Raw genomic sequence first — 114,125 nt, 5'->3', positions numbered from 1 at the left:
ACACGGAGCGGGCATGCGGACGCCCCGGGCCGCAGGGGTCGGCCCGGGGCGTCCACGTCCGTGGTCCCGCGAGGCCGGACGCGGCGTCGGGCGTGCGTCCGGTCTCGCCAGGGTCACTCCTCGGCGCCTCCGGCGAGTGACGGGGCCGCGAGGGGGACGAGCTCGGTGAGCAGCTCGTACGAGCGCAGCCGGTCGGCGGGATCGTGGACGGTGGTCAGCGCCATCAGCTCGTCGGCGCGGGTCGAGGCGAGCAGGTCGTGGACGGCGCGTCCCACCGTCTCGGGCGCCCCGACGAGGTGGCGGCCGGCGCCCTCCCCGATCACCTGCCGTTCGAGCGGTGTGAAGGGATAGACCGCCGCCTCCTCCGGGGGCAGCATCGGGCCCGCCGTGCCGGTGGTGCGCAGCTGGAGGCTGGTGACGGCGAGCGGCCCGGCGAGCCGGCGGGCCCGCTCCTCGGTGTCGGCCACGATCACCGACGACGCGACGATCGCGTACGGCCGCTCCAGGTGCGCGGAGGGCCGGAACTCGTCCCGGTAGAGGTTGAGGGACCGCACGGCGTTCTGGGGGGCGATGTGGTGCGCGAACGCGTACGGCATCCCGAGCTCCGCGGCGAGCGCGGCGCTGGCGGGACTGGACCCGAGCACCCACATGTCCGGACGGTGGCCGGGGGCGGGCACCGCGACGACCTGCGCCTGCGGGTCGCCGTCACCGCCGTTTTCGGAGAAGTAGCCTTCGAGCTCGGCGATCTGACGGCGGAAGTCCCCGCCTCCCCCGGTGGGACGGCGCAGCACGAGCGCGGTGAGCGGGTCGGTGCCCGGCGCCCGGCCGAGGCCGAGGTCGATGCGTCCGGGGTGCAGCACCTCCAGCATCCCGAACTGCTCGGCGACGACCAGCGTCGGGTGGTTGGGCAGCAGCACCCCGCCCGACCCGACCCGCATGGTGGACGTGGCGTTCGCGATCTCGGCGGCCAGCACGGGCGGCGACGAGCTGGCGATGCTGAGGGTGTTGTGGTGCTCGGCCACCCAGTAGCGGTGGTAGCCGAGGCCCTCGACCTTGGGGGCGAGCTGGAGCGTGTCGCGGAGTGCCTGTGCCTGCGAGGATCCGCGCCACACGGGCGCGACGTCGAGGACGGACAGCTTGATGGCGGCGGGTTCGGACAAGGTCGTGGCTCCCTTCGGTGGGTCAGTCGTCCTTCTTCGCCGCGGCCTTGCCCCGGAACCCGAACAGAAGGATCAGGAACGCGATGACCACGATGGCCGCCGCGCAGAGGAAGCTCGTGGCGATGCCGTGCGTGAGCAGGTGGTGGGCCTGCTCCTGCGGGTTCGCCCCTGCCAACGGGTGCTTGGCCTCGTCCCGGACCGCCTCGCCGTAGACCGTCACCAGCACGGCGATGCCCAGTGAGGCGCCGACCTGCTGCATGGTCTGGAGCAGTCCCGACGCCGCGCCCGAGTCCTGCGGCGACACCGAGGACAGGATGGTGACGCTCATCGGCATGAAGCACAGGCCCATGCCGGCGCCGACGAGGATCAGCGGCCCGAGCACGCCGGTCGCGTAGCCGCTGCCGTCGGAGAGCCGGCTGAGCCAGGCCATCCCGATGAAGACCCCCACCGCGCCGGTCAGCATGAGCGGCTTGGGCCCGAACTTCGGGAGCAGCGCGGGCGAGCTGCGCGCGGTGACGATCTGGAGGACCGCCATCGGCAGGAACGCCAGTCCCGCCTTGATCGCGCTGTAGCCGTAGACGTTCTGGAGCAGCTGGGTGACGAAGAAGAACAGCCCCATCAGCGTCGCGGGGAGCAGCAGCATGTTGAGGTACGCGGCGGCCCGGTTGCGGTCGCGCAGCAGGCGGTAGGGCATGACGGGCTGCTTCGCGCGGGCCTCGACGATCAGGAACAGCACGAGGGCGGCGACGGCGACGGCGAAGGACCCGAGGGCGGTGGCGTCGCCCCAGTCCTTCTCCGCGACGCGCGTGAACCCGTAGACCAGCGCGACCATGCCCACGGTCGAGGTGAGCGCCCCGGCCACGTCGAAGCGCCCGGTGTGCCGCGGCGGCTCGTTGACGAACAGCGGCGCGAGCAGCACGATCGCCAGGCCGATCGGCACGTTGATGAACATGACCCAGCGCCAGGAGCCGCCGGAGGTCAGCGCGCCCCCGAGGATCAGGCCGATGACCAGGCCGGAGCCGGCGATGGCGGAGTAGATGCCCATCGCCTTGTTGCGCTCGGCCTCCCCCCTGAAGTTGGTCACGATGAGCGCGAGGGTGCTCGGCCCGGCCAGCGCGGCGCCGGCGCCCTGGCCGACCCGGGCCGCCAGCAGCAGCTCACCGGTCGTGGCGAGGCCGCCGAGCAGCGAGGCGATCGTGAACACCGCGACGCCGGCGACGAACACGCGGCGCCGGCCGAGGACGTCGCCGATCCGCCCGCCCAGCAGGAGCAGGCCGCCGAACGTCAGCGTGTAGCCGGTGATGATCCACGCCTTGCCGGTCTCGGAGAAGTCGAGCCCCCGCTGGATCTCGGGCAGGGCGATGTTCACGATCGTGCCGTCCAGGACGATCATCAGCTGGCAGGCCACGATGACCGCGAGGGCGATCCCGGGCCGGTCCCCGCGGCGGGCCGCGCCCGGGGGCCGTGTCGTCACGCTGGGCGGCGACGGTGAGACGGACATCCTTCCTCCAAGGTCTCCGGTTACAATCGGAGGGAGCCTCCATACGGAGGTACCCTCCGAACAATACGGAGGTCGCCTCCGATTTGCAACGAGAGAAGCTGGAGACGGATGGAACCCCAGGAGACGACCGCCCCGCCGGCCCGCCCGCTCCGCGCCGACGTGCGCCGCAACCGCGAGAACCTGCTCGCCGCGGCCCGCGAGATCTTCGCCGCGCACGGCGCCGAGGCGTCCCTCGAATCGGTCGCCGAACGCGCCGGAGTGGGCATCGGGACCCTCTACCGCCACTTCCCCACCCGCCAGGACCTGCTGGAGACACTGCTCACCGATGGCTACGTCCAGCTCGGCCAGCGCGCGGACGAGCTGCTGGACGACCCGTCCCCCGGCGCCGCGCTGGTCGCCTGGCTGGAGGCGTTCATCGCGCAGGTCACGCCCTTCCGCGGCATGGCGGCCTCGGTGATGGTCACGCTGCGCGACGAGCGGTCGGAGCTGTTCCACGCCTGCCACGCGATGCGCTCGTCCGGGGCGACCCTGTTCGCCCGCGCCCAGGAGGCCGGGTCCGTCCCGCCCGGGACCGCGTTCCTGGACGTGCTGCGGCTCGCCGGCGCGATAGCCATGGCCACCGAGGGCGAGCCCGTGGTGAGCGGACGGCTCCTCGACCTGGCGGTCCGCGGGGTGATCCCCGGATCCGCCGCCACTTCCGTAACCGGGCCGCCACATTAAGGTGATCTTTAGATCGCCCCTGGAGAGTGCGGCATGGATCGCGGAACCCGCCGGTCACGGCGCCGAAGCGCCTCCACGTTCCTCCAAGGAGACGAGATGCCCCACCCCCGGACTCGACGGTCCACGCAACGCCACCGCTGGGCCGGTGTGTGCGCGGCCGTCCCCCTGCTTCTCGGAACCGCCGCCGCGTGCGGCGACGGCGACGACCCGGCCGCACAGGACGGCGGCCTGACCTTCGCCGCCAGCATCGAGCCGGACTGCCTCGACCCGCAGATGAGCGGCCTCGACGTCACCGCCGTCATCGTCCGGGGCGTCTTCGACTCCCTGGTCGCCCTGACGCCGGACGGCAAGTTCCACCCCTGGCTGGCCCAGCGCTGGACGATCTCCAAGGACGCGAAGACCTACACCTTCGACCTCAGGCCGGGGGTCACGTTCCACGATGGGACGCCCCTGGACGCCGCGGCGGTGAAGGCGACCCTCGACCACGCGGTCGACCCGAAGACCAAATCGCGGTACGCCGCGAGCCTGCTCCGGTCGTACGCGGAGGCGAAGGCCCTCGACGCGGACACCGTCGAGGTCCGGCTGTCCGAGCCGGACGCCTCGTTCCTCCAGGCGGTGAGCACCGCCTACCTCGGCGTCCAATCGCCCAAGGCGATACGCGAGAACCCCGCGGGGCTGTGCCTGCGGCCCATCGGCTCGGGCCCCTTCCGGTTCGGATCCTGGACGCGCAACAAGAACCTCACGCTGACCAGGAATCCCGGATACTCCTGGGGGCCGCCCACCGCGGCGCACACCGGGCCCGCGCGCCTCGCCAAGCTGTCGATCGCGTTCATCCCCGAGAACGCCGTCCGCCTCGGCGCGCTCACCAGCGGGCAGGCCGACGTCATCGACGACGTGCCGGCGATGTCCGTCAAGAGCGTCGAGGGGTCGGACCGGCTGCGGCTGCTGCGCGCCAACCTGCCCGGCGCCGTCTTCGCCATCTTCCCCAACACCACGCACGGCCCCCTGACGGACGAGCGGGTCCGCGTCGCGCTGCTGCGCTCCCTCGACCTCGACCAGCTGGTCAAGTCGATCTACTTCGGCCAGTACGCGCGCGCCTGGAGCCTGCTCAGCCCCGCGACGGTGGGGTACTCCCGCGCGACCGAGCGGACCTGGCCGTACGACCCGGCGCTGAGCGCCAAGCTGCTCGACCAGGCGGGCTGGACGGGGCGTGACTCGGAGGGCTACCGCACCAAGGACGGGCGCCGCCTGACCCTGCGCTGGCCCTACCTGGCCAAGCTCATGCGGGACCGGCGCGACGTCCTGGCCCAGGGCATCCAGGCGCAGGCCAAGAAGGCCGGCATCCACATCGACCTGGTCAGCGAGGACGGCGGCGCGCTGGCCAAGGACATCCTCACCGGCAGCACCATGGACCTGTACTCGACGGGCTTCGTCCGGGCCGAACCCGACATCCTGCGGTACTTCTTCGCGGCGGCGTGGCCTCCCACCAAGGGCGGCGGGAACTTCTTCCGCCTCAACGACCCCGAGCTGGACGGCTGGCTGCGCGCCGCGACCGCCACCGTCGATCCCGCCGCCCGCGCCGGGCACTACGCCAAGATCCAGGACCGCGTCCTGCGCCGGGGGCTGGCCATCCCGACCTACGTCCCGGTGCGCCTGGTCGGCACGTCCTCGCAGGTCAAGGGCGTCGCCTTCGACGCCAACGGCTACCCGGTGTTCTACGACGCGCAGAAGGGGGGATCGTGACCGTCGCGCGGTGGCTGGTCCGCCGGCTGCTGCTCACGGTCGTGGTCATGCTGGGCGCGGCGACGGTCGCCTTCGCCGGGCTCCAGCTCACCCCCGGCGATCCGGCGCGCGTCATCCTGGGCTCCACCACCCCGAGCCCGGAACAGGTCGAGCAGGTGCGCCGCGAACTGGGCTTCGACCGGCCCGTGCCCGTCCAGTACGGGCTGTTCATCGGCCGCCTGGCGAAGGGCGACCTCGGCCGTTCGTACCAGCTCAGGGAACCGGTCGGGGAGCTGATCGGCGATCAGGCGTGGTCCTCGGCGGCGCTCGCCCTCACCGGCTTCGCGGTGGCGTTCGCGGTGGCGACGGCGCTCGCCGTGGCGACCGCCGGGAGACGGCCGGCGCTGCGGCGCCTCTCGGTCGGGCTGGAGCTGATCGCCATCTCCACCCCCGGGTTCTGGGTCGGGGTGCTGCTGCTCACCTTCTTCGCCTTCCGCTGGCACCTCTTCCCCGTCGCGGGGGGATCGGGGCCGGGGGCGCTCGTCCTGCCCGCGGTCACCCTCGCGCTCGGCCTGGTGGGCGTCTACGCGCAGGTGATGCGCGAGGGGATGGAACGCGCCCTCGACGAGCCGTTCGCGCTCACCGCCCGCACCCGCGGCGGCGGCGAGACCTCGGTGCGCCTCAGGCACGCGCTGCGGCACGCCCTCATCCCCATGATCACCATTTCGGGCTGGAGCGTGGGCGCGCTGCTCAGCGGCGCGGTGGTGATCGAGACCATCTTCAGCCGCCAGGGCATCGGGAGGGTCATGGCGGCGGCCATCGCCGGCCGGGACCTGCCGGTGGTCACCGGGGTGATCCTGGTGTCGGCGCTGGCGTTCTCACTGATCAACATGGCAGTCGACGGCCTCTACCGGATCGTCGACCCGAGGCTGAGGGAGTCGGCCCCGTGACGGAACGGATCCTGACCGCGGCGGAAATGCTGACCGGCGTCCCCGGGGAGGTGATCCCGGACGGGGCGGTCCTGGTCCGCGACGGCCTCATCGAGGACGTGGGACCCGCCGCCGACGTCATCGGCCGCGCGGCGGCCGGGACGCCCCGGGTCTCCTTCCCGGAGGCCCGGATCCTGCCCGGCCTGATCGACGTCCACGTCCACCTGGTGTTCGACGGCGGCGAGGACCCGGTGGCCACGCTGGCGGCCACCGGGGACCCCGCCCTCGTGCTGGACATGGCCGCGCGGGCGCGGCGGCTGCTGGACGTGGGCGTCACCACGGTGCGCGACCTCGGCGACCGCAACGGCCTCGCGGCGCGGCTGCGCGACGCGGTCGCCGCGGGGACGGTCCCCGGCCCCCGCATCCTCACCGCAGGCGCGCCGATCACCGTGACCGGCGGGCACTGCTCGTTCCTCGGCGGGCAGGCCGACGGCGTGGAGCAGGTGCGCGCCCTGGTGCGGCGGCAGGCCGAGGACGGTGTGGACGTCATCAAGGTGATGGTGACGGGCGGGCACCTCACCCCCGAGGGCCCGTCGAGCTGGGAGCTCCAGTACGGCACCGAGGAGGTGGCCGCGGCCGTCGAGGAGGCGCGCCGCTTCGGCCTGCGGGTGGCGGCGCACGTGCACACCAGGGAGGGCGTCGAGGTCGCGGTGGCGGCGGGCGCGCACACGCTGGAGCACTGCACGTTCCTGACCGAGGCGGGCCCGCCGGCGGGCCCCGACGCCGACGAGAAGCTGATCCGGACCATCGCGGAAAAGGGCGTCTACGTCTGCCCGACGTTCCACGGGGGCATGGGGGCACTGGAGACCCGGTTCGGCGCCGACGTCCTGCGTCCCTGGCTGGAGATCCGCCGCGACCAGCATGAGCAGGGCGTCCGGCTGATCGCCGGGACCGACGCCGGCGTGACCGGCGTGGGGGTCGAGCAGTACGCCGAGGGACTGCGCTGGCTGGGACGCGCCGGGCTGCCCGCCGACGCGGTCATCGCGATGGCCACCTCGGTCGCGGCCGACGCCCTGGACCTCGGCGGCCGGACGGGACGCCTGCGCCCCGGGCTGGACGCCGACCTCATCGTCGTCGACGGCGACCCCCGCGCGGACCTGTCGGTGCTGCGGCACCCGCGGCTGGTCGTCGCCCGCGGCCGGTTCCACGTCCCGCGGGCCGGGGAAAGCCTGCCATGGGAATGACCACGCTCCCCCGCGCGACGTGGCCGGCGGTCCTGCCGCGCCGCCGGCGGCGGGCGGGGACTCCGCCGCCGGGGGTGTGGGCCGCCGCCGCGGTGCTCGCGCTCATCGCGGTCGCCGTGGTCTGGCCGGACCTGCTCGCCACGCACGCGCCCGACCAGGGGGACCCGGTCGACGCGCTCGCCCCGCCGAGCCTCGGCCACCCCTTCGGCACCGACCAGCTCGGCCGGGACGTCTACAGCCGCGTGGTCCACGGCGCGCGGCCGTCGCTGACGATCGGCCTCGGCGCCACCACCATCGCGGTGCTCGCCGGTTCGCTCCTCGGGGTGCTGGCCGCGACCGGCGGCCGGGTGCTCGACGAGCTGATCATGCGCGTGTCGGACGTGTTCCTGGCCTTCCCCGGCCTGCTGCTCTCGCTGCTCATCGTCGCGGTCCTCGGAACGGGGACGCTGAACGCCACGCTGGCGATCGGCGCCTCCCTGGTCCCCGGCTTCGTCCGGCTGGCCCGCGGGCAGGCGCTGGTCGTGCGGAACTCCGACTACGTCCGCACCGCGGTCACGCTGGGCCGGCGGCGGACGGACATCCTCGGCAGGCACGTGCTCCCCAACGCCCTTCCGCCGCTGCTCGTGCTGGCGATGATCAACGTGGGGACGGCGGTCATCGCCGGCTCCTCGCTGAGCTTCCTCGGCCTCGGGCCGAAGCCGCCGACGCCCGAATGGGGCGCAATGCTGTCGGAGGGGCGCGACTTCCTGGGGACCGCCTGGTCCCTCGCGGTGTTCCCGGGGCTGGCGGTGACCGCGACCGTCCTCGCCGTCAACGTCGTCGGCAGGTGGCTGCAGCGGCGGTTCGAAGGGAGGCTCCCCAGTGTGGAGCGATCAGGACGCTGACGCCCTGCTCACCGTCGAGGGCCTCAGTGTCGCCTTCGGCTCCGGACGGGACCGCGTGGACGCCGTCCGCGGGGTGGGGTTCACGCTGCGGCCCGGGGAATGCCTGGCCATCGTCGGCGAGTCGGGCTCCGGCAAGAGCGTGACGGCGCGCGCGCTGCTCGGGCTGGCCGGGCCGCAGTCCACGGTCACCGCGAAGCGGCTGGAACTGGAAGGCGAGGACCTGACCCGCGCCGGGGACCGCCGCTGGCGGGAGCTGCGCGGACGCCGGATCGGCATGGTCCTGCAGGACGCGCTGTCGTCGCTCGACCCGCTGCGGACCGTCGAGGCGGAGATCGGCGAGACGCTCCGCAACCACCGCACCGTCCCCCGGCGGGACCGCGGGGACCGGGTGGTCTCGCTCCTGGAGCGCGTCCACGTCCCCGAGCCGGCGCTGCGCGCCCGGCAGTACCCGCACCAGCTGTCGGGCGGCCTGCGGCAGCGCGCCCTCATCGCCTCGGCCGTCGCCGCCGACCCCGCCGTCCTCATCGCCGACGAGCCGACGACGGCGCTGGACGTGACCGTCCAGGCCCAGATCCTCGACCTGCTGACCGCGATGCGGACGGCGGGGACCGCCGTCCTGCTGATCAGCCACGACCTGTCGGTCGTGGCCAGGCTCGCCGACCGGATCGCGGTCATGTACCAGGGCGAGTTCGTCGAGCAGGGACCGGCCGAGGACGTGCTGGGGTCGCCGTCCCACCCGTACACGCGGCGGCTGCTCGCCGCGGTTCCCGGCGTCCGCCCCCGGGGTGCGCGGCTCGCCCCGCCGGAGCCCGCCCGCGACCCGGCGGACGCCGCGGCCGCCTGCCGGTACGCGCCCCGGTGCCCGCTCGCGGAGGCACGCTGCCGCGAGCACGCCCCTCCCCTGGTGTCCACCGGGCCCGCCCACGGCGCCCTGTGCTGGCGGACCGGCGAGGAGGAGCCGTCCCCGGCGCTGGACGTGGCCGGCACCGCCCGCAAGCCCCGCGACGAGGCGGTGATCGAGGTCAGCGGCCTCGCCAAGGGGTTCCGCGGCCCGGACCGCAAGCACCGCCCCGCCGTGCGGGACGTCTCGCTCACCCTGCACGCCGGGGAGACGCTCGGCGTCGTGGGCGAGTCGGGGTCGGGCAAGAGCACGCTCGCCGCCCTGGTCATGGGGCTGCTGGAACCCGAGGAGGGCACCGTGGGCTTCCTCGGGGAACCCTGGTCGCGGGTGCCCGAGTCGTCCCGGCGGCCGCGGCGCGGGCGGATCCAGCTCGTCCACCAGGACCCGCTGGCCTCCTTCGACCCCCGGTACACCGTCGAGCGCGTCGTCGGGGAGGCGCTCGGCTCGCCCGGCCGGCGCGCCGTGCGGCGGCACCGCGACCAGATCGCCGGGCTGCTCCGCCGGGTCGGCCTCGATCCGGGGCTGCTCACCCGCCACCCCCGCGAGCTGTCCGGCGGGCAGCGCCAGCGGGTGGCCATCGCCCGCGCCCTGGCGCCCGAGCCGGACGTCATCGTGTGCGACGAGCCGGTCTCGGCCCTCGACGTGTCGGTGCAGGCGCAGATCCTCGACCTGTTCGTCGACCTGCGGGACGAGCTGGACGTCGCGCTGCTGTTCATCTCGCACGACCTCGGCGTGATCCACCACATCAGCGACCGGGTGATCGTGATGCGCGAGGCCGAGGTGGTGGAGACGGGGCCGGTCGAGGAGGTCTTCCAGAACCCGCGGCACCCCTACACACGGTCCCTGCTGGCCGCCGTCCCCCAGCCCGTGGCCCGCACGGACAGCACCCCGACACACTGACGCCGGTGGTCTCCCGGCAAGCTCCGGGAGACCACCGGCACCGGCAAGCATCGGCATCGGCGACGGCACGCGGCCGTCAGCGGTGCGGCGGAACCCTCATTCGCGGCCGGAGGGTGCGGGCGCCGCCAGGCGCCCGGCCACCACCTCCACGACCGCTTCGAGATGGTCCTCCAGGTAGAAGTGGCCGCCGGGGAAGACCCGCACGTCCACGGGGGCCGCCGAGTGATCGGCCCAGGCGCGCGCCTCCTCGACCGTGGTCAGCGGGTCGGCGTCGCCGACCAGCACCACGACCGGGCAGCCCGGCTCGGGACCGGGCGCACGGCGGTACCGCTCGATCGCGCCATAGTCGGCGCGCACCACCGGCAAAATCAGCTCGCGCAGCTCCGGGTCTTGCAGAAGCCGGGCGTCGGTGCCGCTCAGCCGCTCCAGCTCGGCGAGCACGCCGTCGTCGTCCGCGGCGTGCACGTTCTCCGGGCGGACCCGCGACGGCGCCCGCCGCCCCGAGACGAACAGCGTGTGCGGCCGGATCCCGCGCCGGTGCTCCAGGAGCCGGGCGACCTCGTAGGCGACGGTCGCCCCCATGCTGTGCCCGAAGAGGGCGAGCGGGCGGTCGGACGGCTCCCCGTCCAGCGCCCCGACGACCTGCCCGGCCAGTTCGGCGATGTCGGTGACCGGCTGTTCCCGCCGCCGGTCCTGCCGTCCCGGATACTGCACGGCGAGCACCTCGACCTCCGGCGCGAGCCGCGCGGACATCCCGTGGTAGCCGCTCGCGGAGCCGCCCGCGTGCGGGAAGCACGCGAGCCGCACCCGCGCGTCCGGCGCGGGATGGTAGCGCCGCAGCCACAGGTCCCCGGCACCGCTCATACGGCGGGCCGGACGTCGAGGACGTCGGCGGCGGCCAGGATGGACCGTTGCATCTCGCGCAGGTGCCGGCCGGGCTCCAGGCCCAGCTCCCTGTTCAGGGCGGCACGGGCGGACTGGTACACGCCCAGCGCGTCGGCCCGGCGCTCCGACCGGTACAGCGCGAGCATGAGCTGCCGGTAGAACGCCTCGTGCAGCGGATGGTCCCGGATCAGCTCGTGCAGCAGGCTGACCATCTCGCGGTGACGGCCCAGCCTCAGGTTCGTCTCCACGAGCATCTCGTGGCACTCCAGCCGCACCTCGTCGAGCCACATCGCGAACCCGTTGATGATGGGCCCCTCCCTCAGCTCGCTCAGCGCCGGCCCCCGCCACAGCCCGAGCGCGGCCTCGAAGGCCCTGCTCGCGGGCTCGTACTCGTCCCGCCGCATGTGCTCGCGCCCCTCGCGGACGAGGCGCTGGAACACGTGCAGGTCCAGCTCGTCCGTCCCCGTGCGCAGCACGTACCCCGGGGCCCGGGTGACGATGGGGCCGGGGGCGCCCGTCCTCACCGCCAGCAGCTTGCGCAACTGGGACACGTACACGTACAGCGCCGCGGTGGCACGCCGCGGCTTGGTGCCGCCCCACATCTCGGTGATGAGCTGCTCGACCGACACGACCTGGTCCGCCCGGATGAGGAGCGCCGCCAGGACGACCTCCATCTTGGGGGCGGTGACCGCCAGACTCTCCCCGTTGTCGATCACACGAAGAGACCCAAGGACCTCGTATCGCAAGTCTCCTCCGAAGAAAGAACCCACATCCGGCGACATCGGAAACGCCGAATCGGAGCACCAGGATTACAGGGATCCCCGGTGGATCTCGTCAGAGAAACTACGTAAATCGAACATAAGCAATGTCACTGACGGGCACGCCCGCGCCGCCCCGGCCGTCCGTCCTAAGGCCGTCTTTAGCTTCCCGGCCGACCATGGCCGGGAGGCACCGCTCCGGCGACGACCCCGCGGAAGGACGACGATGGCGGCCAAGGGCATCGAACCGCTGAACGGACGGAGACCGGCGGGCGCGCCCCCCGACCCGGTCGCCTTCCGCGGCGTGCTGGGCCGCTTCGCCACCGGCGTCGCCGCCGTGACCGGCCTCGACGACGGCGTGCCCGTCGGGCTCGTGGTCAACTCGTTCACCTCCGTCTCCCTGACGCCCCCGCTCGTGTCGTTCTGCGTGGCCCACACCAGCCTCAGCTGGCCGCGGGTGCGGCGCGGCGCCCGGCACTGCGTCAGCTTCCTCGCCGAGCACCAGCGCGAGCACGCGCGCCGCCTCGCCGGCGCGGGCGGCGCCAAGTTCGGCGGCCTGCCCTGGTCCCCGTCCCCCGCCGGGCTCCCGCTGCTGGACGGCGCGCTGGGCTGGCTGGAGTGCACGGTCGACGCCGAGCACGTCGCGGGCGACCACGTCATCGTCGTGGCCCGGGTCCACCATGTCGGAGCCCACGACGTCTCCGGCCCGCTGATCTATTACCGGGGCCGGTACGGACGGTTCGCGGCACCCGCCGCGGGCCGCGACACCCCCTTGTGAGCCCGTCCCGCGACCAGGAGGCCCGATGCACACCGCCCGAAGTGACACCTCCGCCGGCGACACGATCGAGATCACCCTCGTCGGCGGCCCGCTGCAAACCCCGGAACGGGCCCACGTCCCCCTCACGACGATGCGCGAGCGCAAGGTCAAGGTCCCGCGCCACGGCGGCTACGAGCACTACGAACTCGTCGACACGAAGGACGGCGCGAGCGACACCGTCTTCGAATGGACGATGCGCACGAGGATCGCCGAATAGATCCCCGTTACGTCCGACACCATCGGCCGGCCTGGCTCACGGCAGACTCTGCACCACGTACAGGCAGGCCACGGTGATCGCCATCACGCCCAGCAGCAGCCGCAACGCCACCTCGGGCAGGCGAGGCTGCAGCCGGGCCCCCAGATAGCCGCCGATCAAGCCGCCCAGGCCGCACAGAAGCCCCGAACCCCAGGCCGGAGCGATATCACCGCCCGTGGTCAGCGCCAGGACCGCATACGTCGACGCGCCGACCACGGAGGTGACGAACGTCGAGGCCAGCGCAGCCGGGGCCACCAGCGCCATCGGCACCCCGCGACCCGCCAGGATCGGCCCCAGTATCGAGCCGCCGCCGATCCCGTAGATCCCCCCGACCACTCCGACCCCTGCCGCCAGCACGGTGATTGACGCATCGGACGGCAGCACATCCTCCGACTCGCCGCGCGGCGCCCCCGCCGGGGCCGGACGCACCCTCGGCCGTACGGTGCGCACGCACAACCACACCCCCAGCGGCAACAGGAACACCGCGACCAGCAGCCGGAAGACCTGCGGGCCCGGGACGGCGAACACCCGGATCACCGCCCCCAGCACCACCCCGGGCAGCGTGCCGAGAACCAGCCGCCGCGTCAGCGGACCGGCCAGCCGTCCCGTCCGGCGATGACGCGCCAGCGCCCCAGGCCCGGCGACCACGTTGTAGAGCAGATTGGTCGGCGTCACCGCGGGGCTGGGCACCCCCAGCACACTGAGCTGCACCGGAAGCAAGAAGACCGCCCCCGACACCCCCACCGGCGCCGTCACCACAGCGATCAGCACGCCCGCCACCAACGCCACCGCTCCGGTTCCCCACCACATCGGTCAAGAATGCCGGAATCGTCCCCGCCCTTCCCCGGCGCCCCCCTGCCCACGACCACTCACGACGGTCAGCCGGGTGTGGGGGCATCCGGGGTCGAGGGTGCACATCGCCTCACCTGGCCCGGGCGGTGCCCTGCGTAGCCACCGGACATCGGCTTTCCGGCATGTGGAAAGCCCGCTTCCGCGTTCGTGTGACCGTGTTCACCATGGTCGGCAGCAACCGCGAACCGAAGGAGCCGGCCGTTGTCAAGCATTCCCCGCGATCAGTGGTACGTCGCGGCGTACGGACGCGAGATCGGCGGCGAGTTGTTCACGCGCACCGTCTGCGGCGAGCCGATCTTGTTCTGGCGCACCCGCTCCGGCGAGGTCGCCGCCGTGTCCGACCGGTGTGTGCACCGCCGCTTCCCGCTGTCCCAGGAGCCGGGCAGGCTGGTCGATGACCAGGTGGTCTGCGGCTACCACGGCTTCACCTACGGGGCCGACGGCGTCTGCGTCTCCGTGCCGGGACAGACCCGGGTGCCTCGTACGGCGCGGTTGAAGAAGTACCCGGTGGTCGAGCAGGACACCTTCGTCTGGGTCTGGATCGGCGACCCGGAGGGGGCCGACGCGTCCCGTATCCCGCGGGCGCCATGGCTGGCTTCCCCGTCCTACAGCACCGTGTCCGGCATGGAGCCGCTCCAGGCCCGCTTCGGGCTGCTCGTGGACAACCTGCTCGACCTGAGCCACGAGACGTACCTGCACGGCGGCTACATCGGCACGCCCGAGGTCGCCGACACCCCGATCACCACCGAGGTGGACGAGGAGGCGGGGATCGTCCGCGTCAGCCGCCACATCGACGACGCCGAATGCCCGCCCTTCTACGCGAACTCCACCGGACTGACCGGGCGGATCACGCGCTGGCAGGACATCGAGTACAGCCCGCCGTGCCTGTACACGCTGCACTCGCGCATCGCCCCGGCCGGGGTGCTCCCCGACGCCGGCGGCGGCGACCCGCACGCCTTCCACGTCGAGGTCGTCTACGCGATCACACCCGAGACCGAACGCACCACGCACGACTTCTGGGCCGTGGCGCGCGACTTCGCGCTGGACGACCAGGACGTCACGGACTATCTGGCCCATCAGAACCGCGTCGTGGTCCTCCAGGACGTCGTCGCGCTGAACACGCTGGAAAAGGTGATCGCGGACGAACCGGCCCAGTACCAGGAGTTGTCGATCAACATCGACACCGGCGGCCTGGCCGCCCGGCGGATGCTCGCGCGGATGTCGGCCGGGACGTCCGGGCAGGGCGCCCCGGCCGCCGCGGGACGCCCCCGATGACCGACGCGGGGACGGGGCGCGTGCTCGTCGTCACCGCCCGAGAGCAGGCGGCCGAGGGGATCGTCGCCCTCGGCCTACGCGACCCGGCCGGCGCGGACCTGCCCGCCTGGACGCCCGGCGCGCACATCGACCTCGTCCTGGGCGACGGCCTGGTGCGCCAGTACTCGCTGTGCGGCGACCCGGCGGACCGCACGGCCTGGCGGATCGCCGTCCAGCGCGCGCGGGCCGGCCGCGGCGGCTCGGCGTTCGTGCACGACGGACTCCACCCCGGCGCGATGGTCGTCAGCCGGGGCCCCCGCAACCACTTCCCGCTGCTGCCCTCGCCCCGGTACCTCTTCATCGCCGGGGGGATCGGGATCACGCCGCTCCTGCCGATGATCGCCGCCGTGGATGCCGCCGGCGCGGACTGGGAACTGGCCTACGGCGGGCGCACGGCGACGGCGATGGCCTTCGCCGCCACCCTGCGGGCCGCCCACGGCGACCGGGTCGCACTCTGGCCGCGCGACGAACGCGGACGCCTCGACGTCGACGGGCTGCTGTCGGACCGGCGGCCGGACGTCCTCGTCTACTGCTGTGGCCCGGCGCCCCTGCTGGAGGCCGTCGAGGCGCGGTGCGCGGACCGTCCCGCCGGTACCCTGCATGTGGAACGATTCACACCCCGGGACGCGGGCGAAGCCGAGCAGGCGGAACCCTTCGACGTGGAGCTGGCCGCCAGCGGGCTCACCCTGACCGTGCCGCCGGAGAAGTCGATCCTGGAGGTCGTGGAGGAGGCGGGCGTGCATGTTCTGACGTCATGCCGTGAGGGAACGTGCGGCACCTGCGAGACCACCGTGCTCGCGGGCACCGTCGATCACCGCGACTCTCTCCTCACCCCCGGCGAGCGGGCCGCGCACGACACGATGTTCGTCTGCGTCTCCCGCGCCACCGGCTCCAAGCTGGTCCTCGACCTCTGACCCCGGAGCCGCCGATGCCCGCACCCGCGCCCTTGGAGCGAACCGGCCCCGTCGTCGCGCGCGCCCTGCGGGTCCTCGGCGCGTTCACCTCCGACCGGTGCTCGATGACACTCAGCGAGATGTCCCGGTGCTCCGGCCTGCCGGTCTCCACCGTCCACCGGATCGCGGCGGAACTGGCGGGGTGGGGCGCGCTGGAGCGCGACGCACACGGCCGCTACCACATCGGGCTGCGCCTCTGGGAGATCGGCTCCCTCGCCCCGCGCGGCCTCGGGCTGCGCGAGAGCGCGCTGCCGTTCCTGGAGGACCTGTCGCAGGTGACCAGGGAGAACGTCCAGCTCGCCGTGCGCGAGGACACCGAACTGGTCTTCGTGGAACGCATCGCGGGGAGCCGGGCGGTGCCCGTGCTCACCCGCGTCGGCGGCCGGTTCGCGCTCACCGCGACCGGGGTCGGGCTGGTCCTGCTCGCCCACGCCCCCGACGAGGTGCTGGAGCGCGTCCTGGCCCGTCCGATCACACGCTTCACCGAACGCACGATGACCGACGCGCGGACGATCCGCGCCGCCCTCGCCGATACCCGCATCCGCGGCTACGCCGTCAGCGACCAGCAGGTCACCATGGACGCGCTCTCGGTCGCCGCCCCGATCCGCGATTCGCGCGGCGATGTCGTGGCGGCCGTCTCCCTGGTCGTGCACCGCAGCGGCGCCACGCCCCACGCCGTCGCGCAGCTGCTGCTCACCAGCGCCCGCGCCATCTCCCGCGCCCTGCCCTCGGCCACCCCGGATCAGTGATCCGAGCGCGATGTCGCTTTCGGGATGTTCCGGGGGCGGCTGATGGGAGGTGGTGCGCGGGGTCGGCGTGCGGAGGGGGCGGCGGTCAGGTGGTGGGTCGTCGGGCGGTGCGGAGGGTGGCCCGGGCCGCGGCGGCGAGGCGGATGCCTCGGGGGTCGGCGCCGCCTTGCTCGGGCATCTTGCTGGTGATGTAGCCGAAGGCGATGTCGTAGGTGGGGTCGGCGAAGCCGATGGCGCCGGCGGCGCCGTCGTGGCCGAAACTCCACGGGCTGCCGTAGTCCAGGCGCGTGTCGGCGTTCTGGAAGACGAGGCCGAAGCGGTTGTGGACGCCCAGGACCAGGTCGCTGCCGACGGTGTGGATCTGGGTCATCATGTCGATCGTGGCGGGCGAGACCAGCCGCCGCCCGGTGTCGTCCAGGCAGGAGTCGTAGAGGCGGGCCAGGGAGCGGGCGTTGCCGATGCCGCCGATGGCGGCGGGACCGGTGGCGCGGATGACCGGGTGGTTGGGGACGTCGACGAGGGCGGGGAAGTCGCCGAAGCCGTTCAGCATGAGTTCTTCGAGCGAGTCGGGAGCCGGTGGCGGCACCGGGGTCGCCGGCGGGACGAGGTCGACGGTGCGGGCGAGGACTCCGGGGTCGGCACCGAAGTGGAAGTCGACGTCCAGGACCTGCTGGACGCGCTGCCGGTAGAAGTCGGCGAAGCTGTGGCCGGTAAGGCGCTGGACGAGCTCGGTGGCCAGGATGCCGATGGTGATGCCGTGGTAGCCGTGGGCGGTGCCGGGCTGCCACAGAGGCCGCATGGCGGCGAGGCGTTCGGCGACGGGCGTGTGGGCGGCGAGTTCCTCGACGGTGCAGCCGCCGGCGAGGCCGGGGAGCCCGGCTTGGTGGGACAGGGCCTGCCTGATCGTGATGTCTGCTTTGCCCTCCGCCTTGAACTGGGGCCAGTAGCGGGCCACGGGGGTGTCGGGCGTGAGCAGCCCGTCGTCGATGAGGAGGCCCATGCACATGCCGACGACGCCCTTACAGCCCGACAGGACGCACATGAGGCTGTCGGGTCCGAGGTCGTCCCCTATGGAGAGGTCGACGACGGTGCGGCCGGCGTGGATGACGCAGACCTGGGCGCTGTAGGCGGGGTCATCGGCCGCGTACTGCTCCAAGAGCGCCTGGAGGGTTTCGAATCCGGGGGCGAGGATGCTGGTCATGCCGCCTTCAGGGTGAGATGGGGACGGTCGATGGCCTCGGCGGGCGGAGTGAGGCCGACGCCTGCGGGCATCGGGCTCGCGGGCAGGCCGTCAGCCCGGGCCATGGGCGTCCTCCATGCCTTCGGTCAGGGCCTGGAACTCCTCACCGCCCGCCATGAGGTCCAGGACCTCGGTGCGCGATTTCTCACCGCGGCGGAACGCGGCGGCCACGGCACCGGAGATCAGGACGGCGAACCGGTCGCCGATCGCCATGGCGTGCTGGGCGTTGTGGGTGATGAACACGACGCCGACGCCGTTGGCGCGGGCGGTGCCGATCATCCTCAGCACGAGGGCGGCCTCCTTCACGCCGAGCGCGGAGGTCGGCTCGTCGAGGATGAGCAGCCGGGCGCCGAAGTAGACGGCGCGGGCGATCGCCAGTGCCTGGCGTTCGCCGCCCGACATCGTGCCGGCGAGCTGGCGGGCGTCGGTGACGCGGGACAGCCCCAGCTCGCGCAGGGCCTTCAGCGATTCGGCGGCGGTGCGGTCCCGGTCGATCCGGCGGAACGGCCAGATGCCCTTGACCGGCTCGGCGCCGAGGAAGAAGTTCCGGTCGATGCTCATCAGGGGCGCGGTGCCGCCGTACTGGTGGACGGTGGCGATGCCGCGGGCGCGGGCCTCGGCGGGCCCGGCGAACCGGACCGGCGTGCCGTCGATCTCCACGCTGCCCGACGTCGGCCGGTACACCCCGGACAGCACCTTGATGAGGGTGGACTTCCCCGCGCCGTTGTCGCCGAGCAGGCAGACGACCTCCCCGGCCCGCACGTCGAACGTCACCTCGTGCAGGACGGTGGTATTGCCGAACCGCATCGTGATGTCGCGCGCCTGGATGAGACTGGGCGCGGCCTCCACGGTGCCGGTCTCCACGGCGCCGGTCTCCACGGCGCCGGTCTCCACGGCGCCGGTCTCCACGGCGCCGGTCTCCACTAGACGGTCTTCCACGGTGTCCTCCTAGATCCGGGTGAGGGCCAGGCGCTGGACGAGGTTGTTGCCCAGGACCGCCAGCAGCAGGAGGACCCCGACGAACAGCTGCACCCAGTCGGTGCTCCAGCCGGTGTAGAAGACGCCGAGGCTGACGATCGCGTAGGTCATGGCGCCCAGGGAGATCCCGATCGCCGAGCCGTAGCCGCCCGCCAGCAGGCAGCCGCCCACGACCGCGGCGACGATGGTCTGGAACACGAACGACTGGCCGCGGGTGACGTCGGCGTTCTGGAACTCCAGCGCCTGGACGACGCCCAGCAGTGACGCGCACAGCCCGCTGGCCAGGTAGAGCCGCATCTTCACCCGGTTGATCGGGACGCCGGTCAGGCGGGCGGAGTCGGCGTCGCCGCCGACCGCGAGGATCCAGCTCCCGAACCGGGCCTGCGACAGCACCCAGTAGGCGGCGAAGGTCAGGGCCGCCCACCACAGGATCGAGACGTTGAACCCGCCGATCTGCTTGGCGAACAGGTCGTGGAACACACCGGAGGTCCGCAGGCTGATGCTGGTCGTGCCGGCGATGATCCGGGACAGGCCGAGCGAGGCTCCCGCCAGGCTGAACAGCGACACGAGCGTGACGATGAAGCTCGGCAGCCCCGACCGGGTCACCAGCAGGCCGTTCAGCAGCCCGACGGCGAGCCCGAACGCCAGCGTGATCAGCACGCCGGCCGCGAGAGGCAGGTCCCACCGGGACTGGGTGATCGCCAGGACCATCGAGCTGGCGGCCAGGTTCGAGCCCACCGACAGGTCGAACTCCCCGGCGATCATCAGCAGGCCGATCGGGAGCGCGATGATGCCGAGCTCGGCGGCGAGGTTCAGCCAGGAGGCCGTGCCCGCCTGCGTCAGGAAACCGGTGTCACCGGCCGTGACCGAGAACACGGCGAAGACCAGGAGCGTCCCCGCGGCGGCGCCCGAGTCGGGGCGCCGGAACACCTCGACCAGACGCTGCCGGAGGTCGATGGACCTGGCGGACGCGTTGACGACGTTCTGCATCAGGCGGCGCCCCGTACATCGCGCTTCTGGGCGGCGAGGGCCTCGTCCACGTTGGCCTTGGTCAGGATGAGCGGCGAGGTCATGATCGGGCCGGCCGGGCGCAGCCCGTACGCCTTGGACTGCGAGGCGGTCAGGACCCCGTAGAAGGACTGGAGGTAGGGCTGCTGGTCGATCGCGAACTCCAGCGCGCCGTCCTTCACCTGGTTCAGCACCTGGGTGCTGATGTCGGTCGTGCCGATCTTGATCGTCTTCGCCCCCGACGCCTCACGCGCCTTCAGCGCGCCCTGGGCGACGGCGGTGCCCAGGGTGAGGATCCCGTCGACGTCCTTGTGGGAGCGCAGGTAGCCCTGGACGGCCTGGGTGACGGCCTGCTGGTCGGACGCCTGGCTGGAGGGGATGGTCAGCATCGCCGCATTACCGCCGGCCTTCTTCAGCTCGGCGGTGAAGCCGTCGCACCGCTGCTGGAGGGCCGGGTTCTCCGGTACGTGGTTGATGCACAGCCCGTGCCTCACACCTTTGCCCGCCAGGTCCCTGCCCGCCGCGCTGCCCGACCCGGTGGGGTTCTCCCCCACGAACGCCTTGGCGCCCAGGGACTCCCACGAGCCGAGCCCGGAGTTGATGACCGTGACCGTGATGCCCGCGCCGACCGCCTTCTTGATGAGCGGCTCCTCGGCGGGCGGGATGAAGTTGCCCACCACCAGCGAGGTCGGCTTCTTGGTGATCGCGGCCTCGATCAGCCGGGTCAGGTCGCCCGCCGGGTTGCTGAAGTCGTTCGGCGCGGTGTAGTCCACCGACACCCCGAGCATCTTGCCGGCGTCCTCGGCGCCCTTCTTCATCGCGCCGAAGAACGGGTCGGACAGCGGCCCGGCGACCAGGATGACCGACTGACCGGACAACGGCCCGCCGGCCGCCGAGGAGCCCTTGCCGCCGTCTCCGCATGCGGTGGCGGTGGTCAGGAGAACGGCGCATGCCGCAGCGGCCAGGACACGGGGGTGGGATCGGGAGATCAGTCTCGCTGGATTCACGGCTTTCCTTCTGACGGGGAGGAGGGGCACTGAATCACGCAAACGGAACCCAAGGGCCCGGCTCCGACCCCATTGATCATGTTTCATCCAGGTCAGGCAGCCCGATCGATTACTTACCGAGTGCGCGGTAAAAAACTAGATGTGACGAGGGTCTCGGTCAACCCTGATGTCCGAATTTCCTTACCGAGCACTCGGTAAAAAAGGTGTGGTAGCGTCCCGTCATGACCTTGGCACCCAGACGTCCCGGTACCCCCCGCGGGCGTGACGCCGTCCGCAAGGGCGGGCGCACCCGCGCCGCGATCCTGGTCGCCGCCGAGAAGGTCTTCTCCGAGGGCGGGTACCGCGCCGCCTCGGTGGCCTCGATCGCCGAGGCCGCGGGCGTCTCCCAGCAGGGACTGCTGTACCACTTCCCGTCCAAGGAGGCCCTGCTGCTGAACCTGCTCGCCGAACGCGACCGGCCCGCCGACGACGCCGACGCCACCGGCCTGGCCGTGCTCGACGAGCTCAGCTCCCAGTTCAGCAGCAGCATGCAGGCCCCCGAGCTGCTGCGCCTGCTGACCATCATCGTCAGCGAGGCCCTCGCCGAGGACCATCCCGCCCACTTGTACGTCCGCAACCGCTCCGCGGACGTCCACGCCGACCTCGTCGAACGCCTCGGCCGCGGCGTCGCCGACGGCCAGATCCGCCCCGACGCCGACCTCGACATCGACGTCGTCCTGATCAGGGCGTTGATCAACGGCCTGTCCGTCGAATGGCTCTTCAACCAGGATTTCGACGCCGTCGCGGCCTTCGACCGCTTCCTGCGCCTCCTGCGCGACGGACTCCAGCCTCCGCAGTGAGCCGCCCGGGCCGCTCCGCCATCGCAGGCACGCGTGCACCGACCTGAAGGCCACAGAACAGAATGTCACTCTTTATAGCCAAAGAGTGACCCTAAGTGGCCATGACGTACCGCTCATCAACGGGTCACAGGGAGACTACGAAGCGCAACGCGGCGCGTGTGCGAGCACCACGGCGACACGCGCCGCCCGCTCCCCCAGATCGGAGTCCCCATGACCAAGCTCCGCACGTCCCGGCGACCGGCCACCTCCGCCGCGGCCACGGCGGTGGCCACCGGGCTCGCCGCGATGGCTCTGACAGCCGCCCCGCCCGCGCTCGCCGCTCAGGACACGGCGTCGACCTCCACCGCCGGGGCCACGTCCCAGGAGACCGCCACCCACCGCCACTGCGTCACCGACCTGGACACCAGATCCACGCACTGCTTCACCACCGAGCAGCAAGCCCGCTCCTTCACCAGCGCCGGGCACGCCGCCGCGGAGACGATCCTCGCCATCCTCTACGACAAGACCGGCTACCAGCACCCTCCCTCGCTCACGCTGGTCGGAGACCACGGCTGCACCGTCTCGACCTCCGACGTGGACTACCAGGTCTCGGACCTCGCCACGTGGAGCAACCGCACCAGCTCGTTCGTCACCCGCAACCACTGCGACCTGATCGGCCGGGACGGCAAGAACTTCACCGGTGCAGGCTTCGGCCCCAGTGACCACTCCGCCGACCTGGGCAGCTGGAGCAACAGGATCTCCTCGCTGAAGCTCACCTGACCACGCGAGCCCGGCCACCGCGCACGCAGACCGGTGGCCGGGCAGTTCACGAAGTGGTAGCCCAGCAGGGTCGTCGCAGGGTGGTGGCACCGGTCCTCTGAGCTGGGGCCATCGGGAGAGATCTGCCTGCCGGCAGTCGCGGCGGCGGCCGCGCGCGTCTGATGGGTGTGAGCGAGCCCACCGACCCGGTCGCCGAGCCGGGAGCCAGCGAAACGAGCCGGCCGACGCAGCCGCCGGGTGGTGCCCCGGCAGACCACCGGCGCCGGTGGCGTGCCCGGGTCGTCCCGCCGACCCAGGACCAGCTCGATGCCCTGTCCGCCAGGGAACGGCTGGAACTGCTGGACAGGCGGCGCGCGGACCGGCACCAGTGGTTCAACACCGGCGGCATCCTGCTGACGCTCGTACTCACCGCGCTCGGCCTGTACTTCACCCGGCAGTCCCTCGCCGGCGGGCAGGAGGGCCAGCTCACCGACCGGTACACCAAGGCCGTCGAGCAGCTCGGCTCCCCCCGGCAGGAGGTCCGGCTCGCCGCCGTCTACGCGCTGGAACGGCTCGCCGGTGATTCCGGCCGCGACCATAACACGATCATGGACGTCCTGGCCGCCTACGTGCGCGTCCACTCGCCCGCCCCTCGCGTCGCGACACCACGCGAGCCCGCCGCCGACGTCCAGGCCGCCCTGACCGTCCTGGCCCGCAACGACCGGACGCGCCAGCCCCACGCACTCGACCTGCACGGCGTCCGGATCCCGGGCGCCGACCTCGCCAGCTCGGCATCCAGCAGCGCCAGAAGGGACACCTACTTCCACGGGCCATATCTCACCGTCGCCGAGCTGCGGCGCTCGGGCTGGTACGTCGCGGACCTGCGCGGCGCGATCCTGGAAGGCGCGGACCTCGGCCACGCCGCGCTGGGCGCAGCGGACCTGGGCAGCAGCAATCTCCGTCAAGCGGTCCTGCGCAATGCCGGCCTGTACGGTGCACGGCTCCACGGCGCCGACCTGACCGGCGCGGACCTGACCGGCGCGGACCTGCGCAACGCGGACCTGACCCGCGTGCAGGGCATCACACCACAGCAGATCCGCCGAATCGCCCAGACCGACAGCACCACCCGATTCTGACTCGGCTTGGACGGCCCGCTCCACCGTCGCGTCCGCGTCCGCCACGAACAGTCGCGGCAGGCACGGGCTCGCCTGCGCGGGTGTCCCGGCCGGGCCTCTCCGACCTGGGCCGCTTGATCAAGAATCGTGCTGCGACGACTGCGTTGCAGCAGGTCACGCGCGTGCACGCCCCGGTCCGCAGTGCGGACCGGGGCGTTGTGCGGAGAGGGACCGGCTCGCAGAGTGTGACCCACGGCGCATCGCCATCGTCATATCGCCGATATGTCGTGTTAGTACTGACGTTTCCTTCGTCGAGTCTGTGGGGAGAGCGTGGACCTTTCATCGGAATCCAGCCCGCGGTTCTTTGTGGGCACGGACGTGGGCGGGACGTTCACCGATCTCGTGGTCCTGCGGGACGGGCGCCCCCCGCGGCTGTTCAAGTCGCCGACGACGCCGGACGACCGGTCCCAGGGCGTGGTCGACGCGCTGGGGCTGGCCGCCGGGTCTTACGGGCTGGACCTCGCCGGTTTCTGCGCCGCCGTCGTCTACTTCGCGCACGGCACCACCGCCGCGACCAACGCGCTCATCGAGCGCAAGGGCGCGCCGACCGCGCTGCTCACCACCCGCGGGTTCGGCGACACCATGCTCATCCAGCGGTCGATGACCTCCTGGGTCGGGATGGGCGCCCGGACGGGCCACTACAGCCGCCGCCGCAACCCCGAGCCGATCGTCCCGCGGTCGCGGATCGTGGAGATCACCGAGCGGACCGACGCCGCCGGGGGCCACATCGTCGCGCTGGACGAGGACGAGGTGCGGGCGACGCTGCGCCGGCTGCGGGCCGAGGGCGTGCGGGCGCTGGCGGTGTCGTTCCTCTGGTCGTTCGTGAACGGCGCGCACGAGGAGCGGGCCGCCGAGATCATCGCCCAGGAGTGGCCGGAAGCGTACACGACGCTCTCGCACGAGGTCGCGCCCGTCATCGGCGAGTACGAGCGGTCGGCCACGACGGTCGTCAATGGCTACCTCGGCCCGGTCATCCGCGACTACGTCGCCGGTCTGGAGGGCCGGCTGCGCGCCACCGGGTTCGGCGGCGACTTCTCGATCATGGACTCGGGCGGCGGCGTGATGCGCGCCGAGGACGCGGCGCGCCGCGCGGCGTCGATGCTCACCTCCGGGCCCGCGGGGGGCGTGCTGGCCTCGGCGGCGCTCGCGGCGCGGCTCGGGCATCGCGACGTCATCACCTCGGACATGGGCGGGACCAGCTTCGACGTCGGGCTGATCATCGATGGCGAGCCGCTGGTCGAGCGGGTCGGGGAGGTCGGCGACCTGCACCTGGCACTGCCGCGGATCAAGGTGACCGCGATCGGCGCGGGCGGCGGGTCGCTGGCGGCGGTGGACGAGTCGGGCGTGCTCGTCGTCGGCCCGGAGAGCGCGGGATCGGTGCCCGGCCCGGCCTGCTACGGCCGGGGCGGCGACCGCCCGACCGTGACCGACGCCGACGTGGTGCTCGGCATCATCGACCCGGCCTGTTTCCTCGGCGGCCAGATGCCGCTGGACCGGGCGCTCGCGGAGAAGGCGATCCGGGTGCACGTCGCCGACCCGCTCGGCCTGACGGTCGAGGACGCCGCGGCCGGTATCCGGAGGGTCGCCGACAACCAGATGGCCGACCTGCTGCGCAAGGTGACGGTCGAGCAGGGGCACGACCCGCGCGACTTCGTCGTCTACGCCTACGGCGGGGCGGGCCCCACCCACGCCTACGCCTACACGGAGGCCGCGGGCATCGCGACGCTCATCGTCCCGCCGACGTCGACGGTCCACTCCGCCTACGGCGCCGTCACCTCCGACCGGTATCGCGCGGCGCAGACCACCGAGGTGCATCGCACCCCGCCCGGCGCCGAGGACCCGGCGGCCCATCTCGATGCCGGGCGCATCTCCGCCGCCTTCGACGCGCTGGCCGCGCAATGCCGGGCCGACCTGGACGACGACCCGCGCGTCCGCCTCTCGCGGGTGGCCTACCTGAAGTTCCGCCGCCAGTCGCACGAGCTGCCCCTGACCGTCCCGGACGGCCGCATCACGACGGACGTCCTGCGGGCGCTGATCGAGGACTTCCGCGCCGCCTACGAGCGGATCTACGGCGCGGGCACCGCGCTGCTGGGCGCGGGCGTGGAGATCCACACGCTGCGCGTCGAAGGCCGGGTGAAGATCACCGACGTGCGGGAGGGGCCGTACCCGGGCGCCGCCGACCCCGACACCGCCCTCATCGGCGAACGCGACGTGCACTTCCCCGAGACCGGACGGATCGCCACCCGGGTCTTCCGCGGCGAGGGCCTCGGCAGCGGCGCCACCCTGCACGGTCCGGCGATCTTGGAGTTCGTCGGCACCACCGTCGTGCTCGGCCCGAACCAGTCCCTGGCCGTCGACCACCACAGCAATCTCGTTATCGACTGCAAGGGGGACGCGTGACCGCCACCGCCACCGCCACCGGCACCGCCATCGACCCGATCACCTTCGAGGTGATCCGGCACCGGCTGCTGGCCATCACCGACGAGCAGGGCGCGACCCTCGCGGCCATCTCGGGCTCGACCCACGTGGTCGAGGCGAGCGACTACAACGTCGGCCTCTACCTGCCGGACGGCTCGGTCGCCGCGATGGGCCGCACGATCCTCTCGCACGCCTCGTCCATGGCGGCGATCACCCGTTCCGTCATCGAGGACTGCACCGGGTCGCCCGGCATCGGCCCCGGCGACATGTTCATCGTCAACGACCCGTGGAAGGGCACCGTCCACGCCCAGGACGTCGGCCTCATCGCGCCGATCTTCTTCGAGGGCGAGCTGCTCGCCTGGACCGGCGCGATGTGCCACATGGTCGACGTGGGCGGCATGACCCCGGGCAGCTTCTGCATCGACGCGACCGACTCCTACCAGGAGGGCCTGCAGATGCCGCCGACGAAGCTCGTCGACGGCGGCGAGGTGCGCACCGACGTGTGGGACCTGATCCTCAATCACACGCGCATGGCCCCGACCGTCAACCTGGACCTGCGCGCGCTCATCGGCGCGAACAACACGGCGGTCAGGGCGATGACCGCGCTGGCCGGCAGGTACGGCGCGGCCACGGTCCGCACGGTGATGGCCAACCTCATCGGCCTGTCGGAGCGCCGCCTGCGCAACCGGCTCGCGCTGCTGCCCGACGCGCGGCTGCACTCCCGCGCCTTCCTCGACAACGACGGCGGTCTCGCCCGGTCGCGGGCGAACGCGACCTACGAGGTGGACCTGGTGCTCACCAAGCGCGGCGACACCCTGCACTTCGACCTCTCCGGATCCTCGCCGCAGGCCGGCGGGTACATCAACTGCGCCCGCTCCGGGATGATGGCCGGGATCGCGGCGGCGCTGCTGCCGACGCTGGCCTTCGACGCCCCGTGGAACGAGGGCCTGTTCAAGCCGGTCGACGTCGCGTGCCCGGAGGGGCTGATCTGCAACGCGGCGCGCCCGGCGGCCGTCAGCGGCGGTGCGCTGGAGGCTGGCTGGCTCGTCGAGATGACGGCCCTGGAGTGCCTGTCGAAGCTCGCGGCCTGCTCCGACGAGCTGCTGCGGGAGGCCCAGGCGGGCCCCGCGGGCGGCCCCGACAAGTTCGTCCTCACCGGGGCGGGCGAGAACGGCGCGCGCCAGACCTACGTGATCATGGACTGCCTGGCCACCGGCGGCGCGGCCTACGCGCACCGCGACGGCGCCTGGACGCAGGGCCAGCACAACATCGAGCGGCAGAAGATCTCCAACGTCGAGGCCGTCGAGATGGACTCGCCGCTGCTGTACCTGTGGCGCGGCCTGGTCGCGGACTCCGGCGGGGCGGGACGGCACCGGGGCGGCATGAGCATGGGCGCGGCCTACACCGTCCACGGCGGCCGCGACGTCACCGCGCTGAACTCGGCGCACGGCTGGGAGGTGCCGAACTCCACGGGCATCTTCGGCGGCTACCCGGGCGCGCAGAACACCCGCACGGTCGTGCGCGGCAGCGACGTCAAGGCGCGTCTCGCCGCCGGGGCGGTCCCCGCGGTGGACGATCTGTCCGGCGAGCGTCCGGTCATGCGGGGCCGCCAGGGCCTCTACCCCCTCGGTGACGATGACGTCCTGGCCACCGTGCCGCAGGCGGGGGGCGGCTGGGGCGACCCGCTCGACCGGCCCGCCGAGGCCGTCCAGGCCGACCTGGACTTCGGGGCCGTCACCCCGGACGCCGCCATCCGCCTCTACGGCGCGGTCCTGGGCGAGGACGGCCGGGTCGACGCCGCCGCCACCGCCGCCCGCCGCGACGGCCTGCGCGCCGAGCGCCGGGCGCTGCCCGCCGAGCTGCCCCTGCCGGAGCAGCCGCGGGGCGGGCGGACCCGCGTCCACCCGATGGGCGACGGCCTTGAGGTCGTCGAGGCCGAGGGGCGCCGCTGGATCGCCTGCGCCTGCGGATGCGTGCTGTCCGCCACCGACGAGCCGTGGCGCGCCCACGCGGCGCTCCGCTCCTGCCGCGACATCCACGCGTTCAGCCATGCCACCCGCCTGGACGACGGCCTTGAGCTGCGCGCCTACTCCTGCCCGTCGTGCGGCCGGCTCCAGGCCACCGACGTGGTCCGGCGCGGCGCCGCCCATCCCGACGACATCCGCCTGCTCACCGGCAAGGAGGAATGATGGGCCACCTCGCGTTCGCCGCGGCGACCTCCCACGTCGGCGCGATCGTCAAGAACCCCGACGCCGACCCGGACGTCTCCGGCGTGCTGCACGAGGCGTGGCGGCGGCTCGACGCCGAGATCGCCGCCGCCCGCCTGGACGCCGTGGTCCTGGTCGCCACCGACCATTACGAGACGTTCGGGCTGGAGAACTACCCGGCCTTCTGCCTCGGCGTCGCCGGCGAGCACGAGGGGTGGGCGGAGTTCGGCAACCCCGGCGGCACCGTCGCCGGACGGCCCGCCATCGCCGGGGCGCTGCTCACGGGCCTCACCGTCCGCGGGTTCGACCTGGCGCGCTCGCACACGATGGCGCTCGACCACAGCTTCATGGTCCCCCTGGCGAAGCTCCCGGCGGCGGCCGCCGCGGGAGTGGTGCCGCTGTTCGTCAACTGCACCACCGCGCCGCTGCCGACCCTGCGCCGCTGCCTCGCCCTCGGCGCCGCGCTGCGCGAGACGGTGCGGGCCCTGCCCGGCGGCGTCCGGGTCGGCGTGATCGGCACCGGCGGCCTGTCGCACTGGGTCGGGCTGCCGCGCTTCGGCGACATCAACGCCGACTTCGACGGCAGGCTGCTGGGATTGCTGGAGCGGGGCGGCGGCGAGGAGATCGTCACCTGGGACGACGCCACGATCCTGGACGAGGCCGGGAACGGCGCCCTGGAGATCCGCACGTGGCTCGTCGCCGCGGGCGCGGCCGGCGGCCCGGCCCGGGTGCACGCCTACCGTCCCATGCCCGCCTGGACGGTCGGGATCGGCATCGCCGCCTTCGAGGTGACCGCATGAGCATCGTCGGCCTCAACCGGCTCGCCCGGGAACTGGAGCACACCCCCGGCCTGCTCGACCGCTACCTGGAGTCCCCCGCGGCCGTCCTCGACGGGTACCGGCTGACGGGTCCGGAGCGGCGGGCGGTCACCGGCAGGGACGCGTCGTGGCTGCTCGCCGCAGGGATGAACCCGGTCGCGCTGCGCAACCTGATGGTCGTCCTCGGGGTCGCCCACCAGGACATGTACCCCACGGCGAAGGCCGGTACCTGACATGGCCGTGACCGACGCGAACGGAACACCGGCGGGCCTGGGGAGGTCGTCCGCGGAAGACGTCCCGGTCCTGGAGATGCGCGGCGTGCGCAAGTCCTTCGGCGGGGCGCAGGCGCTCGCGGGCGTCGACTTCACGCTGCGGCCCGGCGAGGTGCACGCGGTCGTCGGCATGAACGGCGCGGGCAAGTCGACCCTGGTGGAACTGATCTGCGGCTCGTTCCCCCAGGACGACGGCGAGATCCTCATCGACGGGCGACCCCAGGGCCCGCTCACTCCGCGTCGCGCCCACGCGGCGGGGGTGCGCATCGTCCACCAGCGGCGCACCCTCGTCGCGGGGCTGAGCGTGACCGAGAACCTGCTGCTCGGCAGGCTTCCCACCCGCGCGGGGAGGGTCCTGTGGCGGAAGGCCCGGGAGGAGGCCGCCGCCGCCCTGGCCGACCTCGGCCTGGACGTCGCCCTCGGCGAGCGCGCCGGTGACCTCGGCCCGGGTGGGCAGACGCTCGTCGAGATGGCACGGGAGGTCCACTACGGCGGGCGGGTGCTCATCCTGGACGAGCCGACCGCGTCCCTCGGCGGCCGCGACGCCGAACGCGTCCACGATCTCGTCCGCACCCTGCGCGGCCGCGGCACGGCGATCGTCTACATCTCGCACCACCTGGACGAGGTGCTGTCCCTCGCCGACCGCGTCACCATCATGCGCGACGGCCGGGTCGCGGCCGTCGCGGACCGCGCGGCGCTCGACCTGCCCACCCTGGTCCGCGCGATGGTCGGCGACCGCCTCGTGCAGGGGAGGCCGGAGGCCCGCAGATCACCCGGCGCACCGGTGCTGACGCTGTCCGGGCTCGGCGGCGGACGGCTCCGGCCGTTCGACCTGGAGGTCCGGGCCGGCGAGGTCGTCGCCGTCCTCGGCCCGGCAGGCGACGGCCAGGCAGAGCTGTTCGGGCTGCTCAGCGGGCTGCGGCGGGCGCGGTCCGGGACCGTCGCCGTGCACGGCGCCGCGATCCGGTCCGGCAGCGTCGCCGCCGCCCTCGGCGCCGGGCTGCGCTGCGTGACCGGGGACAGGCTCGCCTACGGGCTCGTGCCCGGCCTGGGCGTCGACGAGAACCTCGACCTGGTGCGGCGCGGACGGCTCCGGCCCTGGCTGGTGCGCTGGCGCGACGTGCACGCGCGCGCCCGCTCCTCCCGGGAACGCTACGGCGTCACCACGCTCCAGGACGACCCGGCGGTGGCGGCCCTGTCGGGAGGCAACCAGCAGAAGGTCCTGCTGGCGGCGTGGCTCGACGAGGCCCCCGCGGCCTGCCTGCTGGAGGAGCCGACCAACGGCGTCGACATCGCCGCCAAGGCCGAGATCCACACGATCGTCGACGGCCTCGCCGAGCGCGGCACCGCCGTCCTGCTCGGCTCCTCCGACATCGACGAGGTGATCCGGCTCGCCGACCGCGTCGTCGTGGTGCGCGCCGGCCGGGCCGTCACCGAACTGCCCATGGACCAGGTGAGCCGGGACGACCTCGTCACGCTCACCGCCGGAGGGGACCAGCCATGACCACACTGACCGCGGCGAAGGGGCACCTGCGGACCGGCCTCCCGCCGGGCCTGTCCCGCCATGCCGGGCTGCTGGCCGTGCTCCTGATCATCGGGGCCTTCACCGCGCTGCGCAGCGACGCCTTCCTCACCGGCCCGAACCTGCTCAACGTGTCCCAGCAGATCGCCGTCGTCGCCGTCCTCGCGGCCGGCCTCACCCTGCTGATGACCGCCGGCGGGATCGACTTCTCGCTCGGGACCATCGCCGCCGTCGCCCACGGCGTCACCGCGCAGCTCATCGTCGCGGGCGTGGACGAGTGGACCGCCGCCGCGCTGGCCCTCGCGCTGGGTGCGGCGGCCGGCCTGGTCAACGGGCTCGTCGTGACGTTCCTGCGGGTCACGCCTTTCGTGGCGACGCTCGCCACCTCGACCGGCCTCGGCGGCGCCGCGCTGCTCATCATCGACGGCAAGAGCGTCTCCATCGGCGAGGCGCTGACGCCGCTCGGGTTCGGCGAGGTCCTCGGCGTGATCCCCGCCCTGGTCGTCGTCGCGATCGTCGTCTGCGCCGCCGCCGGGCTGGTGCTGCGCTGGACGGCGTTCGGCCGCAACGCCTACGCCATCGGCGGCAACGAGCGGGCCGCCCGGCTCGCGGGCATCCCCGTCGCGCGGACCAAGCTCCTGCTCTACACCCTCGGCGGGCTGCTCGCCGGGCTCGGCGGGGTCATGCTCGTCGCCCGGCTCGGCGCGGCCAGCCCCGGCACCGGCGGCCTCCCCCTGGAGCTCACGGTGGTCGCCGCCGTGGTCATCGGCGGCACCGCGCTGCACGGCGGCAGCGGAACCGTCGCCGGCACCGTCCTGGGGGTCGTGCTCCTGGGCGTGGTCACCAACGCCATCAACCTGCTCCAGATCAACGCCGACTACCAGGACGTGGCGCTCGGCGCCGTGCTGCTCGTCGCGGCGGTCACCAACCACCTGCGCGGCCGTCCCCACTGACCGGTCCCTGGCCCTCCGCCGTCAACCCACCCCGATCGGGAGGAACAGTATGTCCGCCAGCCTGGGCATCGTCCGACACGCCACTCGAAGCAGGGCCGCGATCCTCGCCCTGACCGCCGGTCTCGCGCTCTCGGCCTGCAGCGTCGACAAGGGAGACGCCACCGCCACGCCCGCGTCATCGGGCAAGAAGCTGACGCTCGGCTTCGTCAACGGCAACTCCATCGAGTTCCACACCTGCCTTCAGAAGGCCCTCCAGGCGCGCGCCGACCGTGCCGGGGTCAAGGTCCTGACCGCGAACTCGGCCATGGACCCGGCCAAGGAGCTGTCCAACATCGACGACATGATCGTCAAGCGTGTGGACGCGATCGTCGTGCAGACGGTCAACATCGACTCGCTGGAGGGCGGGATCGGCCGCGCCAACCGCGCGGGCATTCCGATCTTCCTGACCTCCGTCGCGTCCGTCGACCAGAGCACGATCCTCGGCGCGGTCGTCACCGACGTGCGCAAGGTCGGCCGCGAGCTCGGCGCGTGGCTCGTCAAGGACGCCGGGGGCGGGCCCGCCGAGGTCGGCATCATCGGCGGCGCGCCCGGCGCCGCCGCCGACCTGATGAACAGCGCCTTCAAGCAGAGCCTGGGCGGCGGCGCCACGGTCGTGTTCGACCAGCCGGCGTTCTGGCAGCGGGCCAAGGCGCAGGACGTCGCCGACAACCTCCTCCAGGCCCGGCCGAAGGTCTCCTACGTGTTCGTCCACAACGAGGACATGGCCTTCGGCGTGCTGGCCGCCTTCAAGGCCGCCGGACGTGACGACATCAAGATCCTCACCAACGGTGGCAGCGAGGCCGGTGTCAAGGCCGTCAAGGACGGGGATTTCGCGGTCACCGTCAGCAACACCCCCAAGAGCGTCGGTGAGATGGCCGTGGACAACGTCGTCGGCCTGCTGCGCGGCACGAGCGGCGTCAAGAAGATCGCCACCGTCCCCGATGTGCTCGTGACCAGCGAGAATGCGAGTGAAGCGCCACCCTATTGCTCGTGAGGTCACCATGCCCGACTCTCCTCGCCCTCGTCCCGGCGGCGGCCGCGCACGCCGCCGCGGAGTACGCTCCGTCGACCGCGCACTGGACGTGCTCAGCGCCTTCAGCGCGGCGCACCCCCGCTTCCAGCTCACCGGGCTCGCCGAGGCCGCCGGGATGCCGAAGACCAGCACCCACCGCATCGCGGTGACCCTCGTCGAACGCGGGTTCCTCCGCCAGGAGGGGGACGGCGCCTACATCCTGGGCAACCGGCTGCTGGAACTGGGCAGCCTGGTCTCGACGACGACCGCCCTGTCCCACCTGACGCAGGGCGTCGCCGAGGAGCTGATCCGCTCGACGGGCGAGACCGTGCTGATCGCCGAGATCGACTGGCGCGACAGGTCGCTGCTCATCACCGGGAAGCGGGAGGCACCGTACTCGCCGGAGTCGCTGTCGCCGCTCGGACGGCGCTCGATGCTGGCCAACGGCTGCATCAGCCGCGCCATCCTCAGCGGCCTGCCGCGGGAGGAGAGCGAGGAGATCGTCGCCCGGCTGCCGCTGGCCCAGCGCACCCCGGCCAGCATCACCGACCCTGACGTGCTCCGGCGCGAACTGGAGACCTCACGGCGGTACGGCTACGCCGTCGAGATCGGCGAGTTCATCGCCGGGATCGCCGGTGTCGCCGTCCCGGTGATGGTCGGCGGCAGGCCCGCCGGGGCGATCGCGGTCTGCGGACGGATCACGCGCATGCCGCGCCGTCGGCTCGAAGCCCTGGGCAACCACATGAAGCACCTGCTCGGCCAGACCGCCGCCGAGCGTCCGCACTCCCCGCCACGCGCGGGCCGACCCGGAGACACCGATCATGCAGAAGACCCGTGAAGCCCGCTGGGTGACCTTCCCCAGCGGTCCCGACGAGATCCGCGGCTACCTGGCGCTGCCCCCGCGGCGCGGCGGCGGCGTCCCACCACCGGTGGTGATCATGGCGCACGAGAACCTCGGTGTCACCGCCCACCGGGAGCGGGTCACCGAACGGATCGCGGACGAGGGCTTCGCCTGCCTGACCGTCGACCTGTACAGCAGGATCGGGGGCCGGCCCCCGCAGGACTACACGACCCCCGAGGAGCGCCGTGCCCTGGCCTTCCTCGCCGCTCGCGACGAGCAGGCGCTGCCCGACCTGGAGGCGGGCCTGGACCACCTCGCGGGACGCGACGACGTCGACGCCTCGCGCGCCGCCGTCCTCGGGTTCTGCCTCGGCGGCGGCCTCGCGCTCGCCTGGGCGGCCACGACCGACCGGCTGGCCTGCGCCGTTCCGCTCTACGGACTGCCCGAGCTGCCGCCGTCCTACAGCCCCACCGGCCGCGTCCGGTCCCGCATCGCCATCGCCGGCGATGTCCGCTGCCCCGTCCAGGCGCACTTCGGCGGAGCCGACGAGGTCATCCCGCTCGACCAGGTCGCCCGCCTCGGCACCGCCCTCAAAGAGTCCGGGCAGGAGACCGAGGTCCACGTCTACGAGGACGCCGGGCACGCCTACCACGACGACACCCACCCCAACCACCATCCCGAGGCCGCCCGCCTCACCTGGGAGCGGACCGTCGCGTTCCTGGAGAAGCACCTGTGAGCATGTGGACCGACCTGTTCGGCGCGGAGGTCCGGCACGCCACCGCGGCGGGGGTGCCGACACGCGTCGCCGCCCTCGGCTCGGGAGACCCGATCCTCCTGCTGCACGGGCGGGGCGGCCACCTGGAGACCTTCGCGCGGACCCTTCCCGCGCTCGCGGCCGCGGGACGCCGCGCGATCGCCTTCGACCTCCTCGGCCACGGGCTCACCGGCCGGTCGCCGTCCGGGTCCTACACGGTGGAGGACCTGACCGGCCACGCCCTGGCCACCATGGACGCGCTCGGCGTGGACGCCGTCGACCTCGTCGGCCAGTCCCTGGGCGGCTGGGTCGCCGCGCTGGCCGCGGTGCGGGCGCCCGCACGGGTGCGGCGGCTCGTCCTCATCGAACCGGCCGGGCTCCAGCCGGAGGCCGAACGGCTCGCCGACCCCGTGGTGCGGACGGCCTACGAGCGCGGTGGCCGGGCGTACGCCGAGGCGACGCCCGACGCCGTCCGGACGCGGCTCGCCGGGCTGCTCGCCGACCCGGCCGGGGTCGATCCCGAGCTCGTCCGCGTGCGCGCCGAGCTGTACCGGCCCGACGCGGCCCGGCGCGTGCACCGGCTGGTCAGGGCCGCCGACAACGGGCCCTCGCTCCTCACCCCGCAGCGGCTCCGGGCGTTGACGCAGCCCGTCCTCTTCGTCCGCGGCGAGCACGGGCACACGCCCGCGGCCGTCGTCGGGGCGGCGGTCTCCGCGGTCCCGCGCGCCCGCCTGCTGACCGTCCCCGAAGCCAAGCAGTGGCCGCACTACGAGCGGCCCGACCTCGTCAACGCCTCCCTCATCGACTTCCTCAGCAAGGAGGACCACGCATGACCTTCTGGACCGACTCCCTCGGCGCCGAGACCCGCTTCCGCGACGCCGCCGGGTGGCGCACCCGCTCCATCGAGGCCGGGGACGGCGACGCCGTCATCCTCATGGGCGGGCTCACCGGCCACGCCGAAGGCTTCCTGCGCAACGTCGTGCCGCTGTCCGAACGCGGCCTGCGCGTCTACGCGATCGACGTGCTCGGCCACGGCCTGACCGACCGTCCCACCGACGTCACCTACCACGCACCGGTCTTCACCCGGCACCTCATCGGCTTCCTCGACGCCATCGGAGCCGAACGCGCCCACCTGGTCGGCCAGTCCCTCGGCGGCTGGATCGCCCTCTACACCGCGCTGAAGCATCCCGGCCGCGTCGGGAGGATCGTGTCCGTCACCGGCGCCGGGCTGCTGCTGTCCGATCCCGGACGCGCCACCGAGAGCGAACGGGTGCACGCCCAGGTCAAGGCCGTCACCACCAAGGCGGCCTCGGCGCCGACCCGCGAGAGCGTCCGCGAACGGCTGGAATGGCTGATGCACGATCCCGCCACCGTCACCGACGAGCTCGTCGAATGCCGCTACCGCTACTACACGCTGCCGGGCACCGAGAAGGCACTCGCCAAACTCGTGGCCGAGCAGCCCGGCGAGGCCAACCGGGCCTACATGCTGGACGAGGACGACCTCGCCTCCATCGGCCACGAGACCCTCGTGCTGTGGAGCGACCACAACCCCACCACCCCCGCCGAGGTCGGCCGCCGCGCCAGTGAGATCCTGCCCAACGCCACCTTCGACACGATCGCCGGTGCCGGGCACTGGCCCATGTTCGAGCAGCCCGGCGAGTTCAACCGCATCGTCGGCGACTTCCTCGCCCAGGACTCCCGGTGACCCCCGCCGACCAGGTCTCCGTCGGCTGCCGTGTGCTGGCCGCGCACGGCAACGCCGACCTCATCTGGGGGCATCTCTCCCTCCGCGACCCGGACGGGGCGGGAGTCTGGCTCAAGGCCGCCGGTCACGGCATGGAAGAGATCACCCCGGCCCAGGTGGTGCTCATCGACCGTGACGGGACACGCCTTGAAGGCGACGGCCGCGTCCATCTCGAATACCCCGTTCACACCGAGATCATGGCGGCCCGGCCCGACGTGGGCGCGGTGGTCCACAGCCACGCCGAGTCGGCCGTCGCCTTCGCGGCGACAGGACTCCCCCTCCACCCGGTCGGCCATGAGGGCACCCTGTTCTGGCCGCCCGACATCGCCCGCTTCACCGCCACCGGCGACCTCATCCGCGACCGGGCCCTCGGCGAGGCCGTCGCCGACGCCATCGGCGACCGCAACGCCCTCCTCCTCCACCGGCACGGCCTGGTCACCGCCGGACCCGACGTGCCCACCGCCGTCATGACCGCGATCTTCCTTGAGAAGGCGTGCCGCCTCCAGCTCCAGGTCGCCGCGGTCACCGGCACCTACGACCACTCGGACGAGGCGGAGGCCCTCGCCAAGAGGGCCCGCTGCTACGGCCCCTCGCAACTCGACGCCGCCTGGTCGTACCTGGTCCGGCGGCTGCCGGAGGGGTGAAACGCGTCAGAGGGTGGTGGCCCGGTGCGGCGGCGCCTGGGGTGAGCCCCTATCGAGGGGTGTCGGTTCCATTGAGGGCGTCCCATAGCTCGTGCAACTGGCTTCGGAAGCTCTGGAGGGCCCGAGCGTCGCGGTAGAAGACCCGGGTGCCGGTCTCATCGACGAAGCCGTCGTGCACGAAGGCGCCGGAGGTCCACACGGTGACCCAGGCCAGGAACCGGAGATTCAGTTTCGGGGAAATGCCCTCCCAGGGGGTGGTCGTCAGGACGACCAGCAATGGCGCGAGGTAATCCCGTTGCCCGAACGGCACATCGGCGGCGTCACCGAGGCCCCGATGACGCCACAGCGACGGCAGGGCGGAATGTTCGACGACGAAGTCGAGAAAGGCGTCCACGGCGGCATGGATGCCCTCGATGGTGTTGGAAGTGTCTCTGACGGCGGAGGTTATCTGTTCCAGCTCGATGTTGTACAACCTGGAGAAGACCTGCCGGTAGATCTGCTGCTTTCCCCGTTCCTCCAGCTCGGTGACGGTGACATCGCCCCCGGCGACCTCGCTGATCATCCTCAGCGTCGTCGAGTCGTAGCCGATCTGGGCGAAAAGCTTCTCTGCCGCGTCCAGGATGCTCTCATCGTGCTCGTCCGCACGAGCCATCAGGGCCTCACCCCCCCCCCGCAGCCTCCGCCTCAAGCCTCCGTTGTCTCCAGATTTCACTCCTTCCCGCCTTCACCGACTCCAGGACCAAGGAAAAGCATGGTCTTGGTCACGGGCTGATTGAGCAGGGCCGGAATTTACCGTTCCTCTCCCTCGGCGTCGAGACCTTCTGACGTGGTGGGCGACTTCGGATCAGAGGTGTCATTCGGTCGTTTCACGTCACAGATCGTCCGAGGGTGGCGTAGCGGCGCAGACGCCGGTTCCTCCGGCCGGTCGCCTCAACGGCGGTGACATCGCCCAGGGCGGTTTCCAGCGCCTGCCGGATCCGGTGGCAGAAATCCGCGGGGTCGGTCACGGCGGCGGCATCGGGGACGAGGGTGTCGACGACTCCGGCTTCGGCGAGGGTCACGGCATCGATCCGCTGGGCGTCGGCGAGGTCGGCGGCGCGGCCCGCGTCACGGTGGACGACGACGGCCGCGCCCTCGGGCGGGAGCGGGGCGAGCCAGCCGTGGTTCGCGGCGATGACGTGATCGGCCGGCAGGAGGGCCAGCGCGGCGCCCCCCGTGCCCGCCCCGAACAGCACCGAGACGGTCGGCGACGGCGACGCCAGCAGCTCGGCCAGGCAGTGGGCGATCTCCCGGGAGAGGCCGCCCTCCTCCGCCTCGCGGGACAGTTCCGCACCGGCCGTGTCGATCACCGTGACGAGGGGCAGGCCGAGGTCCGCGGCCAGGCGGATGCCGCGGCGGGCCCGGCGGAGGGCGGCGACCCCGAACGGCCCGCCCGTGCGTTCCTGGGCGAGGAGCACACAGGGTGTGCGGCCGAACCGCGTCAGCGCGAGGATCAGGCCGGCCCCGTCCCCTCCCAGTTCGAGCGCGTCGGACGCGGCGGAGTCCAGCAGGAACCGGGCACCGGGACGGCCGGGCCGCCGTGTGACCAGCACCGCCTCCCAGCCGGACCGCGGGGCGGCCGGCGCGCCGGTCTCCCGGAAGTGCCCGGAGGAGAGGTCGCGGCCCCTCGCGGGGGCGAGCATCCCGAGCGTCCGGTCGAGGGTCGCAGCCAGCGAGGAGACCGGGACCACCTGGTCGACCAGATCGTGGACGTGCAGGTTCTCCGCCCGCTGCACATCGGCGGGCAACGCCTCTCCGGCCAGCGCCCGGTGCACGCGCGGGCCGAGGAATCCGACGAGGGCCCCGGGCTCGGCGAAGGTGAGGTGGCCCAGCGACCCCCAGGAGGCCAGGACCCCTCCGGTCGTGGGGTGACGGAGATACGTCAGGAACGGCAGGCCGGCCGCCTTGTGCGCGGAGACGGCACCGGTGATGCCGATCATGTGCAGGAAGGCCGGTGTCCCCTCCTGCATCCGCGTCCCGCCCGACGCCGGGGCGGCCAGCAACGGCAGGCGCAGGCTCGTCGCGCGTTCCACCGCCGCCGTGACGCGGCGGGCGGAGGCCACGCCGATCGATCCGCCGAGGAAGCCGAACTCGCTCACGACGACGGCGACGCGGCGGCCGCGGATCCGGCCCGCGCCCGTGGTCACCGACTCGTCCAGCCCGGTTCTCGCGCGGGCCTCGGCCAGCTCGGCGGCGTAGCCGGGACCCGGGCGGACGTCCACAGGGCTGTTCCGGGGGGTGTGGGGGGTCGCCCCCCCACAAGAGACAGGGCTGTTCCGGGGGGTGTGGGGGGTCGCCCCCCCAATAGAGACCGGACCGGTGTCCCAGCAGGTGAAGGTGCCGGGGTCGAGGACGGCGTCCAGGAAGGCGCGGGCCCCCATCGTCACCACCGCTCCTCCCCCGCCGCCTCCGGCTCTTCGGCGAGCCAGGCGTGGACGGCGTCGGAGTCGCCCCCCAGGACGGGCGGTGCCGTGTGCCCGGCGAACGTGGTCTCGGTGCCGGAGAGGTCGAAGAAGCGCAGGGGCGGGCCGGGAAGGGTGATGTCACCCAGCGTCCGGTGCCGGACCGGCAGGAGCAGCCCTTGACTCCTGGTCTGCTCCCACTGGTAGACCTCGTCGACGTCGCGGACCCGCCCCGCCGGGATCCCCGCAGCGGCGAGCCGCGCGAGGAGCGGCTCGGTGTCGTCGTCGGCGAAGAGGCGTTCGACCAGCGCGATGACGTGGTCGCGGCGGGAGACCCGGGCGGCGTTGGTGGCCATGCCGTCCGCGCCGGGGTCGAGCCCGAACTCCGCGCAGAAGCGGTTCCACAGGTCCTGGCTGCCGACGGCGAGCTGCACGACGCCGTCGCGGGTGGGGAACAGGCCGTAGGGGCAGATCGAGGGATGGTGGTTGCCCTCGGCGCGTCCGCGCTGCCCGGCCACCGTCCACCGGGTGCCCTGGAAGGCGTGCACGCCGACGACGCCGGCGAGCAGGGAGGTCCGCACGACCTGGCCGCGTCCGGTCCGGCGACGGTCGATCAGCGCGGCCAGCACCCCGTAGGCGCCGTGGATGCCGGCGAGCAGGTCGGCGACGGGCACGCCGACGCGCTGCGGGTCGTCCGGCCCGGAGCCGGTCAGTGCCATCAGCCCGGCCTCGCCTTGGGCGATCTGGTCGTAGCCCGGACGGCCGGCCTCGGGACCGTCGTGGCCGAACCCGGTGATGCTCAGCACGACGAGCCGGGGGTTGAGCTCGGCCAGGCGCCGGACGGGCAGGCCGAGCCGGTCCAGGACGCCGGGACGGAAGTTCTCCATCAGGACGTCCGCGCGTTCGACCAGCCGCCGGAGCGTCCCGTGGTCGTCCGGGGAGGTCAGGTCGAGGGTGATGGACAGCTTGTTGCGGTTGGCCGACAGGAAATAGGTCGACTCGTCCCCGGCGAACGGCGGCCCCCAGCCCCGGCTGTCGTCGCCGCCGGGGCGCTCCACCTTGATGACGGTGGCCCCCAGGTCGCCGAGCATCATCGCGGCGTGCGGCCCGGCCAGGGCCCTGGTCAGGTCGATCACCACCAGGCCCGATAGCGGCCCGCGTCCGGATGTGTCATGATCGCTCGAAAATGGGCGCACGTTCTCGCTCCATTGGGCTAGATTGGACTACGTGTTCGAAGGGATTGAGCGATGAAGTCACCGGCCCCCGTGACGGTCGTCAAGGAGTTCATCCGGTCCTCGGGTCTCGAGGCCGGCGACCGGCTGCCCCCGGAACGCGACCTGGCCGAGCGCCTCGGCCTGACGCGCAGCCAGGTGCGGACGGCGATGCGCCGGCTGGTCGACGAGGGCGTCGTCTGGCGGCACGTCGGCCGCGGAACATTCCTCGTGCCCCAGGTGGACGAGGAGCGGCGGGAATCCGTGCTCCGCTCGATCAACCCCCGGGAGCTGATCGAGGCGCGCCTCGCGCTGGAGCCCCGCAACGCGCTGCTGGCCTCCCTCAGCGCGAGCGAGAGCGACGTGGCGGCGATGGAGGAGGCGCTGGAGCGGCAGCGTCAGGCCCGCTCCCGCGAGGAGTTCTCCAGGTGGGACGTCGAGTTCCACCGGAGGGTGACCCGCGCGGCACGCAACACGCTCCTTCTGGACCTGTTCCTGCTCGTCAGCCCCGCGGGGCAGCAGGGCTGGGAGTATCCCCGGCCGCGTCCGCTCACGCCGGAGCGCCAGGAGCAGGCGCTCCAGGAGCACGTCCGCATCGTCGAGGCGATCCGGGACGGGGAACCGCAACTGGCCGAGCGGCACATGCGCCGCCATCTGGAGGTCACCCACCGGCGCATCACGTCGAGCAGCTACCTGCCGGTCGCCTGACCCTCGTCGGCGAGACCGGCGAACGCCAGGTACTTGGTCTCCAGGAACTCCTCGATCCCCGCGCGGGCACCCTCGCGTCCCATGCCGGACTCCTTGCGCCCGCCGAACGGGGCGTAGGCCGACGACAGCAGGCCGGTGTTCACCCCCACCATGCCGACGTCGAGGCGTTCGCCGATCCTCCAGGCGCGTCCGATGTCGCGGGTGTAGACGTAGGCGGCCAGGCCGGAGGCGGTCGCGTTCGCCAGCCGCACGGCCTCGTCGTCGTCCGCGACCGTGAAGAGGGGGGCGAGCGGGCCGAAGGTCTCCTCGTGCGCGACCAGCATCCGCGGCGTCACCCCGCCGAGCACCGTGGGCTGGAAGAACGTGCCGCCGAGGTCGTGCCGCCGGCCGCCGGTGAGGACGCTCGCACCATGCTCGACGGCGTCGCGCACGTGCCGCTCGACCTTGGCGACCGCCGCGGCGTCGATCAGCGGCCCCAGGTCCACGCCCTCGCCGAAGCCGTCGCCGACGCGCAGTTCCCCGACGGCCGAAACCAGCTTGGCCTGGAACTCCTCCGCCACACCCGCCTGGACGATGACACGGTTGGCGCACACGCAGGTCTGCCCCGCGTTGCGGAACTTGGACTGGACGCATCCGGTCACCGCCGCGTCCACGTCCGCGTCGTCGAGCACGAGGAACGGCGCATTCCCGCCCAATTCCAGCGACACGCGTTGCAACGTCCGCGCCGACCGCTGCATGAGGAGCCTGCCGACCGCGGTCGATCCGGTGAAGGACAGCTTGCGCACCCGGGCGTCCGACGTCAGCACCCGGCCGATCATCTCGGCGTCGCCGGTGACCACCGACAGCACGCCGTCGGGCACACCGGCGCGGCGGGCGAGCCCGGCCAGTGCCAGCGCGGAGAACGGCGTGCCCGGCGCGGGCTTGAGCACCATCGTGCACCCGGCCGCCAGCGCGGGCGCCGCCTTGCGGGTCACCATCGCGGACGGGAAGTTCCACGGCGTCACCGCCGCGCACACCCCCACCGGTTCCTTGATCACGACCATGCGGCGGTCGCGGTCGTAGGTGGGGATGACCTCGCCGTACGTCCGGGTGGCCTCCTCGGCGTACCAGGCAACGAAGGACGCGGCGTACCCGATCTCGCCCGCCGCCTCGGGCAGCGGCTTGCCCTGTTCCAGGGTCATGAGGCGGGCGAGATCGTCCCGGTGGTCCAGGATCAGGTCGTTCCAGCGCCGCAGGATCGCGGCGCGTTCGTGGGCGGTCCGCCCGGACCACGGGCCCAGGGCGTCCGCGGCGGCGTCGATCGCGCGCACCACGTCCTCTTCGGCCAGATCGGGCGTCCGGCCGAGCGGCTCTCCGTTGGAGGGGTTGGCCACGGCCGTGGACGCGGCCCCGGCCGATATCCATTCGCCGCCCACGAGGGCGGCTTCCCTCAGCAGGTCCGGATCCTTCAGCACATCGGTTCCCCGTGTGGCGACCGTCATCAGGCGGGCCCTCCGGCTCGTCTCGTCGGCTGTTTCAGTTCGAACGGTGCGGTCTGCGGCGTGGCGGCGCCCGTGCTCCGCGCACGGTCGAACAGCCATGCGGCCAGGGTGAGGTCCTGGATCGCCGACCCGGCGGACTTGTAGAGGACGCGGCGGGCCTCCGCCACACGTGCGGTGAACCCGCCGGCCTTGAGGGCGTGCAGGGAGACCAGCCTCCTGTCGACGTCCACGCCGGCGGCACGGGCGGCGATCATGTCACCGGTGGCGGCGCCGACCTCCTCGACGTCGTCGGCGACGATGACGTCGGACGCGGCGATGAGCTCCACCGCCACCTCGCGCTGCGCGGGCAGGGTGGACCCGATCGAGACCACGAGCACACCGTCGGCGACCTCCTCGGGGCCGAAGGTCGGGATCTCGTCGCGGGACCGCGCGGCGCCGAGCACGAGGCTCGCGCCGTCCGCGGCCTCCCGGACCGTCCGGCACGGCCGGACGTCGACGCCCAGCGCCCGGCCCGCCTCCGCCGCGAACCGCTCCCGGTTCGCGGGGGTCGGGCTGAACACCCTGGCCGAGCCGGCCAGGCCCAGCGCCACCAGCGCCTCCAGGTGGGTCCTCGCCTCCAGCCCGCTGCCGACCAGCGCGACGTCGTGCCGGCGGCCCGGGGTCAGCAGGCCGACGGCGAGCGCGGAGGTCGCGGCGGTGCGCCACGCCGTCACGGCCGAGCCGTCCAGCAGGCACGCCACCTCCCCGGACTCCTTGTCGAACAGCACGAGGACGAACGAGGCGGCGCGGCCCGGTGAGCGGGCGAAGAGCTTGGCCCCCATCCACCGGCCTGTTTCGGGGACGCCGATGTGGGCGCGCAGCCACGCGCCGTCCCGCTCGGCGATCGACCGGGGCGGGAACGCCGCCGGCTCCGCGGGCCGGTCGTAGGCGTCCGCCATCGCGTCGACCGCGCCCCGCCAGTCCAGCAGGTCACGCGCCTGATCGGCCGAGATGAACACGGGTGTGGACGTGGCCATCAGGACTCGATCACCGGCAGCAGCAGATGCGATCCGGCGTCGCCGCCGAGCAGCAGGCGGTGCGTGGTGGGCACCGGGTTGCACGTGTGGTACCAGACCGGCTCCTCGGTCTGGGTGTCCTGGCCCCGCACCTGGAGGAGCAGCCGGTGCCCGGCGCGGAAGACCATGGACGTCTCGCGAAGCTCGATGGCGTAGTCCTGCGGCTCCCCGACGGGCACCGGAACCGTCCGGTCGTGCGGATGGTACGGCTTGTACGGCTCGGACCGCTCGGGGTCGAGCGCGCGGTGCGAGGCACGCAGCCACCCCTTGGTCACCACCGTGGACGACCCGTCGGGCGCGACGTCCCGGAGCGTGACGATCCAGGTCGCGTCGGGCTGGTCGAGTTCGGCCCGCAGGTGGAGCGCGATCGGGCCGGTCACCTCAAGCGGGCTCTCCAGCGGCGGGGTCGCGAAGTCCAGTCCGGGCGAGGTGTCGCCGGGCCGGATCCACGGGTCGTTCTCGAAGTCCAGCGACGCCTCGCCGGTGCCCGGTTCCCGGTCCAGGCTCCCGTCCGGCTCCCGGTCCAGGCTCCCGTCTGGCAGCAGGTGGAACCGCGTCCACACCGTGCGCGCCAGCGGCCACTCGTGCTCATGGCGCCATTCGTCGGTGCCCTTGACCAGCAGCGTGATCGGCGGCTCGTCCAGCATCCCGGTGTCGTTCCCCTTCAGCCAGTGGTCGTACCAGCGCAGGATGATGTCCTGGTGGTCACGCCACGGCCGCATCGGCCCGGTGATCCACTCGGTCTCCATAATGATCATCTTCTTCGGGGCGGTGATGCCCCGCCACGCCTCGAAGGCGCCGGCGAGGTGGATCGGCCAGCCGCTCCAGCGCGCCATCAGCAGCGCGGGCACCTCGATCCGGTCGAGCACCCGGTTGGAGGAGCGCTCCCAGTAGTACGGCCCGTCGTGCGGCTCGACGAGGAAGTCGAACATCAGCGGGTTCTTCGTCTCGTACTTGAGCTGGATGTGCAGGTAGGGGCTGTCGACGATCTCCGGCTCGGCGAGCAGGGCGGCGCGGCGCCGGTCGACCTCCTTCTCGTCCAGGAAGTCGTAGATCAGCGGCCGCTGCGGCGGGACGCTCAGGTGCTCGAACCACTGGTGGAAGAACCCCTCGTCGAAGATGCCCCCGTGATAGACCGAGTGCCGGTACCGGTCGGTGTACGCCTCGTAGGGGGCGATCGCCTTGAGGTGCGGGGGCCGCGTCGCGGCGACCAGGTTCTGCACGACTCCGAAATAGGACATGCCGAGCATGCCGACATTGCCGTCGCACCAGGGCTGCTCGGCGATCCATTCGATGAGGTCGTATCCGTCCAGCTGCTCACGGCGGCCCTGGAAGTCGTAACTGCCGCCGGAATCCCCCGACCCGCGGACGTCGGCGATGACGTGCACATATCCGCGGCTCACGAAATAGCCGGTGTCACCGGCCTCCTGTCCACCGTTCCCGGTGCGGGAACTGTGCGGCCTCTGCTTGTCCAGGACGCGCTGGACGTCCTTGCCGTAGGGCGAATAGGACAGGAGCGCCGGGTACCGCCCGTCGCCGTCGGGCCGGAAGACGTCCACGGCCAGTTCGACACCGTCGCGCATGACCACCCGGACGTCCTTGTCCGCGGCGACCCCGTGCTCGGGCTGGGAAATGAGGCAATGCCAATCCACGTCCATCACGTGCTCCTTCAAGAAAATGAGCCGGGGGATGCCACCGGCACCGCCGGTCTCGCCCTCATCGGCCGGTCGCGGCGTCCAGCAGGACGAAGGCGACCGAGCAGGACTCGTCGAAATCGTTCACCCAGGCATGGTCGTTGGCCTGCTGGACCAGGACGTCCCCGGCGGCCAGCACCAGTTCGTCGGCGTCCAGGATCAGCCTGATCCGCCCGCTGAGGACGACGCCGTAGTCCAGCGACGCGGTCCGGTGGGTGAAGGGGTGCCGGCGGCCCACGCCGCCGTCGTCGGCGATGCCCATCTCGGCCAGGATGTCCGCCTGGTTCAACGCCGTGGCCTGCGCACCGAGGGGCGGGAACTCCACGACCCGGAAGACGCTCCCGCGCGGCGGCGGCGCGACGCCGATCTCGACGTCGCCCCGGTCATCGGCCCCGCCCAGCCGCGCCGGTGTCTCCGCCGTGGTCCACAGGAGGGTGGACACGAGCCCCCCGGCCGCCTCCCGGCGCCGGGAGTTGGTGGCGGGCCCGTCCCTCAGGACCACGGCGGCGCCGGTGCCGTCATGGCCGGTGACGACGCGTCTGATGCTCACCGGGCGCCCCGCTTCGCCTCGATGTACCGTTCCACCGGCCCGTCGAGCGGCTCGATGTCCCGCGCCGGGGCGGCCGAGCCCTCGGGCAGGTGGCTGTCCCAGTACACGTGCGCGAACGGCTCGGACCAGACGCTCGGCCGCCAGGAGTCGTCCACGTAGTCGCCGTCGGCCGAGTACTCGACCCGTCCCCCCGCCGGGCAGGGCACATAGCTGAAGATCATGGACGAGACGCGGTGGCGGCCGATCTCGCTGGTCGCCGACCAGCCGGAACGCTGCATGTGATTGGCGCCCACCATCAGTTCGTCGACGCTCTCGACGCCGAAGGACACATGACTGAACAGGGGTCTCGGCGTCTTCAGGACGAACAGGTTGTGGTGTTCGAAACGGCCGGGAGCCCGCAGGAAGGCGCCTTTGCCACGCAGCACATCGGTGACCCGGAATCCCAGCCGCCCGGTGTAGAAGGCCACGTTCTCCACCGCCCGCGGCATCCCGAACACGGCGTGGAAGAGCATTTTCGGCTCGGCCCGCTCGTACCACCGGCGGCGTGCGTTGAACCGGCGGATGTTCGACGGCGAGTTCTCCGGCGAACCGTCCATCTCCGGTTGCCGCCGCTCGAAGACCTCGAAGCCGATCGCCATTCCGGCGTCGTCCCGGGTGTGCAGCGAGCCGTCGTCGGCCACCGTGACGGTCCGGTCCCGGCTCAGCTCGGCGCGGACCTGCTCCAGCTGCTCGCGGTCGGGCACTCCCCAGACGAGTTCGCGCGGCCCGTCGCCGTCCAGGAACGGCTCGGGAAGCGCCGGGTCGTCACCGCGGCGCACTTCGATCGCCGACCCCTCGTCCAAGGTGAGAACAGTGCCGTCCGCGCCGCTCTCCGAGGCGGTCAGCCCGAGATCGGTGAAGAACGCGGCCGACCGGTCCAGGTCGGTCACACCGTAGACGAGCCGTGCGATGCCGTTGATGTCCATGATCCGTCAGCTCCTCACGCCGGGTTGCGGCCGACGAAGAACGCGCTGTTCGGCTCGGCCGCATCGGCGATCCCCGACGCGCGGACGCCCTGGCGCAGCTGCTCCATCTGGCGGTCCGACGCCTTCATCGTGGGCTGCCGCAGCGGCCCGCCGTTCATCCCGTTCAGCCACCCCTGGTACTTCCAGAGCATCCGGTTGATCAGCCCGGTCTGCGGGACGTACGTGCCGACGGCGGCGTTGGCGTTGCGGGCCGGCATGATGGACCAGTAGATGTCCATCGCCGTGTCCATGTCCCCGTCACGCGCCGCCTCGAACATGCGCGGCATCGAGGTGCCGTAGTACTCGAAGTTGCTGGTACCGCTGTATTGGAACGGTACATAGCTCATCAGCGGAATGACCTCCTTCTCCAGCGGGCAGGAGATCACCACCGTGTCCGACAGCCGCCGGTGCACGTCGAGAAGGCCCGCCGTCAGCGGCATCGCCCCCTCGGCCTTGATGGCGATGACGTTCGGGACGTCCTTCACCAGCGCCTCCAGCATGTCGGGGGCGATGTCGGCCGGATGCAGACGGCCGAAGTTCCACAACGGCACCGGGAAGAGCATGACCCCGAGGTCCACCGCGTCGCAGAACGCCTTGGTGTACTCGTAGATCTCCCCCTCGTCCGTCGGATAGAAGTTCGCGGGATACGACAGCAGCGCATAGTCGGCGCCCGCCGCGCTCGCCCGGCGCGCCGCCTCGATGTTCTCCTCCAGCGTGTTGAAGGCCGCCTGGAAGATGATGTGCAGCAGGCCGTCCGCCTCGTCCGCCGCCCAACCGGTGAACTGCTCGTACTCCTCCAAGGAGAGCGCGGTCTCCGAACAGATCAGCGTCCCCTTGAAACCGAGTTGCGCGGCCCTGCGGATGTCGTGCCGGATGCCCTGCTCGTTGAGCGTGCGCAGGTCCGAACTGTAAGAGGCGATGGTGGTGTTCGCCGTCCCCCGCATATGCTCGCGGGCCCATTCCCGAGCTTCTGCTTTAGTGTATCGAGGCAAAGAAGTACCCTTCCTCCCATTCCCGTCCGGCAGCACTGGGCGGGACAATCGACGAGACCCGAGCGGGTCAGGATTGGTCGGCCCAGGGAACCAGCCAGGTCTCCAGGGCCACGATGATGTAATAGAGCGCGACCGCCAGCACGGCCAGGACCGCGACGGCGGCGAATCCGAGGGCGGTGTCGGCGTTGCCCCCCGACACCACGACCAGATAGCCCAGGCCCTTGCTCGCGCCGACGAACTCACCGATCACCGCGCCGATGGTGGCCAGCGTGATCGCGTTCTTCAGCCCCACGAACAGGTGCGGGAGCGACGCGGGAAGACGCACCCGGAGAAAGGTCTGCAAGGGACCCGCGTCAAGGGACCGGAGCAGTTCCCGGTACTCCGACGGCGCCGCCTTCATTCCCGCCGCCGCGGACAGGACGATGGGGAAGAAGGCGAGCAGCACGGCCATGACGATCTTCGGCATAGGTCCGAAACCGCCCCACACCACGAGAATGGGGGCCACGGCGACCTTGGGGACGGCGTTGAAAGCGAACAGCACCGGGGAGAGCATCCGGTCGACCACCACCGAATAGGCGATCGCCACTCCCAGGGGGAACCCGACGGCGACGGCCAGGGCGAAGCCGGCCAGGATCTCGCCGAGCGAGGACCAGGTGTTGTTGATGATCAGGGAACGCTCGGTCCACAGAGCCGAGAGCACGTCGCCCGGCGAGGGCAGCAGCACCTCCGACCAGCCGGTGACCACCGTCAGGAGCCACCACACCGCGACGCACACCGCCACCGCGAGAAGCGGCAGAAGGATCTTGGACGTCCTCCGCTGCGTGAACGCGGGCCGCACCCGGACCACAGGACGGCTCACCCGCTCGGGAACGACGCTGGCTGTGCGAGTCATGTGCCGCTCCTCGAACGCTCGAACAGCATGTCGTGGAGCAGCCTCCGGCGCTCGGCCAGATATCCGCTCTGCTCGCTGTGCCCAAGGCTCCGCGGACGGACCGCGTCGATGTGGACCACGTGGCTGACCCGTCCGGGACGCGGCGTCATGACAACGGTGCGATCCGCGAGCATGACCGCGTCGTCGATGGAATGCGTAACGAACACCACGGTCTTCCCCTGTTCTTCGCAGATCCGCTGGAGTTCTCCGGTCAGTTCTTCGCGGGTCAGGGCGTCCAGGGCGGCGAAAGGCTCGTCCATCAGCAGCACATCGGGATCGTGGATGAGCGAGCGGCATAGCGACACCCGCTGCTGCATCCCCCCGGAAAGCTCGCCGGGCCTGCGGTTCTCGAATCCCTTGAGGCCCGCCGTCTCCAGCAGTTCCAGGGCCCGCGCCCGGCTCGCGGCGGATTTGCGTCGCATGATCTCCACGGGAAGCAGCACGTTCTCGATCACATTGCGCCACGGCAGCAGCGCCGTCTTCTGGAACATGATGCCGACGTCGCGCCGTGGCTTGTCGACCCGCTCACCCCGGATGCTGACGCGGCCGGAGGTCGGCCGTTCCAGACCCGCGATGGAACGCAGCAACGTCGACTTGCCGCACCCCGACCGTCCGAGCAGGGTGACGAACTCCCCCTCCTTGACCTCCAGGTCCACACGTTCCAACGCATGGACGGCATGCCCATCCCGTTCGTAGACCTTGGAGACTTCCTCGATCTCGATCACGACCGTCCTCCTTCCACGGGCATCGTGCGGGGCCCATTCATCAGCGCGCCCCCTCGGCGGCGAACAGATCACCGAACTTCAGCGGCCGCTTCAGCAGGCCGTCCTTGGTGAACTGCGCCAGCATCCGGTCGACGCGCTTCGCGTCCACGGCACCCACCGCGGCCGAGCCGTCCTTGTCGTAGGGCGCCAGAAGCCGGATCTCGGCGGCCGCCTGGTCGGCGTTCTGCGAAGGGACGGCCTTATGGAGGATCTGACCGGCCTCCTCCGGATGGTCGATCGCGTATTCCAGCCCCTTCAGAAGTGCACCGGTGAACTTCTTCGCCAGCGCGGGGTCCTGGGTCGCCAGGCTCCCCCGGACCGCGAGGAGCGCCCCGTAGACGTCCGGCAGGTACTGCTTGAAGGGGAAGACAGTGACCTCCCCGCCTACCGCCTTCCTGATCAGGCCCTGCGAGACGACGTACTGACCGATCGCGTCGACCGAGCCCGCGGCCAGAAGGCCGGGCAGCTGCGTCGGCGTGGCGGCGACGTGCTTGATCTTCCCGGCGTCGAAGCCCGCGGCGCGCGAGTAGGCCGCCGTCAACGCCGGCACCTCCGAGTTGGGCAGCCCTCCGACCGACTTCCCGGCCAGATCGGCGGGTCGCCCAATCCCGGACTTGGTGGTCGTCATGATCGAGGCCATCGTGTGCTGGTCCAGCGCCGCCGTGGCGACGATGCCGAGCCCCGGCCGGTTGTCGATCGCCTGCGCCAGGGACAGGGCGCCGACCGGTGCGAAGTCCGCCTTCCCGGCCGTCATCAACTTCAGGTTGTTCCCGGTCCCCTGACCCGGCTGGATCGTGACGTCGATCCCCGCGTCCCTGAAGAAGCCCTTGTCCTTGGCGACGTAGGCGTACGCCTCCCGGCCGAACGTGCCGAACGCGGTCATGTAGGTGACCTCGGCACCCCCGCTCTTCGCCGTCTTGCCGCCGTCCCCGCACGCCGCCGAGGACAGGCATGCAAGCGCCGCCGCCGCAAGCGCGACCAACCTCGTGTGTCTCACCAGTCCCAACCCCTACTAGCAGCTCCGATGCCCCAAAGTGTGGACCATTCGCACCACAGAAGACAACCCAAGATAGCGTTATTTTTACCTTTGAGCTGTATTGGGTCAATTTTGGGCGCCCACCCCAGAGCACTCCCCTGGAACAAACCCGCGCGCCCCGAAGCCGACGAAGCCACCCGACCTCAGAAGCCACCAGGCAACCGACCACAGAGCCCCCCGCGCCAGGCGGCCCCAACCCGGTGGCGGTCCCAATCGCACCAACCAGCGAACCGAACAGAGTGCGGCGCGGGCGCCGCCCGGCCCGCGCTCAGATGGCCGGTACCGCGGGGCCGGGCGCGAGTTACATCAACCCGTCGCAGCCCCGTGTCCGCCCAACCACCGGCCACCGAAACGCGGTCTGTGGTCGGCCCCGCTCGTGGTGGCTCTTGCGTCCTGCTCCCCGGGGCGGTCTCGCCCTCAGGATCCTCGGCGCATCCAGCGCAGGCGAAACCCCTTCTCCACAAGGAAGCCGTCAATGCGATCTGCAACCCGCCCGGCGTTCCCGCGCCCGGCCGCCGTCCTCGCCGCCACCGCGCTGAACGCCACTGTCGCCGCCGCCGCGTCCACCGGACACGCCGCCGTGGCCCAGTTCCCTGCCCGTCGGAGGCCGTGTGCACCGACCCCGACAACAGCCAGACCGGCAACGCAAAGCCCTGCTTCGACCGTGACGGCCTGCAATGCGGCCCAGTGAACGGAATCGGCGCGTACCGTCCGAACCTCACGCCGATCAACTCCATCGTGATCACCCGACCCGGGTAACCAGCGGCTCGGCTCAAGCCACCACGGGCCAGGCCCGCACAGCACTCACGAGCCTGGCCCGGGCGACCTCTCCTGGGGTTCTCGCCTTGGGAATCCCCAGCTCGTCCACCACAAGGGGAATCCCCATCCTGAGGAGGAACCGTCGGTGCGCTGTGCGCAAACTTCGTCGCCGCATAACCAACTGGCGGCCCGGCGCCGTGCGACGACCACGGCAGCCGTTCGGGAACCGCTGCCGGCGGTGCGCGATCTGTAGGACGAGTCGGACGGCCAAGGCGCACGCTTGACCGCCCGGTCCACGATCGCCCGCCTGGCCAAGCACTGATGGCGGCATCCGTCGCCGACCGGGCGGGCCGCCGGTCCGGCCCGCCGTCCCGCAGTCGCAGCCGTGGATCAGCTACGACCCGTCCCGACCACCGAACCGGGCCTCGGGCGCTGAAGGTGCCTCCGGCTCCTTCCTGGCCTTCCAGCAGGTGGACCGGTCATCCCGGCAGGAGAGGGGCGGCATGCCAAGCGCGAGGGTCTTGCCCCCGCGTCCGCTGTGTGCCTACCGCTGGCGGACGGTGTAGGTCAGGTGCGTTGCCCGCGGGGAGGGCTCCGCATGGACCTGCTCCAGGGCTACGCGGCCGGCGTCCACGCCCTCGAACAGGCGGATCCCGGAGCCGAACAGTACGGGTGAGAGCGCGATCGAAAATTCGTCGATCAGGCCGGCGTTCAGGTACTGAAGGATCGTCGCGCCGCCACCGGCGATGCGGACATCTCGGTCACCGGCGACCCGGCGGGCCTGGTCGAGCGCGTGCTCGATGCCGTCGTCGACGAAGTGGAAGGTGGTCCCACCCGGCCGCTCCCAGGGGTCACGCTTGTCGTGGGTGACGACGAAGGCCGGTGTGTGGAATGGCGCTTCCGGCGGCCACATCCGCTCGCCCGCGTCGAACATGCGCCTCCCCATGACGCTCGCGCCGGTGCGCTCGAACGTCTCCCGCGCGATGTCGTTGTCGCGCCCTTCCTCGCCACCTTCGCCCAGCTTGAGGTTCTCCCGGGTGAACCGCTGCGGCAGGAGCCACGCCTGCAGTTCCATCCATTGCTGGCCCATCAGCTCCCCGGGCGACCCGGGCGCGATAAAGCCGTCCAGCGACATGGACACGCTGAAGAACACTTTTCCGGCCATCAGTCCCCGGCCCCCTTCCCGACGATCTCGGCTACGTAGGCCGCCAGGTTGCCCAGGGTCTGCCGGCCGCCCTCGATCGCGTGGTACTTCTCGACCGCCTGATCGCGCAGTTCCTTGGTGGGGAAGACCGTGCGCATCTCGATCCGGGTCTCCGCGCCGTCGGGCGCGAACGTCAGGACCGACTCGAAGGCGTCCGGGTCACCACGGGACTCACCGTGCAGCAACGCGATCCGCCGCGGCGGGGCGATCTCGGTCCAGGTGATCCATTCTGGGTAGTCGGTTCCGTCCGGTCCGTGCATCACAAAGTCCCACTCCCCGCCGACGCGGAACTCGAAGGACCGCGTGGTGGTGGTGAACCCTTCCGGCCCCCACCAGCGTGACAGGTGCCGGACCTCGGTGAACGCCTCGAACACCAGTTCCGGTGGGGCACTGATGACCCGGGAGATCACAATTTCCCGGTCGGACGCCGCCGAATGCGCGGGCGCGTCCCGTTGTTTCGCTGCCATCGGTCATTGCTCCTGTCGTGTCTGCTTGAGGTCCTGCACATAGGTGTCCAGCCGGTCGAAGCTCTCGTTCCAGAACCGCTCGAATCCACCGGTCCACTCGTGGACGGGCCGCAGCCCGCGGGCGTCAAGGCCGTACAGGCGCTGCTTGCCCGCCTTCCGGTCCCGCACCAGCCCGACCTCCCGCAGCACCCGCAGGTGTTTCGAGGCCCCCGGCTGGGTCATCCCCAGCTCCCGGGCCAGATCGGTCACCGGCCGCTCACCCGCCCGCAGCAACGCCAGGATGTCCCGGCGCTGCGGCTCGGCGATCGCGTTGAAGACGTCCGACGTCGTCGCTGCTCGTGCCATCCCCCCATCATATGCCCATATCGGCATGCGTCAATCCGAGATGCTCCATACGGGTTCTGGCGGATCGCGCCGAGACGTTGGCGTGTGCCGGACTCCGCGTGGGACAAGATGACAAACCAGACTCGGCAGAAGAGGCTCTCCTGCGGAGCCCGTCGATATGGATGATCAGGGGGGATGTGCGGTGAAGAAGTTCCGGACCACAGTCGAGCTGGGCGGTAGGACCGCGACCGGCTTCGAGGTTCCCGCCGAGGTGGTCCAGCAGCTGGGAGCGGGCAAGAAGCCGAAGGTGAAGGTGACCATCGGTGGCCACAGTTACCGCAGTACGGTCGCCGTCTACGGTGACCGGTACATGCTGCCGCTGGCCGCCGAGAACCGGAAACGGGCGGGTGTCGAGGCGGGAGAGGATATCGAGGTCGTCCTCGAACTGGACACCGAGCCTCGCGTGGTCGAGATTCCTGAGGACTTCGCGCAGGCCCTCGCCTCGGAACCGGCGGCGCAGCAGACCTGGAACGACCTGTCCTACAGCAATCGGCGTTACCACGTGCTGCAGATCGACGGCGCCAAGACCGAACAGACCCGGCAGCGGCGCATCGCCAAGTCCATCGAGGCACTCGGCCAGGGCAAGCCCCGCTGAGTGGGCAGCACAGTACGGTAAGCACTGCGTGGGCGGCGGGAAGAAGCTCGCCAAGCTGTACGTCGTAATGATCCACTCGGCCGTCCTCTTCCCCATACCCCTACAACGCACAGCTCCCTGAAATCACTGCTCAGCAGAGCGCCGGAAGCCTCGACATGTATTACGCAAGGCAGGGCCGGATAAGAATCCTTGGCGCTCCGGCGCTCCGGACCACATAAACATGGCCGACAATGGCCACACGCTGCTGGAGCGACACGTTGCGATGCCCAGCGACAAGGGACGGTCGGCTGATTAGCATCTGGAGTCCAATCAGCCGATCTTGATCGTTTGGACGCGCGCTGCCATGCAGAACCATCCTTCGGACTGGGCACTGGTCGACGTCGAAACCTCCGGGTTTCGACCTTCGGAGCATCGCGTGCTGTCCATCGCATTGCTGACGATCGACGCGAACGGACAGGTGACCGGTCAGTTCTCGTCTCTGCTCAACCCTGGCTGCGATCCCGGGCCCGTCCACATCCACGGACTCACCATGGAACGATTGGCGGGCGCCCCCAGGTTCGAGCAGATCGCCCCAGAAGTCGCGGCCCTGCTGCAGGGGCGTGTGATGGTCGCCCATAACGCGCGCTTCGACTACGACTTTCTGGTCCACGAATTCGCCCGCGCCCGACTTCGACTACCCGTCGATCAACGGCTATGCACCCTGGCTCTGAACCGCCGTTTGTCGCCCCCCACACCGAACATGCGGCTGGGGACACTGGCCGCCCATTATGGCGTTGTGCAGCGCAGGGCACACGACGCAGCGGACGACACGCGTGTCCTCGCCGGAGTGCTCCACGGCTCTCTGACGGCAGCGGCGCGGCTTGGATTACCCCTGCCGCTGGTACCTTGCCCGCCCCGCCAAACCACTCGCACACGGTATCCGGCCCGTACCGCCAAGGTCGCATGCGCCTATCGCAACCCAGGACGACTCGCCGTCGGCAGTCCACTCGTCCAGGGAATGAAGATCGCCATCACGGGCGACACCCGGACAGCACGCGCCGAACTCACGGCCAAGGCCGCCGCAGCCGGACTGAACATGATGTCCACCGTCAGCCGCCACACCAGCGCGCTGGTGACGAACAGCCCGAACTCCTCCAGCACCAAGGCGCGGCGCGCAGCCGCCGAAGGCGTTCCTCTCATCGATGAGCCCATGTTCCTGCGTCTTTTGCAGCACGTACAGCCCGGTATCCCGCAGCAGTCGACACCGTTATCTCCGCCGCACGGCATTTCCACCATCACGCCTCAAGCCGGGAGTTCTCCCGATGTAGCCCGACCTGACGAACCGCCCGGAATGGCCTTGCTCGGGCGGCGCGTGCTCGTGCTAGGCGGCTCGCATCCCCGTGCCGCGGCGGCTCGCGCTCGTGTCATCGCACTCGGTGGCAGCGCCGCGGTCAACCTCTCCAGCAGCGTCACCGACGTCGTCGTGCTCCCAGGCGGGAACGGTGACCGGCGCCTCGCCCGGATCCGGACCCTCGACCTGCCCATGCACGACGAGACCTGGCTTCACGCACCAATCACGTCGCCGCCCGCATGGAGCTGATCTGCAAGAACCTACGGCTGAGGTGTCGCACCCGACCCGGCTGAACACCCCAAGCGCACCGTGGCGGAGCCGACAATCGCGGACGATCTCCAGTTAGTCGAAGATCGCGTTGCATTCCAGCAAGCCGATCGCCTTCTCAAAGCACCTAGAGTCGGACTACCCACTAGAAACCTGCTTATGAAAGAGCAAAGTTCCTACGTGGGGATAATTGGGCGGATACTCCCAGTCAACGCCCTCCTGCCATGCATACCGCGGTAGTTCGATCCACGTTGTCCAGCGGAGATCTCCGTAAGGACCGAAGGCACTCAAGGGCATTACCGGCGTCGCCAAGGCCGTTCCCACCCTTCACACCAGACAGATTAGACTACAACAAGCCCACTAATATTCGTGAGCATGAAAACGGGTGGATTGTTCCTTATACTTTCGTCAGGGTGTCGCTGAACCGAGCGAATCGCGCAATCCTTGGGGGTCCGCCGATGCTTTGGGTTGTCACTATCGCGGCAGTCGCCGTGCCGATCTTCGGGTATGTGGTCTACACGCGGTTCCGGGTGACGCCGCCCAACACGAGTACGGCCGTGGTGTTCTCAGGGGGTGGCCTGTGGGGATTCAAGACGACGGACGGTGCGCGGTTACGCGTCGTCCTGGGACGGGCGCAATTCGTCCCGCCGCCGCACCGCGGCCGCCGGGAGATCCCTCTCGCCGTGGAGGACATCCCGATCGAGGCCAAGAACTGTGAGACGAAGCAGCAGCTGCGGGTCAACATCATCATGGCGTTGTCGTACCGGATCGAGGACAAGAAGGAGCACATCAGGCGTGCCGCCGTGCGGCTCCCGATGCAGCCGGAGAGCAGGACGGAGACGATCCGCAACCTCGCGCACAGCAAGCTGACCGAGGTGGTCAGCGAGACCGAGCACGACGACCTGAACACGCGCCGCCAAAGCGTCGTCGCCCGCGTGCGGGATGCGATCACCGAGGCGTTCACCGACTACGGGCTCGTGGTGCAGGACGTCGGCTTCACGAGCCTCGACGACCTGGACGAGATCGGCAAGGCCCGGCGCAGTGTCGCGCAGATCAGCAGAAGGAACGAGGTCATCGAGGCCGAACAGGCCGGGAGGCTCAAGGCCACGGAGCTGGAGACGCAGGCGGACATCGACAGGAAGCGCCTGGAGGAGGAGGCGAAAGTCGAGAAGAGACGGCTGGAGGCCGAGGCCGCCGAACGCCAGCATGAGCTGCTGCTCCGGACGAACTCCATCGAGCACGAGGTCGCGGAGATCACGGCCGAGCGCGAGCGGCACAAGGCCAAGCTGGCCGCCGAGAAGGACCTCGAGGAGCAGGAGCACCGGCGGGTCAAGGCGGAGAGGACGCGCGAGGCCCGCCGGGTCGAATTGGAGATCGAGAAGCTGGAGAGCGACTTCCGGACCGAGCGCGCCAGCGCCGAGCGCCTGGCGCTCAACGCCACCGAACACGGGCGCCAGATGGACCTGGCCGTGGTCGAGGAGGTGAAGCTGCTCTCGGCCGCGCGGGCGAAGGGCCTGGAGACGGCGTCCCGGATCAAGGGTTTGACCGGTGATGAGATCAAAGGGCTGGTCATGCTCGCGGTCGCTGAACAGCTCGGGGAGGTCGCCAAGTCCCGTCCCGACCTCTCCAACCTCAGGAACGTCTCCGTCAACGGGGACGGTTCCGGCGGGTTGCTCTCCCAGCTCACAGCGATGGGAGGGCCCGCCCTCGACATGGTCGGGGAGTTCCTCAAGGGTCTGAAGGAGGGCAATCTTCAGGACCTCGAGGGCGAGAGCTCGGCCCATGTCGCCGAGGCGATCTTGGAGGTGGGGAGGGAGTCCGCGCCCGCTGACGGGTCATGACGCCGGTCACCCCCCGCCCCCGCGCGCTCGTCGTCGCGGTCGAGCGGTTCATCGCGGAGGGACTGGACGAGCTGCCGTTCGCTGCCGAGCGCGCCCGCGACATCGACGCCGCCCTCGGCCGGCTCGGCTACGACTCCCGACTCCGCGTCGTCCTGCAGATCACGTCCGCCGCACTGGACGCGCTGGTCAGGGCAGAGCTGGAGGACAGCCCGGAGCGCGTCCTGGTCGTCCATGTGATCACGCACGGCGAGGCGCCGCACGGCAACGTCCTGGCACTGGGTTCCGACGGCGGGCCCTCCGCCGACGTGGAGGGGTGGATCCGGCTCGTCGAGAACCTGCCCGACCGCTCCCCCGTCCTGTTCCTTCTCGACCTGTGCCACGCCGGGAGCGTCTCCCGGCTCGCTTGGCAGACCGACCTCGACACGGCGAAACGCCGCGCCTGGGTCGTGGCGGCCTGCCAGCGAGACGAACTCGCGTACGACGGCCGGTTCAGCCTCGCCGTCGCCGCGGTGCTGCACCGGATCTCCGAGGGCCGCCTCGACCTGGCGGACGGTGTCGCCCACGTCCCCTTCCCCGTCGTGTCCCGCCTCATACGGCAGGAGGTCAACGCGCTGGCCCGGCGGGCGGACCACTACCCGCAGCAGGTGGCGGCGACGCTGGTCGACCCGAGCGACGACGAGGCATGCCCGCCGTTCTTCCGCCACCGCCCGGCGGGATCACCCGCCGGCCGGGGGACGCCGCCCGCACACCCGGCCCCGCCCCGCGATCCGTCCCAGCCGCCCGGGAGGCGAGTTCCCGGCTACGGCGTCCCCTTCGTCGAGGCCGCCGCCGGCCCGGGCGGCGCGGACGGCCGGTACGGGCAGATCATCAGCCACTTTACGGGACGTGAGCGGGAGCTGCAGAGCTTGGGCCACTGGCTCGAGGCCACGAACGGCGGCGAACTCGCGACGGTGACGGGGGGTCCGGGCTCCGGCAAGTCATCACTGATCGGCGTGCTGGTCTGCGCCGCCCACCCGGTCCTCGCCCGGCACACTGGTGCACTGCTGGGGCGGGTCCAGCATCTGCCACCGGTGATGCCGAAGGACCGCTTCGTAGCCGTGCATGCCGCGGGGCGGAGCCTTGAGCAGGTGACGGCGGCGCTCGCCGAGCAGCTCGGCGTCCCCGACCGCGGCGCCGCCGACGCGTTCCTGGGTGCGGTGCGATCGCTGCGCACCCGCCCTGTGATCGCGGTGGACGCCCTGGACGAGGCGCTGGACGGCCCGGAGGTCATGCGACGGCTGCTGCTGCCTCTCGTGGACGGGACGCGGCTTCGCGGCGACGGCGCGACGCCTGCGCGGCTGCTGGTAGGCGTCCGCCCCTACCGTGAGTTCGACCCGCTGCTGCGCTCGCCGCGGCGCTCCGAGCTCACCGTGGACCTGGACCGGATCGACAGGGACGTCCTGCGAAGCGATCTGTCGATCTATGTGTACAACGTGATCGAACATGATGGGGCATGCCGCGAGTCCTCGACGGTACAGGGGGCCTTCGCGGGCGCGGTCGCCAAGGCGCTCACCCGGCCGGGAGCGCCGCGGCAGTGGGGGGCGTTCCTCGTCGCGACGCTCTACGTGCAGCACTTCCTGGCGGCGCAGCGCCGCGAACCGCTGACCGACCCGGCGGACGCCGAGCGTCTCGGGGAGCGGATCCCACGCACCCCTGCCGCGATGCTGGACCTCGACCTCGCCACCGGGCCCGCCCGTCACTGGCTGCGCCGCCTCCTTGGTCTTCTCTCCCGGGCGAAGGGCCGGGGAATCCCCGCCGACGTGCTGTTCCGCCTGGTGCGCACGGGCACCGTCCCCGAGGAGGAGGACGAGGCCGACCGCGCCCGTGTGGAGGCGGACCTGCGTGCCGTGCTCGTCTCGGGGCACCACTATCTGCGCCAGGCGACCGAGCTCGACGGCACCGCGCTGTACTCGTTGTTCCACCATGGGTTGTCTCAGGAGCTGCTCCGCGAGACCGGACCGGTCGACCCGTCCGCCCTGTTCGCGGTCCTCGGACCGGAGGACGCGCGGGACTGGGACGCGGCCGAGCCGTACCTGCTGGAACACGGTTGGGAACACGCCTGCGAGGCGGGCGAGGAGCGGACACTGCTCGACGATCCCGAGTTCCTGCTCCGCCTCACACCTGAGCGGCTCGCCACCGTTCTGGACGAAGCCGGGGACACCGTCCTGCGCGCGACGATCGTCGGGCTGCCGGCACCCGACGCCGCGGCGGCCGGGAGGCGGCGCGCCGCGTTCGTGCTCGCCGCCGCCCGGGCCGGCCGACCCGTTCTCGCACGCCGGGCCGCCTGCCCGCCCGCGGAGCCGCCCCTGCCCTGGGTCCCGATCTGGACGGCGGGCCGCGCCCGTGACCCGGACAGCACCGGCGGAAGGACACCGCCTCCCGGTGACTTCGCGCTGCCTCGGATCAAACGCTGGCAGACGGCTACCACGGCGCTGGCCTACGTGTCCTTGGACGGCGTTCCCGTCGCCGTGACCGGCCACGACAACGGCAGGCTCCTGCTGTGGGACCTTCTGCGGCGCGACGCCATCCCGTGGACGGACGGGCCGGGCCGCCGCAGGCGTCCCGTCCGGGCACACGAGGGATCGGTGCACGCGCTGGCCTGCGCGCAGGTGGGGGACGAAACCCTGGTGATCAGTACCGGCTCCGACGGGAGGGCGCGCGCATGGTGCCCACCCGAGCCCGAGCCCCGGTACGTCTGGGAGATCGACGATCAGGCGTTCCTGCCCGCCGTGGCGTGCGCGTGGATCGACGGCGCACCGGCCGTGGTCGTCGCGGACGACTCCGGCAGGCTGCACTGCTTCGGTCTCGCAGACGGCCGCACCGTCGGGGCGCCGGTCACACGGCTCGGCCGCCTCATCGGCCTGTCGATCGTCCGGCTGGAGGGCAGGGCGTGCGCCTTGACCGCCGCGCAAGGGGGCCGGGTCAGCGCGGTCGACCTCGCCTCCGGTCAGGTGGTGTTCCAGCGGGACACCGGCACGTCCACCACGGTGGTGACCGCCGGCAGCCGTGACCGGCGGCCCGTCGCGGTCACGGCCGGAGGCGGCGGCCGCGTCCGCGGCTGGTGGCTGGACGACTCCGCCGCGCCGCCTTTCGAGCTGCGCGGCCACAAGGGCATGCTGGAGACGCTCACGTGCGCGGAGCTGCGCGGCAGCCCGGTGGTGATCGCCGGTGGCGAGGTAGGTGCCGCACACGTGTGGGACCTCTCCACAGGCAGGCCCCTGGCCCGGTCGCGACCTTTCGCCCGGCTCGACGGCATCCACCGGATCGCCTGGGGCACCGTCCGCGGTCACGCCGTCGTGATCGTGGCCGGGGACGGCACGCCCCTCCAGGTGTGGGACCTGGGCGGATTGGTCGAGGCCCGGCACGGCAACGCGGACGCCACCAGGCCCCGGACGGCGACGGCGGCCGCCGGCCACATCACCGGCTGGCGCCTGACCGACGCCGACGCGATCGTCCTCACCGCGGACGACGGCACCGACATCGCCGTGTCCATCCGCGACGGCGCCGTCCTGCCCTCCTGCCCGGCCGGGCGCGTCGCGATCGGAGGCCCCGCCACACTGGTCCTCGACGGCGGCCGGTTCGAGGCGGTCGTCGACGCCGACGGCACGACCGTCCGCCTCGTGGGCGCGGGCACCCCGCACAGAGACGGCGTGCTCGGCGCGCATGCCGCTCCCATATCGGCGCTTGCGGCGGGTCCGTCGGACGGCGGGGAGCCGTCGCTGCTGGTGAGCGGGGACCGGTCGGGCACGGTGGTGGTGTGGGACCTGACGCGCCGCGGACAGGAGCACCGGTTCACCCTCCCGTCGCCGGTGACCGGGCTTCTGGTCCTGCCCGGCGGGAACCTTCTCGTGAACGCCGACGGGGAAGTGATCGCCCTCGCACGCCAGAGCTGACCCCACGGGGGCGGCATCCGTGGCTATGACTGCCGGAACGCGACGTCACCGACCCCGGTCAGCCCGGCGACGACCTCGGCGAACACGTGCAGCGCCCAAGCCGGGACATCCTTCGGCCGGGCCGCCGACAGCAAATCCAGCGTCAGCGTCCCGTCGCCGTGAAGGACGCCCTCGACCCGCCTCGGCTCGGGCCCGACCAGGTCGCGAAACCACGCGCGCAGGCTCGCCCCCCGGTCCGGCGACAGCTCGAGCACCACGGTCCGGTCGGTACGGGACGCATCGTTCAGCACGCGGTCCCAGCCGGGCGGCCGGTCGCGCAGTTCCCCGGCCTGGACGCTCGCGAGGTAGACGGCACGCCCGCCCGGACGACGGGTCGGCGCGACGCAGGCCCCCTCCACGAGCTCGTCGATGCCGTGGGAACGTAGGAGGGGGCGCAGTGCCGGGTCATGCACGAGCCGGCCCGGCATCGTCCAGGGCCGTCCCGGCCCCGGCGGTCTCGGGGAGGGCAGGTCTGGAGCGATCATGCCGAGCATCACCCTGAGCTCATCGAAGTCACCCCGCTGCTGCAACCCGCGCAGCACCGGCCACTGGGCGGGGCAGGACTCGCGCAGCGACGCCCAGGAGTACAGGGACAGCAGGGCCTGCCGGCCTTCCTCCCCCGGAAGTGCGCCGAGCAAGAGCAGGCTCGTCGCGATCGACGCCTTGGTCAGCAGCGTGCCGACGGCACCCTCGGACGCACCACGGGTGCGAAGCAGGTCGGCGAGCAACTCCAGCTCGTGGTCGGCGTGGTCGATCCAGCCGAGGACACGTCGGCGTTGGAGCGGATCCGACCGGCCGGTGGGCAGCAGCGCGAGAGCGGATGCGGTCAGCTCGTCAGCGCGGGCGGCGACGGCCTTCTTGTCGCGCGACCTGCGGTCCGCGTGCCGGGCATCCGCGCCAGGCGCGGGCGTCACGACCGCTCGGCTCACGCTCCGTATCTCCAGTGGGCCGTCTGCCATGCTGACGGCCCAAGCGCGCAGCGGCTCGTCCAGCTCGAAATGCAGTCGTCTCGCCCGCGCGTAGCCGACCGTCCCGCAGAAGCGCCGCAGGGTCGACTCGAACGTCACGGCCAATGCCTCGCCCATGGGCAGCTCGCCGACGCCGATGTCGGCCGCCCAGTCGAGGAGCTCCTCGTCCGGCACGGGCAGCAGGCCGACGATGGTCTCCGCCTCGAGGTTCACCGGCTCCCCGTCCGCGAGGCGGACGCCGGGGAGCACCGCGCGGTGTCGCACCGGCCGGGCGCTGAAGACGAGGTACTCGGACACGCCCGTCAGCGGCAGACCGAACATCGGCCCGTACCGGCCGGGCCCGAGCACCTTCGGACGGCCCTTGCCGAGGACGACCACGCGCTCGCCGACGCGCACCCGCAGGAGCCGTGGCGTCCAGTCCATCGGCCTGATGAGATCACCGATCGAGGTCATGCTCCGCCTCGGGAATGTCGAGGTCGACGCGGCGCTGGCGTCGGTAACGCTCCTCCGCGAGTGCGATCCGGGTCATGGAGCGCCGGTGCCGCCGCCGCTCGTGGGTGTCGGCCCGCAGCTCCGTCGTCGCCTCCACCTGGCGCAGCACGCGCCGCGTGCTGTGCTCCTTCGCCTCCAGCTCCCGGGCGGCGAGCAGGTTCTCGTACGTGCTCCGGCCGCCCGCGCCCATCAGGGCCTTCCCCATGACCGGCAGAATGTCCACTAGGAGGATGAGCAGAGCGAGAAGGTAGTGGGCGGCGCGTACCGCGGCATGCTGCCGTCCCAGCGACTCGAGCGCCTCGATGCGCACCAGCAATCCGTCGATACGGCTGTTGGCCCGGCGCGCCTCGCCGATCCGGGTGTCGCGCTCGGCGACCAGCTTCGCCTGGTCGGCTCTGAGGCGTCCGATCTCGGCATTCGCCTGCCCGGACTGGCCCGCGACGGCCTTCTGGGCCGCGGCGAGGTCGCGCTCGAGGTCTGCGATCTGCCGGTCGAACCCGGCCAGCCTCTCACGCAGGGCGCGGGCCTCCGGGCCGTCTCCGACGCGCCCCGTGCCCGACGAACCGTTCTGCTCACCCTGAAGCTGCGCGCCGACCTGGCCGCGCTGCCGCCGGGCCTGGTCCAGCTCCCGCTGGAGTTCGGCACGACGATCGAGCTGCGCCCGCAGTTCCCCGGATGCCGCCCGGCCCATGCGCAGATCCTCGATGCGCGCTTCGTAGGACCGGATCTTCTGGGCGAGCGGACTGCGGTCGATCTCTTGCTCCGCCCGCTCCTGCCGCTCCCGCTGTATGGCGGTGACCTGCGCGGTCACCTCGGATTCGAACACCATCAGCACCAAGGGCTCGGAGATCGTGATACCGAGCACCAAGGACAGCAGCAGCCTCGGCGCGAGCGTGATCAGCTTGCGCCGCACTCCGCGCGCCGACCGGTAGCTCGCCACCAGCCAGCGGTCGAGGTTGAAGACGGCCAGCCCCCACAGGACTCCGGCCACCACCCCGGCGGGCGTGTTGTGGAACGCCAACCGCACGGCCACCGCCATCGACACGGCCGCGGTGATGGCGGTGGTCGCCACTGCGCCGCCGAGCCCCTGGTACCTGTTGCGCTCCACCTCGGGGCACTGGGACAACATCGGGCGGTCTGCGCCGCTGGCAAAGATCAGGAAATGGCCGAGCCTGCCCGTCCACCGTGAACGGGTCTTGACCACGGCCCCCATTAAGAGCGAACCCTCTGAGGTTTCGTCACCGTACCCCCGCACGGCTTGTGATCGGTTGCGCGAGAATGATTTACGTCCCGCACCCGGAGAACGATGTGCCCGCATCCCACGTTCCCCACATAGAATATCCGTGCCCGTCGAAGATCCGGGGTGCCGCCAATGTCCTCTCAAGGCCATTCTGATCCTCGACCTCACCGAAGGGAGGCCGGTGGCGTCGATCGTCGGGGTGCACGGAATCAGGAACTTCTCCTACTACAGCGCCGCGCGGGACCTCACCGGCGCCATGCAAGCGATCGAGGCGGACTGGCAAAAATGGCTCGGCGAGGGATGCCGGGCATATGATCCGCTGCTCGCAGGTCCGAGCCAGATGCCGGTCGCCTACTACGCCGACCTCCTCGACCGCGGAACCGGCATGGGAGCGGCGCGGCCGGACACACTCGAACCTTTCGCGCGTGCACTGTTCTTGGAGTGGGCCGAGCAGACACGTGTGGAGGCGGCGGAGTCGAACGCGCCCGCACCCGTCCCGGCGGGCCGGGTCACGGCGGCCCTGCGCCAGGCCGTGGGTCTCCTCACCGATCGCTATGGTGCCCGCTGCATCCCGGTTATCACAGCACTGGTCGCCGAGCTGGCCACCTACTTCGACCCGCGGTTCGCCGACCGCCGTCGACGCTGCCGCGAGCGCGTCGCCGATGCGGTCCGCACCCATCGGCCGAGGGGGCTCGTCACCCATTCCCTGGGCAGCGTGGTGGCATACGAGGCGCTGTGCTCCGCCCCGGACCTACGCGTGGACCTGCTGGTGACGCTCGGCAGCCCCCTCGCCATGCGCAACGTCGTCTTCGACCGCCTCGAGCCGCCGCCTGCCGGAAAGGGCATCCGTCCCCCTGGCGTGGGCGAGTGGTGGAACCTGTCCGACAAGGGCGACCCCGTGGCGGCGCCACGGCGCGCGCTGCCCCTGCGCTTCGACGGCGTGTGGATCGACCGGGACATCACCATCCACCGCTTCGACCCTCACCGTGTCAAGTCCTATCTCCGCTGCCGCGAAATCGCCGAGGTACTCGCCCCCCACCTTTGAACGAAACACGGGGGATGACTCCTATGGATCCGAAAGCAGAAAGTTGATCTCGTGACGTCCTTCTCCCGACACCGCTGCAGCACCCCGGCATGCCCGACGAATACCGAACCGAGAGATCGGCGGTGAGGCGCCGGGACGGCTGGCCACGCAGCCGCTTTGTCGGCGGCGGCGCCCGATGTATCGCCTGCCTGGCCGCGCGCTGGTGCTGGGCCGGGCGTGGGCAGATCGCCGACGGAGTGATTTCTTCGGAGTTTTCAGCCGCGCAGGGCGGCGATGGCCTTCTCAATGCGCCGTCGGCGCGTCTCGGGCTTCTTCGCGCTCTCGATGGCGCGCACGTGCTCGCGCTTGTGGCTGTAGGCGAGGTTGTCGTAGGCGGCACGGGCGACGGGGTCGTCGTTCAGGGCTCGGGCGAAGTCCTCGGGTTCGACGACGACACGCGGCTCGGTGTCGAGTTCAAGCTCGACCTCGACCTCGTCGCCGACCGCGACACCCGCCGCCCTGCGGTTGGCGTTGCTGAGGCCGAGCAGGAGGCGGCCGCGCATGATCGCGACGCGGCTCTTCCAGGAATGCCCGTTGATGGTGATCGTCACCGGCGGTCGCGCGCCCCCGCCGAGCGCCTCCACCACCTCGGGCGGAACCTCCAGGCCCCGCATGGGCTCGGGTGGTTCGACGAGGGTGCGAAACTTCACGACGTCCTCCATTCCGATCGGTGTGGGGCAGGCCGAGTGGCCTTGTCCACACTTACCAGAGCTGCTACTCCGCGTAAGGCTGATCCGTCCCGCGGGCGCTGTAGCCCAGGCTCCAGATGTAGCCGTCAGGGTCGGTGAAAGTGCCGCCGTACCCACCCCATGGCAGGGCACCGGCGGGCTTGAGGATGGTGGCGCCGGCCTTTTCGGCTTCCGCCATGATCTCATCGACCCGCGCCTCGCTGCGGACGACGTAGGTGAGGACGAGCCCGCTGAAGCCATCGCCTTCTGGGCTCGTCCCCACCTGCTCTGCCAGACCTTCACGGCCGTAGAAGCCGACGGGCGAGGCGCCGTCCGACTCGAAGAACACCGAGATGCCGTAGTCGTTCTTGATTTTCCAGCCGAGACCGTCGGTGTAGAACCGCTTGGCCCGCTCCATGTCCTGGACGCCGAGCAGGATCGAGCTCACGTGCGCCTTCATCGTGTCTCTCCTTCAGTTCGAGATGTCTGGACCGGCAGGCCGAGCACCCGGGGCCGACCCCGATGTCACATCAGCGTGGTTGCGCCGGTCAGTTGATATGACAGGCCGAAACGAAGGAATGTGACAGATGATCGAGCAGGACTGGCTGAGCGAGCGGTTCGCCGAGCACCAAGGCCGCTTGCACGCGATGGCCCATCGAATGCTCGGTTCGCCCGGTGAGGCCCAGGACGCGCTGCAGGAGACGTGGCTGCGGGTCAGCCGCGCCGACACCGGCCAGATCGAGAATCCGGCCGGCTGGCTGACCACGATCACGGCCCGGGTCTGCCTGAACATGCTCGAGGCCCGCCGGGCCCGGCGTGAGGAGTCGGCCGGGGCGCTGCCGCCCGAGCCGGACGCGCCCCACCCGGGCCCCGGCCCGGCCGACCCCGAGAACGAGGCGATGCTCGCCGATTCGGTCGGTGCCGCGCTGATGGTGGTGCTGGACACCCTGTCTCCCGCTGAACGGCTCGCGTTCGTCCTGCACGACGTCTTCGCCGTGTCGTTCGTGGAGATCGGCGGCATCATCGACCGCTCCCCGGCCGCGGCCCGGCAACTCGCCAGCCGGGCCCGGCGCCGGGTGCAAGGCGCGGCGGAGGCGTCCGCCGCCGCGCGATCGGCGAAGCGGGACATCGTCGAGGCCTTCCTCGCCGCCTCCCGGAGCGGGGATTTCGCCGCCCTGCTCGAACTGCTCGATCCGGACGCCGTGGCCCTCGAAGTCCGCGGCGCCCACGCGGTGGCGGCGTTCTTCGCGGGCCGGGCCCAGGCCGCCCGGCTGGCTCTGGTCGATGGGGTTCCGGCGGCCGTCTGGTCGCACCGAGGCCGACCGAAGGCCGTTTTCACGTTCACCATCGGCAACGAGAAGATCACCAGCATCACCATCGACACCGCCCCGGACCGCCTCCAGGGCCTCGACATCGTCCCTCTCCACGCCGACGACAAGGGACGGCGATGAGGCGACCTGCCCCGCAGATCCGGGTGACCGGCACCGATGTCATGCTCTGGTCTTGCACCCTCGCCGTCCACGATCTGAACGAGGCGCTTGATTTCTACCGTGACGTCCTCGGCTTCGACGTACGCAACGAACCCGAGGGGGCGCTGTGGTCGGCGAGCGTCGGCCCGCCCTCGTATCCGAATGTGCGCATCTTTCTCCACTCGCCCGGCGCGGACCCGAATGCCTCACCCGCCGACCGGCGGACGATCGAGGAACTGACGGTCAAGGGCCTCCTGAGTCACCGTCTCGTCTTCGTGACCGGCGACTGCGATGCCACCTTCGAGCGCATCGAGGCCGCGGGCGCCGAGGTGATGCAAGAACCGATCGACCGACCCGACGGCACCCGCGATTGCGCCTTCTTCGACCCCTCCCGCAATACGCTGCGATTCACCCAACCACGGCAGCTGAACCGGGCACTCGCATCGAGACAGGCACACATCGCGACGGCCCTCGGCCCGCCGATCATCTGACAAATCGATGTCCGCACGCAGGCGCGAGGGGGGTCTGGCCAGGTCCGGGACGTTTTCGGGACCGAGGGCGCGGTTTCCGCCCCGTCACCCGCCGCCGTGAAGGTAGAGGTAGGTAGAGGGCGGCCGGTTCCGGGGGACGTAGAGGTCCAGGGTGAGCGGATGGAACCCGACCGGCAGCGCGTCCGGGACATCCCTGATGGTGGCGGGCTGGAGGCCATGTCCATCGGCTGGGTCCAGGACGCGTAGGCACAGAACGTCACCGGCATCAAGTGGCTGTTACTCGCCTCCACTCATACGGCCCAAGTCTCGAAGGAACTGGGCCCGGCGCGCAAGGACATCGTCGCCCTGTCGGAGTTCGAGCCCTACACCGACGACCGATCCGCGGCCGACGAGCACTGGCGCGCCACCATGAGGCGCTACCGCGTGCACCTCACCGCCTTCTCCCAGGGCGGCCACCTCGCCACCCAGCACCTCGTCACGGTGCTGCGCTCGATCAAGGGAGACATCACCCGGGAGCCCGTGATAGCCGACCCGATCCGTGAATGTGATTTTACGTCTTTTTGGCACCGAGTCGGCAATGCGGGGAAAGACTGGGCGCAAGACTACGGTGAGGTTTGAGGCGAGAAGGAACAGCCGGGATCGGGGCTTCGATGACTGCCAGCTATGATATTGATGACGATATCCTGGACGCGGCGGGGAAACTCTTCTCACAGCTCGGCTACGATTCGACGACCCTGAAAATGATCAGCGAGGTCGCCAGGGTGGAGACCACCTTGCTCGAGGAGATCGGCAGAGAGCAGATCTACCGGCAAGTCTTCGCCAGGCTGCGCGACATCGAGACAGCACGGATCGACGCCGCACTGAGCGAAAGCACCCACGGGGTCGAAGGAATTCATCGTGTTATAGACGCGTTCTTCGACTTCATCGTCGACCACCCGCAACTGCCCGCGCTGTGGAGTCATCGAGGCTTGGGGGATGCCACCGATGTACACCTTTCGCTAGCCGAAGACCCTCCGCCGTTCATCGATGTTCTGACGTCCACTCCGTGGGAGGGCGTCGCCCCCGACCTGGATCTCCGGCTCTTGGCCTGGATCGTCATCTGGAGCATCGGCACGTTCGTGCACAATGGCTTCATGGACGAGGACGGCCGTCAAGTCTTTCCCGACGATCCCCACGCGGTCCGCCGTCTCCGGGAGCAGCTGCACAAGATTCTGGACGCTCTCAACAGGACAGAGTCCGCTGGATAGACGGCTCCGCCAAGATCACGACGGTGTGTCTCTGTTTTGAGCCTCTTGAGAGGTCACCCGGGCCCGGACGGGTGGCGTCGGTGATCGACTTGTGGGACGCAAGGGCGGTGAGGCCGCCGTACACGGTGATCTCGGCGGTTCGCCCGCATCAGGGTCGCCTACGACAGCTTCGTCCACCGATCTCACGAAAGTGTAAACCGATCTCGGAATTTCCCACTGACAGGTACCCGCCCGAACATGCCGACTCTCGTCGGGATGTCACGACGAGAGCGCCGCCCGCAGGCGCGGAGCGGGCGGCGCTCGTCGTACCGAGGATGGATCGCAGGGTGAATCAGAATGCGTTCTGTCTCAGGACCGGTCGCCCGGGCCGCTCCCCTCGAACGGCCCGAGCGGGAGGTCAGGCGATCTGCTGCATGGGCACCAGGACCTCGCCCGGCTTGTTGTTGTCGACGTCGAACATCGTGAGCGCGGCGAGCGTGGGGCCCTTGTGGCAGCGGTTCAGGAGCAGCATCGAGCGGCCCGCGAACATGTTGACGACCATGTCCCGCTTCTCGTCGGCAGGGCAGAACACGGTGAACTGCACCGCGCCCTCACCGAGGCATCGTGCCGCCGCGAAGGGGCCGGCGTCCGCCTTGAGACTGCAGGTGACCGGCAGCTTAGGCTTGTCGTCGCCCGTGCCGGCGGACGCCGGGCCGATGCCGCCGGACAAGACCAGTGCCGTCGCCCCGAGGCCGAACACGGCCAGAGCTGGTTTGCGGATCTTCATGATGACACTTCCTTGGGAGCTGGGCGGGTCCGCATACACGATCGCCGGCCTCGCGATATGCGGCCCCGATTCCGAGGAGCCGGGCCTCGTTTGCGACCCGATCATCCACCAGGACGGCCGCGACCAGGAAATGCCATTTCCTCATGAAAACGTGCTATGGCCGCAGAAGTGTTCTCGCTGCTCGTCAGATCATGCCGAAGAAGCGGTACCGCCATCGGCATGGGGTTGCACCCACCAGCCAACCACGTTCGCTCGTTGTTCGCTTTTATCTCGCCGCCAGTGGCCAGCCCGAACGGCACGGGATGTTCTTCAAGGGGGGTCGCAGTGCCCGCGCGTACCGCGCCAAGGGCCTCAGCCGGCGGACCCCAGCCCACGGCCAGCTTCCACCAGCAGTTCACGCAGGGCAACGCCCTGCGGGAGTTCCGCGCGCTCGGCACCGGCGGCACGGGTTCGCCTCCGACGTCACCGGTATCCGCGCCCCGGACGCGAACGGAACCGTCCTCGCCGAGATCCGCGACGTCCGCACAGGCGGCCCCGACCTGCCCGCCGTGCTGGGGATGCCCTCGGCCAAACCTCGCGCGGATCCTCCTCGGCCGCATCGCCGCCGTCGGCGTCACGACCCGCTTCGGCGGCACTCATACCGGCCTGCGCCAGGACGGCGCGGGCGTCGACATCACCTTCTCCGACAGCTCGACCGGCCGCTACTACCTGGTCGTCGGCGCCGACGGCGTCCGCTCGCACACCCGCCGCGCGCTGGGCATCGACCTGGAGACCCGTCCGGTCGGCATGGGCATCTGGCGGGCCTTCGCTCATCGTCGGCTACAGCCCTACCTGGCGAGGACTTGCTCTACGCCTACGTCGTGGAACCCGCGCAGGACCGCTCCCACCTCACCGGACGAGCGGCTGGTCACCCTCAAGGAACTGGCCGACGCCTATCACGGCCCCTGGGACGACATCCGCGAGACGCTTACCGACCCTGCCGCGTCAACGACACCCGCTTCGGGACGCACGTGTTCCCCCGCCCCGTGGAACCGGGGCCGGGTGGTCCTCATCGGCGACGCAGCGCACACCTGCCCGCCCACCCCGGCCCAGGGCGACGCCCAGGCATTGGAGGACGCCGCCGTACTCGCCGAACTCCTGACCAGGCGCGACCGTCGACAAGGATCAGGACATCTGAGGAAGTCGCCCGGTGCGCCCTGTTCCTGGCCTCCGACGAGTCCTCCTACGTCACCCGGGCCAACCCCGTCGTCGACGGCGGCTGGTCCGCCGTGCTTCCCGGCGGCGACGTCACGCAGCCGCCCGACAGCTTCCACGACGGCCGTCCGGTGTAGTGACGGTCGGTATGCGGAAAAAGTCCTCGAAAGAATTTCGAAGGCGGTGTCGGATCGGGGCAGTGGCGTTCGTGGACGTAGTGAAGCCGCCCGACGGAGGTGGCACAGGAAAAGGGAGCACCACCATGAGCACCACCTTCACCGTCGACTTTTTCTGCAGCCTCGACGGCTACGGCATGGCCAGAGGCTGGCCCGGATACTGGGGGAAGGAGGGCCCCGAGATCCGCGAGGACCGGGTGCGGACCTTCGCCCAGGAGCAGGTGCTCGTCTTCGGCGCGACGACGTTCCGGCAGTTCCGCAAGTTCGTGGCCGAGTACGACGAGCCCTACTACGACAGCCTGAACGAGCTGCCGAAGATCGTGTTCTCCAGCACGCTCGAAGACCCGCTCGGGTGGCGGAACTCGACGGTCCTGAACGAGGACGCGGTGACGGCGATCGAGCGCCTGAAGCGCACCACGGACGTCCCGATGCGCTCGCACGGCAGCGTCTCACTGAACCGCGCCTTGCTTGCCGCCGGCCTCGTCGACCGGATCGAGGTCATCATGTTCCCCGCCATTTCGGGTCGCGCCGGTGAGGCCGCGCTCTTCCACGGCGGGGCGGAGTTCGACCTGGAGCTCATCGAGTCGACCGTGCTCGACGGCCGGACGCAGAAGCTCGTCTACACCCCGCACCTTCACGGCGAGATCCCCGAGGGCGTCGGGCCGCGGCGCCGAAACGCGGGATAGGCGCGGGACGGCCGGACGGGCAGCGGATTCGACCAGGCGGCCTGTGATCACCGGCTTGGGGTACGGCCCGTCGTTTGCTTTCGCCGGCCGGTCGTGTTCATCCGTCCGTTCTTCTTTGTGCGCCGATTTCGCGGACGGCTTCGAGCAAGGGCACGCGTGCGGCTTCGAGCACGTCCTTCCGGTTGGTGACAATGTTGATCGCCGCGCGCACGTCCCAGCCCGGCAGGGGCGCCGCGATGCCGTACGCGCCCGGGTTGAGTTCGGCGTGCGTCACGATGTGCCCGCGCTCCCGGGTCGCCGCGACGCGATCGGGGTCACCGGGACGGGGCGGGCCCGAGGCGAGGGCGGCGAGGCCGCCCGCGCCCTGGTCCAGTGGGTCGCGATTGCCGAGGCGGTAGGAGAAGCGGGGACCGTTGGTCGGCGGCTCGGCGACGAGGGTGGTGACGGCGTACTCTCCTCGCACCTCGACGAGGGACGCCGTGGCGTCGACCGTGAGCGCCAGGCGTCGCAGCACCGGTTCGGCGATCTCGCGCAGTTGCGGCCGGGTCCGCTGGGAGATCTCGGTCACCAGGGAGCCGACGCGGTAGAGGCCCGCCTGGTCCCTCGCCGCGAAGCCGGTGCGTTCGAGGGAGACGAGGAGGCGGGTCGTGATCGATCTGTGCAGCCCGCAGGCGGCCGCCACCTGGGCGACGGTGAGGCCGTCCGGGTGCCTGCTCAGTTCGACCAGCACGGCGAGCCCGCGCTCCAGCGTCTGCGAGCCCGCGGGCGCGTCGCCCTTGTCTTCTGTCGTCATGGTGGTGCCATCTGCGGAGGGGTCATGGTCTGGACGGCCGCATTCGTCCCGCGGGACCGTCCGGCTCAGGCCGTGATCAGACCGAGGGCCGCCAGGTCGGCGAGCGGTTCGTCGATGCTGCACGAACCATAGGAGAGAAACCCCTGCCGTGCCCTTCGGAGTGCGGCGGCGGGGCAGGCCGCCAGCCTGTCGGCGAGGACGCGCCCGTCGCGTTCGCCGAGGATCGGAACGAGCCCGTGGACGGACGCGCCGTCCTGCGCCGCCGCGGTCGCGAGCAGGATGTTGAGGTAGCCGTGATGCTCGAAGCCGGTGTCCGCGCCGGTGTGCCGCACGGCGTTGTGCAGCCCGGCCGTGCACTTGAAGGGGACGGCCGACCGGACCGCCCCGTGGATCCATGAGGCGACCTCGTCCTCGTCCGGGAAGGCCGCGGCCTCGGTGCCGCCCGTGCGGAACTTCAGGCGGAGATCGCTGGCGGCGGCCGCATCGAGGACGCCGGTCCATTCGGGGTGGCCGGGACGAGGCGCCTCGACATACGCGGGGCTCGTCCCGCGATCATGCGCGGCGATCACGTCCACCTGTGGCGTCAGGGGTCCGGGACCGAGCTTGACCTCCAAGCCGGCGAGCACCAGCGGGCCGGTCCGCACCAGATCGAGGACCCCGGACAGTTCGTCCGGCGACGGAAGGACGACGCTGACGCGGATCCCCTCCGGGAAGAGGTCCGGCGTGGCGAGTTCCGCGAGTGTGGCGAGGTCCTGCGCGCTCACGATGAACGGCCCGACCAGCGCGCGGTGGTCGGAGCGGAGGTGCGCGGCGTGAGCGACTACGGCGTCGGGCAGGGGGGCCAGTCCCGGAGGGAACACGGCTGCGTCGTCCACCAGGCCCGCGAAGTGCGAGGGGATTGACATAGTCCGCCACCCTAACCCAAAGTTCTCGATAGTAGAACATAGTGTGACCGATAATCGGTCATTGAGAGGTGGAGTGGTGGCGTACTACCGGCAGGTCGGTGAGGTGCCAGACAAGCGGCATATCCAGTTCCGCGACGACGACGGCAAGCTGTATTACGAGGAACTGATGGGCGAGGAGGGCTTTTCCTCCGACTCGTCGCTGCTGTACCACCGCGGCGTCCCCTCGGCAATCGTCGCCAGCGAATGCTGGGAACTTCCCGACCCGTCGCTGGTCTCCAACCATCCGCTCAAGCCCCGGCATCTCCGGCTGCACGACCTCTTCGGCACCGGGGACGCCGGACGGACGGACGCGGTCACCGGCCGCCGCCTCGTCCTCGCCAACGATGACGTCCGCATCGGCTATGTGGTGGCGGGAGCGGCGTCGCCGCACTACCGCAACGCGATCGGTGACGAGTGCGTGTACGTCGAGTCCGGGCGGGGCACCGTCGAGACGATCTTCGGTGCCCTCCCCTACCGGACGGGCGACTATGTGGTGATCCCCCGGGGCGCCACCCATCGCTGGGTCCCGGACACCGGCGACGGGCCCAGCCGGTTGTACGTCATCGAGGCGAACAGCCACATCGCCCCGCCGAAGCGCTATCTCTCCCGTTTCGGCCAGTTCCTGGAGCACGCTCCGTACTGCGAGCGAGACCTGCATGGACCAGGCGACGTCCTCCTTGCGGACGGCCGGGACGTCGAGGTGCTGGTCAAGCACCGGGGCGACGGACCCGGCGGGGTGGTCGGCACACGCTTCGTCTACGCAGGTCACCCGTTCGACGTGGTCGCCTGGGACGGGTGCCTCTACCCCTACACGTTCAACATCGAAGACTTCATGCCGATTACCGGGAAGATCCACCAGCCGCCGCCGGCCCACCAGGTGTTCGAGGGCCACAACTTCGTGATCTGCAACTTCGTCCCGCGCAAGGTCGACTATCACCCGCTGTCGGTGCCCTTGCCCTACTACCACTCCAATGTCGACTCCGATGAGGTCATGTTCTACGTCGCCGGCGACTACCGGGCCAGGAAGGGCTCGGGGATCGCGGTGGGCTCGGTCTCGCTCCACCCCGGCGGCCACGCCCACGGGCCGCTGCCGTCCGCGATCGAGGCGTCGCTCGGCGCCGAGGGCTTCGACGAGACCGCGGTCATGGTCGACACCTTCGCCCCGCTCAGGCTCGGCCAGGCCGGCGTGGAGGTGGACGACCCCGCCTATGCGTGGGCATGGGCCGGCCGGAGCGGCGTGCCGGCCGGGTCGAAATGATGCCGGACGACACCGGCGTCGGCCACGGACAGGTGCGCGGAGACTCGCCGATGCCAGAGGGTCTCGACGAAGGCTCAGCTGCGAAGGGGACCCAATGCCGTCATGCGCTCACCGATGACGGCCGCCGCGGCCGCCGCCAAAGCAGCCGTCTCCTGAATAGGCAGGGGTTCGAACGCCAATACCTCAATGGCTATGAGGGGTGTGCTGCCCGGACGGGGAACCGGCGCGGCCAATGACCACGGGCCTCCCGTCCTGGCCTGCGTGACCACGGATCCGCCATTGTGGATTTCGATATCGGAGTGCGTGGAACGGCCGAGGAGGGCCGCGCCGGACGGGGTGTCGACAGCGGGGAGGCGCAGGCCGATCTGGTAGGGCACATGCACGGGCGCCGTCCCCGGCTCGACGATCAGCAGGCACACCATGTCGGTGCCGTCGAGACGCTGGAGAACGGCGGTGGAGCGCGTCTGGTCGGCGAGCGTGCGCAATGGCTCCTGCGCTATGGAGCGGATGTCGGAGCGGGCGGCGCCGGACAGTTCCACGATGGCGAATCCGAGCAGGTAGCGGCCATCGTCCTCCTGCCGGACCATGCCATGACGCTCAAGGGTTCCGAGCAGCCGGTAGGCGACCGTGCGATGGATCTGCACGTGACGGGAAAGGGCCGCAACCCCCAGGCCGTTCGGGGCGCCCGCCAGGGCCTTGAGTATGCGGATGCCCTTGTCGAGCGTCTTCGAATCCGCCCGCGGCGCCGCCGTCTGCTGCTCGTCGCCGGATCGCGTTGAGCTCTTCTCCACGATGCCCTGAGCCCTCTCTGTCCAAGTTCCGCGTCCAAGGGTGCCCTGGTGAACGGCTCGGCGGGGCCCTTGACACCGGCTGCGCCCATTCTTACCATCCGGGGAACGAAAACAGCACCTATAGGTGCGAATATAGCACTCCGCCGCGAAGCCGCGCAACCCGACCCCGTCCTCGCCGCCCCAGGGGGCCCTCAATGTCCGTGAGCAAGACGACGCCCACCCCGGCCGTCGACACCATGAAGGCCGTCGTCCTGAACGCCCCCGAAGGGGTGGGGGCGCTGACCTGGTCGACCGTTCCACGCCGCACGCCGGCCCCGGCGGAGGCGCTCGTGCGGGTGCACGCGAGCTCGGTGATGTCGGCGGATCTGCCGACCCTCGACGGGGTGTCCGCCCCCGGCCCGGGACTGCCCGGCCCGCGGTTCCCGATGGTGATGGGCAACGAATTCGTCGGCGAGGTCGTCGAGTGCCCCGGTGGCGAACTCGCCGTCGGGCAGAAGGTCGCGGCCGGGTTCGGCGGCTACGGGTTCACCCGCGACGGCGGCCAGGCGGAGTACGTCGTGGCCCGCTGCCGGGACCTGTGGCCCTTCACCAGCGACCTGCCCTGGACGACGCTGGCCGCGCTGCCGAAGGCGTTCGGCAGCGCGGAGATGATCAAAGAGGCCGTCGGGTGGAGCCGCGGCGAGGTGCTGCTCGTCCGCGGCGGTTCCACCGCGATCGGGACGGCCACGGCCTCGCTGGCCCGCCTGGCGGGCGTGACCACCGTGGGCACCACCCGCAGCCCCGCCAAGGCCGAGGAGATGCGCGCGGCCGGCTTCGACCACGTCCTCGTCGACGGCGACGACCTGGCGGCCCGGGTCGTCCGGCTGTTCCCCGGCGGCGTCGACGGCGCCGTGGAGATGCTCGGGTATCCCCACGTCGTCGAGACCCTCAGGTGCGTCAGGCCGGGCGGCACCGTCTGCATGGTCGGCATCCTCGCCGAGCAGGCAAGGTCGCGGGCTACGGGCGAGCCTCAGGACCGTCTCGCGCCGGTGGCGCCCAGCCCGCAATGGTTCATCCCCGCCGGCGTGCGCCTGACCACCGCCATGCAGAACGGCGTCACCGTCATGAAGGTCCCGGACCCCCAGCTCGACCACATGCAGGAGTGGGTCGACGGCATCGCGGAGGGCCGCATCACGGTTCCCGTGCAGGCCGTGTTCCCGATGTCCCGCGCCGCCGACGCCTACCGCCTGCTCGAGAGCAGCGACCGCATCGGCCGCATCGTCCTTGAGGCCGGCCCAGCCGCTTGATCCACGAACGGAGAACGCACGTGAACGACACGCACCTCCCCTCCGAGGGCCTCGGCTCGACCCGGCCCAGCCGCCGCACGGTCCTTCGCGCGCTCGCCTACACCGGGGCGGGGGCCGCGTTCGGGACGTCCCTGATCGGCTGCAGCGCCGGCTCCGGCGGCACCGGCGCCGCCGATGTCGCCAAGGGCCCCGGCCCGGGCGGCTACGCGCTCGACCTGGGCGGATATCAGGGACCCGTGCCCCGCACGTCGCAGATGACCCTCAGGGTGCTGCGGGCGGACACCTCACCGCCGGTCAACGACTGGTACGCCAAGGCGTTCGCGGCGTTCCACGCGGCCTTCCCGAACATCAAGATCGCTGAGGAGCGGGTGCCGTTCGGCAGCCTGCAGCAGAAGGTCCAGGTGTACATCCAGTCCGGCGACGCCCCGGACATCATGATGGGCCGGACCGACCTGACCGCCTACTACGGCGCCGGCAAGCTGGCGGTGCCCCTCGGGCCGTACCTCACCGCCGATTTCGTCCGCAAGCAGCGGGCGTCCGTCGTGGACGGCGCGTCGGTGAACGGCGACCTGCTCGTCATGCCGTGGGAGGACGGCATCCCCATGGTGGTGTTCAACCTCGATCTGTTCGCCAAGGCCAAGGTCGATCCGCCGGCCGAGCTCACACCGCGGCAGGTGACGTCGGGGTGGACCGTGGACGACTTCCTGGCCACGCTGGGCCGGCTCAAGGAAGGGCTCGCACGCTCCGGGGACCAGTCACTGTTCGCCCTCGAAGCGTCCACGCTCGGCAACGGCGGCCCGGGCTCGAACTACGGCGGGTTCGAGGGCCACTTCATCCGCATGATGGGCGATCCCCAAGCGGCCAAGACCTCCGACGAATACCGCACCTGGGCCGCCGTCGACGAGGCGGGCCGCAAGGCGTCCGGCTATCTGGACTCCAATGGAGCGATCCAGGGAATGCGCAACTACCAGAAGCTCTTCCAGGACGGCCTCACCCCCAAGGGCGCCGTCCCCAAGCAGTTCGCCGGTGGGCAGGCGGCCATGGGATGGGAGGCGATCGCCCTCATCAACCGCTACACGGGCAGCCCGGCCGACAAGCTCAAATTCGAATGGGGGGCGACCGTGGTGCCCCGGGGCACCACCTTCTTCGGATGCAACCAGGCGGAGGCGCCCTTCGTCTGGACGGGAAGCAAGAACCAGGCGGAGGCCGTGGCGCTTCTCGCCTTCCTCTGCAACGACAAGAACCGCGTCGGTTACCACACCGTCCGCGGCTCCGTCCCCGCCCGCGACGACATCATCCCCTCCCTGCCCGTCTACGCCGGCAAGGCGCAGCAGCTGGGATTGGCCGCGGCGAAGCATTTCGTAGGCGCCCCCAAGACGGCCGGCTGGTCGGACTATTCGACCGCCGCGAACAGCGCCATCCGCAACATCGCACTCGGTGCGGATGTGGCGACGACCCTGCATGAGACCGCCACCAAGGTCGACGGCCTTCTGAAGAAGTATCGCTAGCCGGAAGCCACGGGTCGTCCCGAGATACACGGCGCGATCGGACGCAGAAACCACGGAGGAGCACATGACCGCGAAGACCGCGCGAGGCGGCCGCCGACGACGAGAGGCGATCACCGCGGGCCTCATGCTGGCTCCGGCCTTCATCGGCGTCGTCCTTTTCCAGTACCTGCCGCTCGCGGATGTCCTCAGCACGAGTCTTCGCCGCGTCGACCCGTTCACCCGCGCGCCCGTGGGCGGGCCGAGCCTGACCAACTACTCCGAGATCCTGGCCGACCCGGACTTCCGCCGGGCACTGCTCAACACCGCCCTCTACATCGCCATCACCATCTGCCTGGAAATACCCGTCGCCCTCATTCTCGCGATCACGGTCAACCAGCGCCTGCCCGGATCGCGGGCGTTGCGCGCCGCCGTCATCGCGGCCATGGCCGCGTCGGAAACGGTCGGCGCCCTGGTGTGGTCGCAGATGTACGAGTCGGCGTTCGGAATCCTCAACTCGACCCTGGCGGCGCTCCACCTGCCGCAGCAGCCGTTCCTCACGTCCGAGCACCAGGCCCTCGCCGCGATCACCGTGATGTCGGTATGGCGCGGCGTCGGGCTGCCCATGCTGATCTTCCTGGGCGGTCTGCAACTCATTCCCCAGGAGGTGTACGAGGCGGCGAAGGTGGACGGCGTCGGCCCCCTACGGACCCTGCTGCAGATCACGGTGCCGCTGCTCAAGCCGTCGCTGGTGGTGGCGGCGTTCATGTCCATGCTGTCCGGCGCCCGCATCTTCACCCCTATCAGCGTCATGACGGACGGCGGCCCGAATGGCAGCACCGGCAATCTCATCTACTACTCGTACCAGCAGGCGTTCAGCTTCCAGGCGTTCGGACCGGCCGCCGCAGCCGCGGTGGTCATGCTGCTACTGCTGGTCGTGCTGTCGGTCGCGCAGGCACGAATTCTGAGGAGTGAGTAGTGCTGGTCAAACATGAAACCGGCGCGATCAGGACAGCGGTCCCGGCGGCGAGGGCACGACGCCGGCGCCGTACGGCGCGCTCGGCCCAGTCGGTCGTGCTGAGCGTGGTGGCGTTCCTGTTCGCCTTCCCCATCCTGTGGATGTTCACCTCGGCGTTCAAAGGCACGAAGGCTGTCGTCGAGGACGCGTTCCCGCTGACGTGGAAGAGCTTCGTGCCCGCCCATCCCACCATGGCGAACTTGGCGCGGCTCTTCACCGACCTGCACTTCGGCCGCGACTTCGTGAACACGCTCATCGTGTCGGTGGCCCAGGTCGCGCTGACGCTGGTCGTCGCCACCCTCGCCGGTTACGCGTTCGGGCGGCTGCGATTCCGCGGACGGGACGTGCTGTTCGCGGCGACGCTGCTGGGTGCGTTCGTCCCGGTCGAGGCGATGGTCATCCCGATGTACGGGGTGGCGAAACACCTTGGACTGCTGTCCACGTACCCGGGGATCTTTCTGCCGTTCGCGTTCAGCCCTTTCGCCATCTACCTCATGCGGCAGAGTTTCAGGTCCCTGCCGGACGAAACCTTCGAAGCCGCCAAGCTCGACGGCGCGGGAATCCTGCGGACGTTCTGGCACGTCGGCCTGCCCGGCGTGATCCCGGCACTGGCCAGCCTCGTCCTCATACAGTTCATCAACTCCTGGAGCAACTTCTTCTGGCCCCTCATCGCCATGCAGGACCCCGCCAAGCAGGTGGCGCAGGTGACGATGGCGGGTTACGCGGACAACGCGAACACGCCCCTCTACGGAGAGATATTCGCCGCGTCGACCCTGCTCACCGTGCCGCTGGTCTTCCTGGCCCTCGGCCTGCAGCGCTACTACGTCGCGGGGATGGCCAGCAGCGGCCTCAAGTAGCCCTGGCACGGCGATCCACCATTCACCGCCCCGGGTCCTTTGTGCCGGGATCCGGTACGTCGATTTCCCAGAGGAGTACTGACATGTCTTCGGCTCGTCCTGAGCCCGAACCGGCGCCGGCCACGATGACGGCCGCGGTCCTGGAGCGGCCGATCGGCCCCGACGGCATTCGCGTCCAGCGCGTACCGGTGCCGCGGCCGTCGCCCGGTGAGGCTCTCGTGCGGGTACGCGCCGCCACCGTCATCTCCTCGGAACTGTCCACCCTGTGGGGGGTCGCCGACCCGGACGGCCCCTCGTATCCGATGGTCCTGGGCAACGAGTTCGCGGGCGAGGTCGTCGAATGCCCGGGCGGTGAGGTGCCGCTCGGGCAGAAGGTCACGACTGCGTGGGCCGGGCACGGATGGACGCGAAACGGCGGGCACGCCGAGTACGTCCTGACACCCGCGGACGATCTCATCACCTACGAGTCCACCTTGGACTTCGGAACGGTCGCGGCCATGCCCAAGGCGTTCACCCGGGCGGGGCTCGCACGCCGGACGCTGCGCTGGCGGCCGGGCCAGGTGCTGCTCGTGCGCGGAGGCACCACCGCCATCGGGCTCGCGACGGCGAGCATCGCGAGCGCGGACGGCCTGACCGTCATCGGAACGACCCGATCGGCGGCCAAGCATGCCGCGCTGACGCGGCTGGGGTTCGACCACGCCGTCCTCGACGACGACCGGCTCGTCGCACGGGTGCGCGCGCTCGCGCCCGACGGCATCGACGTCGCGCTCGACACGCTCGGCTACCCGGCCGTCGTGGACACGATGCGCTGCATGGCCGAAGGCGGGACCGTGGCCCTCATCGGCCTCCTTGAGGAACAAGCACGCGCACGGCGCAACGGCCGGCCCTTGGACGGGCGCACGGGCGTCGCCCCCAGCCCGTTCCACTACATCCCCCACGGCGTGCGCCTCACCACGGCGAAGCACAAGTGCCTGAAGCCGACGGATTCACTTCGCGACTTCTTCGGTGAACTCCAGCCGTGGATCGACGGAGTGCAGGACGGCACGTACACGGTCGCCATCGACCGGGAGTTCCCCCTGGACGACCTCGCAGCCGCGTACCGCTACCTCGCCCGGCAGGAGGGAGTCGGAAAAGTGGTCATCCGCATCGGCTGACCCCCGCCCGGCGAGTGTTTCGTTGCTCAATGGGCAGGGTCCGTACACCCAGTTGTACCGCGCGTCGGCCGCGATCCCGCTCAGAGCGCCGCCCGGCCGGGCAGGCCGCGGTCGCGTCGGCCACGCCGGCCACGCCGGGCGGTCCGCGGTCGAGCCGGTCAGCCTGCGGCACACTCGGGCAGCTCGCGCGCCCCGCGCAGCGGGGAAAAGAAGATCAGCAGCCGGCCCGTCGCGAGGATCACGGCCCCGGCCCAGAGGGCGGAGCGGGCACCGGCGCTCTCGCCGAGGACGCCGGCGAACAGCGCACCGGGCGCGAGGGCGCCGGTGAGCAGGCAGCGGAACGTGGCGTTCATCCGTCCGAGCAGATGGTCCGGGGTGACGCGCTGCCGGAAGCTGACCTTGATCAGTTGTCCACGCCCGCCTTGACGGTGATGAGCAGCCAGGCCAGGGCGGCCGCGCACAGCCCGGCGCCGCGGTCCATCAGCGGCACAAGGAAGCCGAACGGCGCGACTACCAGGCCGCCGGGCCACATCACGCGGCCCTCGCCGGCACGGACTGCGAGCGGACGCACGACCAGCGAGCCGAGCAGCACCCCGCCGCCACCGACGGCCGAGTAGAGGCCGAGGGCCCCTCCGACAGTCCCAGCTCGCGGACGAACGCACCGGCAGCATCGTGAGCGTCACCTGGAATGCTCAGCGCGTCCAGCCACTACGCGACGGGGACGGAGGCAACCAGGCCCGCGCACAGCAGGCGGCGACGACCTGGACGACGCGCCGCCGGGTCCGGTCGACCCAGACCCCGGCGGGCAGTCCGACGAGCAGGTAGGCCACCATGCTCAACGCGCTCAGGGCGCCGACCTGGCCGGGCGAGGCGTCCAGCTCGGTCACCGCCAGCAGCGGGATCGCCAGGTCACCGATCTGGAAACCGAGCTTGCCCGCGGCCGCGGCGGCGAAGACGAGGCGGAAGTCGCGGTCGGCGAACAGCAAGCCCCGGCCGGCCTTCGCCATGGCTTCGTCCGGGCCCGGTGTCGTGGTGAACATGGCCCTCTCCTGGGATAGGGCATGATCATCCCATCCGACCGGTCGCGGGCGGCGCCGCGGCGGCTGCCTGGCGATGCTGTCGGATCCCCGCGTACCGGCGATGTTCACGTAGGACGAAGGCGCGCTCGACCGGGTCCCGCCGTGGACGCGGGGCCTGGTCACGGGACGCGCCGACGTGGACGGCACGGAGCCGATCTCGTCGAATACTGCCGGGAGCACCGCGCCGAACTGACCCTCAAGCCGCAGGGCGGGTTCAGCGGCATCCGGGCACGTCCGGCGGGGGTGGCGCTGTCATCACCGAGGACGCCCGGCAGGCCGCCCGCACTATGGGCATCTTCACTTACTCCTAGCGCATAGGGGCGGTACTCAGCGAGAACGTGGGCGCCCGAAGGCGCCGACCGCGTCCGGTCCATGCCTCGGCGTCGCCGGGTCATTATCGGCGCACGGCAGCCCCTGGCGAAGGCCGCCCGGCTATTGCGGGCAGACCAGGGTTCAGGGAGCCACCGGCGACGCCGAGCATGGACGCCCCGGTCACCGGCGTGGTGCCGCAGAAGCGTAACGGGAGCGTTGCGGGTCAAGGCGGGGAGTAAGTGGTCGGCTGTGGAAGAGGGCTAAGAGACGGTCACCCTGGTGTCGTCGACGTAGTAGCTCTTGAAGAACCTGTAGGTCGAGGCGATCATGACGGCTTGGCCGACGCAGATCTGACCACTGGAATTCGGGGTCACCGTGGCCTGGTAGCGGTACTCGTACCAGCCCGCGCCTTCCTCATGACCGGTGGTCCCGAGATTGGTGAAGCCCTCCCAGTTGCTTTCGATAGGCCCCTTCGGGTCCGCGATGCAGTCGGCTCCGCTGTAGGCCAGGACGTGATTCTTGCCTCCGGTACCGGGGCCCGGCTTGTCGTTGCTCCAGAACCAGAACGACAAATCGACCTTCACCGGACTGGTCGTGCCGACCTGGAACTGGCGATCGGAGTACACCAGGCCGCAGTCACCGACGCCGTTCGTCCGGAATTCGAGGCTGTGCGTCCCGGTGCGGGCCTTGGCGGTGGAATGCACGATGCTCGAGTTGTGCCGGGTAGGGCAGTCCTGTGCCCCGGAGGTCTCGTCGGTCTTGGCCGACCATCCCTCGAAGCCGTTCTCGTAGCCGAAGTCGTAGGACGCGGCGGTCACAGCGGTCACAGCGTCGGCGAAAGCGGCGTTTCCCAGCAGCATGCCCGCGGTGGCGGCTCCCGCCGTGATGAGCGCCTTCAGATTCACGTGTCCCTCCTCGCGCAGGGGATCAACCATTGCTGATCGTGCCGTCTCAGGCTAGGAGCGCAGTACACGGCCGACGAGCCAGCCAACGCGTCCATTCGTGGTACAGAAGGCTGTACCACGCTATTCTTGAGCGTTGATCAGGCGGAAATGGCGCGCGACCATCACTTGCTTCCCAGAGGAATTTAGTGAACTTGGTACGGAACCGTGCCCCATACCGCCTGCATCTGGAGTCGGCGGACCCTATTGTGACTGACAGCGCAACCTGTCTCTCAGTTGACAGGTTCCTTACTGTTTTGGACTCGTGAGCGGACTTTGTCGGACCGGCGTGTTTCGATGCTGGCCATGGTCCCGTCGTCGCGGGTGGGCAGGCTGGAGGAGCGCATGGGTCGCGAACGGTTCGAAGAGCTCGGGAGCTTACGAGTGTGGTGGGTGCCGGGCTGGTTGACGTTACCCAGAAGGCCGCGCGGTGCCAGCGGATGGGCCGCATGGGCGCTCCTGCCGCTCGCCCTGATCTGGCTTCTGCGTTTGCTGTGGAGCGCGTCGATCACCTACTGGTATCTGGCGTTGCCCGCGCTCGCAGTGATCGCGTTCGGTGCCGACCGCTACTGGCGGTCGCTGTGGGCCGCCGAGCTGGAACGCCGACAGAGGGTCACCTCCTACAGCCTGACATTCGACGAGATGCGGGACATGCATTGGCGTGACTTCGAGATCGCGATCGTGCACCTGATGCGCCGAGACGGGATCGCAGCGGAGCACACCGGCAAGGCCGGCGACTTCTCCGGTGACGTCATCGGCTACGACCCCGCCCTCGGCGAACGCTGGATGGTCCAGGTCAAGCACTACAACCCGAACAACAAGGTCAAGTCCGACGACGTCCAGAAGGTCGCCGGAGCCGCCTGGCACATCTACGAGGCCCGGCTGAAGCTCGTCGTCACCACCAGCGGGTACACCCGTGACGCCCTCGCCTTCTCCGCCAAGGCCCAGATCCACCTCATCGACAAGGCCGCCCTCATCCGCTGGGCCACCGACGGCGTCCACCTGCATGACGTCCTCGGCATCGCTGCGGACACCCACTACGGAGCCGCCAGCTGATCCGTACTGTGTCGGAGATGTGATCCGTCAGGCAGCGGCCTTGTTCCCCCTAGCGGTTGCGCCGACCAGCAGCGCAGTGGTCGGAAGGACGGGGGCAAGGGTTCCGCTTTCCGGCTGTGCGGCGCCGCGTTGGTTCACTAGGGCGGCGGACACTGGCTGGGAAGCACTACCCTCCCGGGCTTGTGCGCGCCGCGTATGAGTGTGCACGCTTCCGGACGGCCTGCACATGTGCGGACGGCCTGCACGGTGCGGACGGCGTCCACGGCGTGCGTGGCGCGGACGGCGTGCGTGGCGCGGACGGCCTGCACGGGCGCGGACGGGTGGGCACGGCCTGCACGGGTGCGGACGCGGCGGACTGCGTGCATGGCGCGGGCGGGGGCGTCAGCGAGGGACACCCGAAGGCACCCTTCCAGCCCCGGAATGCGGAGGGTGGCCGCGCTGATGTGGGACGTCAGTGACCGCGGCGCCTGCCTCGTCCGCGCGCCTGCACCCGGCACGGACGGTGCGCGCGGCACGGGCGCGGCGGATGGGTGTGGACACGGCGGACGCGTCCGAACGGCCGCGGACGGCGCGGCTAGCGCGGACGGCCTGCACGGACGCGCACTGCGTGAACGGCGCGGACGGTGTGCACGCTGCGAACGGGGGGCACGGGTGCGGACGGCCTGCACGGGCGCGGACGGCGTGCCCGGCGCGGACGGCGTACGCAGCGCGGACGGCGCGGACGGCGCGGGCGGGACGGGTTCAGCGGAGGGTGCGTAGGAGGGTGGCGACGATGCGGTCGAGCTTTGGCTCGTTGAAGGTCTCCGAGCCGATCAGGAGTGTCACGGCGTGGCGGCCGTCCTCTGTGACCGCGTTGCGGAGCTTGTGGCCGGACTCCATGGAGCCGCTGTGGCCCCAGGTGACGAAGCCGGGGGCGGTCTCGTAGCGCTCAAGGGCGAGGCCGTAGCGGCCGCCCTCGCCGTCGGGGACGGTCCGCTTCATCTCGGCGAGCTGCGCGGGGGCCAGCAGCTTGCCGGACCAGAGGGCCGTCCAGAAGGCGGTGACGTCGGGCCCGGTGGAGACCAGGGCGCCGGACGCGTCGGCGCCGGAGACGTTCCACTCTGTCCGGTCCGCCAGTTTGCCGTCGCGTTCGGCGTAGCCGCGGAGTTCGGGCTTGGGGAGGGTGGTGCGGTCACCGGGCCACGAGGTGTGGCGGAGGCCGAGTGGCGTGATGATGCGGCGCTTGAGCTCGGTGCCTATGCCGTGCCCGGTGACCTGGGCGACGATCAGGCTGATCACGTTGTAGTTGGTGTTGGAGTAGGAGAAGCCGGACGGGGCACGGTCGGGCGGCGGAAGTCTCAGAGCTTGTTCGACCGTCTCAAGGGGCGTGGAGTGGTCCCAGCGGTGATCGTCCTCGTCCTCCCAGCCCGGGCCGTCCATGTAGTCGGGCAGACCGCTGGTGTGCTGGAGCAGCCGCCGAATGGTGATCTTGCGGCCGTCGTACCGCTTGGTCCGGATCAGGCCCGGAAGGTGACGGTCGACCGTGTCGTCGAGCTTGAGCCTGCCCTCCCCCGCGAGCTGGAGCACGACCGTGGCGACCCAGGTCTTGGTGTTGCTGGCGATGCGGCCGTGCTCGTCACCGACGACCTTGCGGCCCGTGCGGAGGTCGGCGAGACCGACGCCGCTGTTCCGGACGCCGCAGTGGGGGCTCTTCGCCGTCACGGTGATACCGGTGGCACCGACGTGGCGCAGCCCTTCCAGCGCGGTTCGGATCGGATCGGTGTCGCACCGGGACGTCCCGGCCAGGGCGGACGGAACGGTCACCAGGGAGGTCATGACCACCAAGGCCGCGACGAAAGTCCTCCTGCGGCGCATGCTGTCTCCTTCTGCAGGGTGTGCGTCCAAGGCTCATGATCACCGTCGGGTGGCAGCGCCCGCCATCCCCCGACCGTCGGCCGTACCCCCGCCTGTCGGGGGGTGGAGTCGCACCCGACGGCCGTCGGGTGGGAGTCGCACCCGACGGCCGTCGGCGGAGGTCGCGGCCGTCGGCGTCGAGGGTGCCGTCCGGCAGCTCTGGTGTCTCCGGGGGCACGGGGTTTCAGAATCCCGTGACATAGCGCATCGCTTCGGTGACGCTTAGCTATAAGGCGTGTTGCTCCGAGGGACGCCACGTGGGTGCGGCCCCGGTGTCACGTCGCCCCTTCGGCGGGTGATGTGGAGGTGCGATGAAGCTGCGGCGGCTGGTCCTCTGGCGCGGACGGCGCGAACAGCGCGGACCACGCGAGCGGCGCGAACGGCGGTCGAGGACGGCGCCGCTGGGGCCGGAACTGAGCGGGCACACCTGGCACACCCGGGCCACCGAGCTGGCGGAGACCGGGATGCTCACCATGTCGCGGCAATTGCCCGCGCTGGTGGGGCAGGTGATGCGGTTGGGGTGGCGGGCCAACCGGGCTGACCTAGCCGTCACGGTCGCGTTCAATGTCATCGCCGGTGTCTTCACCGCGTTCGGGCTGCTGGCCACGACGGGTGTGCTGACGGCGTTGTTCTCGGCGGGGCCCACGCCCGACAAGGTGCGGGCCGCGGCGCCGCAGCTGCTGATGGTGGGGGCGGCGGTGACGATCCGTGCGGCGTGCGCGGCGGTCGCGCAGTGGGCGCAGGCGCGGTTGCGGCCCCAGGTCCAGCAGATCGTCGAACTCCGGCTGTACGAGGTCACCACCGCGGTCGAGCTGGCGGCCTTCGACGACGCCGGCTTCCAGGACGACCTGCACCGCGCGCGGCTGCGGGGCGCGGAGGCGGCTCCGCTGATGGTGGACCACACGGTGGACCTGCTCACCGCCGTGGTCGGGGTCGCCGCGGCCGCCGGTGCCTTGGGCGTGCTCCACCCGCTGCTCCTGCCGTTGCTGCTGCTCACCGCGCTTCCGGAGGCGTGGGCGGCGGTCGCGGCGGCCCGGCTGGGATACCTCACCCAGCTGAACCTGGTGGAGGTCCAGCGCCGCAGCTGGATCATGGCGGATCTGATGACCGAGCGGCTGCACGCGGCCGAGGTGCGCTCCTTCACGGTCCGCGGCTTCCTGCTGCGCCGGTACACCCAGCTCGCCGGTCACATCCGCGCCGTGTCGCTGGACCTGGCGTGGCGTCAGACCGTGACGCGGGTCTGCGGGGACGTCCTCAAGGGTGTCGCGATCGCCCTGATGTACGCGGCCCTGGGCACGTTGCTGTGGCGGGGCGTCATGCCGCTGGCCGTCGCCGGCACCGCCGTCCTGGCGATCCGCGCGGGGCAGACTTCGCTGGTCAACCTGATCTACTCGCTGAACCGCTGCTACGAGGACGGCTTGTACTTCAGCGACTACCTGGGCTACTGCCGGCGGGCGGAGGCGGGCGTGCGCCGGGCCCGCGACGGCCGGTCGTCCTGCACCGCGCCCGAGGCGCTGCGCCAGATCGAGACCTTGAAGCGGTTCCAGGAGATCAGCGCCGAGGAGGTCACTTTCACCTATCCGGGTGGTACGGCCCCCTCACTGCACGAGGTATCGGTACGGCTGCGGCGCGGCGAGATCGTCGCGCTCGTCGGGGAGAACGGATCGGGCAAGACCACGCTCGCGAAGGTCCTGGCCGGTCTCTACCTCCCGCAGCGGGGGCACGTCCGCTGGGACGACCTGTCGGTGAACGGCCTGGACCCCGAGGTCGTCCGGGGCGCCATCGCCGTCGTCGCCCAGGACCACACGCACTGGCCGATGACCGCGGCCGACAACATCACCATGGGGGACGACGTCGGGGTGCCGGCCGTGCGGCGCTCCGTGGATCAGGCGGTCGCCGCCGCGGGCGCCGACGAGGTGATCGCCGACCTGCCGTACGGGCTGGACACCCTCCTCGACAAGCGATTCCACGACGGGCTCGAACTGTCGGGCGGGCAATGGCAGCGGCTGGCGGCGGCGCGCGGCTTCTACCGGGACGCGCCGCTGCTGATCTGCGACGAGCCCACGGCCGCCCTCGACGCCCGCGCCGAGCACCACCTCTTCGACAAGATCCGCGCCCATGCCGCCCGCCGCGGCCGGACCGTCCTGCTGATCACCCACCGGCTCGCGAGCGTCCGGCACGCCGATCGCATCTACGTCCTGAGCGGCGGCCGCATCACCGAACACGGAACCCACGCGCAGCTCATGAGGAACGGCGGGCTGTACGCCGAGCTGTACGACCTCCAGGCGTCGGCCTACCGCCCGGCCGAGCGCACCGCCTCGGGCGGCGAGCACGGCCAACCGTGAACCGGCCTGTGGATCGGCCTGCTGTCAATGATCTCCGGAGTCTTTGCCGGTCGGCCGATGGCGACACTCGTCCAGCAATGGCTACCTTATGTAATTGCCCAGCTACAGCAAGGAAAGGAGTGGTCGTGTCATCTGAGCTCCCCGCCCCTCGTGAGGCGGACGGGATCGACACCGCCGGCCTGTTCGCCATGGCGCCCAGCAGCGACGAGGTGAACATCGCCGGAGCGGCGTGCCGCAACACCTGCGTCTCTGGCTGGACGCTCCGCTGCGACGGTTACACCCTGTGATACGGGGCGGACAGGTCCACGTACCGTGAAGCCCCGGGGCCGGAGCGGGCGGATCATCGCCTGCTCCGGCCCCTCTTCCTTGTGAGGTCACATGTCGCCAGGAATCCCCGGCCCGCCCGGTTCCGCGGACGGCCGCACTGAACACGAGGAGGAGACCGCCGGGCTGCTCGGTGATCTGCTGGAGGGCAGCGGCCGGGTGGTGACCCCGGGCGGCCTCTGGCTCGATGTGGACGATCCCGGCTTCCGGCCCCCTGATCAGGGATGGAAGCTGCATGTCTCCGCGCATCCCCTGTCGCTGGCCGAGACGCTGCGGCGCGCCGTCCCGGTGTTGACGGCGACGTCGTGCCGGTTCAAGGTCATCCGCTCTCGCGGGCATCTGGACGAGCTGAACTCCGTGCAGACGCCGCCGGGCTCGGTCGGCAAGGCCATCACCGTCTACCCGGCACCCGACCGGGTGACCGGCCTGGCACACGACCTGGCCGACGCGCTGACCGGCCTCTCCGGCCCGCGGATCAACAGCGACCGGCGGGTACGGGCGGACGCCCCCGTCTATTACCGCTACGGGCCGTTCCGCGCCCGCATGGAGTTCAACGACAACGGCGACCTGTACCTGTGCGTGACCGATCCCGACGGGCGGGCACATCCGGGCGTCGCCGGACCGGTGGTGTGGACGCCTCCATGGCTGGACGACCCGTTCGCCCCCAAGCCCCCGCAGGACGCCGCGGCCGCAGCAGCGCACGCCACCGCCCAGCCCGGTGGCGACGCGGCGGCCGCAGGTCAGGGCACCGTGCCGCAGCCGATCACGCTGGGCGGGCGGTATCCCGTCCAGGAGGCGATCACCATCAACGCCAAGGGCGGCGTCTACCGGGCCACCGACCCCGGGGGCGGCCGCACCGTGATCCTCAAGGAGGCGCTCGCCCACGTCAACCAGGACGACCAGGGCCGCGACGTGCGGACCTGGCTGAGCCACGAGCGCCATGTGCTGCACCTGCTGCGGTCCGTCGCCGGTGTGCCGAAGGTGATCGACCATTTCCGGCACGGCGCCGCCGACTACCTGGCGCTCACGGACGTGGGCGCGCACACCCTGCTGCGCGACGTGATCGACAACGGGCCGTTCCGGGGGGCGTGGGGGGTCGCCCCCCCACAAGACACAGTCCCGTTCACGACCGGACGCGACCGTCCGGCCCCCGACGGGGCGGGCCCCGACCGGGCGGACCCCGATCGTCCCGGACGTGACGCCGCCGGCCTGGCCGCCGCGCTGCTGTCGACGCTCGACGAGATCCACCGGCACGGGGTCATCGCCCGCGACCTGGCGCCCAAGAACGTGGTGATGGACGCCGACGGCCGTCCCCACCTGATCGACTTCCAGATCAGCCACGTCGAGGGCGCCGCCCTGCACGGCTGGACGCCGGGTTACAGCTCCCCCGAGCAGGAACAGCGGCGGCCCCCCTGTATCGAGGACGATTACTACTCGCTCGGCGCCACCCTCTTCTACGCCGTCACCGGCCTCGCCCCGGTCTGGCTGGCGGGCGACCCCCGCAATCACGACGTCGGCCGGGTCGCCGCCCTGCTCGACGGCCGGGACCGCACCGGCGTGATCGTCGGCCTGATGAGCCCCGACCCCGCCATGCGCCGCGCCGCGGCCCAACGGCTGCGCTCCGGTCACGTCACGCAACCCACGCCATCGCCTGCCCCCTCGACGGCATCGACGGCATCGCCGCGGCGGCCGATCGACCTACCCGCCATCACCGGCCACACCCTCGGCCAGGTCATCGTCCACGCCGAAACCCTGCTGACGGGCCGGGAGCGGTCGGCCGGCGGCTTCGCCAACCCCGCGGGCGCCTCCTACGGGGCCGCCGGAATCGGCATGGAGCTGCTGCACCACCTCGACCGTCCCGGCGTGGACGACCTGGTGCGCGCTCTGGCCTACTGGTCATGCGGGATGCTCACCCTCCAGCGTCCGCCCGCCTCCCTGATGATGGGCACCACCGGCACGGCGCTCTTCGTCGCGGCCACGGGCCGGGCCCTCGACGACGCCACCCTCCTCACCCTGGCCGACGGCATGCCCTCGCCCCCACCCCATCGCATCGAGCAGCACGACTTCATGCACGGGGTGACGGGCATCGGCCTCGGACGGCTGCACCTGTGGCACCTGACCGGCGGTGCCGCCCACCTCTCCGCCGCCGTCCGCTACGCCGGGCATCTCGTCGCCCGCGACCCGTCCGCCCTGGACGGCCGGGACGTCGACTACGACGACTGCACCGCCGTGTCCCGGACCCTCGGTCTCGCCCACGGACTGGCGGGAGCCACCCTCTTCCTGCACGCGCTGCACGCCGCCACCAACGACCCGTCCATCGAGGCGACGGCGCGCAAATACCTGTCCGTGCTCGGCCACCACCTGCCGGGGCTCCTTGAGGCGGCCCGGCGTCCCACCGCCCGGCCGATGCACGCCTCGTTCTGCCAGGGCCTGGCCGGAATCGGCGCGGTCCTGACCCGCGTCGCCACCCCCGCGGATCCGCAGCATCTGGACCTGGCCGGTCAAGCCGCCGCCGCCTGCCTGCGCCTGGCCCCGACGATGATCGTGGTGTCGCAGTGCTGCGGGCTGGCGGGCCTGGGCGAGTTCTACTTGGACCTGCACGACGTCACCGGCGACACCGCCTACCAGCACCACGCCACGACCGTCGCTGAGCACATCCTCGACCGCGCCGGCGGCACCCCGGACGCCCCCGTTCTCCCGGACCACTCCCAGCACGGCACGAGTGGTGGCTGGGCCACCGGAAGCAGCGGAGTCCTGTCCTTCCTACGACGCCTCCACGCCCCTCACGCCCCCCGCCTCTGGATCGACCCACCCGCCGTCCCGGCCACAGAACGGACCAGCTGAGACGTCTCGGCAACGGTAACGTCACCCAAGCAACTCCGGAACCAATCACTAGTCCGTTGATGAGCGCGGCAACCAAACGTCCAACAACAGATCGGGACTCACATCAACCACAATATTGCCGAAAAAGACCATAGCCACAAGGAAAGAAGATATGCGCGCCACATAGATCCGTGACCACAAGCGCCGCAAAGAACTCACCCGCTGCCCAACCGTAGGCCCCAGTGCGCCATACATCGTAAAAAATATCATGATCGAATGATCAAACAACCATGACACATCTTCGAAACAGATGATCTCGTTACAAAGAGGAATCAATCGTCATTTAGGCGCACGACCTGCTCACCGTCCATCAGGCGGACATCGGCAGCGCGGCCTTTAGCGTGATGATCGGCGCGAGCAATGCGTCTTTATACATTAGGGCTACTTGAACAGCCGAATACGCTTAGCCCCGCCGCAAAAGCAGAAATAATACGAGAAGTGAGGGTCTAGCACGATCACTTCATACAGAATGACTGCGACCCGACCGGCAAGTGGAGCCCCGTCACCTTTCGACCGAGGCCCGGTCAACTAGATTCGAGTGCAAGCGGGTAACCCAATCCCTCAACGGGGGGCCGCCGGTGATACGTTTTGTATCGACGAACATGTGTTCGCCGCACCTCAGACAGCAAGACGGCCGCATCGTTCATCCCGCCCACCCGCTGAGAGCCACCCACATACCACTCAACCAGGCCCCAAGGCAGCGACAAAGTCAGCTTTATCTATCGCACGGCGGCCATACTATCGCTCTCGGAGTATCGACCTTGCAGCGCGGCTACTGGCTAAGAATCAGGACACAGTCAGTGGATCAGCGGTTAGGTGTCGGAAGCGCGCTGGGCGAATCGGATCGCTGACGCATCTCCAGCGTCTTTAAGCCAATGTTGACCGGTATGGTCGGGTATGGGTCGGCACGACACCAAGGCATGCCCCTCGCAGCCGCCTGACCGCCCCGTCCCGCGAGTTCAATGCGGTCACCGTTGGCGACCGGCGTGCCGCAGGCCGGATCATGAAGTCATCATCGGTGCCATCTCAAACCGCCATGGCTATGAGATCGACTATGCGGGCAGAGGGCCCTGGCACCTCTGGAGGCACGGCGGAAGCAGATCGGCGGCAAGAGAAGGATCCCCGATGCTAACAGGCGTGTCCAAGCAACAACGCCTTCAAAACGTCGGAGCGGCCTTGACGTGACGCTCCGCTGCACGGTTCCCGTCCTGCACGAGCTCGTAGGCTAACTGTTGCGCGATCTCCAGTAAGTGCTCGTCTCCCTGTGCCTTCTCCTCCGCCGCCGGCCGATCATCCGGTTGGTCATCCCACATGTCGCGCCTGAACCAGTTCATAACCGTGTCCACCTGCACTCTTCCCTGTCGACGATGATCTTGGCGCGGGGACGGAAAGGTCCACACCATACTGCTAGGCGGCATGGACGACTCTGGACTGCACGAGCATTGCCTGAGGTGACCTCGACTCTCTCAGCGTATCCGAGTGCGTCCGGTCACACTAGATGTACGCATAAGAGCACGGAAAGTTCAATGATTCATGTTGATCACAATCAATTGATCAGACCAGAACCGGACTCATGCGCATCTTGAACTCACGCGTCGTTGGATGGGAGTCGCCCCAGACACGGCGCATGTCCGCCAGCAGGTCCTCGGCGATCTCTCGGACCTCGCTGATCCGCTCCTGTAGCAGCAAGGCCGAGCACAGCGACTGGCGCAGAAGCATGGCCACGGGAGCGTCCTGTTGTTGCTTGGGCACCCGCTGTAACGCATCACGGACCTCAGCCTCGGCCTCGGCTGCCCTCTTCCGGTCACCGTAAGCCAGCATGCACTGAGCGAGGGTGCGGCGAACAAAAAGAGTCTCAGGAGTGGCCATTGGCCACAAATGGCCACGAACACGCAGGATACATCGCAGCATCTGCTCAGCTTCCTCCGGGTGGTGGCGGAGAAGAACGGCACGGGCGAGAGTATGGGCTACCACCTGGGTATCAGAGATTCGAAACCCATCGATTCCCCGTTGGGCCCTAGCGGTGATGTCGCGCAGCAGGAGCTCGGCCTCTTCCCAACGATCTGGATCGTCCTGGTCGAGGATGGCACGGGCGAGCTTGTGGCGACTGGCCCATGTATCCGGGGCATCCGAACCCAGTGTGGCCTCCCGATCCGCGACGACACTGCGCATCTCTTCTTCGGCCGCTTCGGACTCTCCGATCTCGAGGAGCAACCGTCCCTTCTCATGACGCAGGGCGAGGATCTCTCGGTCGGTCGGAGCGAACTCGTACGACCGGCAGTTCTCGATGATCGCGGGCAGCAGGTTGTACAACGGACGAAGCAGCCCCCGCACGATCAGGTAGCGGCTGGTCGACCGCGCAAGCTCCAACGCCAACACCACTACACTCCGTCGCCATCTCCTGTTTCGGTGGCGCAACACGGCGCGAAGCACTTCCACGCAGTGAGGCGCAAGCAACCCCCAGATCTGCCAACTTCTCTCTAGATCTGCAGGATGATCCTTGAGAGCATTAAGCAGTAGTCTTATGTTCAGGCCGTAATAGTCATCTGCATTGTGGTGCACCTCTTGGCTCTCGCGCAGAACGCCGTGGGCAACGGCGTGCATGGACAGCACCTCGATCACCTGCGAACCGTCCACCGAAGAGAGGACGTCCCGATCGATTAAGCAGAGATCCTCCAATCTGCCGAGCGCCGCCTCCCTGCCCGCGTCGTGGAGATCGGGGAACAGCCGCGACAACGGCAGAGCCGGACCAGTAAACAGCAGTTTGTACGGAATCTGTGCGATATTCAGGCAGGCGAACAATCGCATCAGACGCGCCGCCTGCGGGCTGCCACGTTCGTCGATCAGATCCAGGGACATCTCGAAGACGTTACGCACGATCTTCCAGCCGAACGCCTCGCCCAGCGGGATGTCGGCGACGCCCGGGGGCTCGTTGAAGCGGTTCTCTAGCGCTCGGCGGTAGGACTCGAAATCGACGATCTTCAAGGAGCTGTCCACTCCCTCCGTGCCCCGGACCGACCGCAGGTAGTCAGCCGCGGCACGGAGCGCCAATGGCAGCCCGCCCAGTCGCTGGGCGAGTCTCCGGGCTTCCTCATTGGTGCCGCACTGGGGGCCCGCCCGCTCGATGAGCAGCGTCGCCCCGTGCGATTCAGGAAGCGGCTTTACCTCCCGCAGAGTGCTCCAAGCACCCCAGGTGGCCGGGCTGCGGTCCCTGGTGGTGACCACCACCATGCCACGGCCGCTTGTGGAGCGACGCAGCCACCCATCTCCATCGGCGACCGTGCCGCCCAGCCGCGAGAGAAGCTCCGGGTCGTCGACATTGTCGAACACGAGCAGCCATGGCTTCTCGTAAGCGTTCAGATGGGCCCAGACCAGGTCCGCGGTGTTACTTCCGTCACGCCAAGAGACCTCGATCTGGCTCCAAGAAGCACCTGCTTGCGCAGCGACAACACGCATGGCCAGATTGAACTGACTGGCATGAACCCACCAAACGTCCCGCCCTCCCCTTTGTGCCCAGTCAGCGAGTTCCAGGGCGATCCGGCTCTTACCGGAACCGGGCAGGCCGGCCAAGATCTGCGGCTCGGCTGGAACACCACCGCCAATGATTTCGGCGATCTGCTCGTCACGCCCCTGCAGATCAGCGTCCCGCTGGCCAAACGGCGGAGTGATCAATTCGTCGGAACCAGGCGCCGAAAGACCCGCGTGGCTGAGGGCCGATGGTGGAGCAGCACCACCACTAGACCTTTCGGGTGGCCCGTCAGGATGCTGCGGCTGACCCGACCGCACATGACCGGCCTCAGACGCCGTCGCAGCGACGTCTCTGGCCCTCTCAGCATTCACAGCAGCGAGCAAGACCCCTCGCAGGACACGATAAGACTGCTCGTCGGCGCTTGTTGGGCGCACGGACGAGAAATGATCTCCCGGGACATGGTGACGCGCCAGGAACACTGCAGTCGCATTATGCGGTGAAACGATGTTGTCGCTGACACCCGCAACCGCCGTAATCGGTATCGGGCATGTCGAGTCACTAACTTCCCGGGCGTTGAGAATGGCCCGCACGACGGTTGCCTGGATATCACCAAGCGCCTTGTTGAGTGGGCGCAGGGTCGACTCCTGTGGAGACCACAGGGGCCTGAACAGCCGAGACAGCGATCTGCGCATCGCCAGCATGTACTGCGAGCCGTCGTTGGGACAGCAGTACATGAGTAGGTGCTTGATACAGGCGAGCTTTCTGCCTTCCCCGGAACCGACCATCTGCGCCAGGAAACGCTGGGCGACCAAACCTCCTTGACTGTGAGCGACGAGAACGACAGGGGCGCTGGGGCTGACCTCGTTCAGGAAGAAGGTGCGCAGTAGGTGACCCAGATCTTCGAGTTCGGGGATCCTGCGGTCAGGCCGTCTGCGTACTTTCGGCGAAGGATAGTCGAAGGACGTCAGCAAGGTTACGGCACCGGCCAGATCTTCATCTTGTTCGATGAGACGAACGAAGTTCGGCCAGGTCTTCGTGGATGAAGAGAACACTCCGTGCACGAAGACGACTTGAACGGGTTCCGGCGCCACGACGGACTCCTTCAGCCGAATTTGTCAGTATTTATCAGCAATCCCCCCACACGGAAGGATCAATGATTGCACAACGGAGTTCCTAGTGCAAAGCACCCACCACAAGATCGTTAACTCGGGAGTAAGGTTTCCGTAGCGAAGAGGCAAGTTGTGTCACAACTATCGCCTAACGATCAAGGCCCATTCGACGGCACCGCCTATGATCGGCAACGGCCGGTTATCGTCATCAGATGGACCTCTCCCCTTATGATCGACTTACTTCGCTTGGGCTCCAGCTTCCGCTGGTCAGCCCGCCCAAAGGCACCTACGTGCCCGCCGTGCGCGCCGGACAGATTGTGTACATATCCGGGCAAATCCCAATGAAAGATGGGAAGGTGGTCGCCACCGGGCGGATCGGAGAAGGAATCTCAGTAGACCAAGGACGCGCTCTGGCGCGCCAGTGCGCACTGGCCGCATTGGCGGCAATCGACGTCGTCGCCGGGCTGACGAACGTGACCCGGATCGCGACAGTGACGGGCTACGTCGCCTCCGCCGATGGCGTCACTGAGCAAGCAAGCGTGGTCGACGGTGCGAGCGAGCTACTCGTCGCAGTTCTCGGAGAAGCGGGCCGGCACGCCCGTAGCGTCGTGGGGGTGGCTCGGCTTCCGCTGAACGCGCCGATGGAGATCGAGATGATCGCCGAGGTTCAAACCTGACTCTCACATCGCCACTGCGGTGCCGCTGACCTCAATGCCGGTCGAGGAGCCCTCCGGGACGGTCACGTGGATGATGCTCGGCCGCCCCATGTCCTCGCCCTGCCGAACAGTGATCGTCACGGGCGGTCTCACTAGGCTGCTTTCACGTAGATAGCCACCTAGGGCCGCTGCGGCTGCGCCGGTTGCGGGGTCTTCGCGTACGCCACCTGGCGGGAAGGGATTGCGGGAGTGGAACACCTTTGGCGACTCACGCCAAAGCAGATTTGCCGTCGCCCAGTTTTGGCGAAGCATGAGGCGATTCAACCTCGCCATGTCATAGTCCAAATCGGCCAGTCGAGCTCGTTCCCGTACCGCAAGGACCGGATGCCAGGCTCCGGCGTATGCAGCCCGCACAGGCAAGTCCCGGTCCAAGTCTGCGGTCGCCCACCGTAGGGCGGCAAGTAACTCGAAGAGGTCATCTGGGGCGATCCGGACAGTGCGCGGCCGGACACTGGTAAGCGTCGCTGTGTAGACATCTTGCCTATCGCGAGTGGTCCGCACCGGAACCTCTCCCGCCTTCGTGTGCAAGCGCAACTCACCCGGCCCGTGCCGGTGCGCGTAAGCAACGGCCAGGGCGATCGTTGCGTGCCCGCAGAACGGCACTTCGGCGAGCGGACTGAAGTAGCGGACCTCGATACCGCCATCCGCACGCGCTATGGCGAATGCGGTCTCCGAGAAGCCTACCTCGGCGGCAATCCGTTGCATCTCCGCGTCGTCACAGCCACGCGCCCCGAGTACCACACCGGCCGGGTTGCCGCCACTCGCGTCGACCCCGAAGGCCGCGTACCGCAGAACATCCATGCCTTGAGACTAGGCGACAATGACGAGGCGGACACGACGATGCAGGAACTGTTCTATCCCCATGTGAGAAGATCGCCAGTGTCGGTCAGGGCCACTGAGAATCCAAGGGCGATTCGACGCGCATCCAAGCTCGGACGGACAGCGTGATAGTTCCGAGGGTCGAAGAGCAGGGCCTCACCGATCTTCGGTCTCATCTCGAGGCTCTCAGCCGTACCCACGACGCCATCGGCGAAACCGTAAGAGCCTGGCAGACGGAACGCCTCGTCGGCCGGTGCCCAGCGATGTCGCCAGATTACGGTCTCGCCGCCCTTCGCGGGAACGCTGAGATAGAGGTTGAAAGCGAACTGGGCGATCTGACCGGCGTCCAGGAAGCCGTCGGTGAACTCGCGCTGCGCGTCGTCGTAGTGCACGATGAACCCACCGTTGGGCTCGCGCGCCACACCCGGCTCCAGTTCCCGCCCGCGGTAGGTGCCGACATCGACGCTGCCGGGCCAGTCTTCGCCAAGGCGGTCGCGGCAGTAGGCGAAGGGATCGAACGGCAACCCGAGCGCCTCCCAGGCCTGCCGGGACGCCGCCGCCGCTTCCCAGTAGGTGTCGGCGATTGCGCCGTCCACGCGGTGATCGCTGACACCGACGCCGAATCGGAGTACCTGCGGCTGGACTCGTTCCTCACCGTATGACTCGAACGATGCCGTCTCCAACGCAGCGAGAACCTGACGGCATATTTTTGCCGACATAAAACCGGAAATCCGGACGGCTGCACATCGCCCGGCTGCCAGATCGGCAATACTTTGCCGAAGGACCTGGGAGGTCGATACGGCAACGAAGAATGGATCATGTAGCCCACTGCGGCTCACCAGGATCACCTGCATCCAGCAAGGGTCAGAGTAGGCCCGATGCTACTCCGGTGCCCGATGGCGACCATGTCATGTGCCACATTATCCCGCCTCTTTGCAAGCTAGAAGCAAGCCTAGGGGCTTGTGTCGTTCCAATATTGAGTCACATGGCCCGAACGGTGGTTATGGACGTGACGATACCGTAGCTCGTGATCCCTTATGGAACGTAGGTCTTCCGCAAATTGATCACAGCACGCTGAACTCGGGCGCACCAGCTGCACACCAAGCCACGACATCCGGTGACCCTTGGCGGGAACCTCGATGACGGTGCGATGGATCAAGTATCGTCGAGACCGGGCCGAACCTCTTTCTTTAGTGATCACGCTTCGAGGTTCCAGATTCGATTCGTTCGCGTGATCGGGTTTTGCGCGGGACGCACTGACCGGCGAATAGATCGCCTACACCGTCGTGCTCTCCTCCTGACTACCAGAATGTGGGGATCCACGCTGTCCCCTTTCTAAGTGTTCGACCAACCGATTTCAGGAAGCTCATTGCGTCGCCGCCAAGGAGGACAGAAGGTTGATCAGGTATTGCCGTAGCCTAACCACGTGACGTGTCTCACAAGGCCCGTCGCAAGTCCTTCTTAAGCAAGACAATGCCGCGTAGAATGAGCGGATGATAGGCGAGATGGAGTCGGCCGACTACGACGATAATGCATTGCCCATTGCAACTTGACAAGCCCGAGCCGAATCGCCATCGCCTCGTGCTGCTCTGTGGACACGATCGTTACGACTATGTTCTTCTCGACGTGCTCTATGTAGCGACCGAGCTTCAATAGAGCCGAAGTTGTTCAATGGATCGCCCTTACCCCGGAATGACGGCCCCGTGGACGTACTGCGAGGTCAGCGGAGTCAAGAGAGGGCAGTGGGTCAGCGCGAGGAGCGGAGGTCAGGGGGAGGTTACTGGGAGGTCGAGGCTGAGGCGGTAGCCGTGGTCGGGGGTGGGGCCGGATTCCAGGACGCCGCCGAGGAGCTCGGCGCGTTGCCGCAGGCCGATCAGGCCGTGGCTGGCGCTCGGAAGCGGGAGGGCGGGCCTGGTGGGGGCGGTGTTGGTGACGGCGGTGCGCACCGTCCCGTCCCGCTGACGGACCTCGACCCTGGCGGTGGAGCCGGGGGCGTGCTTGCGGGCGTTGGTCAGGGCCTCCTGCACCGTCCGGTAGATCGCCCGCTGCACCGGGGCGGGGAGGTCGCCGGTCAGGTCGACGTCCAGGTCGGCCTCGATGCCGCAGCCGGCGACCAGGGCGTGGAGCTGGGCGAGGGTGGGCTGCGGAGTCAGCTCCGTGGGCGGGCCGCCCGAGGCGCGCAGCACGCTGACCATGTGCCGCAGCTCGTCCAGGGTCCGCACGCTCAGCCGCCGGATGGTGGACGCGGCGTCCTTGGCGTCCGGGTCCCCGGTGCTGACCTGGAGCGCACCCGCGCGCACCGCGATCAGGCTGACCTGGTGGGAGACGACGTCGTGCATCTCGCGGGCGAGCTGGGCGCGCTCCTTGGCGAGGACGCTCTGCGCGGCGAGGAACTGCTCGTGCTCGCGCACCTCGGTGATCTCGGCCAGCCTGGTGGCGAGGTCACGGCGGGCCTGGACGAGCTGGCCGAGCAGCGCGGCGGCGGCGCCCAGCGCGAGGCCGTACGCCAGGTCCGGCACGTCCGAGGCGTGCACGATGCCGCCGACCCTGGGCGCGGGCCAGGGCAGCACGTAGCAGCCGGCGAACGCCGCCGCGCAGACCGCCAGCAGCGGCCGGCTGCGCGTGTGCGCCGCGAGGGAGTACACGGCGATCAGCGCCGCGACCAGGGCGAATGAGGTCAGGACGGCGGGCAGGGCCAGGACGAAGCCCACGAGCGGCGCGCGGCGGCGCAGCAGCAGGGCGCACGAGGCGAGGACGGCGAACGCGCTGTCGGACCGCGGGCCGAATCCCGCCTGCACCCAGACGTCCAGCAGCGACACGACGACGAGGCCCGCGTCCAGCACGGGCCCGGGGATCGCGCGCCGGCCGGTCCGCGGCGTCCACCGCCGTCTCACGCGCGGTCCCGGCCGCCCGGGGCGAGCAGGCCGGCGCGATCGGCCACCAGCGCGGCCTGGACACGGCCGCCGACCTCCAGCTTCGCGAGGATCGCGCTGACGTGGTCCTTCACGGTCGACGCGCTCAGGTGGACGCGGGCTCCGATCTCGGCGTTGGACAGTCCCTCGGCGACCAGCGCGAGGACCTCCCGCTCGCGGCCGGTCAGCCGCGCCACCGCGCGGACGGCCGACACCTGGGCCCCGGCGTCCAGATAGCCGTCGACGACCGTGCGGGTGACCTTGGAGGACAGCGCGACCCCGCCCGCGGCGAGGGTCCGGACCAGGTTGGCCAGCTGTTCGGGGTCGGTGTCCTTCAGCACGAACCCGGCCGCTCCGGACCGCAGCGCGCCGGCCACGAACTCGTCGGTGTCGAACGTGGTGAGCATGGCCACCACGGGGGGATCGGGCAGGCGGCGGATGTCGGCGAGGACGGTCAGCCCGTCGACGTCGGGCATCCGGATGTCGAGGAGCACGATGTCGGGACGTAGTTCCCGGACGGCGCGGAGCGCCCGGCCGCCCTCGACCGCACCGACCGTCTCGATGCCGCCGGCGGCGTTGAGGATGTGCGTGAAACCGGTACGGATCAGTGCCTCGTCGTCTACCACAAGCACGCGGATCACGTTCCGATTACTACCACGCCCGATGCCGGTGGCCGGGTCCGTGATCGGAACACCCGCCGGGTGGCGGGGGCCGGTCCGTCCTACCGGCCGGGTGCCTCGGGAAGGACAGCGGATGGGATCGGCCCCGCCCGGTCGCGAGATTCGAACCCATGACACAGGAGACTCCCCCAGCCGAACGCGAACGTTCGGAGACCGAGCCCGATGCCCCGCCGCCCGAACGTGACGCGACGGCGGCCGGGCACGACGCGATGGCGGCCGGACGGGGCGCGACGACGGCCGGACGTCTGGTGGGCATCGACCTGGCCCGCTGCCTGGCGCTCTTCGGGATGTTCGCGGCGCACGTCGGCCCGGACCCGGCCGATGGTGGGGCGACCGGGGCGCTCACGGAGGTGACGCACGGCAGGTCCATGGCCCTGTTCGCGCTGCTCGCCGGGGTGACGCTGGTCATCATCGGCGGGCGCGTCACGCCGAAGACCGGACGTCCCGGCAGGCAGGCCGCGGCGAAGATCGTCATCCGCGCGGCGATCCTGCTGGTGCTCGGCACCGCGCTGACCATGACCGGGACCCCGGTGGAGGTCATCCTCGCCTACTACGGCCTGTTCTTCCTGCTCGCCCTGCCACTGATCCGGCTCCGCGCCCGGACGCTGGCGCTGATCGCGGCCGTGTGGACGCTGACCGGCCCGCAACTCTCGTACGTGTTCCAACGATTCCTGGACGGCACCGTTGACGGCGGCACCGGACTCGACCCGGTCACCCGGCTGAGCGGCCGGGCCGTCCTCGATCTACTGGTCACCGGCACCTACCCGGCGCTGACCTACATGCCGTTCGTGATCGCGGGCATGGCCGTCGGACGGCTGGACCTCACCTCGACGGCCGTCCGCGTCCGTCTCGCGGCGCTCGGCGGGGTCCTCGTGACGCTCGCGTACGGCGGGTCGTGGCTGGCCTTCCGCCTCTTCCCCGGCATTCCGGACGCGACCGGGGCGCCGTCGGCCTGGTGGTCCGACGCCGACGGCGATCCGGACGGCCGGGCCGTCTGGCTGGCGGCCGCCGCGCCGCACAGCGAGACCACCCTCTCGGTGGCCGGTGGCATCGGCACGTCCCTCCTGGTGATCGCCGCGGCGCTGGCCGCCGTCGACCGCCTCCCCTGGCTGCGCCGTCCGGCCGCCCCGCTGATCGCGGTCGGCACGATGTCGCTGACCGCCTACGTCGCCCACATCGTCGCGCTTCTGCCGCTGGGCACCGATCTGCCGGAGTGGCCACCGCACATCCTGATCGGCTTCATGCTCGCCGTGACCCTCCCGGCGTTCGCGTGGTCCCGGTATTTTCGGCGCGGGCCGCTGGAGTACCTGGTGTACAGCGCGACGAAGGCGAGCCGCCGCGTCCGATGACGGCGGGCTCTACGCGTTCACGCCGGTAGCGACGTTTCCCAGGCCGGTTTTCGGGTTCGGTGTGATATCTGCCTGCCGTGGACCACTTCTCAGTGTGACGGAAGTGGAGGAGCGTGGGTTGAGCAGACGGGGATCGGCCATCGAGTGCGCGGCCCAAGGCCCGGCCGAGTGGTTCGACGATCTCTTCGGCCGGTACTTCCCGCGCGTGTACGCCTACGCGGTGACGCGGGTCGGGACCGCGCAGGCCGAGGAGGTCGCGAGCGAGACGTTCGCCATCGCGTGGCGGCGCCGTGACGTCGTACCGGACGTCCCGCTGGCCTGGCTGATCGGCGTCGCCCGCAACGTGATCCGTGAGCAGTACCGGGACGCGCTGCGCCAGGACCTGATCGCCGCGGAGCTGACCGCCTGGGCGGCGTCCACGCCGGTGTCCGGCGACGTCGCCGAACTGGTCGCCGATCGGGACGTCCTCCTGCGCGGGCTGGCCGCGCTGCCGGAGCAGGACCGCGAGGTCCTCATGCTGCTCGGCTGGCACGGGCTGTCCCCTCGGGAGGCCGCCGACGTCCTCGGCTGTTCGAGGCCCGCGCTCACCATGCGCGTGCACCGGGCGCGCCGCCGCCTGGAACGCCGGATCGGCGGCGCCGCGCACACCGCCCGACGTGAGAGTGGAGGCACCGATGAGTAGGAAGACCGATCTCCTGACCGCGATGTCCGGCGTCCGGCCGGACGAGCTCGACCCGCCCGCCGACCCCGGACGGCTGGAACGTTTCCGCGCCGTCGCGGCGGCCTCGGAGGCGCGGGCGGACCGTCCGACGCAAAAGCCCCGGCCGGGCGTCAGGTTCCCCCGTCCGGCCCGGTACTCCGTCGCGGCCGCCACTGCGGCGCTGGTCGCCGGCCTGGTCGCCGTGACCCACCCGGCCGATCACGAGCCCGCGCCGCCGTCGGCGCGGCGGACGCTGCTCGCCGCCGCCACGGCGCTCGAAACCGCGGGCGGGACGGGCAGGTACTGGACCGCCGACCTCAGCACCCGCACCATCGTCGGCCACGTGGGTGATCCCCCCGCGGCGAACCCGCTGTATCGCTACACATCGACTTGTGACGCGCGGCTGTGGGCCTCGAAATCCAGCCGCGACGCCAGCTGGCTCGTCATCGACTCGGTCACCGACCGGAGGCTGAGCGGCGCGGACGAGCGGGCCTGGCGCCGATCCGGGGCGCCGGGCGCCCGTGGTTGCCAGATCTACCACACCAGCATCGGCATGCGTTCGGCTCCGCCCGCGGCGCTCGGCCTGGAGCGCAGCGTTCCCGCGGGCTCACGGGAGGCGCCGACCTATCCGAGCATCGCGGGCGTTCCGGTCACCCTCGACCAGATCGCCGGGCTGCCGACCGATCCCGCGGCGCTCAAAGCGGCACTGGACAAGGTGTGGACCCAAGCCGGAGGCAGGGCCGACCAGGGGGTGCCGACCGCCGTCACCGTGCAGGAGATCGCGGACCTCCTGGTCAGCGCCCCCGTTCCGCCCGCCATGCAGGCCGCTCTGTACCGCGTCCTGGCCGACCTGCCGATCAGCCGGAGCCGCGGGACCGTCACCGACCGGCTCGGCCGACGCGGAGTGGCCTTCTGGGCCGACACCGGGGCGCTGGACGAGAAGCTGATCGTCGATCCGCGCACGGGACACCCGCTCGCCGTGGAGGGCTACCTCCACGGTCACCTCGACAGCTACACCCTCGTCCGCCGCCAAGGCTGGACCGACACACTCCCCGACCTCCCCACCCGCCGCCTCTGAAAATGAACAGATGCTCCCGGGCGCACTCACCCTCGCTCGGGAGCATCGCCGTGGCAGCGTCCCAGATCGGCTTTCCTACCAGTCGATATCGACGTCGTCGATCTCGACGGCGACTTCGTTCTCCCCCTCCCCCGACACGTCGCCGGTCGAGAGGATCTCCTCATCGGTGCTGGTCAACGCCGTAAGGATCATCGTGGCCCCCCACACCAGAGATATGCCGGAGAAGATCAGCCGACCCGCGAGGGAAACCGGTTCGCCAGCCCCGTTGTCGACAGTGATCTTCCCGGCAAGACAAGCGATCGCGATGGTCGTGAGGGCCGCGCCGAATGCGAAGAAGCCGATCCGCCCGGCTCGCACCTTCCACCGCGGAGGTCTCGTTTCCGGCTGGGCGTCCCATCGGGATGGCGGAGGTAATCGACTGTCGTCCATCTCAATGACGCTACGCCGCAACCTGCGGCGCGCCGCCCTGGAAGCCCCGGCCCGATGCGGTCACGAGTGCGTGTCCTGGTTCTGGGTGGTGGCGTTACAGGCTCAGGCAGCTGTAGAGGACGGTCGCGGTGCCGCCGGGTGCGAATGAGACCGTTCCACTGACGCCGCCGCCGAGGTTGCAGAGGGCGGTCGGCCGCACCCTGACGGGCACCGCGACCGACTCCCCGGGCTTCAGCGACCCGCCTCCACCGGTGTAGATCCGTCCGTTCGCCGCGTGGACCTCCGAGACCGACCAGTCGACCGGGCCGGCTTCGGCGGTGAGCGTGACGTGGCACGTGATCGGCAGCGCGATCGCGTGGAACACCCGGCAGTTCCCGTCGTGCACCGCCAGCCGTCCGTGCACGTCCGCCGGTTTGCGCCGCTTGCCGGGGGGCCGGGTGTGCGACGGCGGCGGCGTCGTCGCCCTGTCCTTCCATTCGGTCGGATCGGGGGACGGCGTGTCGGAGGGCGGCGGCGTGGGGAATTCGGTCAGGGGCGGCGGGGTCAGCGCCATCGGCGGCGCGCTCACACTCTCTCCGCGGGACACCTCGAACAACAGGAGCATGGCGGTGGTCAACGCGATCCCGGCGGCGGCTCCGGCGATCACCAGCCGGCCGCGTCCGCGCCTCTGCGCCTTGCGGCACTGGTACCGCACCAGCATGTAGAGCCGGTCCCGGAAGGTCTCCGGGGAGGGGGCGAGCTCGGGCCTGTCCCGCAGGATCAGCAGCGCCGACCGGACGGCCGCCACCGCGCGGTCGTGGTCGCCGAGCAGCACCTCGGCGTACTCGGTCAGCTCGGGCCCGTACACGCTCTGCACATGGCCGCCCGCTCCGGGCCGCCCCGCCCGGAGCGCCTCGACCAACCGGACGTCGTCGTCCGACGGTGATGCGTTATGCCTGGGCACGGGGTGAATTCTAGCTGAACGATACATTCGATTCTGGGCCGGATGCGGACAGCATACATCCGATTTGTCGGTTTCCGCCCGGATATCTCGCAGATCGATCGTCACGGGCACGTGGGGGATGCCGTTCGGAGACGACCACTCCGCGCAGGTCGGGCGGTCCCGGCGGACCGGCTCGGGGAGCATGCCGGTCGGTGAGCCGGAACGCTATGGCGAGACGACACCGTGTTCCGGGGAAGCCGACGTAGGACCGCGATTGTGTTCGCCGCAGGAGTCCGCCTGTCCTTGCACATCTTGTGTGCGGAGAAATAGTTTTTCGGCGGACGCGGGCTCCGTCGTCGGCGACGGTCGCGTCCCGTCGTTGTATGACCCCCTGAGCAGCTGTTCTTGCCCTGGACATCGCCTGCCAGATCGTGTGTCCGGCTGTACGGGAATGCACGTCGAACAGGCTGACAACACGAATCTCCTTGTGAACAACGGGAGCCATTCGTGACGGTGGATCTCGCCGGGGCCACTCCGCCCCGGCACCGCGACCGGGGGATTCAATGAAGCTGTTCTCGTATTCGGCTGCCCTGGTGACGGCCACCCTGCTCAGTTCTCTGGCCGGAGCGCCCGAGACGGTGACGGCAGGTGGCGGCTATCTCCGGCGTTCCGTGCTCACGTTCATGCGTCGCCTCGACGAAGGCTCTGATTTCAATGGGTGTGAATTTCTGACGACGTATGGAGATGTCCGGATACGGTCGCCCCAGCGAGTCTCAGGCTCGACCGCCGTCGACTGCCCTCGATCAGATAAGCAAGAACTCCCGCGGGTGCCTTTCTCGCTCTGTAAGGACCGAGGGAGCATTCAGGCATTCGTGTCGCTGAGCATCCAGACCCTGCGAAGAGGGATCCGGGCGGCGATCTCTTCGGGCAGCCGGTCGTAGGTGCGCAGGACCGCGTTCACAACATCGGCCGCTTCCCAGACGCGCACGCGCACGGCCTGGTTCTTCAGGACATCGCGGGCCGGCTTGGTCAATCCCGCCCAGGCGACCAAGAGGCCCTGTTGGGGGTTCGCTCCTGAATGTGGACACCGATCTCAGGCAGCGGTAGCCAGGCTACCTGCGATTTAGGGGCGGTGCCGTCCCCGGCTGGAACCGCACACCCACGATCGTGGTGTGCGCCGGAATGACCTCGATCTCCGGACCGGTCAGCGGACCGACCAGCTGAGGACGGCCACCGATCGGAAAGTGGATCTCGACCCCGCCTGTGGGCAGGTGCCGTTGTACGTACGCCGCCTCACCCGTGTGCTGGATCCAGACCGTCCGCACCACCCCCGCCAATTTCGGCAACGGCGGACGCTCAACGTAAGACTCCACTACGTCATCTTCGCACTGCAGCGCCCGAGCGGCATCGAGGTCAAGGCCGTCCGGCCGTTGACGAGGCCGGCCGCCACCCGACCTCGACGCCGCCCCGTCGTGCCGGACCAAATAGAGACGGCCCGACACGACTCACTGTAGTCAGAATGCGTCGAGTACGACGACTGGGATTTCTCGCGTTGTGCGCCGTTCGAACTCGGCGAAGAGCGGGTTGAGTTCTTTTTGCCTCGACCAGATCCTTTCGCGCTCGGCTCCCTCGGCAACACGGGCGAGGACGTCGATCGTCTGGCTTCCCACTTCGATGATCACTCTGGGATGGGTGCGAAGGTTGTGATACCAGTTTGGATGAGCGGGTGCGGCGTCGTTGGAGCCGAACACGGCGAAACTGGTGTCATCGAGCCGCTGGTACGTCATTGGGTTGGTCCGCTGCGCGCCTGTCTTGGCGCCCACATGGTGGAGCAGGAGCAACGGCATCCCTTCGAACATGCCCCCGACTTTGCCGTCCCGTGCTCTGAATTCCTTGATGACCTGGCTGTTCTGGGCGTCCAGTTCGTGCTTGTCCATGTCGATTTCCCCCTGCGGAGTGGGCCGAAGCGTGCTGGGGTTTCAAGCGGCGGAAAGGCCCGCGAACATGCCTCCGTCGACGACGATCTCCGCTCCGGTGATGTAGCCGGCGGAAGGGGAGGCCAGGAAGGCGACCGTGCGGGCCACTTCGTCATCGGACCCGATGCGGCCCAGCGGCACACGGGACGCCATGTCCGCCCGGAAGCCGTCGACCGCTTCCGGGGGCAGTCCTTGCTTGCTCAGGGCGGGGGTGTCTATGGGCCCGGGGCTGATGGTGTTGACCCGGATACCCCGAGGGGCGAGCTCGATCGCCAGCGCCCGTGCCAGCGCCAGCAAGGCACCCTTGGTCGCGCTGTAGACCGACCAGTCGGGAAAGGCGCGCGTGGCGATCCGTGAACTACTGAAAAGCACGCTGCTCTCCGCGCCGAGCATGGGCAGGACACGCTGCAGGGTGAAGAACTGTCCTTTGACGTTGACATCGAAGTGCTCGTCGTAGAACGCCATGTCGACGGCTTCGAGCGGCGCGGATCGCGCCACGGCCGCGTTGAGGAACACCAGGTCCAGTTTTCCGAATCGGTCTTCGACCTCGGCGGCGAGGGTGTGGGCATCGGCGGGGCAGCGGGCGTCGGCGCGCCGGACGATGACACCGTCGCCCATTGTCTTCTCGGCGGCGGCCAGGGTGTCGGGGTTCTGGCCGGTGACGACCACGGCGAACCCTTCATCGCGCAACACACGGGCCGTGGCCAGGCCGATACCGGTCGTACCGCCGGTGATGAGCGCGACCGGACGGGATGTTGCTCGGGCCATTTCGCTCTCCTTGGTTTCTTGATCGCCAGATGATGCGGTTGGGCTGCAGGATGGTGTTCAGGCGCTCGCGGCCAGGCCGCCGTCCACCAGAAGGTTCACCCCGGTGATGAAGCCGGCCGCGGGCGAGGCCAGGAAGGCGACCGTGCGGGCCACGTCCTCGTCGGTGCCGATGCGGCCCAGCGGTATCCGGGACGCCATGTCCGTCCGGAATCCGTCGAGCGCACCGGTCGGCAGGCCGAGCTTGCCGAAGGCGGGCGTGTCCACCGGGCCCGGGCCGATGGCGTTGACGCGGATGCCCCGGGGTGCCAGCTCGACCGCCAGGGTGCGGGCCAGGGAGACCAAAGCCCCCTTCGTGGCGCTGTAGACCGACCAGTTGGCCTGGCCGAGTTCCGCCCCCAGCGCACTGTTGAAGATCACCGCGCTACCGCGGCCGAGCAGGGGAAGCACATGCTGGAGCGTGAAGAGCTGTCCTTTGACGTTGACGTCGAAGTGCTCGTCGTAGAACGCCTCGTCGAGGATCTCGATCGGCGCGAACCGGCCGATGCCCGCGTTGAGGAACACCAAGTCTAGTTTGCCGAACCGATCCTTGACCTCGGTGGCGAGGGCGTGGCCGTCCTCGGGGCGGCGGGCATCGGCGCGCCGGACGATGACACCGTCGCCCAGTGTCTTTTCAGCGGCGGCCAGGGTGTCGGGGTTCTGGCCAGTGACGACCACGGCGAACCCTTCATCGCGCAACACACGGGCCGTGGCCAGGCCGATACCGGTGGTGCCACCGGTGATGAGAGCGGTGCGGGGCGAGCTGGCTGTGGTCACGTCGATACTCCATGGTTCGGTTGCCGGTGAGATACCGCCTGTGGCCGGGCAGGGAACAGTCATCCCGCACGGACTGGACGGATTCGTCCACTGTAATCGGACTGGACGGATCCGTCCAGTCCGATTACAGTGGCGACCATGGCTCACGAACCGACCACCGACCGCGGGCGGCGTAGCCGCGACCGGATCGTCGAGGCGGCCGACGCGCTGATCGACGACCAGGGCGTCAGAGGCGCGGGCGTCGACCGGATCATCGCCCGGGCCCGGGTGAGCAAGAGCCAGCTGTACCACTTCTTCTCCGGCAAGGACGACCTGGTCCGTGCCGTGATCGCGGACCGCTTCGAGCGTGTGCTGGACGCGCAGATGTCCATGCTCACCGACCTCGGCAGCTGGGCGGGGATCCGCCGCTGGCTCGACATGTTCGTCACCGAGAACCAGGTGCACGACCTTCCCGGGTGCCCCATCGGCACCCTCGCCGGCGAGCTCGCCGCCCGCGACGAAGCGGCCCGAGCCGACCTCGCCGGCTGTTTCTCGACGTGGGAGCAGTATCTGGTGAAGGGCCTGGAGAGCATGCGAGCACGCGGTCAGCTCGTCCCGGACGCCGACCCCGAGCAACTGGCCACGGTGGTATTCGCCGGTCTCCAAGGCGGGCTGCTTCTCGCCAAGACCCACAAAAACATCGAACCGCTCCGCATCGCCCTCGACGCCGCGTTCGCCCACCTGCGCTCGTTCCGAGCCCAAACCGAGCATCCCCAAGAACACACCTGACGGGCGCGGGTGAACCGCCGACCTTCCGCTTACTGCTCACGTTCCGGACGCCCGGCACCCGATGGCCCCTGATCGAGCCCACCTCACGGGTCTCGAACCGACCGGGGGATCAGCCCTTGATGTGGGCCAGCAGGGCCAGGAAGGCGTCCCGGTCAAGAGTGATATATCCGGCGTTGAGGTGTTTGCTGTCGCGGATGCCGACGCCCTCGGGCAAAGTCGCGAGGGGGTTCGCTCCTGAATGTGGACACCGATCTCAGGCAGCGGTAGCCAGGCTACCTGCGATTTTCTCGTAGTTGATTGGTGACATCTGGCCGAGTGCCGAGTGGCGGCGCCGGGTGTTGTATCTCGTGATCCACCCGAACACGGCCAGGCGGGCGTCGCGGGCCGAGGTCCATCGGTGCGCGCCTTGCAGCGTCTCGCGCTTCAGCGTGGCGTTGAAGGCCTCGGCGGCGGCGTTGTCGGCGCTCGTGCCGACCGCGCCGCGGGAACGGGTGACGCCCAGGCGGCGGCATGCCTCCTCGAACTCCTGACTGCAGTACTGCGCGCCGTTGTCGCTATGGAAGATCGCCCCGGCCAGGGTGCCGCCGCGGGTGCGGGCGGCGGCATCGAGTGCGTCCACGACGAGTTCGGTGCGCATGTGGTCGGCGATCGACCAGCCCGCCAACCGGCGTGATCCCAGGTCCAGGACCGTGGCGAGGTAGAGGAACTTCCCGTCCCCGATCGGCAGATACGTGATGTCGCCGACGTGCTTGTGGTTCGGCTGCTCGGCGGTGAAGTCGCGCCGCAGCAGGTCCGGGACCGGCGTCGCCGATGGCTCGGGCACGGTGGTGCGGACCTTCTTGCGCAAGTGCAGCCCGACGATGCCGCGTTCGCGCATCACCCGGGCGACCCGCTTGTGGTTCACCCGCAGCCCCTGGTCGTGCAGCTCGGCGGTCAGCCGAGGGGACCCGTACGTGCCGTTCTCGGCCTGGTGGATCTTCCGGATCTTCGCCGCCAGGTCGTCGTCGGCCTTGCGGCGGGCCAGCCGGGCCGGGGCGGCGGCCAGCCACCGGTAGAACGACGACCGAGCAATCTCCAGCACCCGGCACAGCCGCTTCACGCCGTAGGCGTGCTTGTGGTCCTCAACGAATTCGAAACGGCTCACCAGTTCGTCTCGCCCGCGAAAAACTTCGCGGCTTTCCGCAGGATGTCGCGTTCCAGCTCCAGCTCCTCGATCCGGGCCTTGAGCTGCTTGTTCTCCTCTTCCAACACGTCCGGCGAGGCTACCTGGCCCCCAGCAGCCGACTTGCCGGCCCTGCGCGGCGTGAGGCCCGCGGTGCCGTTACGCTGCGCTGCCAGCACCCACTCCCGCAGCGTCGCCCGGTTGATCCCCAGATCCTCAGCGACCTGCTTGTAGGTCTTGGACGGGTCCGACAGATACAAGGCCACGGCGTCGGCCTTGAACTCCTCCGGGTAATTCTTCAAAGCCATCAGCGACATCTCTTCCCCTGGACCTCAAGATCCAGTCTCCAAGGTGTCCACATTCAGGGGTGAGGTCCCGTTCGGCCCCGTGCGTGGACATGACACCATGTAGCTGGGTGACCACGGGAGCTCCGATCTGGCCGCCCGACTGACCTGGGCGAGCAGCCGCGGGCTGTCCAGGCCCAGCGGTCCGCGACCGGCGGTGATGTCGATGCCTCCGTCAGGGCCTGGCGGAGCCTGGTCGCAGTAGAACCCCTCCACAGTGAGGATGGCGGATATGAGCGTGGCAAGTCCGTGGCCGGCGAACTCCTCCGCGATACGTGCGGTGATCTGATCAAGAGCCGCCAGTTCGAAGTCGGCTGCAAGTTCCGGCTGATCGACGTCGGTCTCCTCACCTGCCACGGACATCCCCGCGGAAGGCGCTGACGGCCTCAGGAAGGTGGCGTGGCCGGGATCGGAACCGGTGGCGAGGAGCTGTTCCAGGCGGGCGACGGCGTTGTTCTTGCTCGGCGCGAAGATCGTCAATGCGCTGCCCAAGCTGAACAGCAGATCCTGTTTGACGGCGGTGCGCGGCAGGTCGGTGCGTTGCCACTCGACACCGACGACGTGGCGTCTGTCCGGGTCAGACTCCTCACTGAGATAGACATAACCGCTGGTCACTCGCCCGAGCGCGATCTGCTTGGTGGTCTTCAACGGCATCGCCAGAAGATCGCCCGGCTGAATGCGGCTGCGCAGCGCCCAGAGCTGACCTATGGCGTTGTTGAGTCTGCCATTCGAGGCGTTCGGGATGGCCCTGGTGACGACTCGGGCCGCTTCCTCGCGGGTCGTGCATTGGGTCAGGTCTGGTATTTCACGCCAGCCACCTCCAGAGCACCCTCGCTCCAGCGCCCACTGATCGCGCTCGCCGTACCGGCCGGCTCGGATCACCCACGCCTTCCCCACAGAACCCCTCCGATGACTACTCACACATAGCGGACTCCAGTCTCCCAGCCCGGGTGGCTCAGGAGTTCCAAGGTTGGCCTTTTCGTGGTTGGCGGGGGGCTTTGGGGGGAGCAGACTTGACGCATGGTGACCGAGCACCTGGACGTGGTGGTCGTCGGTGCGGGGCTGTCCGGGGTGGGGATGGCCTGCCAGTTGCGGCGGCAGCGGCCGGATCTGTCGTTCGTGGTGCTTGAGGCGCGGGACGAGCTGGGCGGCACCTGGAGTCTCTTCCGGTTTCCGGGGGTGCGGTCGGACTCGGACATGTTCACGCTCGGGTACCGGTTCCGGCCCTGGACGAGCGCCGAGACGATGCCGGACGGCGCCTCCATCCTGCGGTACCTGCGGGAGACCGCCGAGGAGTTCGGGGTGACCGGGCGGATCCGCCTCCGGAGGCGGGTGGTGCGGGCGCGGTGGGAGAGCGCGCGGGCACGGTGGACGCTCGACGTCGAAGTGGTCGGCGAGGACGGCGCGCCGGTCCGGACGGTCGAGATGACGTGCTGGTTCCTCCTGATGTGCAGCGGCTACTACAGCTACGAGGAGGGGTACACGCCGGAGTTACCCGGGATCGCACGGTTCGAGGGGACGGTCGTGCATCCGCAGGCGTGGCACGACGGCGTGGCGTACCGGGGGAAGCGCGTGGTGGTGATCGGCAGCGGCGCGACGGCGGTGACGATGGTCCCGGCCATCGCGCGGGAGGCCGGGCAAGTGACGATGCTGCAAAGGTCGCCGAGTTACGTGCTGCCGGTCCCGAGCACCGACGTGCTGGTGGCCAAGTTGCCCCGGTCGATCGCCTACCGGGTCGTGCGGTGGAAGAACATCGTGCAGATGATGCTGGTG

At 70.3% G+C, this 114,125-nt stretch carries 106 protein-coding genes and 1 pseudogene (1 of these 107 running past the window's edge); 55 read left to right on the top strand and 52 right to left on the bottom strand.

The window, feature by feature from the left end; translation table 11 throughout:
* Positions 1-113: 113 nt before the first annotated feature.
* Both AGRA3207_RS25640 and AGRA3207_RS25635 read right to left on the bottom strand, forming a co-directional pair.
* Positions 114-1,160: an LLM class flavin-dependent oxidoreductase gene (locus AGRA3207_RS25640; protein ID WP_231329564.1), complete on the bottom strand. Its 1,047-nt coding sequence runs from the start codon at positions 1,158-1,160 to the stop codon at positions 114-116.
* Between the two features lie 22 nt (positions 1,161-1,182).
* Entirely contained in the window at positions 1,183-2,661 is a 1,479-nt protein-coding gene (locus AGRA3207_RS25635; protein ID WP_231329563.1) for an MFS transporter, read from the bottom strand.
* A gap of 108 nt (positions 2,662-2,769) precedes the next feature.
* Here AGRA3207_RS25635 and AGRA3207_RS25630 point away from each other — a divergent pair, with 108 nt between their 5' ends.
* From AGRA3207_RS25630 to AGRA3207_RS25605, 6 genes are all read left to right on the top strand, one after another.
* Entirely contained in the window at positions 2,770-3,381 is a 612-nt protein-coding gene (locus AGRA3207_RS25630) for a TetR/AcrR family transcriptional regulator (protein ID WP_231329562.1), read from the top strand.
* 96 nt (positions 3,382-3,477) lie between these two features.
* Entirely contained in the window at positions 3,478-5,124 is a 1,647-nt protein-coding gene (locus tag AGRA3207_RS25625) for an ABC transporter substrate-binding protein (RefSeq protein WP_231329561.1), read from the top strand.
* Positions 5,121-6,053, top strand: coding sequence for an ABC transporter permease (locus AGRA3207_RS25620; RefSeq protein WP_231329560.1), 933 nt, complete (start codon positions 5,121-5,123; stop codon positions 6,051-6,053). Before AGRA3207_RS25625 ends, AGRA3207_RS25620 begins: the two co-directional genes overlap by 4 nt.
* On the top strand, positions 6,050-7,276 hold the full coding sequence (locus tag AGRA3207_RS25615) for an amidohydrolase family protein (RefSeq protein ID WP_231329559.1): 1,227 nt from the start codon (positions 6,050-6,052) through the stop codon (positions 7,274-7,276). Before AGRA3207_RS25620 ends, AGRA3207_RS25615 begins: the two co-directional genes overlap by 4 nt.
* Positions 7,267-8,160: an ABC transporter permease gene (locus tag AGRA3207_RS25610; RefSeq protein ID WP_231329558.1), complete on the top strand. Its 894-nt coding sequence runs from the start codon at positions 7,267-7,269 to the stop codon at positions 8,158-8,160. Before AGRA3207_RS25615 ends, AGRA3207_RS25610 begins: the two co-directional genes overlap by 10 nt.
* On the top strand, positions 8,138-9,961 hold the full coding sequence (locus tag AGRA3207_RS25605) for a dipeptide ABC transporter ATP-binding protein (RefSeq protein ID WP_231329557.1): 1,824 nt from the start codon (positions 8,138-8,140) through the stop codon (positions 9,959-9,961). The genes AGRA3207_RS25610 and AGRA3207_RS25605 overlap by 23 nt, the downstream gene beginning before the upstream one ends.
* A gap of 96 nt (positions 9,962-10,057) precedes the next feature.
* Here the strand turns inward: AGRA3207_RS25605 and AGRA3207_RS25600 are convergent, their stop codons facing one another.
* Both AGRA3207_RS25600 and AGRA3207_RS25595 read right to left on the bottom strand, forming a co-directional pair.
* Entirely contained in the window at positions 10,058-10,825 is a 768-nt protein-coding gene (locus AGRA3207_RS25600) for a thioesterase II family protein (protein ID WP_231329556.1), read from the bottom strand.
* Positions 10,822-11,562, bottom strand: coding sequence for an AfsR/SARP family transcriptional regulator (locus AGRA3207_RS25595; protein WP_231329555.1), 741 nt, complete (start codon positions 11,560-11,562; stop codon positions 10,822-10,824). The genes AGRA3207_RS25600 and AGRA3207_RS25595 overlap by 4 nt, the downstream gene beginning before the upstream one ends.
* 268 nt (positions 11,563-11,830) lie before the next feature.
* On the opposite strand from AGRA3207_RS25595, the gene AGRA3207_RS25590 reads away from it, so the two are divergent.
* Together AGRA3207_RS25590 and AGRA3207_RS25585 are read left to right on the top strand one after the other, a co-directional pair.
* Complete coding sequence (locus tag AGRA3207_RS25590) at positions 11,831-12,382, top strand: flavin reductase family protein (RefSeq protein ID WP_231329554.1); 552 nt, start codon at positions 11,831-11,833, stop codon at positions 12,380-12,382.
* 25 nt (positions 12,383-12,407) lie between these two features.
* Positions 12,408-12,638, top strand: coding sequence for a DUF5988 family protein (locus AGRA3207_RS25585; protein WP_231329553.1), 231 nt, complete (start codon positions 12,408-12,410; stop codon positions 12,636-12,638).
* A gap of 36 nt (positions 12,639-12,674) precedes the next feature.
* Here AGRA3207_RS25585 and AGRA3207_RS25580 read toward each other — a convergent pair whose 3' ends face one another.
* Positions 12,675-13,466, bottom strand: a complete 792-nt coding sequence (locus tag AGRA3207_RS25580; RefSeq protein ID WP_231329552.1) for a sulfite exporter TauE/SafE family protein — start codon at positions 13,464-13,466, stop codon at positions 12,675-12,677.
* 264 nt (positions 13,467-13,730) lie between these two features.
* Between AGRA3207_RS25580 and AGRA3207_RS25575 the strand changes: the two genes are divergently transcribed.
* The 3 genes from AGRA3207_RS25575 to AGRA3207_RS25565 are packed head-to-tail and all read left to right on the top strand — an operon-like array spanning position 13,731 to position 16,545.
* The gene (locus AGRA3207_RS25575) at positions 13,731-14,804 is read left to right on the top strand and encodes an aromatic ring-hydroxylating oxygenase subunit alpha (protein ID WP_231329551.1); all 1,074 of its coding nucleotides are present in this window, start codon (positions 13,731-13,733) and stop codon (positions 14,802-14,804) included.
* Positions 14,801-15,757, top strand: a complete 957-nt coding sequence (locus tag AGRA3207_RS25570) for a PDR/VanB family oxidoreductase (RefSeq protein WP_231329550.1) — start codon at positions 14,801-14,803, stop codon at positions 15,755-15,757. Before AGRA3207_RS25575 ends, AGRA3207_RS25570 begins: the two co-directional genes overlap by 4 nt.
* Positions 15,758-15,771: 14 nt before the next feature.
* Entirely contained in the window at positions 15,772-16,545 is a 774-nt protein-coding gene (locus AGRA3207_RS25565; RefSeq protein ID WP_231329549.1) for an IclR family transcriptional regulator, read from the top strand.
* 85 nt (positions 16,546-16,630) lie between these two features.
* Here AGRA3207_RS25565 and AGRA3207_RS25560 read toward each other — a convergent pair whose 3' ends face one another.
* From AGRA3207_RS25560 to AGRA3207_RS25545, 4 genes are all read right to left on the bottom strand, one after another.
* Entirely contained in the window at positions 16,631-17,746 is a 1,116-nt protein-coding gene (locus AGRA3207_RS25560; RefSeq protein ID WP_231329548.1) for a serine hydrolase domain-containing protein, read from the bottom strand.
* Between the two features lie 90 nt (positions 17,747-17,836).
* A complete protein-coding gene (locus tag AGRA3207_RS25555) occupies positions 17,837-18,724 on the bottom strand; it encodes an ATP-binding cassette domain-containing protein (RefSeq protein ID WP_231329547.1) in 888 nt (295 codons plus the stop codon).
* Positions 18,725-18,733: 9 nt separating this feature from the next.
* The gene (locus AGRA3207_RS25550) at positions 18,734-19,753 is read right to left on the bottom strand and encodes an ABC transporter permease (protein WP_231329546.1); all 1,020 of its coding nucleotides are present in this window, start codon (positions 19,751-19,753) and stop codon (positions 18,734-18,736) included.
* Positions 19,753-20,778: a substrate-binding domain-containing protein gene (locus tag AGRA3207_RS25545; protein WP_231329545.1), complete on the bottom strand. Its 1,026-nt coding sequence runs from the start codon at positions 20,776-20,778 to the stop codon at positions 19,753-19,755. The genes AGRA3207_RS25550 and AGRA3207_RS25545 overlap by 1 nt, the downstream gene beginning before the upstream one ends.
* Positions 20,779-20,999: 221 nt before the next feature.
* On the opposite strand from AGRA3207_RS25545, the gene AGRA3207_RS25540 reads away from it, so the two are divergent.
* From AGRA3207_RS25540 to AGRA3207_RS25470, 15 genes are all read left to right on the top strand, one after another.
* The gene (locus AGRA3207_RS25540; protein ID WP_231329544.1) at positions 21,000-21,617 is read left to right on the top strand and encodes a TetR/AcrR family transcriptional regulator; all 618 of its coding nucleotides are present in this window, start codon (positions 21,000-21,002) and stop codon (positions 21,615-21,617) included.
* A 210-nt stretch (positions 21,618-21,827) separates the two neighbouring features.
* Positions 21,828-22,376, top strand: coding sequence for a hypothetical protein (locus AGRA3207_RS25535; protein WP_231329543.1), 549 nt, complete (start codon positions 21,828-21,830; stop codon positions 22,374-22,376).
* Between the two features lie 167 nt (positions 22,377-22,543).
* Positions 22,544-23,491 carry a pentapeptide repeat-containing protein gene (locus AGRA3207_RS25530; RefSeq protein WP_231329542.1) on the top strand — a complete coding sequence of 316 codons (948 nt, stop codon included), beginning with the start codon at positions 22,544-22,546 and terminating at the stop codon, positions 23,489-23,491.
* Positions 23,492-23,836: 345 nt separating this feature from the next.
* Positions 23,837-25,930, top strand: coding sequence for a hydantoinase/oxoprolinase family protein (locus AGRA3207_RS25525; RefSeq protein ID WP_231329541.1), 2,094 nt, complete (start codon positions 23,837-23,839; stop codon positions 25,928-25,930).
* The gene (locus AGRA3207_RS25520; protein ID WP_231329540.1) at positions 25,927-28,137 is read left to right on the top strand and encodes a hydantoinase B/oxoprolinase family protein; all 2,211 of its coding nucleotides are present in this window, start codon (positions 25,927-25,929) and stop codon (positions 28,135-28,137) included. The genes AGRA3207_RS25525 and AGRA3207_RS25520 overlap by 4 nt, the downstream gene beginning before the upstream one ends.
* Positions 28,137-28,955: a DODA-type extradiol aromatic ring-opening family dioxygenase gene (locus tag AGRA3207_RS25515; protein WP_231329539.1), complete on the top strand. Its 819-nt coding sequence runs from the start codon at positions 28,137-28,139 to the stop codon at positions 28,953-28,955. The genes AGRA3207_RS25520 and AGRA3207_RS25515 overlap by 1 nt, the downstream gene beginning before the upstream one ends.
* Positions 28,952-29,206 (top strand): hypothetical protein, encoded by a 255-nt coding sequence (locus AGRA3207_RS25510; RefSeq protein ID WP_231329538.1) that lies wholly within the window; start codon positions 28,952-28,954, stop codon positions 29,204-29,206. The genes AGRA3207_RS25515 and AGRA3207_RS25510 overlap by 4 nt, the downstream gene beginning before the upstream one ends.
* Position 29,207: 1 nt before the next feature.
* Positions 29,208-30,749, top strand: coding sequence for a sugar ABC transporter ATP-binding protein (locus AGRA3207_RS25505; protein WP_231329537.1), 1,542 nt, complete (start codon positions 29,208-29,210; stop codon positions 30,747-30,749).
* Positions 30,746-31,720 (top strand): ABC transporter permease, encoded by a 975-nt coding sequence (locus tag AGRA3207_RS25500; protein ID WP_231329536.1) that lies wholly within the window; start codon positions 30,746-30,748, stop codon positions 31,718-31,720. The genes AGRA3207_RS25505 and AGRA3207_RS25500 overlap by 4 nt, the downstream gene beginning before the upstream one ends.
* A 49-nt stretch (positions 31,721-31,769) precedes the next feature.
* Entirely contained in the window at positions 31,770-32,753 is a 984-nt protein-coding gene (locus tag AGRA3207_RS25495; RefSeq protein WP_231329535.1) for a sugar ABC transporter substrate-binding protein, read from the top strand.
* A 7-nt stretch (positions 32,754-32,760) separates the two neighbouring features.
* The gene (locus AGRA3207_RS25490; RefSeq protein WP_231329534.1) at positions 32,761-33,609 is read left to right on the top strand and encodes an IclR family transcriptional regulator; all 849 of its coding nucleotides are present in this window, start codon (positions 32,761-32,763) and stop codon (positions 33,607-33,609) included.
* Positions 33,593-34,348 carry a dienelactone hydrolase family protein gene (locus tag AGRA3207_RS25485; protein WP_231329533.1) on the top strand — a complete coding sequence of 252 codons (756 nt, stop codon included), beginning with the start codon at positions 33,593-33,595 and terminating at the stop codon, positions 34,346-34,348. The genes AGRA3207_RS25490 and AGRA3207_RS25485 overlap by 17 nt, the downstream gene beginning before the upstream one ends.
* A gap of 2 nt (positions 34,349-34,350) precedes the next feature.
* Positions 34,351-35,199 (top strand): alpha/beta fold hydrolase, encoded by an 849-nt coding sequence (locus tag AGRA3207_RS25480; RefSeq protein WP_231336388.1) that lies wholly within the window; start codon positions 34,351-34,353, stop codon positions 35,197-35,199.
* On the top strand, positions 35,196-36,071 hold the full coding sequence (locus tag AGRA3207_RS25475; protein WP_231329532.1) for an alpha/beta hydrolase: 876 nt from the start codon (positions 35,196-35,198) through the stop codon (positions 36,069-36,071). Before AGRA3207_RS25480 ends, AGRA3207_RS25475 begins: the two co-directional genes overlap by 4 nt.
* Positions 36,068-36,754, top strand: coding sequence for a class II aldolase/adducin family protein (locus tag AGRA3207_RS25470; protein WP_231329531.1), 687 nt, complete (start codon positions 36,068-36,070; stop codon positions 36,752-36,754). Before AGRA3207_RS25475 ends, AGRA3207_RS25470 begins: the two co-directional genes overlap by 4 nt.
* Before the next feature lie 49 nt (positions 36,755-36,803).
* Here AGRA3207_RS25470 and AGRA3207_RS25465 read toward each other — a convergent pair whose 3' ends face one another.
* The 3 genes from AGRA3207_RS25465 to AGRA3207_RS25455 all read right to left on the bottom strand — a co-directional run bounded on the left by AGRA3207_RS25465 (position 36,804) and on the right by AGRA3207_RS25455 (position 40,391).
* On the bottom strand, positions 36,804-37,406 hold the full coding sequence (locus tag AGRA3207_RS25465) for a TetR/AcrR family transcriptional regulator (RefSeq protein WP_231329530.1): 603 nt from the start codon (positions 37,404-37,406) through the stop codon (positions 36,804-36,806).
* 214 nt (positions 37,407-37,620) lie between these two features.
* Entirely contained in the window at positions 37,621-39,174 is a 1,554-nt protein-coding gene (locus AGRA3207_RS25460) for a carboxyl transferase domain-containing protein (protein WP_231336387.1), read from the bottom strand.
* A 2-nt stretch (positions 39,175-39,176) separates the two neighbouring features.
* Entirely contained in the window at positions 39,177-40,391 is a 1,215-nt protein-coding gene (locus AGRA3207_RS25455) for a CaiB/BaiF CoA transferase family protein (RefSeq protein ID WP_273699938.1), read from the bottom strand.
* 51 nt (positions 40,392-40,442) lie between these two features.
* Here AGRA3207_RS25455 and AGRA3207_RS25450 point away from each other — a divergent pair, with 51 nt between their 5' ends.
* Complete coding sequence (locus AGRA3207_RS25450) at positions 40,443-41,114, top strand: FadR/GntR family transcriptional regulator (protein WP_231329528.1); 672 nt, start codon at positions 40,443-40,445, stop codon at positions 41,112-41,114.
* Here the strand turns inward: AGRA3207_RS25450 and AGRA3207_RS25445 are convergent.
* The 12 genes from AGRA3207_RS25445 to AGRA3207_RS25390 all read right to left on the bottom strand — a co-directional run bounded on the left by AGRA3207_RS25445 (position 41,096) and on the right by AGRA3207_RS25390 (position 53,396).
* Positions 41,096-42,568, bottom strand: a complete 1,473-nt coding sequence (locus AGRA3207_RS25445; RefSeq protein WP_273699937.1) for an NAD-dependent succinate-semialdehyde dehydrogenase — start codon at positions 42,566-42,568, stop codon at positions 41,096-41,098. The genes AGRA3207_RS25450 and AGRA3207_RS25445 overlap by 19 nt on opposite strands.
* 26 nt (positions 42,569-42,594) lie before the next feature.
* Entirely contained in the window at positions 42,595-43,611 is a 1,017-nt protein-coding gene (locus AGRA3207_RS25440; protein WP_231329526.1) for an ornithine cyclodeaminase family protein, read from the bottom strand.
* Positions 43,611-45,308: a CocE/NonD family hydrolase gene (locus tag AGRA3207_RS25435; protein ID WP_231329525.1), complete on the bottom strand. Its 1,698-nt coding sequence runs from the start codon at positions 45,306-45,308 to the stop codon at positions 43,611-43,613. Before AGRA3207_RS25435 ends, AGRA3207_RS25440 begins: the two co-directional genes overlap by 1 nt.
* 58 nt (positions 45,309-45,366) lie before the next feature.
* Positions 45,367-45,894 carry a cupin domain-containing protein gene (locus AGRA3207_RS25430; RefSeq protein WP_231329524.1) on the bottom strand — a complete coding sequence of 176 codons (528 nt, stop codon included), beginning with the start codon at positions 45,892-45,894 and terminating at the stop codon, positions 45,367-45,369.
* Positions 45,891-46,859, bottom strand: coding sequence for a VOC family protein (locus AGRA3207_RS25425; protein WP_231329523.1), 969 nt, complete (start codon positions 46,857-46,859; stop codon positions 45,891-45,893). The genes AGRA3207_RS25430 and AGRA3207_RS25425 overlap by 4 nt, the downstream gene beginning before the upstream one ends.
* Before the next feature lie 14 nt (positions 46,860-46,873).
* Positions 46,874-47,842, bottom strand: a complete 969-nt coding sequence (locus AGRA3207_RS25420) for a dihydrodipicolinate synthase family protein (RefSeq protein WP_231329522.1) — start codon at positions 47,840-47,842, stop codon at positions 46,874-46,876.
* 115 nt (positions 47,843-47,957) lie between these two features.
* Positions 47,958-48,782: an ABC transporter permease gene (locus tag AGRA3207_RS25415; protein WP_231329521.1), complete on the bottom strand. Its 825-nt coding sequence runs from the start codon at positions 48,780-48,782 to the stop codon at positions 47,958-47,960.
* Complete coding sequence (locus tag AGRA3207_RS25410; protein WP_231329520.1) at positions 48,779-49,546, bottom strand: ABC transporter ATP-binding protein; 768 nt, start codon at positions 49,544-49,546, stop codon at positions 48,779-48,781. Before AGRA3207_RS25410 ends, AGRA3207_RS25415 begins: the two co-directional genes overlap by 4 nt.
* Positions 49,547-49,586: 40 nt before the next feature.
* Complete coding sequence (locus AGRA3207_RS25405; protein WP_231329519.1) at positions 49,587-50,582, bottom strand: ABC transporter substrate-binding protein; 996 nt, start codon at positions 50,580-50,582, stop codon at positions 49,587-49,589.
* Positions 50,583-51,924: 1,342 nt separating this feature from the next.
* Complete coding sequence (locus tag AGRA3207_RS25400) at positions 51,925-52,545, bottom strand: dihydrofolate reductase family protein (protein ID WP_231329518.1); 621 nt, start codon at positions 52,543-52,545, stop codon at positions 51,925-51,927.
* Positions 52,545-53,051, bottom strand: a complete 507-nt coding sequence (locus tag AGRA3207_RS25395; protein ID WP_231329517.1) for an SRPBCC family protein — start codon at positions 53,049-53,051, stop codon at positions 52,545-52,547. Before AGRA3207_RS25395 ends, AGRA3207_RS25400 begins: the two co-directional genes overlap by 1 nt.
* Before the next feature lie 3 nt (positions 53,052-53,054).
* Positions 53,055-53,396, bottom strand: a complete 342-nt coding sequence (locus AGRA3207_RS25390; RefSeq protein ID WP_231329516.1) for an ArsR/SmtB family transcription factor — start codon at positions 53,394-53,396, stop codon at positions 53,055-53,057.
* A gap of 181 nt (positions 53,397-53,577) precedes the next feature.
* On the opposite strand from AGRA3207_RS25390, the gene AGRA3207_RS25385 reads away from it, so the two are divergent.
* The 4 genes from AGRA3207_RS25385 (at position 53,578) to AGRA3207_RS25370 (ending at position 61,400) form a co-directional block, all read left to right on the top strand.
* Entirely contained in the window at positions 53,578-54,030 is a 453-nt protein-coding gene (locus tag AGRA3207_RS25385; protein WP_231329515.1) for a YdeI/OmpD-associated family protein, read from the top strand.
* Positions 54,031-54,349: 319 nt separating this feature from the next.
* The gene (locus tag AGRA3207_RS25380) at positions 54,350-55,609 is read left to right on the top strand and encodes a DEDDh family exonuclease (RefSeq protein ID WP_231329514.1); all 1,260 of its coding nucleotides are present in this window, start codon (positions 54,350-54,352) and stop codon (positions 55,607-55,609) included.
* Between the two features lie 509 nt (positions 55,610-56,118).
* The gene (locus AGRA3207_RS25375; RefSeq protein ID WP_231329513.1) at positions 56,119-57,468 is read left to right on the top strand and encodes an SPFH domain-containing protein; all 1,350 of its coding nucleotides are present in this window, start codon (positions 56,119-56,121) and stop codon (positions 57,466-57,468) included.
* Entirely contained in the window at positions 57,465-61,400 is a 3,936-nt protein-coding gene (locus AGRA3207_RS25370; RefSeq protein ID WP_231329512.1) for a WD40 repeat domain-containing protein, read from the top strand. Before AGRA3207_RS25375 ends, AGRA3207_RS25370 begins: the two co-directional genes overlap by 4 nt.
* Before the next feature lie 23 nt (positions 61,401-61,423).
* On the opposite strand, the gene AGRA3207_RS25365 is transcribed toward AGRA3207_RS25370, so the two are convergent.
* Complete coding sequence (locus AGRA3207_RS25365; RefSeq protein ID WP_231329511.1) at positions 61,424-62,830, bottom strand: hypothetical protein; 1,407 nt, start codon at positions 62,828-62,830, stop codon at positions 61,424-61,426.
* Positions 62,831-62,843: 13 nt separating this feature from the next.
* The gene (locus AGRA3207_RS25360) at positions 62,844-64,103 is read right to left on the bottom strand and encodes a DUF4407 domain-containing protein (RefSeq protein WP_231329510.1); all 1,260 of its coding nucleotides are present in this window, start codon (positions 64,101-64,103) and stop codon (positions 62,844-62,846) included.
* 139 nt (positions 64,104-64,242) lie between these two features.
* Here AGRA3207_RS25360 and AGRA3207_RS25355 point away from each other — a divergent pair, with 139 nt between their 5' ends.
* Entirely contained in the window at positions 64,243-65,184 is a 942-nt protein-coding gene (locus AGRA3207_RS25355) for a GPI inositol-deacylase (RefSeq protein ID WP_231329509.1), read from the top strand.
* A gap of 254 nt (positions 65,185-65,438) precedes the next feature.
* Here the strand turns inward: AGRA3207_RS25355 and AGRA3207_RS25350 are convergent, their stop codons facing one another.
* The gene (locus AGRA3207_RS25350; protein WP_231329508.1) at positions 65,439-65,873 is read right to left on the bottom strand and encodes a YdeI/OmpD-associated family protein; all 435 of its coding nucleotides are present in this window, start codon (positions 65,871-65,873) and stop codon (positions 65,439-65,441) included.
* Between the two features lie 64 nt (positions 65,874-65,937).
* Positions 65,938-66,351, bottom strand: a complete 414-nt coding sequence (locus AGRA3207_RS25345; RefSeq protein ID WP_231329507.1) for a VOC family protein — start codon at positions 66,349-66,351, stop codon at positions 65,938-65,940.
* A 127-nt stretch (positions 66,352-66,478) separates the two neighbouring features.
* Between AGRA3207_RS25345 and AGRA3207_RS25340 the strand changes: the two genes are divergently transcribed.
* The 4 genes from AGRA3207_RS25340 (at position 66,479) to AGRA3207_RS25325 (ending at position 69,098) form a co-directional block, all read left to right on the top strand.
* Positions 66,479-67,342, top strand: coding sequence for a sigma-70 family RNA polymerase sigma factor (locus tag AGRA3207_RS25340; RefSeq protein ID WP_231329506.1), 864 nt, complete (start codon positions 66,479-66,481; stop codon positions 67,340-67,342).
* Positions 67,339-67,851, top strand: a complete 513-nt coding sequence (locus AGRA3207_RS25335; protein WP_231329505.1) for a VOC family protein — start codon at positions 67,339-67,341, stop codon at positions 67,849-67,851. The genes AGRA3207_RS25340 and AGRA3207_RS25335 overlap by 4 nt, the downstream gene beginning before the upstream one ends.
* A gap of 423 nt (positions 67,852-68,274) precedes the next feature.
* Positions 68,275-68,469 carry a hypothetical protein gene (locus AGRA3207_RS25330; RefSeq protein WP_231329504.1) on the top strand — a complete coding sequence of 65 codons (195 nt, stop codon included), beginning with the start codon at positions 68,275-68,277 and terminating at the stop codon, positions 68,467-68,469.
* A gap of 32 nt (positions 68,470-68,501) precedes the next feature.
* Positions 68,502-69,098, top strand: a complete 597-nt coding sequence (locus tag AGRA3207_RS25325) for a TetR/AcrR family transcriptional regulator (RefSeq protein WP_231329503.1) — start codon at positions 68,502-68,504, stop codon at positions 69,096-69,098.
* Positions 69,099-69,495: 397 nt separating this feature from the next.
* Here AGRA3207_RS25325 and AGRA3207_RS25320 read toward each other — a convergent pair whose 3' ends face one another.
* Positions 69,496-69,864 (bottom strand): hypothetical protein, encoded by a 369-nt coding sequence (locus AGRA3207_RS25320; RefSeq protein ID WP_231329502.1) that lies wholly within the window; start codon positions 69,862-69,864, stop codon positions 69,496-69,498.
* A gap of 156 nt (positions 69,865-70,020) precedes the next feature.
* On the opposite strand from AGRA3207_RS25320, the pseudogene AGRA3207_RS25315 reads away from it, so the two are divergent.
* The 3 genes and pseudogenes from AGRA3207_RS25315 to AGRA3207_RS25310 form a co-directional block, all read left to right on the top strand.
* Positions 70,021-70,950 (top strand): annotated as a pseudogene (locus AGRA3207_RS25315) (FAD-dependent monooxygenase); the annotation flags it as partial.
* Positions 70,875-71,195 carry an SDR family oxidoreductase gene (locus AGRA3207_RS40135; RefSeq protein WP_338028219.1) on the top strand — a complete coding sequence of 107 codons (321 nt, stop codon included), beginning with the start codon at positions 70,875-70,877 and terminating at the stop codon, positions 71,193-71,195. The pseudogene AGRA3207_RS25315 and the gene AGRA3207_RS40135, both read left to right, overlap by 76 nt.
* A 125-nt stretch (positions 71,196-71,320) precedes the next feature.
* A complete protein-coding gene (locus tag AGRA3207_RS25310) occupies positions 71,321-71,920 on the top strand; it encodes a dihydrofolate reductase family protein (protein WP_231329501.1) in 600 nt (199 codons plus the stop codon).
* A gap of 97 nt (positions 71,921-72,017) precedes the next feature.
* Here the strand turns inward: AGRA3207_RS25310 and AGRA3207_RS25305 are convergent, their stop codons facing one another.
* Complete coding sequence (locus tag AGRA3207_RS25305) at positions 72,018-72,713, bottom strand: IclR family transcriptional regulator (RefSeq protein WP_231329500.1); 696 nt, start codon at positions 72,711-72,713, stop codon at positions 72,018-72,020.
* 65 nt (positions 72,714-72,778) lie between these two features.
* The gene (locus tag AGRA3207_RS25300; protein ID WP_231329499.1) at positions 72,779-73,618 is read right to left on the bottom strand and encodes a hypothetical protein; all 840 of its coding nucleotides are present in this window, start codon (positions 73,616-73,618) and stop codon (positions 72,779-72,781) included.
* Positions 73,619-73,694: 76 nt separating this feature from the next.
* On the opposite strand from AGRA3207_RS25300, the gene AGRA3207_RS25295 reads away from it, so the two are divergent.
* Positions 73,695-74,915 (top strand): homogentisate 1,2-dioxygenase, encoded by a 1,221-nt coding sequence (locus tag AGRA3207_RS25295; RefSeq protein ID WP_231336386.1) that lies wholly within the window; start codon positions 73,695-73,697, stop codon positions 74,913-74,915.
* A 74-nt stretch (positions 74,916-74,989) separates the two neighbouring features.
* Here AGRA3207_RS25295 and AGRA3207_RS25290 read toward each other — a convergent pair whose 3' ends face one another.
* Positions 74,990-75,706 carry an IclR family transcriptional regulator gene (locus AGRA3207_RS25290; RefSeq protein WP_231329498.1) on the bottom strand — a complete coding sequence of 239 codons (717 nt, stop codon included), beginning with the start codon at positions 75,704-75,706 and terminating at the stop codon, positions 74,990-74,992.
* Positions 75,707-75,900: 194 nt separating this feature from the next.
* Here AGRA3207_RS25290 and AGRA3207_RS25285 point away from each other — a divergent pair, with 194 nt between their 5' ends.
* The 5 genes from AGRA3207_RS25285 (at position 75,901) to AGRA3207_RS25265 (ending at position 81,505) form a co-directional block, all read left to right on the top strand.
* Positions 75,901-76,992 (top strand): zinc-binding dehydrogenase, encoded by a 1,092-nt coding sequence (locus tag AGRA3207_RS25285; protein ID WP_231329497.1) that lies wholly within the window; start codon positions 75,901-75,903, stop codon positions 76,990-76,992.
* A gap of 20 nt (positions 76,993-77,012) precedes the next feature.
* On the top strand, positions 77,013-78,500 hold the full coding sequence (locus tag AGRA3207_RS25280; protein WP_231329496.1) for an extracellular solute-binding protein: 1,488 nt from the start codon (positions 77,013-77,015) through the stop codon (positions 78,498-78,500).
* Positions 78,501-78,564: 64 nt separating this feature from the next.
* Entirely contained in the window at positions 78,565-79,455 is an 891-nt protein-coding gene (locus AGRA3207_RS25275) for a carbohydrate ABC transporter permease (RefSeq protein WP_231329495.1), read from the top strand.
* Complete coding sequence (locus tag AGRA3207_RS25270) at positions 79,455-80,351, top strand: carbohydrate ABC transporter permease (protein ID WP_231329494.1); 897 nt, start codon at positions 79,455-79,457, stop codon at positions 80,349-80,351. The genes AGRA3207_RS25275 and AGRA3207_RS25270 overlap by 1 nt, the downstream gene beginning before the upstream one ends.
* An 83-nt stretch (positions 80,352-80,434) precedes the next feature.
* Positions 80,435-81,505: a zinc-binding dehydrogenase gene (locus tag AGRA3207_RS25265; RefSeq protein WP_231329493.1), complete on the top strand. Its 1,071-nt coding sequence runs from the start codon at positions 80,435-80,437 to the stop codon at positions 81,503-81,505.
* A gap of 158 nt (positions 81,506-81,663) precedes the next feature.
* Here the strand turns inward: AGRA3207_RS25265 and AGRA3207_RS25260 are convergent, their stop codons facing one another.
* From AGRA3207_RS25260 to AGRA3207_RS25245, 4 genes are all read right to left on the bottom strand, one after another.
* Positions 81,664-81,858 (bottom strand): hypothetical protein, encoded by a 195-nt coding sequence (locus AGRA3207_RS25260; RefSeq protein WP_231329492.1) that lies wholly within the window; start codon positions 81,856-81,858, stop codon positions 81,664-81,666.
* Between the two features lie 50 nt (positions 81,859-81,908).
* Positions 81,909-82,097 carry a hypothetical protein gene (locus tag AGRA3207_RS25255; RefSeq protein ID WP_231329491.1) on the bottom strand — a complete coding sequence of 63 codons (189 nt, stop codon included), beginning with the start codon at positions 82,095-82,097 and terminating at the stop codon, positions 81,909-81,911.
* 100 nt (positions 82,098-82,197) lie between these two features.
* Positions 82,198-82,545, bottom strand: coding sequence for a hypothetical protein (locus AGRA3207_RS25250; RefSeq protein WP_231329490.1), 348 nt, complete (start codon positions 82,543-82,545; stop codon positions 82,198-82,200).
* Between the two features lie 611 nt (positions 82,546-83,156).
* On the bottom strand, positions 83,157-83,801 hold the full coding sequence (locus tag AGRA3207_RS25245; protein ID WP_231329489.1) for a hypothetical protein: 645 nt from the start codon (positions 83,799-83,801) through the stop codon (positions 83,157-83,159).
* Between the two features lie 441 nt (positions 83,802-84,242).
* Here AGRA3207_RS25245 and AGRA3207_RS25240 point away from each other — a divergent pair, with 441 nt between their 5' ends.
* Positions 84,243-84,893: a restriction endonuclease gene (locus tag AGRA3207_RS25240; RefSeq protein WP_231329488.1), complete on the top strand. Its 651-nt coding sequence runs from the start codon at positions 84,243-84,245 to the stop codon at positions 84,891-84,893.
* Positions 84,894-85,634: 741 nt separating this feature from the next.
* Here the strand turns inward: AGRA3207_RS25240 and AGRA3207_RS25235 are convergent.
* Positions 85,635-86,747, bottom strand: a complete 1,113-nt coding sequence (locus tag AGRA3207_RS25235; RefSeq protein ID WP_231329487.1) for a serine hydrolase domain-containing protein — start codon at positions 86,745-86,747, stop codon at positions 85,635-85,637.
* 350 nt (positions 86,748-87,097) lie between these two features.
* Between AGRA3207_RS25235 and AGRA3207_RS25230 the strand changes: the two genes are divergently transcribed.
* The 3 genes from AGRA3207_RS25230 (at position 87,098) to lanL (ending at position 92,299) form a co-directional block, all read left to right on the top strand.
* Complete coding sequence (locus AGRA3207_RS25230; RefSeq protein ID WP_231329486.1) at positions 87,098-89,131, top strand: ABC transporter ATP-binding protein; 2,034 nt, start codon at positions 87,098-87,100, stop codon at positions 89,129-89,131.
* Positions 89,132-89,256: 125 nt separating this feature from the next.
* Positions 89,257-89,418 carry a cinnamycin family lantibiotic gene (locus tag AGRA3207_RS25225; protein ID WP_231329485.1) on the top strand — a complete coding sequence of 54 codons (162 nt, stop codon included), beginning with the start codon at positions 89,257-89,259 and terminating at the stop codon, positions 89,416-89,418.
* A 91-nt stretch (positions 89,419-89,509) separates the two neighbouring features.
* Positions 89,510-92,299 carry a class IV lanthionine synthetase LanL gene (gene lanL / locus AGRA3207_RS25220; RefSeq protein WP_231329484.1) on the top strand — a complete coding sequence of 930 codons (2,790 nt, stop codon included), beginning with the start codon at positions 89,510-89,512 and terminating at the stop codon, positions 92,297-92,299.
* A gap of 1,196 nt (positions 92,300-93,495) precedes the next feature.
* Here the strand turns inward: lanL and AGRA3207_RS25215 are convergent.
* Both AGRA3207_RS25215 and AGRA3207_RS25210 read right to left on the bottom strand, forming a co-directional pair.
* Positions 93,496-93,672, bottom strand: coding sequence for a hypothetical protein (locus tag AGRA3207_RS25215; protein ID WP_231329483.1), 177 nt, complete (start codon positions 93,670-93,672; stop codon positions 93,496-93,498).
* A 220-nt stretch (positions 93,673-93,892) separates the two neighbouring features.
* Entirely contained in the window at positions 93,893-96,898 is a 3,006-nt protein-coding gene (locus AGRA3207_RS25210) for an alpha/beta hydrolase (protein WP_231329482.1), read from the bottom strand.
* Between the two features lie 230 nt (positions 96,899-97,128).
* On the opposite strand from AGRA3207_RS25210, the gene AGRA3207_RS25205 reads away from it, so the two are divergent.
* Positions 97,129-97,593, top strand: coding sequence for a RidA family protein (locus AGRA3207_RS25205; RefSeq protein ID WP_231329481.1), 465 nt, complete (start codon positions 97,129-97,131; stop codon positions 97,591-97,593).
* A gap of 3 nt (positions 97,594-97,596) precedes the next feature.
* On the opposite strand, the gene AGRA3207_RS25200 is transcribed toward AGRA3207_RS25205, so the two are convergent.
* The 4 genes from AGRA3207_RS25200 to AGRA3207_RS25185 all read right to left on the bottom strand — a co-directional run bounded on the left by AGRA3207_RS25200 (position 97,597) and on the right by AGRA3207_RS25185 (position 102,004).
* Complete coding sequence (locus AGRA3207_RS25200) at positions 97,597-98,433, bottom strand: PhzF family phenazine biosynthesis protein (protein ID WP_231329480.1); 837 nt, start codon at positions 98,431-98,433, stop codon at positions 97,597-97,599.
* Positions 98,434-98,486: 53 nt separating this feature from the next.
* The gene (locus AGRA3207_RS25195; RefSeq protein WP_231329479.1) at positions 98,487-99,305 is read right to left on the bottom strand and encodes a 2OG-Fe(II) oxygenase family protein; all 819 of its coding nucleotides are present in this window, start codon (positions 99,303-99,305) and stop codon (positions 98,487-98,489) included.
* A gap of 912 nt (positions 99,306-100,217) precedes the next feature.
* Positions 100,218-101,345 (bottom strand): sensor histidine kinase, encoded by a 1,128-nt coding sequence (locus AGRA3207_RS25190; RefSeq protein ID WP_231329478.1) that lies wholly within the window; start codon positions 101,343-101,345, stop codon positions 100,218-100,220.
* A complete protein-coding gene (locus tag AGRA3207_RS25185) occupies positions 101,342-102,004 on the bottom strand; it encodes a response regulator (protein ID WP_231329477.1) in 663 nt (220 codons plus the stop codon). The genes AGRA3207_RS25190 and AGRA3207_RS25185 overlap by 4 nt, the downstream gene beginning before the upstream one ends.
* A 149-nt stretch (positions 102,005-102,153) precedes the next feature.
* Here AGRA3207_RS25185 and AGRA3207_RS25180 point away from each other — a divergent pair, with 149 nt between their 5' ends.
* The 3 genes from AGRA3207_RS25180 (at position 102,154) to AGRA3207_RS25170 (ending at position 105,170) form a co-directional block, all read left to right on the top strand.
* Entirely contained in the window at positions 102,154-103,392 is a 1,239-nt protein-coding gene (locus AGRA3207_RS25180) for a DUF418 domain-containing protein (RefSeq protein WP_231329476.1), read from the top strand.
* A 118-nt stretch (positions 103,393-103,510) separates the two neighbouring features.
* Positions 103,511-104,074: an RNA polymerase sigma factor gene (locus AGRA3207_RS25175; protein ID WP_231329475.1), complete on the top strand. Its 564-nt coding sequence runs from the start codon at positions 103,511-103,513 to the stop codon at positions 104,072-104,074.
* A complete protein-coding gene (locus tag AGRA3207_RS25170; RefSeq protein ID WP_231329474.1) occupies positions 104,067-105,170 on the top strand; it encodes a CU044_5270 family protein in 1,104 nt (367 codons plus the stop codon). The genes AGRA3207_RS25175 and AGRA3207_RS25170 overlap by 8 nt, the downstream gene beginning before the upstream one ends.
* A 75-nt stretch (positions 105,171-105,245) precedes the next feature.
* Here the strand turns inward: AGRA3207_RS25170 and AGRA3207_RS25165 are convergent, their stop codons facing one another.
* The 7 genes from AGRA3207_RS25165 to AGRA3207_RS25140 all read right to left on the bottom strand — a co-directional run bounded on the left by AGRA3207_RS25165 (position 105,246) and on the right by AGRA3207_RS25140 (position 110,141).
* On the bottom strand, positions 105,246-105,599 hold the full coding sequence (locus AGRA3207_RS25165) for a hypothetical protein (RefSeq protein WP_231329473.1): 354 nt from the start codon (positions 105,597-105,599) through the stop codon (positions 105,246-105,248).
* A gap of 94 nt (positions 105,600-105,693) precedes the next feature.
* Entirely contained in the window at positions 105,694-106,542 is an 849-nt protein-coding gene (locus tag AGRA3207_RS25160) for a hypothetical protein (protein ID WP_231329472.1), read from the bottom strand.
* Positions 106,543-107,383: 841 nt separating this feature from the next.
* A complete protein-coding gene (locus AGRA3207_RS25155) occupies positions 107,384-107,554 on the bottom strand; it encodes a hypothetical protein (RefSeq protein ID WP_231329471.1) in 171 nt (56 codons plus the stop codon).
* 79 nt (positions 107,555-107,633) lie between these two features.
* Complete coding sequence (locus AGRA3207_RS40310) at positions 107,634-107,894, bottom strand: DUF6597 domain-containing transcriptional factor (RefSeq protein ID WP_376766273.1); 261 nt, start codon at positions 107,892-107,894, stop codon at positions 107,634-107,636.
* Between the two features lie 141 nt (positions 107,895-108,035).
* Positions 108,036-108,458 (bottom strand): nitroreductase family deazaflavin-dependent oxidoreductase, encoded by a 423-nt coding sequence (locus AGRA3207_RS25150; protein ID WP_231329470.1) that lies wholly within the window; start codon positions 108,456-108,458, stop codon positions 108,036-108,038.
* Between the two features lie 42 nt (positions 108,459-108,500).
* Positions 108,501-109,265: an SDR family oxidoreductase gene (locus AGRA3207_RS25145; protein WP_231329469.1), complete on the bottom strand. Its 765-nt coding sequence runs from the start codon at positions 109,263-109,265 to the stop codon at positions 108,501-108,503.
* Between the two features lie 57 nt (positions 109,266-109,322).
* Positions 109,323-110,141 carry an SDR family oxidoreductase gene (locus AGRA3207_RS25140; RefSeq protein WP_148768092.1) on the bottom strand — a complete coding sequence of 273 codons (819 nt, stop codon included), beginning with the start codon at positions 110,139-110,141 and terminating at the stop codon, positions 109,323-109,325.
* Between the two features lie 75 nt (positions 110,142-110,216).
* Here AGRA3207_RS25140 and AGRA3207_RS25135 point away from each other — a divergent pair, with 75 nt between their 5' ends.
* Entirely contained in the window at positions 110,217-110,846 is a 630-nt protein-coding gene (locus AGRA3207_RS25135) for a TetR/AcrR family transcriptional regulator (protein WP_231329468.1), read from the top strand.
* Positions 110,847-111,099: 253 nt separating this feature from the next.
* Here AGRA3207_RS25135 and AGRA3207_RS25125 read toward each other — a convergent pair.
* Positions 111,100-112,316, bottom strand: a protein-coding gene (locus AGRA3207_RS25125; protein ID WP_231336385.1) for an IS3 family transposase whose coding sequence is annotated in 2 segments (ribosomal slippage) — positions 111,100-112,013 and positions 112,013-112,316 — 1,218 coding nt in all. Because the reading frame shifts where the segments join, the coding sequence is not laid out codon by codon here.
* Between the two features lie 24 nt (positions 112,317-112,340).
* Entirely contained in the window at positions 112,341-113,234 is an 894-nt protein-coding gene (locus AGRA3207_RS25120) for a hypothetical protein (RefSeq protein ID WP_231329466.1), read from the bottom strand.
* 138 nt (positions 113,235-113,372) lie between these two features.
* Here AGRA3207_RS25120 and AGRA3207_RS25115 point away from each other — a divergent pair, with 138 nt between their 5' ends.
* Positions 113,373-114,125 carry the start of a flavin-containing monooxygenase gene (locus tag AGRA3207_RS25115; protein ID WP_231329465.1) on the top strand. Its footprint extends 753 nt past the window's final position, so only the first 753 of its 1,506 coding nucleotides appear in the window; its start codon is at positions 113,373-113,375; its stop codon lies off the right edge, out of view.

The organism is Actinomadura graeca (assembly GCF_019175365.1).
GTDB lineage: Bacteria > Actinomycetota > Actinomycetes > Streptosporangiales > Streptosporangiaceae > Spirillospora > Spirillospora graeca.
The sequence above is the reverse complement of the archived record's forward strand: the minus strand, read 5'-3'. Positions and strand labels throughout refer to the sequence as shown.

Bases quoted from the DNA above. Each gene is read 5' to 3' on its own strand.
- AGRA3207_RS25625 (WP_231329561.1), top strand. From the start codon at position 3,478: ATGCCCCACCCCCGGACTCGACGGTCCACGCAACGCCACCGCTGGGCC.
- AGRA3207_RS25325 (WP_231329503.1), top strand. From the start codon at position 68,502: ATGACTGCCAGCTATGATATTGATGACGATATCCTGGACGCGGCGGGG.
- AGRA3207_RS25635 (WP_231329563.1), bottom strand. From the start codon at position 2,661: ATGTCCGTCTCACCGTCGCCGCCCAGCGTGACGACACGGCCCCCGGGC.
- AGRA3207_RS25285 (WP_231329497.1), top strand. From the start codon at position 75,901: ATGTCCGTGAGCAAGACGACGCCCACCCCGGCCGTCGACACCATGAAG.
- AGRA3207_RS25145 (WP_231329469.1), bottom strand. From the start codon at position 109,265: ATGGCCCGAGCAACATCCCGTCCGGTCGCGCTCATCACCGGCGGTACG.
- AGRA3207_RS25200 (WP_231329480.1), bottom strand. From the start codon at position 98,433: ATGGATGTTCTGCGGTACGCGGCCTTCGGGGTCGACGCGAGTGGCGGC.
- AGRA3207_RS25485 (WP_231329533.1), top strand. From the start codon at position 33,593: ATGCAGAAGACCCGTGAAGCCCGCTGGGTGACCTTCCCCAGCGGTCCC.
- AGRA3207_RS25540 (WP_231329544.1), top strand. From the start codon at position 21,000: ATGACCTTGGCACCCAGACGTCCCGGTACCCCCCGCGGGCGTGACGCC.
- AGRA3207_RS25515 (WP_231329539.1), top strand. From the start codon at position 28,137: ATGGGCCACCTCGCGTTCGCCGCGGCGACCTCCCACGTCGGCGCGATC.
- AGRA3207_RS25490 (WP_231329534.1), top strand. From the start codon at position 32,761: ATGCCCGACTCTCCTCGCCCTCGTCCCGGCGGCGGCCGCGCACGCCGC.
- AGRA3207_RS25195 (WP_231329479.1), bottom strand. From the start codon at position 99,305: ATGCAGGTGATCCTGGTGAGCCGCAGTGGGCTACATGATCCATTCTTC.
- AGRA3207_RS25565 (WP_231329549.1), top strand. From the start codon at position 15,772: ATGCCCGCACCCGCGCCCTTGGAGCGAACCGGCCCCGTCGTCGCGCGC.
- AGRA3207_RS25310 (WP_231329501.1), top strand. From the start codon at position 71,321: ATGAGCACCACCTTCACCGTCGACTTTTTCTGCAGCCTCGACGGCTAC.
- AGRA3207_RS25420 (WP_231329522.1), bottom strand. From the start codon at position 47,842: ATGCGGGGGACGGCGAACACCACCATCGCCTCTTACAGTTCGGACCTG.
- AGRA3207_RS25365 (WP_231329511.1), bottom strand. From the start codon at position 62,830: ATGGACTGGACGCCACGGCTCCTGCGGGTGCGCGTCGGCGAGCGCGTG.
- AGRA3207_RS25450 (WP_231329528.1), top strand. From the start codon at position 40,443: ATGAAGTCACCGGCCCCCGTGACGGTCGTCAAGGAGTTCATCCGGTCC.
- AGRA3207_RS25560 (WP_231329548.1), bottom strand. From the start codon at position 17,746: ATGACCAGCATCCTCGCCCCCGGATTCGAAACCCTCCAGGCGCTCTTG.
- AGRA3207_RS25630 (WP_231329562.1), top strand. From the start codon at position 2,770: ATGGAACCCCAGGAGACGACCGCCCCGCCGGCCCGCCCGCTCCGCGCC.
- AGRA3207_RS25165 (WP_231329473.1), bottom strand. From the start codon at position 105,599: ATGGACGACAGTCGATTACCTCCGCCATCCCGATGGGACGCCCAGCCG.
- AGRA3207_RS25435 (WP_231329525.1), bottom strand. From the start codon at position 45,308: ATGGACGTGGATTGGCATTGCCTCATTTCCCAGCCCGAGCACGGGGTC.
- AGRA3207_RS25265 (WP_231329493.1), top strand. From the start codon at position 80,435: ATGTCTTCGGCTCGTCCTGAGCCCGAACCGGCGCCGGCCACGATGACG.
- AGRA3207_RS25230 (WP_231329486.1), top strand. From the start codon at position 87,098: ATGAAGCTGCGGCGGCTGGTCCTCTGGCGCGGACGGCGCGAACAGCGC.
- AGRA3207_RS25570 (WP_231329550.1), top strand. From the start codon at position 14,801: ATGACCGACGCGGGGACGGGGCGCGTGCTCGTCGTCACCGCCCGAGAG.
- AGRA3207_RS25460 (WP_231336387.1), bottom strand. From the start codon at position 39,174: ATGGGGGCCCGCGCCTTCCTGGACGCCGTCCTCGACCCCGGCACCTTC.
- AGRA3207_RS25135 (WP_231329468.1), top strand. From the start codon at position 110,217: ATGGCTCACGAACCGACCACCGACCGCGGGCGGCGTAGCCGCGACCGG.
- AGRA3207_RS25320 (WP_231329502.1), bottom strand. From the start codon at position 69,864: ATGAAGATCCGCAAACCAGCTCTGGCCGTGTTCGGCCTCGGGGCGACG.
- AGRA3207_RS25260 (WP_231329492.1), bottom strand. From the start codon at position 81,858: ATGAACGCCACGTTCCGCTGCCTGCTCACCGGCGCCCTCGCGCCCGGT.
- AGRA3207_RS25480 (WP_231336388.1), top strand. From the start codon at position 34,351: ATGTGGACCGACCTGTTCGGCGCGGAGGTCCGGCACGCCACCGCGGCG.
- AGRA3207_RS25300 (WP_231329499.1), bottom strand. From the start codon at position 73,618: ATGTCAATCCCCTCGCACTTCGCGGGCCTGGTGGACGACGCAGCCGTG.
- AGRA3207_RS25150 (WP_231329470.1), bottom strand. From the start codon at position 108,458: ATGGACAAGCACGAACTGGACGCCCAGAACAGCCAGGTCATCAAGGAA.
- lanL (WP_231329484.1), top strand. From the start codon at position 89,510: ATGTCGCCAGGAATCCCCGGCCCGCCCGGTTCCGCGGACGGCCGCACT.
- AGRA3207_RS25335 (WP_231329505.1), top strand. From the start codon at position 67,339: ATGAGGCGACCTGCCCCGCAGATCCGGGTGACCGGCACCGATGTCATG.
- AGRA3207_RS25305 (WP_231329500.1), bottom strand. From the start codon at position 72,713: ATGACGACAGAAGACAAGGGCGACGCGCCCGCGGGCTCGCAGACGCTG.
- AGRA3207_RS25180 (WP_231329476.1), top strand. From the start codon at position 102,154: ATGACACAGGAGACTCCCCCAGCCGAACGCGAACGTTCGGAGACCGAG.
- AGRA3207_RS25235 (WP_231329487.1), bottom strand. From the start codon at position 86,747: ATGCGCCGCAGGAGGACTTTCGTCGCGGCCTTGGTGGTCATGACCTCC.
- AGRA3207_RS25395 (WP_231329517.1), bottom strand. From the start codon at position 53,051: ATGGCAGCGAAACAACGGGACGCGCCCGCGCATTCGGCGGCGTCCGAC.
- AGRA3207_RS25600 (WP_231329556.1), bottom strand. From the start codon at position 10,825: ATGAGCGGTGCCGGGGACCTGTGGCTGCGGCGCTACCATCCCGCGCCG.
- AGRA3207_RS25610 (WP_231329558.1), top strand. From the start codon at position 7,267: ATGGGAATGACCACGCTCCCCCGCGCGACGTGGCCGGCGGTCCTGCCG.
- AGRA3207_RS25550 (WP_231329546.1), bottom strand. From the start codon at position 19,753: ATGCAGAACGTCGTCAACGCGTCCGCCAGGTCCATCGACCTCCGGCAG.
- AGRA3207_RS25475 (WP_231329532.1), top strand. From the start codon at position 35,196: ATGACCTTCTGGACCGACTCCCTCGGCGCCGAGACCCGCTTCCGCGAC.
- AGRA3207_RS25505 (WP_231329537.1), top strand. From the start codon at position 29,208: ATGGCCGTGACCGACGCGAACGGAACACCGGCGGGCCTGGGGAGGTCG.
- AGRA3207_RS25140 (WP_148768092.1), bottom strand. From the start codon at position 110,141: ATGACTGTTCCCTGCCCGGCCACAGGCGGTATCTCACCGGCAACCGAA.
- AGRA3207_RS25170 (WP_231329474.1), top strand. From the start codon at position 104,067: ATGAGTAGGAAGACCGATCTCCTGACCGCGATGTCCGGCGTCCGGCCG.
- AGRA3207_RS25415 (WP_231329521.1), bottom strand. From the start codon at position 48,782: ATGACTCGCACAGCCAGCGTCGTTCCCGAGCGGGTGAGCCGTCCTGTG.
- AGRA3207_RS25390 (WP_231329516.1), bottom strand. From the start codon at position 53,396: ATGGCACGAGCAGCGACGACGTCGGACGTCTTCAACGCGATCGCCGAG.
- AGRA3207_RS25495 (WP_231329535.1), top strand. From the start codon at position 31,770: ATGTCCGCCAGCCTGGGCATCGTCCGACACGCCACTCGAAGCAGGGCC.
- AGRA3207_RS25345 (WP_231329507.1), bottom strand. From the start codon at position 66,351: ATGAAGGCGCACGTGAGCTCGATCCTGCTCGGCGTCCAGGACATGGAG.
- AGRA3207_RS25205 (WP_231329481.1), top strand. From the start codon at position 97,129: ATGGACCTCTCCCCTTATGATCGACTTACTTCGCTTGGGCTCCAGCTT.
- AGRA3207_RS25535 (WP_231329543.1), top strand. From the start codon at position 21,828: ATGACCAAGCTCCGCACGTCCCGGCGACCGGCCACCTCCGCCGCGGCC.
- AGRA3207_RS25585 (WP_231329553.1), top strand. From the start codon at position 12,408: ATGCACACCGCCCGAAGTGACACCTCCGCCGGCGACACGATCGAGATC.
- AGRA3207_RS25400 (WP_231329518.1), bottom strand. From the start codon at position 52,545: ATGGCCGGAAAAGTGTTCTTCAGCGTGTCCATGTCGCTGGACGGCTTT.
- AGRA3207_RS25425 (WP_231329523.1), bottom strand. From the start codon at position 46,859: ATGGACATCAACGGCATCGCACGGCTCGTCTACGGTGTGACCGACCTG.
- AGRA3207_RS25275 (WP_231329495.1), top strand. From the start codon at position 78,565: ATGACCGCGAAGACCGCGCGAGGCGGCCGCCGACGACGAGAGGCGATC.
- AGRA3207_RS25440 (WP_231329526.1), bottom strand. From the start codon at position 43,611: ATGGCCACGTCCACACCCGTGTTCATCTCGGCCGATCAGGCGCGTGAC.
- AGRA3207_RS25340 (WP_231329506.1), top strand. From the start codon at position 66,479: ATGATCGAGCAGGACTGGCTGAGCGAGCGGTTCGCCGAGCACCAAGGC.
- AGRA3207_RS25500 (WP_231329536.1), top strand. From the start codon at position 30,746: ATGACCACACTGACCGCGGCGAAGGGGCACCTGCGGACCGGCCTCCCG.
- AGRA3207_RS25510 (WP_231329538.1), top strand. From the start codon at position 28,952: ATGAGCATCGTCGGCCTCAACCGGCTCGCCCGGGAACTGGAGCACACC.
- AGRA3207_RS25250 (WP_231329490.1), bottom strand. From the start codon at position 82,545: ATGTTCACCACGACACCGGGCCCGGACGAAGCCATGGCGAAGGCCGGC.
- AGRA3207_RS25465 (WP_231329530.1), bottom strand. From the start codon at position 37,406: ATGGCTCGTGCGGACGAGCACGATGAGAGCATCCTGGACGCGGCAGAG.
- AGRA3207_RS25590 (WP_231329554.1), top strand. From the start codon at position 11,831: ATGGCGGCCAAGGGCATCGAACCGCTGAACGGACGGAGACCGGCGGGC.
- AGRA3207_RS25370 (WP_231329512.1), top strand. From the start codon at position 57,465: ATGACGCCGGTCACCCCCCGCCCCCGCGCGCTCGTCGTCGCGGTCGAG.
- AGRA3207_RS25215 (WP_231329483.1), bottom strand. From the start codon at position 93,672: ATGAACTGGTTCAGGCGCGACATGTGGGATGACCAACCGGATGATCGG.